Here is a 107,851-nt window from a genome sequence, read left to right as displayed (position 1 = left end):
TCATCCGCATCCGCACCGGCGAAACTGACCAAGCGGCGATCGAAGGTTAGCCGATACCGCCAAACCCCGGCGAACGTCATTCGTCGCAAGCCCCAGGTGCAAGCGTCCGTCGCAACGCTAGAATGCGGTAGGCAGGAATAACCTACCTCAGCACGGGGAAATTCAACATGCAGATGACGCGGCGCGGACTTCTTGGCGCGACGGCGGCGGCGGTCGCCCTTTCGGCGTGCGCTCGCCAGACCAATAATGGCGACCTCAACCCCATTCTCGATCGCATCTCGACGGGCTTCCTGCACGAAGTGCCGGAATACGCGACGAGCCTTGCTGTGCCGGAAGAGCAAGCGGGCGGGCGTTACATCGATCGACTGAGCGATGCGTCGCGCGAAGGCCAATTGCGTCTGCGCGATTTGGCGCAAACGGGGCTCAACGATCTGCGCGCGCTGAACCGCGATAGCCTTGAGGCGAAGGACCAAGTGACGATCGATGTCGTCACCACGGCGCTGCAAGACCAAGTCGACGGCGCGGCCTTCGAGCACGGCACGGGCGCACAAGCGCCGTACGTGCTGACGCAGCTCACGGGCGCCTACACGAACATTCCGGATTTCCTGGCGAGCCAGCACCCGGTCACCAACCGCGATCAGGCGGATGCGTATCTGGCGCGTCTTTCGGCTTATGCGCGCGTGATGGATCAAGAGATCGTGCGTCTGAACAGCGACGCTGCGGCGGGTCTGATTCCGCCGAACTTCGCGATCGCGGGTGCGGACGGCCAAGGCGGCGCGATTGGCCAGCTGCGTGGCTTCGCCGCGATTGCGCCGGCGCAGAACGTGCTCGTGACCTCGCTGCAAACGCGCTTGGCCGATGTCGCCGAAATTTCGGATGCGGATAAAACCACGTTGGTGCAACGCGCCGAGCAAATCCTGCGCGACGAAGTGCTGCCGGCGTATGGCCGTCAGATCGATGCGCTGAATGCGGTGTTGCCGCGCGCGACGGCGGACGCGGGCATCGCCAGCCGCCCACAAGGGGCGGAAATGTATCCGGTCGCGCTGCGCGCCTACACGACCACCAACATGGGGCCGGACGAAATCCACCAAATGGGTCTCGACCTGATCGCGCAATTCACCAGCGAGATGGACGCGATCTTCCGCGAACAAGGCATGACGCGCGGTTCGGTGAACGAGCGCATCGTGGCGTTGGGCCGTCGCCCAGACCAAATCTTCCCATCGACGGATGCGGGCCGCGAGCAATTGCTGGCGCTGCTCAATGCGCAGATGGCGGCGATCACGGCGCGCATGCCGGAAGTGTGCGGCGTGCAAGCGCGCGCCGCACTCGAGATCAAGCGCGTGCCGGCTTACACCGAAGCGGGCGCGCCGGGCGGCTATTACCAAGTCGCAGCGCTCGATGGTTCGCGTCCAGGCGCGTACTACATCAACCTGCGTGACCCGGCCAACGAGTGGCCGAAATTCACGCTGCCGACGCTGACCTATCACGAAGGCACGCCGGGCCATCACTGGCAGCTTTCGATCCAACAGGAAGCGGGCGAGATGCCGTTCATCCGCCGTGCGCTCTTGGGCTTCAGCGGCTATTCGGAAGGTTGGGGCCTCTACGCCGAACAGCTCGCCGACGAGATGGGCATGTATGCCAACGATCCGTTCGGCCGCATCGGCTATCTGCAATCGATGACGTTCCGCGCTTCACGTCTTGTCGTCGATACGGGCATCCACTCGAAGGGCTGGACGCGCGAGCAAGCCATAGACTCGATGGTGGCCGCGACCGGCGATCAACGCTCGAACGTCACCACGGAAGTGGAGCGCTATTGTGTGTGGCCGGGTCAAGCCTGCTCGTACATGGTCGGCCGCCAAGCCATCAATCGCATGCGCGACGGCGCCCGTTCGACCTTGGGCGATCGCTTCGACATCAAGGGTTTCCACGACGTGTTGCTCACCAATGGCTCAGCGCCGCTCTCGGTGTCGGAATCCCTGGTGGCGCAATGGGCCGCCGCGCAGAACGGCTAAGCCTTTAAACCCTCGTCTCTGGCGGCGGCGTGAGCGATCACGCCGCCGCTTTTGTTTGTGGGTTCGCGTGCGCGCCGCCGCGGCCGAGAAAACGCACGCCTTTCAGCATCATCTTGAGCGCTTCCCAATGGATGCCGGCGATGACTTTGAACGTCATCAGCGGATTGCCGAGCCAAGCGCGGAAGAGTGCCGCGTCCGTGAGCGGGCGGCGTTTGCCGGCGAACCAGGCTGTGAGCGCAATCTGCGCGCCGCGTTTGACGATCATGGCGACGGTGACGTCTTCGCCCGGCGGCAGGATGTGAAACTCGTAGCGCAGATCCATTTCGAGGAAGGGCGAGACGAAGAAATCCTTGGCGCAGGATTGGGTGACGATGCCGTTCTCCTGGCGCGCGGGCGGGAGCACGTAGAAATGCTGCTCGCCGAACGTATTGGCGACTTCGTGGACGAGGGCCGCGAGTTCGCCATCGCGGCGGGTGCAGAAATACACGGTGAGCGGGTTGAACACGTAGTTGAAGAGGCGCGGCATCGTCAGCATGAAGATCTGCCCGCCGTCCCAAGCGATGCCGGCTTCACGCAGCTTGGATTCGATCTGCGGCTTCAGCGACGCATCGATGCGTGCGCCGTGATCGCGATCCTTGAGCGAGAGTAGTGCGCCGCGATTGTGCTTTAGAAGGCGCAGATCAAGCGCGCTCAGCTCATCCAAATCGACCGCGAGCATGAACACGCTATAGCGCAGCCGGTGTTTGCCGGGGCGGTTGTGCGCGACGTGGCCGATATAGAGCGCTGAGTTCATGCAGCGATGGCTGGCCGTACTGGCGGCGGGCCGAGATGAATGCGGCCGGATTCGTCCGCGACATTCCAAGGTCGCCGCACGCCGCCAAGCTGCTCGGCGACGGCAAGACCGGATTGCAGGCCGTCTTCATGGAAACCGGCGCCGAAATGCGCGCCGCAGAACCAAGTGTTGCGCACGCCTTGCAGCGACCAGAGCTGTTCCTGTGCGCGGATGGCGGCGGCGTTGAAGAGCGGGTGCTCGTATTCGGTGTCGTAGAGCATGGTTTCGGCGCGCGGCATGGTGCGTGGGTTGAGCGTGAGGAAGATTTGCTCGCGGCTTTCGATGCGCTGCAGCTTGTTCATCCAATAGGACACAACGCAGCCGCCCTCGGGATTGTCGCCGACATAATTCCAGCTCGACCATTGCGCTTGGCGGCGTGGCATCAAAGCGGGATCGGTGTGCAGGATTGCGCGATTTTTGCTGTAGCGAAATGCGCCCAGCAGTGCGCGCTCTTCCGCGCTCGGGTCGTCCAGCATCGCCAGGGCTTCGTCGCCGTGCGTGGCAATCACGACAGCGTCGTAGCGCTGCGCTTCGCCGTTGGCGTCGCGCACCCAAGCGCCCGCGCCATCGCGCTGCACGGAAACTGCGCCAGCGTTCAGTCGTACGCGATCCGCGTAGGCCGCCGTAAGCTTCTCCACATAAGCGCGGCTGCCGCCTTCGACAGTGCGCCATTTCGGGCGGCCTTTGAGCTTCAGCAAACCGTGGTTCTCGAAGAAGCGCACGAAGGCGCAGGCGGGGTAATTGTGGATTTCCGCCATCGACGCCGACCAGATCGCGGCGGCTTGCGGCAGCAGGTGATCGTTCTGGAACGCGTCGCCATAGCCGCGGCGCTTCAGATACTCACCGAGCGAGATCATGTCCTCGCGCGTCTCGCGAAGCTCAGCTGGCGCGTCGCGATAGAAGCGCAGCAGGTCGAGCGTCATAGACCAGAAGCGTGGGCTGATCAGGTTGCGGCCGCCACAGAGAAACGCGGAGGTGTCGTTGGACGAATATTCCGTGCGTCCGCCGTTCAGCGACACGCCGAACGACATATCCGAGGATTTCGTTGCGACGCCGAGGTGATCGAAGAGAGCGATCAGGTTGGGATACGTCGCGTCGTTGAAGACGATGAAGCCGGTGTCGACGGGCGTCGAGCCCGCGCTCGTGTTGACGATAACCGTATTCGAGTGCCCGCCAAGCCGGCCGTTCTTCTCATACACCGTGACATCGTGCTTCTGGCTCAGCAGCCAAGCGGCGGACATTCCCGCTATGCCCGAGCCGATCACGGCGATACTTTGCCGGGGTTCGGCGAGGCTGGAGGTAAAGGCCATTATCTGTTCCCACTCCAGCGCAGCGAGGTTCGGCTGGTTCGAGGGCTTTTACGGCCCGCGTGGCGGCATGGTTCACACTGATCCAAACCCGAAGGCAGCGCGTAATCGGTTCCATGCGCGCGCTGGACTACTCTCCCGGCTCAATCCGTACGGTCCCGATGCCGCGGCGGAGGGGTGCGGTTAACGTGGATGATTGCGCCGATATTTCGGACGAGGCGTTGCTGACGCAGATCGCGGCCGGCAATCGCGTGGCGTTTTCGAGCCTGTTCGGTCGCTACGCCTCGAAGGTGAAGGGCTATTTGATCAAGCTCGGCGCGCGTGGCGCAGCAGCGGAGGATCTGGCGCAGGACGTAATGGTGTCGATCTGGCGGCGCGCGGCGTCGTTCGATCCAGCCAAGGCGAAGGCGTCGACATGGATTTACGTGGTGGCGCGGAATGCCTGGATCGACAAACTCCGGCGCGAACGGGTTGAACTGGCGTATCGCGACACGTTGATCATCGACGAGGCGAGCGACGAGGAGCTTCCCGATGACGCGGTGTCTCGGGTGCAGACCGAAGCGCAGATGGCGGAGGCGTTGGAGCTTCTGTCTGAAGAGCAGAAACAAGTGGTGCGGCTCTCCTTCTTTGAGGATCGGCCGCATTCGGAAATAGCCGAGCATTTGTCTTTACCGCTCGGCACAGTGAAATCGCGCTTGCGGCTGGCGCTCATAAAGCTGCGCGCGCATTGGGAGCAGATGAAGTGAGCGGGCAACACCACCCTTCCGCAGATATTTTGGCGGCCTACGCCTCCGGCGTTTTGGAGCCAGGCTTTGGCCTCGTCGTCGCCGCGCACGTCGACGGCTGCGCGCAGTGCCGTCGGCAGGTCGCGAGCTATGAGGCGATTTCCGGCGACGCCTTGTGCGAGATCGATGACGCCGCGATGGGCGATGATGCGCTGTCGCGCGTGATGTCGCGGCTCGATGGCGCCGCACCCGAGAAGCTGGCGATGGATCGCCGCCCGTTCGCCGAACGCCTGACGCTGAAGCCGCGGAAATGGGTGGCGCCGGGCGTGTGGGTCGCGGCGGTGGAGACGCCGCATGCGCGGACGAACCGGGTCTATGTGCTCTCGGTCGCGCCCGGCATGCCGACGGCCCGGCACGAACATTCCGGCGCCGAATTTTGTACAGTGCTGAAGGGCGCCTATCGCGACGAGCTGGGGCTTTTCCGCGCCGGAGATTTCGCCGCCACCGATCACGACGTGAACCACCAGCCGGTGGTGCAGGGCGACGAGGCGTGCGTGTGCCTGTTCGCGACCGAGGGGCGGCTGCAGCCGCAAGGCCTGCTGGGTCGCTTGGCCTTCGCCTACGCGGACGTCTGAATTTGTTACGTTGCTGTCGCGTCTGGGCGTGACCTGAGGCATAGTCCTACCGCTGAAAAGCGGGCGGACTAGAGCAATGACAGCACACGCAACGGCTGCGACGCCAGCATCATACGACGCGCGCACGCGCATCGCGCAAATCGACATGCTGCGCGGCCTCGTCATCGTCTTGATGGCCTTGGACCACGTGCGCGATTATTTTCTGGGCGGGCCGGGCATGGCCGGGATCGGCGGCAATCTGCTCGATCCGGCCACAACGACGCCCGCGCTCTACGCGACGCGCTGGATCACGCACCTCTGCGCGCCGACCTTCGTGTTTCTCTCTGGCGTGTCGGCCTACCTGCAATTCGTCAACGGCAAGGCGATGCCGAGCCTTTCGCGCTTCCTGTTCACGCGCGGGCTGTGGCTGATCTTTCTTGAGATCACGGTGCTGAGCTTCGGCTGGAATTTCGGCTTCCCGTACCCGTTCTTCCTGCAAGTGATCTGGGCCATCGGCTGGTGCATGATCGCGCTGGCCGCGCTCGTGTGGTTGCCGCGCGTGGCGGTGCTGGCGATCGGCGTCGTGATCACGCTCGGGCACAATGCGCTCGATCCGATCGATGCGCGCGAACTGACGGGCCTGGCGCAGACTCTGTGGCTCTTCCTGCACGATGGCGGGCCGGTGTTTGTGGGCGAGCAACCGATTGGTCTGTTCGCGTATCCGATTCTGCCGTGGATCGGCATCGCAGCCCTTGGCTATGGTCTAGGCGAGGTGTTCGCCGACAAATCAGAGAAGCGCGACCGCAACATTCTCTATCTCGGCCTCGCCATGCTCGCGGCGTTCTTGGCGCTGCGTTTGGCGATGGTCTATGGCGATCCGTCGTTCCCGACGGGGCCGGAGGGCGATTGGAAGGATTGGCGCCTGCAGACGAGCTGGGGCGCGATGCTGATGGTGTTTCTGGACGTGCAGAAATATCCGCCCTCACTGCAATTCACGTTGGTGACGTTGGGCATCGTGCTGACTCTCTGGCCGCTGCTGACGCGATTGCCGAAGATGGTGCAATCGGTGCTGAACACGTTCGGCGCGGTGCCGTTCTTCTTCTACCTGCTGCACGTCTATCTCATCCATCTGCTCGCCATCGCGGCGAACGCAGCGGCGGGCAATGATGTGAGCGGCTTGTTCAATTATATGATCAACGTGTTCACAGCGCCGGAGAAACTTGCTGGCGCCGGCTTTTCCCTGCCTTGGGTTTATATGGCTTGGGTGGTTGTGCTCGCGCTGCTCTATCCGGTCTGCCGCTATTGGCAGCGGTTGAAGGCGCGACGGCGCGATTGGTGGCTGTCGTATCTTTAAGCGGCGCGCTGCTGGCGTAGCGATGCCGTGATTTGCGCGGCAAACGGCTCGAGCGGCGCCGGCCGATATTTCGCATTGCCGGCCCAGCGCAGCAGCGCGGTCTCGTGCAGGTCTTCGAAGCGATTGAGGCCTTTGCGCCAGCGTGACCCCATGGCGCCAAGCAGCGAGAAGCCTTTGCGTGCATTGAGTGCGGCGTTGATCGGATCGATGTCGGCGAGTGCGCTGGAGATCACGGAACCTGGCTCGCGCGCGATGCAGAGGCCGGCGGCTTCGGCCCCCTCGAGCACCCAGAGCAGCGAACAATTGGATAGCCCGCGATTGGCGCCGCCGCCAACGCCGCCATGATCTCCGGGAAACCAGGCTTGCGCCACGCGCGCCGGCGCGCCCGTCGTGTTGAAGCTGTCGACATTGCTCCAGAGCGTCGGCGCAAACGCTGCGCGACGCTCATCTATGGCGACGGCATGGCGTGCGTGTTCGACGGAGCGCGAAAGCGCTGTGTCGTGAAACTCGTATTGCTTGTTCAGCCCAAGCGAGATCGGCAGCACACGCGGAATGCCGAGTGAGCCCACCGTGTCCCAGACGCCGAGATAGCGGATGCGCAGATCGACGGGCGGCGCGGTGAACGGTGCAGCCAACCTCGGCCACGCAATTGCGTGCGCACGGCGGAAACGATCTGTTTCAGGGCTGTCGGCGCTGATGGTGCGGTGGCGATAGATTTCGAGCGCCTCGCGCGCCTTGTCGACGTGCGCCCGGCGCAGAATGCCGATTTTGCGCAGCAGGCCGGCCAAGCTGCGGACGGTGTAGGCGCCGCGCGAAAAGCCGAAAAGATAGAGCTGATCGCCGGGCTCGTAATTGAGATTCAAGAACGTCCAGGCTTCGAGCAAATTGTCGTCGAGATCGGCGCCGGTCATGCCTTGCCAGAGACTGAGGCCATCAACCGAGGCGCCGACGCCCGCTGAATAGAACACGATCTGCGGATGGCCGTGCGCGTCACGTGAAGAGACCGCGCGCGCTGTCAGCGCGACATTGGTGAGCGCGTCGCCGTAAAGGTGTTGCCAAGTGCCGTCGCAGCAAATGACGAGGCGCTTCATGCGTGCCTACGGCGTCAGCAGGAAGACGGCTTCTTCGGCGAACCAATTGGCGCGCCAGAGCACTTTGGCGAACGGCGCCCCCGGCTTGTTGCGCGAGAGCGGGACTGCCCGCTCCACGCTCATGCGCATGCCGCGCGCCAACGCCACGAAATCGCGCACGCTCATGGGGTGCAGAATTTCACGCCCGCGCCGCGCTTTGTTGATGCGGCCGCCGAACATGAGCTCGAAGCGCCCGCTCCAATGGCCTGAATTGGCAATCGTGACGATGACGCGTTCGCCGATGCGCGCGGCTTCGCGCAGCGCCGCCTCTGGATCGCGTAGGCGTTGCAGGGAGCGCGAGAACACGACGTATTCGAAGCTGGCGCTCGGAAAAGCGGCGAGATCGCGATCCGCATCGCCTTGCACGACGGACAGGCCACGCTTCACGCAGCCATGAACCTTGGCCGGATCGATCTCCAAGCCGCGCGCTTTGGCGCCTTCGCGGGTGAGTAAGGTGATCAGTGCGCCGTCGCCGCTGCCGATATCGAGCACGCGCGCGCCGTCATCGACCATCTGGGCGATGATGTTGTGATCGCCGCGCGCGCTCAACGGTGCGTCGAGATCGATAGGCGCTGGATGAACCAGTTCGAGTTGCGCCATCAGCCGGCCCCTCCGTGCAGCGCCAGGCCGCGCGCGGTGGCGGCAGAATCGATGAAGCCGGTGAGCGCCGATTCAAACGCCGGCTCTTCGCCGAGATAGGCGTCGTGGCCGGCTTCGGTTTGGATTTCGACGTAAGAGGTTTCGGCGCCGCCAGCGATCAGAGCGCGCGCCACGGCGCGGCTTTCTTCGGGCGGATAGCGCCAGTCGCTGGTGAAGGCGAACACGGCGTGACGCGTCGCGCCGCCTTGGAACGCATTGGCCAAGCGCCCGCCGAAATCGGCGCCGAGATCGAAGGCGTCCATCGCGCGCGAGAGATAGAGGAACGAGTTGGCGTCGAAGCGATCGACAAAGCCGCCGTTCGGCACGCGCGGCGCTTCGGCGCTGTCGAGCGCGAAGGAGAAACGCTCCTTGGCGCGGGCGCTGTCGAATTTCGCGCGCACGTCGCTCTCGGGCAGGCCCGCGATCAATGTCGCTGTGCGCGCGACATTGGCGCCTTTGTTCGGGCGCACGCCGTGTTGGAGATAACTGCCATTTCGCCAATCAGGATCGGCCATGATCGCTTGGCGGCCGAGTTCGGCGAAGGCGATGTTCTGCGCGGACTGTGCCGCGGCGGCCGCAACGGTCGCGCACGCAAACACACGGCGCGGATAGGCGCTCGCCCAATTCAGCGCCTGCATGCCGCCCATGCCGGGGCCGATGACAAGGAAGAGGCTCTGAATGCCGAGCGCTTCGACCAGCATGCTTTGGGCGCGCACGGTGTCGGCGATGCTGATCGGCGGGAAACGCAGACCGTACGGTTGGCCATCGGCGGCAGGCGAGCCGGGGCCTGTCGTGCCCATCGAGCCGCCGAGCACATTAGTGCAAACGACGAAAAATCGATTGGTGTCGATCGGGCGGCCGGGGCCGACGATGCGCGGCCACCACGCGGGGCGTCCCGTGATCGGGTTTGGGCCGGCCACGAATTGGTCGCCTGTCAGCGAATGGCATACCAGCACTGCATTTGTGCGTTCGGCGTTCAATGCGCCGTACGTTTCGAAAGCGATCGAAAGCGGGGAGAGCGTTTCCCCGCTGGAAAGTTGCAGCGCTGCATTCGCCTCAAAAGCCAGGGTGCGTACGCCCCCAGCCGCCTGAAGCTTCGCCGCCGCCGCTCCGCCTGCGTGAATCATCCGCGAATGTATAAACTGCGTCGCCGGTTAAGCATCCCCCGGGAGAGCAGCTCCCTGTTAATGACGCGCATCTGGCGCGGAGATTGGCGAGCGGCGTGAAAGGTCGTTATGGTCGCGGCGGTATGAATGACGTCACCCCTCCTGGCGATCCGCTCGAACCGATCCGCAATGAGATCGACAAGATCGACGATCAATTGCTTGCGCTGTTCGCGCAACGCTTGCAGCAGGCCGACAAACTGACGGCGCTGAAAGCCAATCAAACCGGCCTGCCGCTGCGCCCTGGGCGCGAAGTGGCGATGCTGAGACGGTTAATGGCGAATGCGCCGGCGCCGCTCGATCGTGAATTCGTGCTGGAGCAGTGGCGCGCCTTGATGACGGCGGGTCTGCGCCGCCAGCGTGTGATCGATGTCGTGGTCGGGGGCGGACGCGGCGATCCGGCGCGTTTGTTCGATGTGGCGCGGCGTCATTTCGGCGCCCGAACGCGGATCAAGGATTTGGGCGAGCCGCAGCTGGCGCTGCAGAAAGCGGCTGAGAATCCCGAGACGATCGTTGCGGTGACGTCATGGCCGTCCGCACCGGGCGTTGGCGCGTGGTGGCCGGCGCTGACGGAGCGGCGCTTCCACAGTCTGCATCTGATCGCCGGTCTGCCTTTGCTTGGCGCGGGCGAAGAGCCGGAGGCGGCCTTGTTTGCGGCGAGCCCGAATGAGGCGGCGGGCGGCGATGTGTCGTTGTTGCTGGCGTTCGATCCGCATCACCGTTTGCAGCGTGCGCTGAACGAAGCGGGCTTGGTCGGCAAGGAGATTGCGCGCGCCGAGCCGCGCGTGCTGGTGCGCGTTGACGGTTTCGTTGCACTCGATGATCCGCGTGCAGCGATGCTGTCGCGTGCGGGCCTCGATAGCGTGCGCGTGCTCGGCTCCTACGCGCGCGTTTGAACATGACCCAGGTATTCGATCGCATCGCCATCATCGGCGTTGGCCTTATTGGCGCATCCATAGCGCGCGGCGCGGCGGAATTTGGCGCGGCGGGCTCGGTCGCGCTCTACGACGCAAGTGAAGCGGCGCGGGCGCGGCTGCGCGAATTGGCGATTGGCGAGGTGTTCGATGACGCGGCGAGCGCGGTCGCCGGCGCCGACCTCGTTGTGCTCGCAACGCCCGTCGGCGCGATGGGCTATGCGCTTGAAGCTGCTGCGCCGGGATTGAAGCCCGGCGCAATCGTCACCGACGTGGGTTCGGTGAAGGGCGCGGTGATCTCCGCGACGAACACACACGTGCCGGCGCATGCCTTCCACGTGCCAGGCCATCCGATTGCCGGTACGGAGCATTCGGGGCCGGACGCGGGTTTTTCTACGCTGTTCAAAGGCCGCTGGCATATTTTGACGCCGCTTGAAGATACGCGGCCGGAATACGCGCAGGCTGTCGATAAGCTCGAAGCGTTCTGGCGCGCGCTTGGCGCGAATGTGGAGCGCATGGATGCGGAGCGGCACGACGTTGTGCTCGCGGTCGTCAGCCATTTGCCGCACTTGATCGCATTCAACATCGTCGCGATGGCGGAAGATCTTGAGAGCGTCACCGAAAGTGAAGTGGTGAAATATTCCGCGTCAGGTTTCCGCGACTTCACGCGCATCGCGGCGTCCGATCCGACGATGTGGCGCGATGTGTTTTTGAACAATCGCGAAGCGGTGCTGGAAGTGCTCGGCCGTTTTTCGGAAGACCTTGCGGCTTTGCAGCGCGCGATCCGCTGGGGCGACGGCAAGACACTCTACGACCTCTTCGACCGCGCCCGCCGGATGCGTCGCGAAGTTATCGATGCCGGCCAAGACACGGCTGCGCCGAACTGGGGGCGGGAGAACTAAGGGTTCGGTTTCGGTGTTCGGGGATCGGTTTTCGGGGGCGGCGGTGGCCGTGGTCGCGCGCGGAATTATCCCCGAGGCGTCCCGAACCCCGAATCCCGACAACCGAAAACCGCTCTAGTAAACAGGCGGCAGCTCGCGCACGCTGAGCCCTTCGAGCCGCAGCACACCGCCTTCCGCTTCCACATCGAGATCGATGTCGTCGCCGCTGATGGCGAAGGCGGCGGCGAGGAGACCTAAGGCGCGGCGCGCGTCTTCGCTGGTGTCGGGCGCCTGTGCGAGAGCGGTGAAAATCGGTGCGGGTTCTTCGATCGGGAGTTCCAGATCGCCGGTGAGGCGGCGCTCGGAATCGAGGCCGCCGAAGCCTGTGCCGGTGGCCTGCAATGGTCCCCAATTCAGGGCCAGCGCTTCAAAGCGCAAACGCCCGCCCGCTTCGCGCCACGGACCTGTTGGATCGCCTGGTGCGGACTCAAGAAGGGCAGCGCCTTGCTCGATCACGATCGCCGCGCGGAGCGCCGCAACCTCTTGGCCGAACGCCTCGAAACTGCGCACCGGGCGCGGCAGCAGAAGCTCGGTTGCGTCGAACGACAATTGATACTCGCCCGCCGCGCGGGCATCTGGGCGCACATTGATGACGAGCTTGCGTGCAGTGAGCACGCCGTCTTCGTTCGGATCATCAAGAGTCATATTGTCGGCTTCGACGCCGGCTTGCGCGAGCGCGCCGTTGGCGGTGCGGAAGCTGCCGATGATCGTGTCGGCCGCGACATTGGTGACCGACCCATCTTCGCGCGCGATGGCGATCGGCGCCTCAGCTTTGATCGTCACGTGCTCGGTGTTCATCAGATTGATGTGCAGGTCGACGCGATCGGTGCGCGCGCGCCAGCCGCCGCGAGCGGGGGCGTACGACACTTCATTGAGCTGCAAGCGCATGATGGCGGGAAAGCCGTGACGCGAGATCGAGCCAATGCTTGCCGTGGCGCCATCCGCTTGCTGTTCAGCGATCGCTGCATTCAAGCGGCGTTCGGCTTCGCCGGCGACAGTGTTCCAATAGAGCGCCCAGCCGCCCGCGAGCAGCAGAGCGACCGCCCACGGAATGGCCAGCCAGAGATATTTTTTGTTCATGCCGCCGCCGCTGGTTGCGCTTTGCGCCGCTTCTCGGGCGGCAATAACGCTTGGCTCTCGCTTTCGATCCGCTCTTCAAGTTCACGCATGAATTCCTCGCGCGGCAGGCCGGGCGGAATGGCCGGCAACACTTTGAAAGTGACGTGGCCGGGGCTGCGCATGATGCCCTTTGGCTTCCAGATGAGTCCGGTGTTGCAGGCGACGGGCGTGACCGGAATGCCAAGGTCCTTGTACATCGCGGCAATGCCCGGCTTGTAGTCCGGTGGCGCATCGACTTCTTGGCGCGTGCCTTCCGGGAAGATCAGCACTTGGCCGCCCTTGGCGACTGCAACGCGCGCGCCGCGCACAATGCTTTTCAACGCCTTCGCGTAGCCACCACGATCCACCGCGATTTGATTTTTCTTGAGGTATGCGCCCATCACTGGCGTGCCGCCGAGCTCGGCTTTGTATACATAGACAGGGCGCGACAAAAACAGCGCAGGCGCCACCGTGTCGAGCATGGATTGGTGCTTCATCGCGATCAGCGCGCCGCCTTGCGGCACATGCTCTAAGCCTTCAAACGAAACACGTGCGCCCACGATCCAGCGCAGGCCCCACACTGTCGCGCGGCCCCATGAGCGGAGTGCGGTCCAGACGTGACGCTCGTCCATCAGCACGAACGGCCACAACGTCAAACCGACCACGGCCATCGAAGCGTAGAGCCAGATGACGAAGATGATGGAGCGGATGAGTCTCATGCGGGTGCGTCGGCCTTTGTCTCGTCCTGCGGCGCCTCTTCCTCGGGCGTGCCCAGGCTGATCAACGCCTCACGACCGCGAATGACAAGGTATTTCACGTATTCCGAGACGAGCCGGCTGGCTGTTGGCCAATCGCTGCGCCAGAGCGCGGGATCGGTAAAACGTGTGCGCACCGGGTAGGCGTAGATTTGCGCTTCGGGCATCGCCAGCGAGAGTTCCGCGTACGAGCGCGGCATGTGATAATCGTCGGTGACGAGAATGAGCTGCGTGTAGCGCCGCTCGCGCGCCCAGGACGCCGTCTCCGACGCATTGCCGAGCGTATCTTCCGCGCGCCGGCCAAGATCGATGCAGCATGCGCCAAGTTCGGGATCGACGTTGAGCACGGCGTAAAGCTCGTCATCGGTGACGATGCGGTTGACGCCAGAGATCAAGAGCCGCTCGCCTTTTTGCTCTTCAAGCAAACGCACGCCGGTTGAGAGTCGCTCCAGCGAGCCGCCGGTGAGTGCGACGATGGCTTGCGCCTGCGGCGGCTCGGGCGCTTCAGTGCGCACGCGCGTCGCGAAGCTCCAGAAGCCGCCAAGAAACGCGACGACTCCCAAGAGCGCAGCCCACAGCAATATTGAACGCATCAGCCCAGCCTCGCGGCCTGCCGATGGATCGTGGCCGCGGCCGCACGCGCGCCAGCGCCGGCGGCGATGGCGACGCCGATGGGCGCTGCGGCGATGGGGAGAAGATCGATCGGCAGAATCATGTCGCGCAGAGTTTCAAGCTGCACGCCAGGAATGGCCAGCATCAACACGACAAGCGCCGTGATTCCGGCCAGCACGCCGCCAACGACGCCAGCAACGAGCCCGGTCATGGCCGCTTCGTCGGCAATCCGGCCCGCGGTTTCGCCTTGGGTCGCGCCCAGGTCACACATGACGGTGACCATTTCGCGCCGCCGCGCCGCCAGCCCGCGCGCCGCAAGCCAGACGATCACCGCCATCAAAACCGCGAACGCCGCCGCGCCCCAAAGCGCGATCTGACGAACGATTCCCGCCAGACCTCCGCCGGAGCCAGTGTCCGGCGCGCCGACGACTTCGGCCGTGACCCCGCCCTGGGCGAGGGCGGCGACGATGTCGCCATTCACGTCGACCTGGGCTTCGGCGGGGGCCAGTTCGATCTCGAACAGGCGCAGCGGCGGCAAATCCTCAGCGGCCACATCCGAGCCGCCCCATTGCTGGAGCAGTGCCGCGGCGCGACCTGCCGTCATGGGCGCGGCGCTCGTTACGTGCGGGGCGGTGTTGAGCGCGGTTTGGGCGGCCGTGATGGCTTCTTCGCCCTCGGGGGCGATGACGCGGACGATGGCGTAATTGGTGCGTTGTTGCTCGTAGCTCACTGCGATGCGGTCGGCCGCGCGCGCGCCCAACGCCACAGCCACCGCCGCGAACGCGGCGAACACGAGCGTCCAGAACAGCGCCCGTTCAACCCCCGGCAGCGCCCGCCTCATTCATAATCCTCCGCATCCTCCGCATCGTCGGCCGCTTCGTAGCCGATGCGGGAGAGGTGGCCGCGATCCATGCGCCAGCGCAGGATCGGGCCGACATCGGCTAGGGTTTCGTCCTGGCTCGTGATCACAATTGCAGCGCCGACGCGTCGCATCTCCGTTAACAAACGCACAACGCGCCGCCCGTCCGCGGGCGACATGCCGGCTGTTGGATCGTCGGCGAGGATGAGTGTCGGCTTCGCGGCGAGCGCGCGGGCTATGGCGACGCGACGTCGTTCCGCATTCGAAAGTTTTTCGATGGTGAGATCAGCGGCGTCGCCGAGGCCGACGAAATCCACAAGTTCTTGCACGTCCTGATCGTAGTCGCGCGGCCTCTGACCCATCAGGCGCAGCGGCATGGCGATGTTGTCGAACGCGCTCCAATGCTCAACGAACACTGGGTTTTCAGCCACATAGCCGATGCGCTTTTTCAAATTCGCCTTGGCGCGCGCACTGGCGCGAGCGATGTCGACGCCCAACATTACAGCGCGTCCAGAGCGGGGCTCAAGCGCTAGCCGCAAGAGGTGCGTGAACGTAGTCTTGCCAGCGGCGGCGGGGCCCGTGACGAGCGAGACTTCGCCGGCGCGCGCTTCGAAATCCACGCCCACCAAAACGGTGGCTGCGCCATAGCCCGCGTCGACGCCCGCGAAACGCACGACGGCGCCGCGCTCGTAGAGGTCTATGTCCACGAGGTTAGATCGAGCCATGACTAGACAAATTTATTAGAATCAAGGCACCAAAATCAGTCACTGGGGCAGCTGAACGTATCGTTACCATGATCCTTACCTGCACGTCTTGCTCGACGCGTTATTACGCTGACGACGCCGCAATCGGACCCGCTGGGCGGACGGTGCGGTGTGCGGCATGCGGATTCTCCTGGTTTGCCGAACCGCAACTGGAGCTGCGGACGGCGGCTGAGCCAATGGCGGAAGGCGTTCGGGCCGAAGCGTCGGCCAATGAGCCACTGACACGCGAACGTGTCGAAAGATTGCGTCGCGCCGCCGAGCAGCCGGGCCCGGCCCCGTCCGCCGCCGCGAAATTCCGCGCCCAACAAGCTGACCGGATGCGCAAAGAACGCGCCCGCGCCGCCGCCGTCGTGTGGACCGCGACCGGTGCAGCGCTCGCGGCTTCGGCCACGGGCATGGTGGCGTTCCGCCAGGACGTCGCCGAGATTTGGCCGCGTTCGGCCAGTGCGTTCGCCGCACTTGGTCTGGACGTGAACGTCTATGGCCTCGAATTCTATGACCTCTCGGTCGAGCGCGCCTTCGATGGCCCGACGCCGATCCTTCTGGTCTCGGGCGAAGTCCGTAACATTGGCCGTGACGACAAGCTCGTGCCGCCGGTGCGCGTCTCGCTGCGCGACACGCGTTCGCAGGAAATCTTCGAGCTCGTGAATACGGTCACCGATCAGCCGCTGACGGCGGGTGAATCGATTCCGTTCCAAATTCGCGTCGAAAACCCGCCGGCTGACGCTGTCGATCTCGAGACGACGTTTGCGAGCTTCTCGGAAATGTCGATCGCCGACAGCCTGCCGCGCGTTTCGCCGGAAGCAGCGCCGGCGGCTGAGCATGGCGAAGAGCCGCTGACGCTCGACCAGCCGGTTGACGCGCATCCGGCGACGACCAGCGCGCTTGAGCCGGTCGCGGGCCTGCGCTTCACGAATGGCTGACGCGCGATTGCGCGTTCTGCTTGATGAAGCGGGCATAGCGGCGCGCGTCGAACAGATTGCCGATCAATTGAGCGAAGTCGATGACGGTTGGACCGTCATCGCTTTGCTGCAAGGCGCAATCCCGTTCGCGGCTGATCTCATGCGTGCGATCGAGAAGCGCGGCAAACATCCGATCTACGATTCACTGTGGCTGGAGAGCTATCGCGACGCGCGCGAAAGCTCGGGCAAGGTCGTGGTGCGCGCTGATATTTCGCGCTCGGTCGAAGGCCGGCCCGCTTTGATCGTCGATGACGTGTTCGATAGCGGCCGCACCATTGCGTATGCGCGCGCGCATTTGATGGCCAAGGGCGCGACGCGGACGTTGGCGTGCGCGTTTGTGCGCAAGCCGCTGGCGATGGGCGAACACATCGATGCGATCGGCTGGGACGCGCCGGGCGATTTTCTCGTCGGCTACGGCATGGACGACGCAGGCCGTTATCGCGGCCTGCCATACATCGCCGCCATCGATTAAGGCCGTCGCGCGAAGCTCAGATTCAGCCGGCCGTTGGCGCCGTCAGGTAGGCGCAGCTCCAGCGAGTCCGGCGTTGCGCTGAACTCCGCCGCGACATTGCCGACGCGGCCGCATGTATAGGTGATGCTGGCGCTGGGCGTTTCGCTGAAGTCCGCTGTCCAGCGATCGATCGCCCCGTCGGGCGCGGCGCCCGCCCAGTTGAACGTAACGCCGCCATCGGCAGCTTCTGTTACTTCGAGCGCGACCGAGCGTGTGTTGGTCCATCCTGTGGCCGCACCGATGCGTACGGCTTGCGTCAGATCATACGTGCCGGGCGCGATGCGGCCGCCGCGCAGATCTGAGGCGGCGGCAGCGACCGCGAGTTCCTCTTCAACGCCGACTTGGCGCGAGAGGTTTGGTTCCACGCTGTTGCACGCGATCTCAGTCGGCGGCGGTGTGGGCGTGTCGTGCTGTGGCGCTTGCGCGGGCGGCGAGCAGGCGACGAGTGCGGCCAGAGCGGCCGTTGCGAAAAGCGTGCGCATGTTTCCTCCGTTATGAATCGCCGAAGCGGTCGAGCAAGCGTCTTAGATATTCGCGCTCGGCTTCAGGTCTATTGGGATCTTGCGCGCGGCGGCGGATTTCGTCGAAAATTTCGCGCGCGCGCACCGGATCCGCTTGGCTTGGAATTTCGCCTTCGCCGCTTGAGGCGCCGGCGCCGTTGACGGGGCGGTTCAGCGGATCGCGCGCGCCGTCGCCGGATTGCTCTTGGTTCCCATTCTGCTGGCCGCGTTCGCGCATTTCAGCCGCAAGTGATTCCGCGCCTTCGCGTAGGTTTTCCAACGCCGCACTCTGCGCGCGTTCCGCGTCTTCCAGATCGCCGCGCCGCAGGGCGTCCTCGGCTTGGCGCATCGCTTCGCCAGCGGCGTTGAGGTTTTCGTTCGGCGCTGCGCCGGAGTCTTCGGCCATACGCTGTGCTTCAGCGAGGCCTTGGCGGATTTCGGATTGGCGTTGGGCAAGGCCTTGGCTGCCTTGCTGATTGCCGCCTTGGCCTTGCTGCTGGCGTGTTTCGTCGCGCAGCGCGCGCTGTTCGCCCATCTGCTCGGAGAGGGCGTCCATGCTTTGCTGCATTTGTTCGTCAGATTGCTCGCCACCTTCGCCCTGCGCTTGCTCGAGCTGCACTTCCATATTGGCGAGGATGTTCGCCAGCTGTTGTAGAAGCTGGTTGGCCTCTTCATTGCGGCCTTGTTCTGAGAGACGCTGAACCTGCTCCAGCATCTGCTGGATGTCCTGGCCGCTGATATTGGTTTGATCCTCGGTGTCTTCCATGTTGGCGCGGTCGCCGTTGCGCAGCGCTTCTTGCACCAGAGCTTGCATGTAATTGTCGGTGGCGCGGCGGAGCGCTTCCATCAATTGACGGATGCGCTCTTGTGGCGCGTTCTGCGCAAGCGCTTCGGCCAATTGGCGCTGCGCTTCTTCCAACGCGCGCCGCGCATCAGCGGCGCCGCCGTACTCAGCACGCAGAGCCGTGCGCCAGAGCGTGTCTGCGGCCACCTCGGTCGCATCGATATCGCGCGCGACATCGAGTTGCGCGCGGGCGGAGCTGAGGCCGAGGAAGACGGCGAGGTCGCGGAAATAACCGTCGTGCGGCTCCATGGTGAGCGCATCGATCAGGCGCGCGGCGCGGCGAATGCCTTCGGGCGCGCGCTGCAAAGCTGGCTGGCGATCATAGTCGCGGACTTCGATGCGCTGTGTGCCAAGAATGATGCCGCCCGCAGGAATGGTGCGGCGTTCGGCGCTGCGCTCCTCATTGTAGGCGCGGCGCTCGGCCAGGATGTGCCGGCGAATTTCAATCGCGGCTTGCGCCAGCGGCTGCAGGAAGATTTTTTCCGGCAGCGTAAAGCGCATCGGATCGCTGACACCCTCTTGGCCCAGCGCATCGAAGGCGACGACGCGCGCTTCGACTTCCATGCCGGCGTACGGGTGGGCGGCGAGATCGATCGTGGTTTCAGATTGCGCCTCGGCGGGATCGCCAGCGGGGACTTCCAGTTCGGTATCGACCGGATCAGCGCGCACCAAGCCTTCGGGCGGATTGATCGGGCGGACACGCAGCGCCATTCGGCGTACGCCGAAATCGTCGCGCGCGCGCCAAGAGATGGCGACGTGTTCGTCCGGCAAGCTCGCCATAGGCGCGATGAAATCGGCCGTCGGCGCGGCGTCGGGCGCTGGCGCGAGGCGCCATTGCGCGCGGGTGTGAAAGCGCACGATTTTGAGCTGACCGCCACGCGGGATTTGCATGCGTGCTTCCCAGGCGCCGTCGGCCGCGCGCGCAAAGCGTTGGCGTAAGTGTTCGCTGCCGCCGTCAAACACCAGCGCGGGCGCGCCAGTCGGGCCGGTGAGACGCACCGTGACTTCCACGCTGGGCGGCGTCTCGACGCGCTCGCCAATCACTTCGCTAAGAGAAACCGGGCCGGCGTGCGTGTAGTCCGCTGGCGTCGCCCAGGCTTCGATCGCCATTTCCTGATCGCCGAGCAATGGGCCGGGATCAGGCAAGAACGCGCGCGCCAAACGATCCGGCGCGTTCACGTTTGCGATCAGTAGGCCAAGCAGCAGCGCCACGAGCAAGCCGTAGCGCAGCTTGTAAGGATCAAGTTCGTCCAGCCGCACGCGTGGCGGGCCCGCGCGTGCTTTTTCGGCGCGCTCGATCGCGCGTTCGCGCTCGCGCTGCCAGAGCGCAACGGAAAATGCGTCATAGCGTGTCGGCTGATCGCGCAGCGCTTCGAACGCGCCGGCATCGAGCCGCGCGTCTTCGGCGAGCCGAGCGCGGGCTTCTTCTTCCGTGGGTTGGCGCCAGGCGCGCTTGGCGCGAACGCCGAGCCACGCAAACACGAGCAGCGCGGCGATCGCGGTCAAGCTTTGCAGCAAGAGCGGCAGCCTCTCGTGGCCGCCGATCAGCGCGATGAGGGCCCAGAGGCCAATGGCGGCGGCGAGAAAGAACGCCGCGCGCAAGCCGCGTTCCAGCGCCAGCCGGCCCTTGGCGCGCTGGGTTTCGCGGGCGAGCTGGGCGAGGGCGTCCTGATGTCTCATGCCGGCGACGCGAGCCTAACAGTCGCTGTCTGGCCAAACCATGACCAAACCCCAGAGAGTCGCCGTGGCCGCCGCTGAAAAAGGCTTAATTTGCGCCCCAGGAGGCGGGCGGTGCGGGAACTGGGCGCGTCAGATCGAACTCGACACGGAAATGCCGGTTCGGGCGGCGTAATTCGTAAGCGAAGGTTTGGCCGGGATGCACCTCGACCGCCCAGACGTTGTCCACAGAGGCGGGGATGTTGTTGGCCCTGAAGAGTTGCTTGGAATGCTCGTCGGCCGGGAATTCTTGGCGCGTGGACGAGCCGGAATTGGCGGTGTCGCCGCCATATTGGGTGAGCACGTCTTCGCTGCCGTCTTCGTGGCGGTGATCGTGCTTCAGGCGCAGGCCTTCGGCCGTGCGCGTGATCACCCAGGTGCGCGAGCGATTTTCGCCGACATTGAACGGCACACGGATTTCACTCGTGCTGCAATCACGCACATGCATCACGAGCGGCTGGCTGGCGAAGCTCGCGTCGGCTGCGTCTGTCGTGACGACGCGGCCAGAATAAGCATTGCCGCAGAGCGTCGAGAGATTGGCGAAGAACGTGTCTTGCGGCGATGGCGCAGGTGTGTTGGCGCAGGCGCTCAAGGCAAGGGCGGCCAGCGCGGTCAGGATCGTTCGCATCTCTACTCCCAGCTTGGAATCTGCTCGAGTGCGAGCTGATCTTTCAGCTCCCATCTCTTGCGCACGATTTCGTATTTGTCGCCGCGCACCAAAACTTCGGCGACAAGCGCGCGGGCGTTGTAGGTGGATGACATCGTCGCGCCGTACGCGCCAGCCGTCATGAAGGCGACGAGATCGCCCGCTTCGAGCGGCGGCAGCGCGCGATTGCGCGTGAAGAGATCGCCGGTTTCGCAAATGGGGCCGACGACATCGTACGCCGTTTCCGCGCCGCCCTTCGGTTCACGCACCGGTTTGATGCCGTGATAGGCGTCGTAAATGGCGGGACGGATGAGATCGTTCATGCCCGCATCCAGCACCACGATTGGCCGCGTCGGGCGCTCCTGCAGGCGGATCACGCGAGAGAGCAGTACGCCCGCATTGCCCGCGATCATGCGGCCGGGCTCGAACGCAAGGCCAATATCCAAGCCGTCGAACACGCGATTGACCATCGCGGCGTATTCGGCCGGCGTCGGCGGATCGGGTTCGTTGAAATAGGGCACGCCCAGGCCGCCGCCGAGATCGAGCCGATCAATGCTGAGTCCCGCAGCCCGCAAGCGCTCCGCCATGCCACGCATCGCTTTGAACGCTTCTTCGAGCGGGCCGAGGTCTTTGATCTGGCTGCCGATGTGTACGGCGAGGCCGCGCGCGTGCAGATGCGGATCGCTATGGGCGCGACCATAATATTGCAGCGCTTGGTCGATGGAGACGCCGAACTTCGTGTCGCCCTTGCCGGTGGTGATCTTCTCGTGCCCGCCAGCGCCGACATCCGGGTTCACACGAATGGCGATCGAAGGCTTGGCGTTCAGGCTCGCCGCGATCTGCGAGAGCGTTTCGAGTTCGGCGATGCTCTCGACATTGATCTGGTGCACGCCGGTTTTCACCGCGAACGCCAGTTCGTCTTCGGTTTTGCCAACGCCGGAGAAAATGATGCGCTCGGGCGGCACGCCTGCAACAAGCGCGCGCTCGATCTCGCCTTGGCTCACCGTATCGGCGCCCGCGCCTTTGCGTGCGAGCGTGTTGATGACCGCGATGTTCGCATTGGCTTTGACGGCGAAGGCGACCAGCGTGTCGCGCGGCGCGAACGCCTGCTTGAACACTTCGTAGTGCCGCTCAAGCGTGGCGCTCGAATAGACATAGACCGGCGTGCCGACGGCTTCCGCGATGGCTTCCAGCGAAACGCCTTCGCAGCAGAGCACGCCGCCGCGATAGTCGAAATGGTTCACGGGTTGGTCTGCGCCCCGGTTTCGTATTGGGCGCAGCGCGCGTCTTGCGGCTGGTTGCGCTCGGCTTGTTGCTGGCACTCGCGACGGATCGCGCCTTCGCGATCCCAGAGCGGATCGGGGCGCTCGAGATCGCCGGGGATGCCGCAAGCCGAAAGCAAAGTCAGCGCCGCCAGGATAAGTACGGTCCGTTTCATTCGAACATCTCCTTCCAGCGCTCGACTTGCTCGCGCACGCGCTGCGGCGCGGTTCCGCCATAGCTATCCCGGCTCTCGACCGACTTTTCAACCGTCAACAAGCCGCGTGCGGCATCGGTAATGCGCGGATCGACGGCCTGGAAATCCTCGATCGGCAGCAGGCCAAGCTCGCTGACGCCGCTATCCTCGGCGCGGCGGACGATTTTGCCGGTGATCTCGTGTGCTTCCCGGAACGGGACTTTGAGCTCGCGCACCAGCCAATCGGCAAGGTCGGTCGCGGTGGAATAGCCGCGGGCAGCGGCGGCGCGCATGGCTTCGCGCTTGAAGCGCATGGTTTCGATCATGCCAATCATGGCGGTGATCGAGAGCGCAAAGGAATCGAAGGCGTTGAAGGTGAGCGCCTTGTCGTCCTGCAAATCCTTGGCGTAGGCGAGCGGCAGTTTCTGTACGATGCCGTTGAGCGCAGCGAAATCGGCGCCGACGCGCGCGGCCTTGGCGCGGATGAGCTCTGCCGCATCCGGATTGCGCTTTTGCGGCATGATCGATGAGCCGGTCGACCATGCGTCGCTGAGTGATGCGAAGGCAAATTGCGGGCTTGTCCAGAGCACGATCTCTTCAGCGAGGCGCGAAAGATGCGTGGCGGCGATGGAGAGATTGGCGAGTGCGGCCAGCGCGAAATCGCGGGAGCCGACGGCGTCGAGCGAATTGCTGGCGGGGGCGTGGAAGCCCAACGCCTGCGCCGTCATCTCGCGATCAATCGGATAAGGCGTGCCGGCGAGTGCCGCCGAACCCAGCGGGCATTCCCACGCGGCTTCGAGTGCGCCGCCAATAATGCGCACGCGGTCGCGTTCGAACATCGAGACGTAGGCGAGCAAATGGTGGCCCAGGGTGATCGGCTGCGCCGTTTGCAGGTGCGTGAAGCCCGGCATAATCCAATCGGCGTGCGCTGAGGCTTGCTTCACCAGCGCCTTCTGCAGCGCGCGCAGGCCGTCGCCGGCTTCGCGGGCGGCGCGCATGGTCCAGAGCTTGAAATCGGTCGCCACTTGGTCGTTGCGCGAACGGCCGGTGTGCAGGCGCTTGCCGGCTTCGCCGATGCGCTCGGTCAGCCGCGCTTCGATATTGAGGTGGATGTCCTCAAGTTCCGTGGAGAATTTGAACTCGCCCGCAGCGATTTCCGCGGCGATCTGATCCAGGCCGCCCTGTATCGCTTGATTGTCTTCTTGCGTAATGATCCCACGGGCCGCCAGCATGTCAGCGTGCGCCTTCGAGCCTTCGATGTCCTCGCGCCACAAGCGTTGATCGACATCGATCGAAGCGTTGATGGCTTGCATGGCGTCCGCGGGCTGCGCCGCAAAACGGCCGCCCCACATCTTTTGGCCGCCTGAGGAATAGGAATTGGACACGAACACAAGCTCCAAGGCGCCGCGCAATTGGGCCTTATGGGCTGCGATGCTGATGCTCGCGGCCGGACTAGTCGCGCTCCTTTACGTGCTTTTCGCAGCGTCTTCAAAGCCCGAAGCGAGCCTTGGGCTGATGCAATATGCCCAAGGCGAGATGCGCCGGCTCCAGATCATGGAAGCTGCCCCACCCATGCCCACACGGACGCTGACAGACGCGCAAGGGGTGGAGACCAATCTGCAGGCCTATCAGGGCGAAGTGATCGTGTTGAACCTCTGGGCGACATGGTGCGCGCCCTGCGTCGAGGAGATGCCGACGCTTGGCGCGCTACAGCGCCATTTCGGCGATCGGCTCAAAGTGATCCCGATCAGCGTCGATAGCGAGGCCCAGCGCGAAAACGCCGTGCGTCAGCTGGGCGAACTCAGCGACAATTCGTTGCCCTTCCTCATGGACATGACGCGCGGCGTGCTGTTCGACGCCCAAGCCGCCGGTATGCCGGTGACGATCATCTACGACCGCGAAGGCAACGAGCGCGCCCGCTTGGCCGGCGGCGCCGATTGGGCTAGCCCCGAAGCGATCGCACTGCTGGAGGCGGTGCTCGCGGGGGAATAGATGGCGCCTGTGATCGAAACTGAACGCCTGCGGCTGCGGCGGCATGAATTGAGCGATTTCGAGTCCAGCGTCGCCATGTGGGCGGATCCTGACGTCGCGCGCTTCATCGGCGGCAAGCCCTCATCGCGCGAAGACACCTGGGGGCGCTTGCTCCGCTATGTCGGCCATTGGCAGCTGCTCGGCCACGGCTTTTGGCTGATCGAGGAAAAGGCCACCGGCGCTTTCGTCGGCGAAGGCGGTTGGGGCAATTTCAAGCGCGAGATCGAGCCGCGTTTTGAAGCGCCCGAGCAAGGCTGGGCGCTGGCGACCTCGGCGCACGGCAAAGGCTATGCGTTTGAGGCGATGCGCGCGGCTTTGGATTGGGGCGTGGCGCATTTTGGCCGCACCGATTTCGTCTGCATGATCGCGCCCGAGAACGCGCCTTCGCTCAAGCTCGCCGCCAAACTCGGCTATGCCGAATATGGCCGCGCCGATTACAAAGGCTCGCTCTCGATCCTGCTGCGCCGCACTTAGAGGTACGGCGACAGCGCGAAGCGGATGCGTGAACCGGCTGCGAGCAGCTGGTTGTATGGCGTCGGCGCCTCAGGCGCGGTGGCTGACGGCCAGAGCGCGACGAAACGATCCAGCTCGCGATTGGCTTCGGTGTAAGCGCCCGCGTCGCGGCCGCGCAGATCCGATTGCGCCTCACGCAGCGCCGCGCGCGCGGCGAGGGCTGCGCCCATGCTGTGCTGGTATTCGATCGGGTCGACGAAATCTTGCTGGATCACGAGTTGGTAGAGGCCGGTCGAGATATCGACCAAACGCGCCACCGTGATCGCGGCGTCGTCGTCAAGCGCGCCCGAAGCGCGCGCGATTTCCGCCTTCGCGGCGTTGAGGCGTTGCGTGAGCTGGTCGCGCGGCAGCTCCATATCTGCGGCGGCGCGGATGACGTCTGCATTGAGCGTGCCGAACTCGGTGGGTGCAGCGTCATACACTTCGAGCACGCCCTGTTGGACGAGGATGGCCGCGTCCATCGGCTGGACGTTGTTGTCCTGCAGTGCACGTTCCGCGGCGAGCACGAAGCCAAGCAAATGATGCAGGCGCAGCGCGATGCGTTGATCGCCTTCGAGACCTGCATAGGCCGTTTGCGCGCCAGCTTCGCCGGCTTCACCGCCAGCTGCGGGGGCAGGCGCTTCGGCGCTCGGGGCCGGTGTGGGGGGAGCAACCACGTCGCCGCCCTCACCAGCTTCGCCGCCCTCACCGCCGGAAGCGCCCGTTTCGCCGCCTTCGCCGCCGCAGGCCGCCACCGAGAAGGCCGCCGCTACGCCGACAACGCGCCAATGTTTCAGCTTCCACGCGATCATTCGACCCACTCCCAAATTCCAAATCTGACGCGCAAACTGGACCAAATGCAAATGGTTCGCAACAACAGGCGGGCGGGTTTATGAGCGTCATTCTGCAGCAGGTGCTGGTGGGGGAGGATCTAGCCAAGGTCCGCGCCGAGCTAGCTGAAACCGGCTGGATTTCCGGCAAGCGTACGGCTGGCGCCGCGGCGCGTGGGGTGAAGGACAATCTTCAGGCCGACGGCGCATCGAGCAAAATTCAGGCGCTGGAGCGCTTCGTCGTCGAGGCGTTGCGCCGGCATCCCTTGTTCGATATTGCCGCCCGCCCGGCGCGGATCACGCGGCTGCTGTTCTCCCGCTACGAGCCAGGCATGACCTATGGCGCACACACGGACGACGCGCTGATGGGGCCGGCGGACGATAAGCTCCGCACTGATCTCGCTTTCACGATCTTCCTGGAGGATCGCAACGCGTATGAGGGCGGCGAACTCGTCACCGAAAGCGCGCTTGGCGATCAGGCGCTTAAGCTCGATGCTGGCGACGCCATTCTTTATCCGGCTACCTCAATTCATTATGTCGCGCCTGTCACCAGCGGCGCGCGCATCGCGGCCGTGGGTTGGATTCAGAGCTTTGTCGCGGACGCGGCGCAACGCGAGACGTTGTTCGATCTCTCTGTTGCGCGCACGCGTTTTGCTGAAGCCGGCGCGCCGCGCGAACAATTGCTGCTGATGGACAAGTCGATCTCGAACCTGCTGCGGATGTGGGCGCGTTAGCGGAAGGGCTGCACGTCGCCGTTGAATGTAACGATCAGATCGTCCGTGCTTTTCGGTCGCGTGAGCGCCGTCCAGGCAAACAGCACGCCGGAGATTAGCGCGATCGGCAGGCCGACGAGCAGAAGCAGCGGCAACACCGAAAGCGACATCGAGAACGTCACCTGTTCGCCTGCGCGCGCGCCGCCAAGCAATTGGCCGAGCGCGAACGGCGAAAGCAGCGCGGTCACGAGCGCGACCAAAACGATGTGCGAGACGACAATGCTGCGCATCTTTGGCGCTTTGCCTATCGCCCAACGCGCGCCGAGCGTGATCAGCGAAAGCCCAAACACGGCAAAGAGCGCCGTCACCGCCAGACGCTGCGAACCGGGGTTTCCATAGAACAGAGCGAGCGGCCAGCTGATGGCCAAAGCCAGCGCGATCGGCGTCCAGAGGAACGCCGGCTTGCGCCAGGTCAGCGGCGGGATGCGCTGCGGTATGGGCGGGCCTTTCATGGCGCTAGCTTAGATGCGAAATTCGCGGCGTCACTGGGGCGCAATCGTGGGGCGACGCGCTTTCCCCAGAAGGCGTCGCGTGCTTTGTGATCGCGCATGGACGCCCGTCAGCACTCGCCCTCGGTTGCGCGCAATCGCGAGCCTATTCTTGCCGTGTTGCAACGTGTCCTGTCGGCCGATGCACGGGTCTTGGAACTAGCTTCCGGCACGGGTAGCACGCCGTGTTCTTCGCTGGGGCGCTGCCGGGCGTGACTTGGCAAACCAGCGATCCTGATCTCGCCGCGCACGCGAGCATCGCCGCCTGGATCGAAGCCGAGGGGGGCGCCAACGTGTTGGCGCCGCGGGCGATCGATGTCTCAGCGGCGGAATGGGGCGTGGAGGGCCCGTTTGATGCGCTCGTGGCGATCAACATGATCCACATCTCGCCTTGGGAGGCGACGCTGGGTTTGATGGCCGGTGCGGGCCGATTGTTGCGGCCGGGCGGCGTGCTCTTCACCTATGGCGCATACAAGCGCGGCGGCGCGCACACCGCGCCATCAAACGAAAGCTTCGACCAATGGCTGAAAGAGCGCGATCCGCGCTTTGGCGTGCGCGATCTGGAGGCGGTTGAGGCCGCCGCGAAAGTCGAAGGGCTCGTGCTGAACGAGGTCATCGAAATGCCTGCCAATAATCTGGCGCTGGTGTTTGCGCGTTAAGCGACCAGTGCGATCATCGACGCGTTGCTGGTTTCAGCGCCGGGCTCACCACCCGCGCTTTCACGCAGCTTTTCCTCGATCATTTTTGCGATCTTATCTTCCATCGCGCGCTTCTCATCCGGCGGCAGCGCGGCGAGGCTTTCCTCGGTTAGCCCGAGCGCTTCAAGGATTTGCTCACGCATACGCTCGATCGGCGACTTCCGCGCTTCTTCGAGGAAGAGCTCTTCCGCTGTCGGCGGCTTCAGCGAGGCGCTATCCTCGAGCGCCGTGGCTTTCGCGTCCTCATCGGCTTGGCCTTGCAGTTGAAGGATGGTCTCTAACGAGAGGCTGAGGCTGGTGTTCGCGGCCGGCAAAATCGTCCCGGACGCGGCAGGACTTGCCGCCTCGATGGGCGCGCCAACTGGCGGCTGAAATGCCTGCTGCTCACCGATTTCCGTTGATCTGCCAAGCGCAAACAGAGCCGAAAGCGAACTCGCGCCAATACTCGCAATGCTCATGCGTCCACGCGTCCCTTAAGTCGGGACGGTGAATGCAAGAGCGATGCCCGGTTGGTTAGCGTGTCGGTGTCGGTGGGTCGGTGCGATAGTCGTAGAAGCCGCGCTGCGTCTTGCGGCCGAGCCAACCAGCTTCGACGTATTTTACGAGCAGCGGGCAGGGGCGGTACTTCGAATCCGCCAAGCCGTCATACAGCACCTGCATGATCGACAGACACGTATCGAGGCCAATGAAGTCCGCCAGTTCGAGCGGGCCCATCGGGTGATTGGCGCCCAGCTTCATCGCCTTATCGATCGCTTCGACCGAGCCCACGCCTTCATACAGCGTGTAGATCGCCTCGTTGATCATCGGCACCAGAACGCGGTTGACGATGAAGGCCGGGAAGTCTTCGGCATTGGCGATCGTCTTGTGCAGGCTTTCGACGAACTTCACCGACGTGTCGTACGTCTCTTGGCTGGTGGCGAGGCCGCGGATGAGCTCGACGAGCTTCATCACCGGCGCCGGGTTCATGAAGTGAATGCCGATGAATTTGTCCGGACGATCCGTGGTCGCGGCGAGGCGCGTGATCGAGATCGAGGACGTGTTCGAAGCAAGGATCGTCGTCGGCTTCAGCGCTGCTTTCAGATCAGCGAAAATTTTGCGCTTGGCTTCGTCTTGCTCGACGATCGATTCAATCACGAGATCAGCCGCGCCCAGATCGGTCAGTTTGCTGGCGCCTTTGATGCGCTTCAACGCCGCGTCTGAATCCGCCTGGGCAATGATGTTGCGATGGACCTGGCGGTTGAGATTGCCGCGGATGGTCTCAACGGCGGCGTCGATCCGTGAGGCGTCCGCGTCGTTCAGCAACACATCATAGCCGGCCAACGCGCACACGTGCGCGATGCCATTGCCCATTTGTCCGGCGCCTACCACGCCCACGGTGCGAATGTCGGTCATCTTGCTCCGGCCATCACGCTTTTCTTCTGCGCGAAACCGACCATTTAGCACGGCCAATGTTGCAGCGCAGCATCTTTTCTACAGGCCGCCAAAAGCGGAAACGCCGCCGCGAAGCAAATCGCGACGGCGCACCCTAGCGGTTGAATCTCTGGCTTTCCAGATGGGCCAAAGGTCGAGATCTAGACGCCCGCTTTGGTCAGCTCGTCCATCAACTCAGGCACAGCGGCCTTGTAGTCAGCGACCAAGCCGTAATCCGCGATCTGGAAGATCGGGGCTTCTTCGTCCTTGTTGATCGCGACGATGACCTTCGAGTCCTTCATGCCGGCGAGGTGTTGGATGGCGCCGGAGATGCCGACGGCCACGTACAATTCGGGCGCGACCACTTTGCCAGTTTGACCGACTTGGTAATCGTTCGGCGCGTAGCCGGCGTCGACCGCGGCGCGCGAGGCGCCGACAGCAGCGCCGAGCTTGTCGGCCAACGGCTCAAGCACGCGGTTGAATTCTTCGCTCGAACCCAGCGCACGGCCGCCCGAGACGACGCGCTTCGCCGACGCGAGCTCCGGACGATCCGACTTCGCCATCTCTTCCGAGACGAACGCCGCCTTGAACGGGCCGCCCGGCGCCGCAACGGTTTCCACCGCCGCGCTGCCGCCTTCGCCCGCCGCTTTGAACGCGGTCGGCTGCACGGTGAGCACCTTCTTCGGCTGCTCGTCCTTCACGGTGACGATGGCGTTGCCGGCATAGATCGGGCGCACGAACGTGTCGGCGCCTTCAACGCCGATGACGCCTGAGACTTGCATCACGTCGAGCTTCGCGGCGACGCGGGGCGCCGCGTTCTTACCCGTCGTCGAGGCGGGGAACAGCACGGCGTCGTAATTCGCCATCAGCGGCACGATAAGCGCTTCGAGCGCTTCAGCCATTTGCTTGGCGAGCGTGGCGCCATCGGCGTGCAGAACCTTGCGCACGCCTTCGATTTTCGCTGCAGCAGCGGCCGCGCCGCCTGCATTCGAGCCGGCAACGAGAACATCCACATCGCCGCCCATCGCTTTCGCGGCGCTGACGACTTTATTGGTCGCGTCCTTCACGGACGCATTGTCGTGCTCAGCAACAACAAGAACGGCCATGTTAGATCACTCCCGCTTCTTTGAGTTTGCCGACGAGTTCGCCAGCCGTTTTCACTTTGATGCCGCCGGCGCGCTTGCCCGGCTCGGCCGTCTTCACAACTTTCAGACGCGGCGTCGTATCGACGCCAAAGTCGGCCGGCGCCTTCACGTCGATCGGCTTCTTCTTAGCCTTCATGATGTTCGGCAGCGACGCGTAGCGCGGTTCATTCAAGCGCAGGTCGGTGGTGATGATCGCCGGCAGTTCGACGTCGATGGTTTGCAGGCCGCCGTCGACTTCGCGCGTCACGGTGGCCTTGCCGCCTTGCAGCACGATCTTCGAGGCGAACGTCGCTTGCGGCCAGCCGAGCAGGGCGGCCAGCATTTGGCCGGTCTGGTTGGCGTCGTCGTCGATGGCTTGCTTGCCGAGGATGACGAGGTCCGGCTTTTCGGCGTCGATCACGCCCTTCAAAATCTTGGCGACGGCCAGCGGCTCAATCTCGCCGTCGGCCTTCACGAGGATGCCGCGGTCGGCGCCGATGGCCAGCGCGTTGCGGATGGTTTCCTGGGCCTGGTCGGGGCCGATCGAGACGGCGATGACTTCGGTCGCAGCGCCCGCTGCGTGCCCGCCGCCACCTTCCTTCATGCGCACGGCCTCTTCGACCGCGATTTCGCAGAATGGGTTGATCGACATCTTGAGATTGGAGAGGTCCACGCCCGAGCCGTCCGGCTTGACGCGAACTTTGAGATTATAGTCGAGCACCCGCTTGACCGGGACGAGCACCTTCATGCTTGAAATCCTTGAGACAATCGCCAGCGCCTTCGCGAGCGCACAATCGCGGCCGGACACTAGCGGCGTAAGAAAACGCTCGTCAATGCGACTGTGTTGACAGAAGGCCGCGTCGGCCGGGCAAGTCGGAGAGGAAACCACATGATGACGCGCAGACCGTTTTTTGCCGGCGCCCTAGCGTCAGGCCTGTTTGCCGCGCCGGCCTGCGCCCAGGAAACGGCGGCGGACTTCGACGGCGAGTGGCGCGGCGCGCTTCAAGCTGGCCCCCAGCGTCTGCGTCTTCGGCTTGTGGTGCGCGACCGCGCCGCCTCGCTCTACAGCCTCGATCAGGGCGGCGATGAAATTCCGGCGGATGACCTGCGTATCGAGGGCGATCGCATCCGCATGCGCTTTCCGTCCATCCGCGGCGCCTATGACGGCCGGTTGCAGGACGGCGCGATCGTTGGCGCATTCACACAAGGGGCGGCGCTGCCGCTGACTTTCGTCCGCGGCGAACCCGCGGCGGCCGAGGCGCCGCCAGCTCTAACGCCGGAGCTGCTGGCGCAGCTGCGACAGCAATCCGGCGCGATCGCGCTTGGCGCTGCGGCGGCGCATCGCGATGGACGTGCGATCTCGCTGGCGCTGGGGGCGCGCGAGCACAGACGGCCGGAGGCTGTGACCGCGGCGGATGTCTGGCACGTGGGTTCGATCACCAAATCGATGACGGCCACGCTCGTGGCGCGCTGTATCGAGGCCGGATTGGTGCGCTGGGACGATAGCGTTGGTGCTATCCTGGGCGGCGCCATCGGCGACATGCGCGCGGAATATCGCGACGCGAATTTCCGGCATCTGCTCAGCCATCGCGCGGGCTTGCAAGGAAATCTGCCGATCACCGATTTCATCCGCTATCGCCGCCACAATGACGATCCGCGTGAGGAACGCGTAGCGTTTGCGCGGCAAGCGTTGCGGCAAGAGCCGGTGGGCCCAAAAGAGCAGAGCTTCGAATATTCCAACAATGGCTATGTGATCGCCGGCGCCATGCTGGAGGCGAAGCTTGGCGCATCGTGGGAGAACCTCATCCGCACGCATGTATTCACGCCACTCGGTATGGACAGCGCCGGCTTTGGCGCGCCGGGGCGGGAAGGCGCGCATGATCAACCGGTGGGCCATTCCGCAGGTTTGCTCGGCGTTCGCGCGCATCCGCCGGGCGCCGACCTGACGGACAACCCCGCAGTGCTCGGGCCCGCGGGCCGCGTCCATGTGGGCTTCGCCGACATGCTCAAATATCTGGCCGCGCATCGTGATCGCAGCGATTTTTTGACCGCTGAAAGTTGGTCGATCCTGCACACGCCACCGTTTGGTGGTGATTATGCGATGGGCTGGATCAAGCGCGGCGATACGCTCTGGCACAATGGCTCGAACACGATCTGGTATGCAGAAGTGCTCGCCGATCCTGCACGCGGCGTTGCGGCTGTCGCCGCTGCAAACGATGGCCGCCCACCCGCTGCGCCGGCCGTGGGCTCAGCGCTTGCGAGTGCAGCGGAGGCCGTCGCTAGCGACTGAGCACGCTTGGCCAGTTGGAATTGGCGCTGCGGATGAAGCCGGGGATGTCGCGTTCCCAGCGGCTTTGGATTTCATCGTTGTAGTTGAGGTAGAGCCGGCCATCGACGATGCGCCAATTGTTCGGATTGCCGGCCGCCGTGTAGCCGTTGGCGACCGCCCAGGCGCAATAGCCGCCATATTGGGGCAGATAGCGCGAAGGGTTGGCCCGGAAGACTGCGAGATGCTCGGCCGAGGCGAAACGGTATTCGTAGCCTTGGTGCGTGAGGCGATGTTCGGTTGAGCCGCGCACAGCGCGTCCATCTGTGAAATACGCTACCGGATCATAGCCGCCGACGGCGAGACGGGAGAGGAGCGCTGTGTGCACTGGCGCTTGGTCGGCGAACGCTGGCGTGGTGATGGAGGCGGTCGCGATCGCGATGGCGAGGAGGAGTTTGCGCATGGCGTGTACTCTCAAGCGTGAGCTGGCGCGCGGCGTGGCGCGGCGGCAGGTGTGGGTGTTGGAACGAAAGCGCGGGCGAGATCGCGCACGAGGCCGATGAGTTCGGCGCGACGGATCATGAGCAGCGCGATCGCGCTGAACCAGATGGTGAGAGCCGCGGCGAACAAGCCGCCGCCGTCATTGTTCGGGTCGATGCCGAGCGGCGTGAAAAGGTGGAAGCTGACTGCGCCGCTCATCACGGCGAAGCCGATCAGAGCGCCGAGCGCGTTGAGGCGGACGAAGCGTGGCAGCAGGCCGACGAGCAGCAGTGTCGACGCCAACAATTCGGCCGAGCCGATGACGTATTGGCTAAAGAGGCCGGTATGACCGAAGAGGCCCGGTGCGCCGAGCGTACCGGCCCAGCCGTCAAGCCGGCCGAAGATTTCTTGCGTGTTGGGGTGATCGGTGAATTTGAAGCGCAGGCTGTCGAGAAACACGACGGCTGCGAACAACGAAATGCCGATCGGCGCATAGCGCTTGATGTGGCTGAGCATGACAATCCCTCGGACCGCCGGCTTCCAGCCGGCATGTGGTCTATGGAGGGAAGGTCGTTTGAAGCTCGTGCGTGGTTACAGCCGCTGGAAGCCGGCGGTCAGAAAGTTGGTTACCAGCGCAAAAACTTGGAGACGATCAGCGCGCCCAGTGCTGCACACACGGCGATCGCCAGTGAATACCAGGTCGTCACGAACGCTACCGAATCCGTTGGGCAATACATCGCGTAGGCCATTGCGCCGATGCCGCCGGAGAGCGCGCCTATCGCAGCGCCCGCCATTGTGAGCCGTGTCGGCGCGAAGGCGCGCATCAACCAAACGAGCAGGATGGCCGTCGGCGCTGCGATCACGGGGATCAGCACCACGCACCACGGGAAGGCCGCGCCGCCCATCCACGCTTCCCAGCGTCGCTCCGGCATTTCGCCCATAAGCGCGATGATCGTCGCCAAGGCGCACAGCGCGAAGAAGATCGCCACCGCGCCCATGCGCCAGCCGAGTGGGCGGCCAGGCCGCATCAATTGCAACGCCAGCGGCAAGATCACGACCGCCGCCGCAGCGGAGAACAACGTCTTCCACATCACCGGCATGCGCGCTGCGCCAATGTCGGGCCGCACGCCCAAGCCAATCGCCACAAGCAGCACGCCAACCACCAAGCCAACCAGCAACGTGATCGCCAGTTTGCGCTTCCAGCGCGGCTTGTCGGCGGGTTCGACGCCGCGCGAGAGCATGTCGATGAGTTGATCGGTCTTCATGACGCGCCTTCCCCGGCCATCAGACGCATGAGCGTCTTCAAGCCGCGATGGATGGAGATTTTGATGTCGGATTCGGTGAGGCCCGTTTCGGTCGCGGCGTCGCGGACGCTTTTCTCTTCGAGCTTCACAAGCTGGATCGCCTTGCGCTGCTTCTCCGGCAATTGACCGAGCAGCACGCCGATGTCGTGCTTAGCGTCCGTCGCCTCATAAACGGGATCGACGTCGCCGACATCGACGCCGTCGAGCGAAGCATGATTGCGGCGGCCGGCGCGGCGGAGGAAATCGATCAGGCGATAGCGCGCGATCGCGTACATCCAGGCTGTCAGCGGGTAGCTCGGGTCGTAGCTGTCGCGGCGGGTGTGCAGCGCCACCAATGTCTCTTGCACCAGATCCTCGGCGTCCTCAGGCCGGCTTCGCAAACGATTGCGGAAGAAGGCGCGCAACAGCGCCGCCGCTTCCGTCAGGAATGCGCGGTGGGCCGCCTCGTCGCCGGCGAGGCCCTTGAGCAACAAGGCTCTGAGTTCGGCTTCGTCCGCCATTCCCTCCAGAGCTTTCTACGATTGGGGGAGCGCCCCGGTTACTGCCGCCGGAACGGCGCTGCAGGGTAAACGCCCAACACTTTGAGCATGGACGAGAAGAAGCTGGCTTCTTCCAGGGCCAGCCGCACGTTGCGGTCTTCGGGGTGGCCTTCCACTTCGGCGAAGAACATTGCCGCCGAGAACGCGCCGCCTTCGATGTAGCTTTCGAGCTTGGTCATCTGAACGCCATTGGTCGCGAAACCGCCGAGTGCTTTGTAAAGGGCGGCCGGCACGTTGCGCACGCGGAAGACGAAGCTTGTCATGCACGGCCCGCTGTCTTGTGCGGCGTCTTGCGGTTCGCGTGCGAACACGAGAAAGCGCGTCGTGTTGTGCGCCGCGTCGGCCATGTCGGCCTTGAGAATCTTTAGGCCGTAGATATCCGCCGCCAACGAAGAGGCGAGCGCGCCGATTTTTGGATCGCCGAGTTCTTTGATCTCGCGCGCCGCGCCTGCGGTGTCCGCCGTCTTGACCGCCTCAACGCCCATCGCACGCAATTGCTTGCGGCATTGGCCAAGCGCTTGAGGATGCGAGCGCACATGCGTGAGGCCTTCAAGCGTCGCGCCTTCAAGCCCCATCAATTGATGCCGGATCGGGACGAAATGTTCGCCGATAATGAACAGTCCCGATTCGGGAATGAGGTGGTGCACGTCAGCGACGCGGCCCGCGACAGAGTTTTCCACCGGGATCATCGCATAGCGCGCCGCACCTTCGCTCACCGCCGCGAACGCGTCTTCAAAGCTCGGGCACGGCAGAGCTTCGAGTTCGGGAAAGGCTTCGTTGGCCGCGATATGGGAATTCGCGCCAGGTTCGCCTTGAAATGAAATGCGGTCGTGGACAACTAGCTTTGACATGACGCGGCGAGCGTTAGCGTAAGCGCCAGGGTTCGGGTAGGGGCGTCGCCTCATGAGTTTCATTGAAAAAGCTGAACTCGCGGTCCTGGAGCAGAACCGGCGCGCTTTGCGTGCGCTTCTGGTGACGCCGAAGGCGCGGGCGAGCGGCTTGGCGAAGGTCGAAGACCTGCACATTCCCGGACCGGCTGGTCAGCTGCGCGCGCGCTATTACGAGGCGGTCGACGCGACGCCTGCACCCATGACGCTCTTCTTCCACGGCGGCGGCTTCGTCACTTGCGATATCGATACGCACGATTCCATTTGCTCGCATCTCGCCAAGGAATCCGCGGGGCGTGTGCTGTCTGTTGATTATCGGCTCGCGCCAGAGACACGTTTTCCTGGGCAGATCGAAGATGCGCGCGCGGCGTGCGCGTGGGCGTTTCAGAATGCGCAGAGCTTTGGCGCAGCGCCCGATAAGCTCGCGCTCGCCGGCGATAGTGCTGGCGCGTATCTCGCCGCCACGATGGCGTTGGAGATTAATCGGATCACACCGGGCGCCGTGCCACTGCAAGTACTGCTCTATCCGTTGATCCACGTGCAGGATTCTCTATGGGCGGAAGAAGAGTTGCGGAATTTCCGTTTCCTCGGCCGCGCCGCCGCGTTCTATATCGCGCGCTTCTTGGGCGCGGAAGCGTTGCCATCCTTGCTAGATGTCGATCTCTCGGCGTCACCGGCGACGATCGTTGCAGGTGGTGGGCCGCTTGATCCGGTGCGCGCGGACGCGAAGGCGTTTGTCGGTAAATTGCGCGAGGCGGGCGTGCGCGTGACCGAGCGCAAATACGCGGCGCTGACGCATGGTGGGCTCAATCTGACGGCATCCTCCAAAACCGCGATCAAGGCGCTGCAAGAAGTTGGCGCATTGATGCGCGAGGGATTGGCGCGCTAAGCTCCCGGCGGGGAGGAAGACGCAGATGCGGATGATGTTGATCGCTGGCGCGCTGACGTTGCTGGCCGCTTGTACGCCAGCGCAAGAGGCGGAGGTCATGTCCGAGGGCTGCGACGCGCGTGGCGTCGGCGTTTGGACTGTGGGCGAAGAGAGTTTGTCCGTCGAAGCCAATACGGTCGGGCCAGATTGCGCGCGCGCTGTCGCGACGTTTGTGATCCGCAACCAAAGCGGCGAGCCGATTTGGGCGGATGCGCGGATATCGTCCGACATCATGACGCTCGCGCCCGCGCACGATCCGGCCGCGATGAACGCGGCGCTTGGCGAATGGACGACGAACAGCTCTACGATGCAGAGTACGTCGGCGCTGCCGGAATGGCCGGTGAACGCGACGGGCCCGGAGAATGGCGAGTTTCCATTCTATCTGAACGATGGCTACACGCGCGAAAGCTACGAAGCGATGCGCACGGCGAATGACCCGATGTTCTGCTACGTGCAGGGCATGGAGAGCTTGAGCTGCGTGATCTACGGCGACGGCGGCATCGAGCAGGTCGGGCTCCAGACGTTTCCTGGCTAACGCTTGGCTAGCACAGCCCGCGCGGCTTCGAGGTCGGGCGGGCTGTCGACGCCTTTGGGGAAATCGCTGATCGCGTCCGCGCGGATGATCATGCCCATTTCGAGCGCGCGGAGTTGTTCGAGCTTTTCGCGCAATTCCAGCGGTGAAGGCGCGGCGACGACGAAGCGCGCCAGCGCATCGCGTCTGTAAACATAGACGCCAACGTGGCGTTCGATCGGACCGTCTCCCCACGGCGCGGCGGCGCGTGTGAAGGCGAGGCAGCGGCCGTCCACGGCGCGGATGGCTTTTACGACGTTTGGATTTTCGCGTTCGCCAGCATCGGTCGATGGCGACACCAAGGTTGCGATATCGGCGCCGTCACGCAGTGCCGCGAGTGCTTTCGCAACATCTTGCGCGCGCATCGTCGGCATGTCGCCTTGCAGGTTTACCGCCACATCGTAGGCGCCGCCTGGATCGAACGCTTGTAGCGCGGCGTGCACGCGGTCTGAGCCTGACGGCAAATCGGGATCAGTCATTGCGACCTCGGCGCCAGCGGCGCGCGCGGCGGCGGCAACTTCCGGTTCCGCCGCTGCAACGAGCACAGGGCCGGCATTCGCGCGCTGCGCCAGCTCGACCATCCAGGCGATCATCGGCCTCCCGTGGATATCGGCCAGCGGTTTGCCGGGCAGGCGGGTGGAGGCCATGCGGGCCGGGATGACGACGACAGACTTCATGCGCTCGGGTATTCCGTGCGGCGGTTCGCCGCGCAAGTGCGCTGGAGGGGCGCCAAGACGCCGCGCCCAGCTTGGCGAGCGCCCCGACGCAGGTCATAACGCCCCGAACTTTTAAGCGATCGGCCATCAGGGCAGGGCAATGAGCGATCTTCGGCTGAATTCGATTTTCGGGGCGGTTCTCGCTTCGGTTCTAGGCGTGATGGTGGTGGGCGTCGGCGCCGACGCGATCGTGCACGCCAATTATCCGGAGAAGGCCGGCTTCCTACCCGAGGTCGTTGAAACGCCCGGCGGCGGCGGCCCCGCCGAACCAGCTGGCCCGCCGGATTTCGGTCGTCTCTTTGCTGACGCTGCGCAGCTGGAAGAATTGATCGCCCGAGGCCAACGCGTCTCAGCGCAGTGCACGTCCTGCCACACGTTCGAAGCGGGCGGCCCGAACCGCATTGGCCCGAACCTCCACGAAGCGTTCGGCCATGCGGTCGCTGCGCACGCCGGCTTTGAATATTCCGAGGGCATGCAGGCGCACGGCGGCACTTGGGATTATCTGGCGCTAGATGATTTCCTGCGTTCGCCGTCCACAGCGGTGCGCGGCACGAAGATGGCCTTTGCGGGCCTTCGTAATGATACCGACCGCGTCGCCATGATCGCCTATCTGCGCTCGATCTCGCCGAACAGCGTGCCGCTGCCGGCGCCGTTGCCGGAAGCTGCGCCGGCCGAGGGCGCACCAGCCGATGGCGCGGCGCCTCCCGCCGAAGGCGCGCCGCCGCCGGCCACGCCGTAACGATTTCAAGATCGACCAAAGAAAACGGCGTCTCGGTCTCCCGAGACGCCGTTCTTGTATCTGCCGTGTCGCTGCCGTTTACGAAGCGACCGCGAGCGCCGGACGAGCTTGAGTTTCGCCTTCGCCCTGCAGGATCGTCGAGCCCAGCATGTCGAGGAAGGCGTCGCCCTTATCGGTGCGCTCCACGAACACGTTGCGGCCGTCCTTCGGATCGCGACGGCGCTGGACGAAGCCCAGACGCGACAGCGTGTCGAGCGCGCGGGTGATCGCCGGCTTGCCGACGTTCAGCGCGGAGGCGAGGCCCCGCACCGTGTGCGGCGCCGGCTGCAGACGCACCGTCATCAGCACCGCGAGTTGGCGGGCCGTGAGATCCGGCGCATCCGAACGAACCGTGGTGACGGTAACCCGACGCCACAGGTCCAAAGCTTCTACTTGGTTCTGACCGAGCTCCATGCCGCTCCCCTTCAATTGAATCGCAAGTGGAAGATTCGCTGATTTGGGGGTCGATGCAAGTCCGCAACCACAACATCTTGTGGGCAAGCCGAAATGGTTAACAACATCTATCCTTCGGAACCCGGAACGAGCCTTAGCGCTCATGGGCTTTAAGGGCGCCGATTTCGCCAGCGCCGATCGAACCAAATCCACTTGCCGCGCGACTTAAAGCGCAGAAGGGCTGTGGGTGTGACGCGAGGTTTAGAACATGCGCTGGACGAGTATCTCGTTCTGCTGGCCCAGGGCGGCTCGCGCGAGGCGGCCGAGCGGCTGGTGGCGCGCTGGTCGCCGAAGCTGCTGGCTTTCGCGGGGCGCACGCTTGGAGCCGTTGAGCCGGCGCGCGATGCGGTGCAGGACACGTGGGAGAGTGCTCTGCGCGGGCTCGCGCGGCTGGACGATCCAGCACGCTTTGCACCATGGCTCTACGCCATCGCCGCACGCAAATGTACGGACGCGCTGCGGGCGAAATATCGCGACAAACGCATTGGCGACGCTGTCGCGGAGCGTTGCGAAACGATCGCGCCGGCAACCGATGATGCGCGCATCGATCTTGTCGCGGCGCTCAAACAGCTTCCGGTGGAGCAGCGTGTCGCCGTCAGTTTGTTTTTCGGTGAGGACATGAGCGTTGCCGACATCGCCGCCATCACCGGTGTTCCGGCCGGTACTGTGAAATCACGTTTGTTCGCCGCGCGCCAAACGCTGCGCAAACATTTTGGAGAAGCGAAATGACCAATCTCGATCAAGCCATCCGCCAGGCTTTGTCGGCGGAGGACGCGGCCTTCTTGGCGCGCTTCGAAAATGAAACGCCGTTCGGCGAAGTGCTGGGCACGTTCCGCGGTCAATGGGGCGCGCTGAACGTGTTCGCGGCAATCGTGACGTTCGCGCTGTTTGGCGTTTTCGTCTGGTGCGCCTGGAACGCGTTCAGCGTCGCGGACTTGCGCGATGTCGTGCTTTGGGTCGGCGGCGCGCTGCTTTCGATGCTCGGTGTTGCGATGCTCAAAATCTATTTCTGGATGGACATGCACAAGAACATGATCCTCCGCGAAGTGAAGCGGCTTGAGCTTCAGGTTGCGCGCTTGTCGGCGCGCGACGCGGTTTAAGCGCCGCCGAAACGGCCCTTGATCACACGCCAGGAGGCGCGCAACGCTTGCGCTTCGCCGCCTGCTGGACGCGACGGCTTTTCCTTGGGCGCCCAGGCGAAGACATCGAAATGCGCCCACGCTGGCGCGCTCACGAATTTGCGCAGGAAGAGTGCGCCGAAGATCGCCCCGGCGAATGCGCCGTCGCCGGTGTTCTTCAGATCGGCGATGCCGGAATCCATGTCGCCGTCATATGCATCCCAAAGCGGCATGCGCCAAATCGGATCGGAGGTTTCGAGCGAGGCTTGCGCGTACTCGGTGGCCAGCGCTTCGTCATTGGCGAAGAAGGGCGGGATATCGGGGCCAAGCGCGGTGCGCGCAGCGCCCGTAAGCGTGGCGAAATCGAGCAACAGCGCAGGCTTATCTTCGCTCGCGCGCGCGAGAGCATCGGCGAGGATCAAGCGACCTTCGGCATCGGTGTTGTCGATCTCGACCGTCAAACCTTTGCGGCTCTTGATCACATCGCCTGGTCGGAAGGCATCCGCCGAAATCGCGTTCTCGACGACGGGCAAGAAGAGATCGAGGCGCACATTCAGTTTCGCCTCCATCACGATCTGCGCCAGCGCGAGCGCGTGGGCGGCGCCGCCCATGTCTTTCTTCATCATGCGCATGCCGGCGGAGGGCTTGATGTCGAGCCCGCCCGTATCGAACGTCACGCCTTTGCCGACGAGCGCCAAGCGGGGCGCACTGATGTCGCCCCACGAGAGGTGCAGCAGACGCGGCGCTTGCGCTGCGGCGCGTCCCACGGCGTGGATCAGCGGATAATTCTGTTCCATCAGCGCGTCGCCGACGATCGCTTCGAAATCCGCGCCGTGGGCTTGCGCGATGGCTTCGGCCGCGGCGTGCAGCGCGTCCGGGCCCATATCGTTGGTGGGTGTGTTGACGAGATCGCGCACCAGCCAAGTCGCCGAAACGATGCGCGCCGCTTCGGCCATGTCGGCGCCGTCCTGCGGCGCGAGGTTGGGTGCGGGGCGCTTGCGCTTCTTGTAGCGATCGAACGCGTAGGCGCCCAAACCCCAAGCGATCGCCACCTGCGTCGGCGCAAATTCGCGCGGGCCGAACGCGATGCGATAATCGCCCGCCGGCAGATGCTGCGCCAGCGCGCCCATGACGTTGACGTTGGCTTTGTCGCCGACGCCAAACAGCACGCGCTCAATCGCGCCGTCCGTGGCCGGCACGAGCAGGATGCGGGCGTTCTGCGCCTGAAAATCGTGCGCGGCGGCGAGCCGGCGCAGGGTTTCCGAGTGGCGCTCGATCCACTGGCTCCATTCGCCGGTGCGGATGGCGTGGATCGGAACGGCGGGGGCGTCTTTGTCGGTCAGGAAGGGCAGGCTGGTCATTTCAAATACCTAGTACGCCGTTAGGCCTTTGTTGAGCATGTCGGGGCAGCGTGTGCGGAATTGTTAGGATTCGCGGCCCATGTCCCGTTTGCCCGCTGCTTTGCTCGCCCTCTCCACGCTCGCCGCCTGCGCCACGACTGGCGACGGCGCTGGCGGCGGCGCAAGTGCAGCGCTGACCGCCGATACGCCGCGTGTGGATCGCGAGGCGCGCCAGCGTATCGCCCGTGAAGATATGCTGACGCAAATGGCGTTCTGGGCGGCTGAGTATCAGACCTTCCCGAACGACATCGAAGCGGCGCAACGGTTTTCAGAAGCGCTGCGCAAGGGCGGGCGTATCGACCGCGCTGTGCAAATGTCGGCGGAAGCGCTCGGCCGCTTTCCTGAGGATCCCCAATTGCTCACAACGTACGGCCTGGCGCAGATCGCCAGCGGCCGGCCGCAGGAGGCGTTGCGTCCGCTTGCTCTCGTGGCGCGGGCGGACCCGCAGAATTGGCGCGTACGTTCGGCGCTGGGCGCAGCACTCGATCAGCTCGGCCGTTACACCGAAGCGCGGCGCGCCTACCAGGAAGCGCTGGCGATCCAGCCCAATGATCCGCGCGTGCTGACGAATATGGGCGTGTCGCACCTTATGGCGGGTGAGCCGGAAAATGCTGAGCCGATCCTACGCCAAGCGATCGCGCTGCCGAATGCGCCGGCCGAAGCGCGCCAAAATCTGGCGATCTCGCTTGCGCTGCAAGGCCGGTTCGACGAGGCGGAACAAATTGAACGGATCGACCTGCCGCCGGCGCAAGCCGCGGCGAATATTCAATATCTGCGCGGTTTGCTGAGTGATCCGCGTCGCTGGGGCGATCTCGGCCGCGGCGGCTAACGCCCCAAAAACACCGAAGCCTGCCGTGTTCTGCAGAACGTGATCGCAAAAACCGCGGTTACGCTCTCTCCCAAATTCGAGCGCGCATCGATCGCGCCGTGAGGGAGAAGCGCATGAAGGGCTATGACGCGGCGACAGCCGTGCTGGGCGACGACGTATCCGTCACGCTGCATCCGTTTGGTTTGCCGGCCTTCATCGAGCCGCGTCGTGAGGTGCTGCGCACCGATCTCGCCGCCGCACTCGATTGGGTGACGACGCGGCGCAAGGAACTCGATGCGCTGCAGGTGATCGTTGGCGCGATCGTGCTGCGTGGGTTACCATTTCCGGACACCAACGCGTTCAATGCGCTGGTCGAGCTCTTTCCGTCGACGGCGTTCGACTATGCGGGCGGGGCGACGCCACGCGCCGCTGTGGCGGGCAAAGTGTTTGAAGCGACGCGTGCGCCGCCGGACATGAAGATCGTGCTGCACCAGGAAATGGCGTACCTGCCGCATTTCCCGAAGCGCCTGGCGTTCTTCTGCCAAGTCGCGCCGCATACGGGCGGGGAGACGATCATCGCCGACATGCGCAAGTTCGATCGTGCGCTCAATCCGAACTTCCGCGACCGGGTGCGTGAACGCGGCGTGCTCTACACGCGCAATTTCCGCACACCTGACGTGAGCACAGGCGACGCAGCACTCGACGCAGTGCATCGGCCTTGGACGGACGCGTTTTCAACGACCGATCCCGCCGTGGCGCAGGCGGCGTGCGAGGATATGGGGCTCGAGGTCGAATGGTGCGCCGATGGCAGCATGACGACGCGCTATCGCGGCGAGGGCGTGCGCAAGCATCCGGTCACGGGCGAGGAGATTTGGTTCAACCAACTCGCGCAGCAACATTTCTGGTCGCCGAAAAATCTGGGGCCCGAGCGCTCGGCGATGTTCCAGCGCATCTATGGCGGCAAGCCGAAGCCCTATGAAGCGTGCTACGGCGACGGCGAGCCTGTCGATCCGGACGATATCGATTCCGTTTTCCCGATCTATGATTCACTCACCGTCGCGTTTCCGTGGCGTGCGGGCGATGTGATGTTGCTCGACAATTTCTTCGTCGCGCACGGCCGCAACCCGTACCAAGGCGATCGCAACGTCCAAGTCGCGTTGATGAATTAGGAGCGGCGCGATGTCGGCGACGATCCATTCGATCAGGGAAAGCGTGAGTGCGGCCGAATGGGGCGTGCGCTGCGACCTTGCAGCTTGCTATCAGCTCACGGCGCTGTTCGGCTGGGACGATTTGATCGCCACGCACATCTCAGCGCGCGTGCCGGGCACGGAGGATTTTCTCATCAACCCGATGGGGCTGATGTTCGATGAAATCACCGCGTCCAATCTGGTGAAGATCAATGCGGAGGGCGAAATCTTGTCGCCCACGCCGCACGCGATCAATCCAGCGGGCTTCGTCATCCATAGCGCGATCCATTTGGCGCGACCCGACGCGGGCTGCGTGATGCATTTGCATACACGCGACGGCATCGCTGTTTCTGCGATCGCGCAGGGGCTTATGCCGCTCAATCAAGGCGCTTTAAGCGTGATCCACGATCTGGCGTACCACGATTACGAGGGCGTGGCGCTTGAGCTGGATGAGCGGGAACGGTTACAGCGTGATCTTGGCGACAAATCACTCATGCTGCTGCGCAATCACGGCACGCTTTCAGTGGGCGGCACGGTCGCCGAGGCGTTTGTGAAAATGTATCTGCTGGAGCAGGCGTGTCAGATCCAAGTGCGCACGCTCTCGATGGCGCAGGGGCTGCACCTGCCGTCGGCGGACGCGCAGGACAAGGTCTTCGAGCAGACAGGTGAGGGCAAGCTTGGGCCGTTGATGCGTGAGTTCTTCTGGCCGGCGCTCACGCGCAAGCTCGACCGGATGGGCGTTCGCTACAAAGAGTAAGGCCTATTGGCCGTTCATCATCTGCGAGACTTGGATGATGGCCGGGCCAATGATCACGGCGAACAGCACGGGCAGGAAAAACACGATCATCGGCACCGTCAGCTTCGGCGGCAGCGACGCGGCTTTCTTCTCCGCTTCGGCCAAGCGCATTTCGCGATTTTCCTTGGCCATCACGCGCAGCGCTTGGCCCACGGGCGTGCCGTATTTCTCGGCTTGCGTCAGCGCCATAGCGACAGCTTTGACGCCGGGGTGATCAGTGCGGCGCGCGAGATTTTCGTACGCCATACGGCGCTCGGGCAAATAGGAGAGCTCTGCCGTCGTCAGCGCAAACTCTTCCGCGAGTTCGACCGAGGCCGGCGCAATTTCCTGACCGACGCGCTGCAGACCCATTTCCACGGACATGCCGCTTTCGACGCAGATCAGCAGCATGTCCAGACTGTCCGGAAACGCTTCCATGATCTTGCTGCGACGAGTCTCGGCGAGGTTCTTAAGATAGAGGCCCGGCGCATAGAAGCCGGCCGCCACCGCGCCGACGACAATCGCCAGCTTCATTTGAAATTGGTGATGGCCGCCAAGAATGAACACGTAGGCCAAGGCGGCGACGGCAAAGCCAATCGGCAGCGCTGCGCGATAGAAATAGAACATCGTCTGCGCGGCTTGGCCGCGAAGGCCAGCGCGGATGAGCTTTTCCGAAAGCGTTTCGTCGGCCAGCGCCTTTTGCAGATCGAATTTGTCGACCAGGCCTTTGGCGAATTGGTTGGCGCCTTTGTGCTGCAAACCTCCGCGCGCGAGATCGGCGCGGCTCTTCTTGCGCAATTCTTCGCGCTTCTTGGCGACTTCCTTCAAGCGCGAGTCGAGCTTGTTGCCGCTTAACATCGGCGAGGCGAGCGTCATCACCGTCGCGAAACATGCGCCGGCGGCGAGGAAGGCCGCGATGTTGGTGGGGTCGGTGAGGGTCTTGACGATATCCATTGCCAAGGCCTCAGAATTTGAAGTTGACCATCTTGTGCATGATGAAGATGCCCAGCGACATCATGGTCGCCGCACCCATCAGCACGAGGTGGCCCGCTGGTTCGTTGAAGAGGATCATGATGTAGGAGGGGCGCGTGAAATACACGAGCGCCATGACGATAACCGGCAGCGAGCCGATAATCATGGCCGACGCATTGGCTTCCGCCGAGAGCGCCTTCACCTTTTCCTTCATCAGCTTACGTGAGCGCAGCACCGTCGAGAGGTTGCCCAGCGATTCCGAAAGGTTGCCGCCGGTTTTTTGCTGGATGACGAGCACAATCGAAAAGAAGTTCACTTCGGGCAGCGGCATGTTTTCGTACATACGCTGCATGCCGACATCGAGCGGCACGCCCATGGCTTGGCCATCGACCAGGGCTTGGAACTCGCTCTTCAACGGCTCAGGGCTTTCCGCGGAAATGATGCGCAAGCATTGATTGAGCGGCAGGCCCGATTTCACACCGCGCACGATCACGTCGATGGCGTCGGCCAGCTGGTTCGCGAAAATCTTCTGGCGCTTGCCGACCATGACGCCCAGCGCCCAGCGTGGCAGGCCGAGAAAGCCAATGAAGAAGCCCAAAGCTGCGCCGAGCGGGCCCTTGATGAAGAAGCCGATAGCGGCGAGCACGACGCCGACCACGGCCGAGATGATCCAGAACACGCTTGGCGTGATGCTGAGACCAGCTTGCGCGATCAGGCCTTTCACCGAGTGGCGCCGCTTGCGCGATTGCTTCTCGTTGGCCGAGAGCTCCTTCAACGCTTCTTGTGTGGATTGACGGCGCTTCAGTGCCGCAGAATCCGCCGATTGCTTGCTCTTGTTCGCGGTGCGCGCATTCGCGACGGCCTTGACGCGCTTGGAACCCATGGCCGGCTGATTGGCGCCGCCGGTGAATGCGAGGCCAATGCCGCCAATCGCGACGAACGCCAAGACGGCGGCGATCAGCGTCGGATCCATCAAGCGTTCTCCGTCTCGTCGAGAGCTTGCGCCAATTCTTTCTCAAGACCGAAATAGCGCGCGCGCTCCCAAAAGCGCGGACGGCCGACGCCCGTGCCTTTGTGGCGACCAATTATGCGGCCGTTCTGGTCTTCGCCTTGAATTTCGTAGAGCAGCAAATCTTGTGTGATGATGGTGTCGCCTTCAAGGCCGAGCACTTCGGTGATCTGCGTGATCCGACGCGAGCCGTCGCGCAGACGTTGCGCTTGGATGACGACATCGACAGCGGCGACGATGATTTCGCGAATGGTTTTCGCCGGCAGCGAGAAGCCGCCCATCGTGATCATGGATTCAAGACGGGAAAGCGCTTCGCGCGGCGTGTTGGCGTGCAGCGTGCCCATCGAGCCGTCGTGGCCGGTGTTCATGGCCTGAAGCAAATCGAACGCTTCAGGGCCGCGGACTTCGCCGACGATGATGCGTTCAGGGCGCATACGCAGGCAGTTCTTGACCAGATCGCGCATCGTGACCGCGCCTGAACCTTCCAGGTTTGGCGGTCGCGTTTCGAGACGCACCACATGCGGCTGTTGCAGCTGCAATTCCGCGGCGTCTTCGCAGGTGATGACGCGTTCGGTCGGATCGATGAAGGCGGTCAGCGTGTTGAGCAAAGTCGTCTTGCCCGAGCCGGTACCGCCGGAGATCAGCACATTGCATCGGCATGCGCCGATAATCTGCAGGATTTTTGCGCCGGCCGGCGAGATCGAGCCGAACTCAACGAGGTTGCTGAGCTTCAGCTTGTCTTTTTTGAATTTCCGGATGGTGAGGGTTGCGCCATCGATCGCAAGCGGCGGCGCGATAACGTTGACACGTGAGCCGTCCGGCAAGCGCGCGTCGCAGATCGGTGAGCTTTCATCCACGCGGCGGCCAACTTGGCTCACGATGCGTTGGCAGATGTTCATCAGCTGGCCGTTGTCACGGAAGCGGATGCCGGTCTTGGAAATCTTGCCGTTGACTTCGATGAACACGGCGTTGGCGCCGTTGACCATGATGTCGGCGATATCGTCGCGCGCGAGCAACGGCTCCAGCGGGCCGTAGCCCAACACGTCGTTGCAGATGTCATCGAGCAGGGCTTCCTGCTCGGAGATCGACATAACGACGTTCTTGATCGAGATGATTTCCGCAACGATGTCGCGGATTTCGTCGCGCGACGATTCTGGATCGAGCTGCGCGAGTTGCGTCAGATCGATGGTTTCGATCAGCGCGTTGAAAATTGTCGATTTGACGCGGTAATACGCCTCGGAACGATATTCTGGGCCGTCAGCAGGTTCGGGCGCGGGCGGCGGCGGCGGCGAGCGCGTCGGTGCGCTGGCGGCAGGCGCGGAAGGGCGTGGCGCGGGCGCTGCAGCCGGACGCGGCGCTGGGGCCACGGCTGGACGTGCAGCTGCAGGCGCTGCTGCTGGTCGCGGCGCAGCAGAAGCTGGCGCCATCGGCTGAGCGCTCGGCGTTCCGTCCTGGCTACGCTTTCCGAACATTCAAAACCCTAGCGCTTCAAGAACGGGATCTTGTCCGCGAGAGACGGCTTCTTCGTCTCCACCGGTTTGCGACCCGTCAGCGATGCGGCGAGCGCATCGATGGAAAGCGCTGCCTTCGACTGCGCTGCGACTTCGCCGATCATCTGGCCGTTGTTGGCGGCCATGCCATAGAGCGGCGGGTCAAAGGGGAACGAGGCGATGGGCTCTGCGCCCAATGCTTCGGCGAAATCTTTGAACGGAATTTCCGGACGCTTCGGCACGCCCACCATCGAGAGCACCACGGTCGGCGGTGAATCGTAGGGGCGCATGGCCTTCAGCAGGTCCATGATGTTCTTTGTGTTGCGTAGGCTGGCCAAATCTGGACCGGCCACGATGATGGCGTCATCGGCCGAAAGCAGCGTTTGCTTCACCCACGATGTCCAGACGTGCGGCAGATCGAGCACCACGTAGGGGCTCGTGCGGCGTACACGGTCGATCACCATTTCGAACGATTGCGAGTCGAGTTCGAATTCACGTTCGAGCGTCGCCGGCGCGGTGAGCATCTGCAGACGTTGCGTCTGCTTCGTCATCACGCGCTCAAGGAACACGTCATCCACGCGATCCGGCGCGAGCAGGGCGTCGGCGATATTTTGCTGCGGGTCTTGGTTGAAATCGAGTGCGGCGGTGCCGAACGAGAGATCGAGATCGAGCAGCGTTGCGCTCGATTCCTGACGCTCGGCGATCGACCAGGCCAGATTGTGCGCGATCGTGGAGGCGCCGATGCCGCCACGTGCGCCGATGACCGCGACGACGCGACCGGCAAATGGTTTGTCTGGATTGACGTAGAGCCCGCAGATTGTGCGGATGATATCCAGCGGTTGGAGAGGCGGCACGATGTATTCGCTGATGCCGCGCGCCATCAATTCGCGGAAGAGCGCGATATCGTTCACCGCGCCGATGATGACAACTTTCGTGCCTTGCTCGATCACCTCGGCCAGCCGGTCGAGATTGTGCAGCATCATCGGGCCCTGCTGCATCGAGTCGATGATGAGCAGGTTGGGGCTGGCTTGGCTGGCGAAGCGCACGATCGCGGCTTCGATGCCGCCGCCTTCGACCGTGATCTCAGCGCGCGCCATGCGGCGATCGGCGCTGATACCGGCGAACATATCAGCGATTTCAGGACGATCGCACACCGCATGGATGGTGATGCGCGGCACCGGTTGTTCGGTGATCACGCCCATGTCGCGCGGCAGCACCGGGGTGGCGACGATCGGTGCACTGAGCCCGTAGGACTCGGTTTGCTGCGCAGCCTCGAACGCGGCTGCGTCGTCATTTGCGGCGGCGGGCGCTGGCGCCACATCGAACGGCGGCAAGTCGCCACCTTCGAGATCACCCGTGCCAAAGGTGTCATCGTCCTCAAGCACGAACTCGTCGTCCGCACCGAGGCTCCAGGAAGGATCAGGATTCGACTGGTTCATGGCCGGTCCTATTGTACCGCGTTGCTGATGCTGACGCGTTCGTCCGCGCTACGATCCGCGTGGGTTTGCTCACCCGCGCGATACGCTTCCATAACGGTGCTGCGACGGTTGCTGTCGCGCGGGTCCATGTCCCGCGGACGCAGCAGGTCGGCCGGATCTTCGATCATCGCCGCAAGATTGGCGTTGGTGGCGCAACCGAAGCTCGCCCAAGGTTGGTTGTTGCTTTGGTGCGCGAGGTCTTGCTCCCAGAGCGGGGCGCATTCCGGCGCTTCGGCTTCAAACCGCGCGAAGCTCAACACGATCGGCGCGTCGCCCGCGCCAGATGCATCGTAGGTCGAGCCGGCGACGGCGACGTAGGAGACGCCAGCTTCAACCAGCGCCATACGGGTTTCGTTGGCGAGCAGCGACGCGGCATCCGCATTCGCGCTGTTCGACGGCGTGCTCATGACCAGCGCGCCGTGGCCGTAGCGCAGATAACCGCTGGCGAAATTGCGCACTTGCGCGCGCGCGCCAGTCGAGAGCGAAGCGTCGCCGGCGGACACCGGGATTTCGACACGCTCGTTCGATTGCGTCACCTCGATGCGGTGGCGATCGGCCGCGGTCGGGACGGGCGGGCCTTCGGGTGTCGGCACGCTGGCGCAGGCGCCGAGTGCGCTGAGACCCAGAACAAGAACGGGGAGGCGGTTTTTCATGGGATGCCTCATTCGATGACGTGGCCGTGCGGGCCTTGCAGGCGGCCGTCATTGCTGGCCGTGCGCGAACCGTTGGCGGGGCGATAAATGGAGTTGAGACGGCCGGTGAGGACGCTTTCGCCCTCGCTCGGGTTCATGAAGCCGTCGGCCGGCGTGCGGAGATTTTCCGGCGAGGTCGGGCGCACGAGGTAAGGCGTCGCGATGATCACGAGCTCTGTCTCGTTGTTGATGAAGTCGCGTGAGCGGAAGAGTGCGCCGAGAACCGGCGTATTCATCGCGCCCGGCACGCCTTCGACGGCATGGCGCGTACGTTCTTGAATGAGGCCGGCAAGCACGATCGAGCTGCCGGACGACATTTCGACCGTCGTTTCGGCGCGGCGCACTTGCAGCGCCGGAATGTTGATGCCGCGAATCACGGTCGTGGTGCCGTCCGCGTTGCGGATCGGCACGTCGCCGGTGGAGATGGCGCCGTCTGATGTGAGTTCGGAGACCTCGGTCGATACCTTGAGCGAGATGCGGCCGCCCGACATCACGACTGGCGTAAAGGCAAGGCCGACACCGAACGGCTTGAACTCAACCGTGATCTGGCCGTCGTCCGAATTGATAGGCACCGGAAATTCGCCGCCAGCGAGGAAGCGTGCGGCTTCGCCCGAGATGGCGGTGAGATTCGGTTCGGCCAACACACGGAGCAGGCCGGCGCGCTCGAACGCTTCGATCGAGGCGTCGGTTTGACGCGTGGTTTGCGTTTGCGCGGGGCCGTAGGTCACCACGTCGTCGATCGGATCAGCCGTGCCGCCATTGTCGAAGCCATAGCCGCCGACGCCGCCGGCGCTTGGGTTCGCACCGTTGCCCGCCGTGCCGCTCGGATAGGTGAGGGAGCCTGGGACCAAGATGTTTTCGGCGACGCCGCCGGAGCCGGTCAGGCCGCCAAGGACCTGGCCGTTAATCGAGAAGCCGTTCTGCGTGAGCAGCGAGACGAAGGCGTCTTCCGGCAGGAGACGATTGATCATCTCCTCGTAATTGCCGTTGATGCCAAGCTGGCGCACCAGCGTGCGGCTCATCTCAACCACGCGCACGCGCACGAGCACCTGCTCGCTGCCTTGCACGGCGATCAGGTTCACGACGCGGTTTTGCCCGCCCGCGTTCGCGCCGCTGGTGGCGATATATTGGTTGGCGATCTGCTGCGCGCGGTCGGATTCCGACGCGCTGCGGGCATTGCCAGAAAGCACGACCGAGCCGTTCACCGCTTCGGCGCGCAGGTTCGCATCCGGCGCGTGACGACGCAGGATTTCGTTGAGCGGATCGACGTCCGGCTCAACGCGGATTTCGACGTTGGCGATCTGACGGCCCTGCGCGTCGAAGAAGAAGATGTTGGTTTGGCCGAGCGCGCGGCCGATCACATAGGCGCGGCGCGCTGTACGCACCGTCGCATCGGCGATGGCGGGGTTCGAGATCAGGACGTCGCGGGCGTCAGCCGGGAGATCGATGATTGCGGACTTGCCGAATGGCAGAACCAGCGACGCCGATTGCGCGCCGCCGCCGTGGCTGATCCGCATCGAACTCGCGCTTGGCGGCTCGACTTGCGCGGCGGCGTAGCCGGGCGTCATGGCCATAGCGGCGGAGAGCGCCGTGGCCAAAGTGACGCGAAGGGACTTTCCGGGGCTCATCAATTGCCTCCGACCACGTTGCCATACGCATGCACGCGTACGGCGCCTGATTGTTGACTGACGCCGTGCCGAGAGCTGTTGGCGCTCATGCCGACGGTTTCTGCTTGCACGCCACGGAGCGCGAGGCTGACCGTGCCAAGCTCGGTCGCCATCGCCAGCGCACGCGCGTCGTCGGCGCTCAATTCAAGTACGGCGACGGCGGCGACGACTTTGGTCGGGCCTTCGCCACCGTTGTTCGGTTGGGTTGTGTCGCCGAGCGCGAGGATGCGGATGTCTTCGAGCACGACGTCGCTGCGCACTTGTTCCGTGCCGCCGCTATTGTCCGTGTGCGTGACGAGCACGTCGACATGGTCGTTTGGTTGCAGATAGCCGCCGACGGCCGTCTCGGGATCGATCTCGATCGCGACCGCGCGGAAGCCTGGCTGCAGCAAGGCGGCCATCGCGCCGCGACCTTCAGGCTGCACGACCGAAGCCGTCGTGACCGGTTCACCAGCGACGAACGGGCGACGTGTGATCGCGCCGACGAAATCAGCTTGCGCGGAAGGTTGACTGGAGATGCGCACGTAAGCCTGCGAAATCGAGCCCTCAGGGAAGAGGGCGACGCCCAGATCGCTCGGCGTGAGCGCCGCGCCCTGCGCAACGTCGCGCGTGATCACGAGCACTTGCTCACCGGCGACGGGGGTAGCCGCTTCGGCCGTTTCCGCTGGGCGCGAACCTATGACGCCGCGAATAAGGACGAGCGCCAAGATTGCGGCGAGCGCGGCAATGCCCAAAACGATCAGCTGACGGGCTGACATGATCAATACTCCCCGCGTGCAACCGGCCGCAAATCAGCTTTGCGACCAGACCACGCTCATGGCTAAGGCAGGGTTAACGAATGGAATCGGGTGGCGAGCGCGGGCAAAGTCATGAGCCCGCCCGCGAGAATGGCGACGCCGTAGGGAATGCCCGTTTGCCCCGTGAGCAATCGGTTCACGAAAGGTGGATTGGTTTCTGTTTGCTTAACAAATTGGCGCGCCGCCAACAGTGAGAGCGCGAGCATGCCGCCCGCGGCTGCGGTCCAAAATAGAAAGGGAAGGAAGACGGCGAAGCCAGTCCAAACGGCGGCCGCTGCGATCAGCTTTGCATCGCCGCCGCCGAAGATGTTCAATTGAAACAGAGCAAAGCCGACGCACAGCACGGCCAAGCCAAGAATAAAGTGCTTGCCGATCTCAGCGAGCGGCATGCCGAGCGCGAATGCGAATACTGGAAACGCGCCGATCAGCGCCAGCGAAATCCAGTTCGGAATGGTGAGGCTGGTGACGTCTTTACCTGCTGCGTAGATCAGCAGTCCGGCGAACACGATCAGCGCAAGTATAACAAGCATAGCTCAATGTTTGTGCTGTGCCGCTATAAGAAACACTTAAAAGGAACCGCTTTTCGCGGCAAAAGGCGGCAAAGCGCTAACGAAACTTGCGCAAAGAAAAACGCCGCCCCGAGGGGGCGGCGTTTCCAGAGAGGAGGGGAATAAGGGCGCAACATGGGATCGCTCACGATCCCATGTCACGACTTCCGCATTACGGAGCGGCCGGCGCGCCGTCGAGGGCCGTCGAAACGTCCGTGAAGGTCGTGTCGAGGCTCGTGCCAACAGCCGAAACGGCGACGATGATCGCAACGCCGATCAGGGCGGCGATGAGGCCGTATTCAATCGCGGTGGCGCCGTCTTCGTTGTTCAGGAACTTCTTCAGAGAAACCATTGTCATACTCCAACTTTGTCGAGTGCTTTTTTACCGGCCCGGCAAAGCGTCGCACCCGACACCCATACCAGACGCAGGAGGACAATAGCGCGACGCCCTTAACGTTCCGGCCTATGAGAATAGTGAAAATAAGGTTTACCGCGATGAGCCTTGCAGCCTTTTTCACGCGCGACATTCTTATACGTGCTTATGCGTGCGTGCGTGCGCGTTTTAGCGATGCGGAAACGATTGGCGCGTAGCTCATATTATAGTGTGAGTTTGGAAGGATGACGTCGATGCGCAGCTTGCGCCCTGTCATTGCTCTTGTTGCAGCTGCCCTTGTGTTCGCGACATCTGCGCCTGCCATCGCGCGCGATATCCGCGTGGCGCGCGATCAAGCGTTCCCGATCCGACTTGCTGAACCGGCTGAGGGCGTCGCAATCGGCAATCCCGATATCGCGGCGGTCTCCGTCCAGAATGATCGCTTCCTCTTTGTAACGGGCCGCGCGTACGGCTCGACCAATCTCGTCGTCATCGGCGACGGCGGTCGCGTTCTCTATTCAGGCCGCGTGGTCGTGACGCCGGATGAAACCGACGTCGTGATGGTGACGCGTGGCGTAGAAACGGCGCGCTTGGAATGCACGCCGCTCTGTCGCGAGCGTTCCGAAGCCCCGGGCAGCAATCCCTCGCCCCAATAAATCGGGGCGTTTACCACCTCTTTTGACAGTTTCTCAGCCCTTCGGCGCCTAAGCTTGGCGATCCGGAGGCTAGAAATGTTTGCGCCATTCAAAGCTGCTCGACGCGCTTTGCGCCGTTTCGCCCGCACCGAAGACGGGGCGGTGGCGCTTGAGTTCGGCTTCGTCGCGGTCCCGTTTTTCATGTTGACGTTTGGCCTGGCCGAAGTGTCGCTGATGGGCCTTGCGCAAACCAATCTCGACTACGCCACCTCGGAAGCCGGCCGCGAAATCCGCACAGGCCGCGCCCAGATGGGCGGCGTGACCGAGGAAGAAATTAAAGAGGCTGTCTGCCTGAATTTCGGACGCTTCATGGCCGTCGATTGCGAGGCCAAGCTCTTTGTCGATGTCCGCACCTATGAGGCGTTCACCGATATCAACGTCGATCCGCCGGTGGTTGACGGCGAATTGCAAACCGATGGTTTCGCCTACGAACCAGGCGAGCCTTCGGACATCGTTGTCGTGCGCACCTATTATCGCTGGCACGTGCTGACGCCGATGTTCGACCGCATCTTGGCGAACACCAATGGCGGCGAGCGTCTGGTCGTTTCGACCATGATGTTCCGCAACGAGCCTTATGAATCGGCGCCGAACTCATGAGATTGATGCAACGCCTCCGTCGGTTCGCACGCGCAACGGGTGGTCTCGCCGCGCTCGAATTCGCCATCATCCTGCCGATGATGATCTTCCTGTTGTTTGGCGCGATCGAACTGATCGACATGGTGATCGCCAATCGTCGCGTCCAAAACGTCGCCGCTTCGGTGGCCGACGTGATTTCGCGCGACACCTCCGTCAGCGACGACGAGATCACGGGCATCTGGCGCGCGACGGAAGTGCTCATGTATCCTGAGAGTGTGTCCACGCTGCGGACACGTGTCTCCAGCATCAGCATCATCGACGAATCCACGGCCCGCGTGGTCTGGAGCGAGGGCAATGGCCTGGTGGCGCGCGTCGAGAACACGACCGTCGATCTGCCGGATCAAATGATGGTGCCGGGCACCAGCATTATTTACGCTGAAACCGAGTTCGATTACGTGCCGGTGATCGGCATTCTGCAGACGAGCAATATGCGCATGATCCATGACGCTTATCGCCGCTCGCGCCTGATCGATCCGATTCCGCGCGACTAGGTCTGCGTTTGGGGCTCTTGACGGGGCGCGCTTTATGGCGATGCTCCCGCGATGGAACAGCCTAAAACACCGATCGAAGCCGTCGATCTCCTTGAGAGCCTTTATGCGCGGGCCGTAAACGCGCTCACTCAATCCATCAGCCGCTTTGCCGAGACGGGCGTGCCGCCCACGCCGGACGAACGCGCGCTCTTCCGTTATCCCGAACTCCGGGTCACGTATCTCAATAGCGCCCGCGTGCCGAAACTGGCGCGCGCGTATGGCCAGCTGATGTGGCCAGGTGAGTACGGCGTGACGATCACGCAGCCGGCGTATTTCCGGCGCTATCTACTTGAGCAACTCGAATTACTCGTCGCCGATTACGGCGCTGAATTGAGCGTGCGGGTGTCGGGTTCTGAAATCCCGTATTCGTTCGTGCTCGACGCCGCTGGTGCAGCGGCATTTGAAAACGTGCCGGCCGAAGATCTCGCCCGCCATTTCCCCGCGCCGCGTTTGACGCAAGTGGGGGACGCTGTCGTCGACGGGCTGCGCATTGAGCGCCTCGATGGCATGCGGCCGCTGGCGTTGTTCGATGCGCCGCGCATCGATTATTCGCTAAAGCGCATTCAACATTACACGGGCGCGCCGTGGAGCGATGTGCAGCCGTGGATCTTGTTCACGAACTACCAGCGTTACGTCGAAGAATTCGTGCGCTGGGCCGCGGCCGCAGTGAAGGACGGCCCGAAGGGTTGGTCGCTGTCGTGCCCCGGTAATGTGCTGATCGAAAGCGGCGATCAAGATGCGGAAGCCAAAGCGCTCGATGCGCCGTGGCGCAAATATCAGATGCCAGCTTATCACTTGAAGACGCCGGATAGCGATGGCGTCACGCTGGTGAATATTGGCGTTGGCCCGTCGAATGCCAAGACGATCACCGATCACTTGGCTGTGCTGCGGCCGCATTGCTGGTTGATGATCGGCCATTGCGGCGGGCTTCGTCACACGCAACGCATCGGTGATTACGTGCTCGCGCACGCGTATCTGCGTCGCGACAAAATTCTCGATGATCGGGTTCCGCTCGAAATCCCGATCCCGGCGATCGCGGAAATCCAGATCGCCTTGCAGCAAGCGGCGACGGCGATTGTCGGCGGCGACGACAAGGAAGAACTGCGTCGGCGTTTGCGCACGGGCACTGTGGTCTCGTACGCGGATCGCAACTGGGAGCTGAATTACAATCAAGAGCGCCAGCTGCTCAGCCAATCGCGCGCGGTTGCCGTGGATATGGAAAGCGCCTGCATCGCGACGCAGGGCTTCCGTCTGCGCGTGCCGTATGGCGTACTGCTCTGTATCTCCGATAAGCCTGCGCATGGCGAGATCAAACTCCCCGGCGTTTCCGATCGCTTTTATGACAGCGCGATCGGCGGCCATTTGCGCATCGGCCTCGAGACGATCACGCTGCTGAAGCAGAACCGCGATCGGCTCCACTCGCGGAAATTGCGGGCGTTTGACGAGCCGCCGTTTAGGTAGGGGGCAGTGGGCAGTGGGCAGTGGGCCGCATTGCGTCCCTAATCCCGAGCCCCTAATCCCTAAGCTTATGACCCCAGATCGTCTCGTTCCATTCGACCGCGTTTTGAATTTCCGCGATTTTGGCGGCTACGACACCGCCGGCGGGGCGCGGGTGGCGCGCGGCAAACTCTATCGTTCGGCCGCGTTTAGTGACGCAACGGAAACGGATATTGAGCGCCTGCATGCGATGGGTATTCGCTTCATGGTCGATCTGCGCCGGCCGGAAGAGCGCAATCGCGAGCCGAACAAATGGCCCGGCGATCGCGCGCGCGTGATCATCAACAATGAAGGTCCGCAAGATGGTTTGCCGCCGCACCTGCAAGCGTTGATGCAAGACGACATCACGCCCGAGAGCGTGACCGCCTACATGCACATGCTCTATCGCGAATTCGCGTCGAACCCGCGCCACATCGATCTCTATAGGAATTGGTTTCGCGAACTCGTGGAAGGCGGGCCGGGCTTGATCCATTGCGCCGCTGGCAAGGATCGCACGGGGCTTGGCTGCGCGCTGACTCTGATGGCGCTCGGCGTGCCGGAAGAGGCGGTGATCGCCGATTATGAATTCACCAACGCTGCGATTAACTTGGATGAGCGTCTGCATCACATCAAAGACCGCATGGAAGTGCGCCTCGGCCGCACGCTCGACCCCGAAGCGCTGAAGCCGATGCTCGGCGTGCGCGTGGAATATCTGCGCACCGCGTTCGATGCGATCGACGCGGAGTTTGGTTCGGCTGATGCATACATGACGAACGCGCTGGGCGTAGGCCCCGCCGAACGCGCTGCGCTGAAGAAGAATTATTTGGAATAGGCGCGCGCAGGCGCCGCGCTGTTCAAGCGACGCGCGGTGATTTCACTCTATCGTCATCCCGGACACGCTCTGTCCGCTCGCATCCAATCAATGTCGGCGGCTTTACGGTGAAGTGTTCGGACGTCTCGACTCGGTACTCGACGCTGTTGCTCGCCGCAGTGACGTCCTCGACGACGAGTTCGATGAGTTGATCCATCCGTGGACTCTCTGCATCGAAAAACATCTCGGGACGTTTCCGGATCAGCTCCAGCGCCGTGACAACGGGTATTGGTGCTCGTTCGTTCGTCATTGCCACCTCGCTTATCATCCAGGCCCCGCGAACAAAAATCCCGGCGCGCGTTAGCGGCTGGGATTGTTTGCGGGCGATGTAAGCGCGCGTCAGCCGGCGGCTTTGCGCTTTTCCATCATCTGATCGAAGTTCGACCAGACGCCGGCATCGCCGTGCCATTCACCTTTGGTGGCGGCCTTGGAATATTCGGTGGCGCGCGCCTCGAAGAAGTTCGCGTGTTCGACGCCGTTGAGGATCGCCGTGAGCCACGGGATCGGGTGCTCAGTGACGCCGTAGATTTTTGGCAGGCCGAGTTGGCCCAAACGCCAATCGGCGATGTAGCGGATATATTGTTTGATGTCGTCGGCAGTCATGCCTTGGACCGGGCCCATCTCGAAGGCGAGATCGATGAAGCGATCTTCGATGCCGACGACGGTGCGGCAGCATTCGACGATGTCGTCCTTCACAGCTTGCGTGAGTGCGTTGGTCTCTTTTGCATATGCATGGAAGAGCTTGATCATGCCTTCGCAGTGCAAGCTTTCGTCGCGCACCGACCAGGTCACGATCTGGCCCATGCCCTTCATCTTGTTGAAGCGCGGGAAGTTCATCAGCATCGCGAACGACGCAAAGAGCTGCAGACCTTCGGTGAAGGCGCCGAACATGGCGAGCGTGCGCAGAATGTCTTCGTCGGTCTCGACGCCGAACGTGCCCATGTAATCGTGCTTGTCGCGCATCGCCTGATAATCGAGGAAGGCCTCGAACTCGGTTTCCGGCATGCCGATGGTTTCGAGCAGCAGCGCGTAGGCGGCGATGTGGATCGTCTCGATGTTTGAGAACGACGCGAGCATCATCTTGATCTCGGTCGGCTTAAACACGCGCGCGTAGCGCTCCATGTAATTGTCGTTCACCTCGACGTCTGCTTGCGTGAAGAAGCGGAAGATCTGGGTGAGGAGGTTGCGCTCCTGGTCGTTGAGCTTGGAGGCCCAATCCTTCACGTCCTCGCCGAGCGGGACTTCTTCCGGCATCCAGTGCACTTGCTGCTGGCGGCGCCAGAATTCGTAAGCCCAGGGGTAGCGGAACGGCTTGTAGCCGATCGACGGTGTGCGAAGGCCCGTCAGTTTGTCCCCGTTTGCGCCAGCCATAAATCGTCTCCACTTCGCAACGTCGTCTAGATGTAGGGATTTAGCGACCTAATGGCCACCATATCTAGGCTAGTTGGGCGCGAGTCGCCTTTAGGAAAGGTTACCAGCCGCCCGAAGCCGACCATGGAGCGATTCAGCGCCGACGGAAGCCGGGAACGGGCGCGGGGCTGTGGAGAATTAGCCCGCGATCCACTTGGAGACGACGTAGGCCAGCGTCACGGCCGCGGCGGTTTTGAGCAAAAACCAGCGGCCAATCCAGACGCGGCGGCGGAAATCGTTGAGCGCGCGGCGTCGGCGTTGGGCGCGGACTTGGGATTTAAAGTTCGGCGGGGCCATGCCCCAGCCAATGCAAGACTAATGCGCGTTAATGCTCTCAGCGGCGCATCGTGACCGTGACGCCGGTGAAGCTCTGGTCTTGATTGAAGTTCTGGCGGCCGACGCGGGTGCTTTCCTCGCGCTCGACGTAAGCCAGCGAGGCTTGGACGCCGTTCTGCTCATAGGTGACGCCGGCCGAGACGTCGCCGACTTCGACGCGGTCCTGCAGGGCGACCGAGGAGCCTGCGCCGCCAAATTCGCTGCGCGCGCCGGGTTGCCACGTCAGCGCTTCGTCTTCGGAGGCCACAAACATATAAACGGCGCGGCCGTTTTCGCTGTTTTCACGGCGATCGACCAAGCCTTGGCCGATGCGGACTTCCGCGCCGCGTCCGCTGCGGTCGAGGTCGCCATTGCGGTCAGCGCCGAGGGTGGCGCGCTGGGCGATGGAGACGTCGATCGGCGAATTGCCGCCGCCGGCAGCGAGTTCGAGTTCGAGCCGGCGCGGCGATTCACCATCATTGGTCAGGGCAGGGGCGGCGAAGCGCGGGCGCAGGTCGTCGCGAACGTCCATCGCCACGATCGGCGCTTCTGGCTGGGAAAGGGCCGCTGCGGGGTCGGTGAAATCGACTTGGCCAGGGCCCAAGGCGGCGTCTTGGGCGCTGGCGAAACGCGCGCCGACCATTGTCGCCGCAAGTGCTGTGCTTGCGACGAAAGCCGTGCGGAGAAACTTAATTCCACCCATGACAGCCTCGTCCCTGTGCCTACGAAGCAGCAATGCATAATGGCTGCCACAGGTTCCGCGTGAAGTTAAGCTTTTGTGCAACCGCGAACGCAGCGCGCCTAGTGGCGCATGGTTAGCGTGAAGCCGGTGAAGTCCTCGTCTTGGCTAATCGTACGTGAGCCCGAGCGCATGCTGAACTCGCGCTCAACATACGCCAAAGACGCCTGCCAGCCATTGGATTCGTACGTCACGCCGGCTTGGACGTCGCCGATTTCCACGCGTTCTTGCAGACCGAACGAGGAACCTGACCCGCCGAAGGCGTTGCGTTGGCCGGGCTGCCACGTCAGCGCTTCGTCTTCCGACGCCGCGAAGATGTACCAGCTGCCTTCCATGCGCGGTTCGCGGCTTTCCTGACGCAGATTGCGCAGGCCGCGACCGAGGCGGAGTTCGGAGCCGCGCGACCGGCGGGAGATGTCGCCGTTCTCATCGACGCCAAAGCCTTCGCTCTGTGCGAACGACACGTCGATGTCTGAGGTGGCGCGGGCGACGAGTGCGAGTTCGTAGCGGCGCAAATCGCGATCCGAGGGCTGCGACGGCGTTTGTGAGCTGAGGCTGAACCGCTGCGCATCGGCTTCGCCAACGCTCAAACTGAAGCGATCGGATTCAAATGGTTGCGTTGGATCGGAGAAGCTGACGCCGCTCATGCCAACGTAGGAAGCGCTCGGCCCGACCGCATCTTCGGCGGTTGCAATATTGGCCGCGAAACTAACGAAACTTACCAACCCAACGACCACGAGCTTGCGTAAGAGCATCGCGATCCCTCCTGACCTACATGAAGGATGTGGTTAGTTTGGTTATCGAGTTCTTAATGGCGCTGGAGGGCGCCCGCAGAAGCAGCGGCGCCCTTACGAAATCGCGTCTTTCGCAGGCAGCGAACGCTGCATGATGACCACATCGAGCAGGCGGCCGAATTTTTCGCCGACATTAGTCATCGCGCCCACGCGGCGAAAGCCAAGCTTCTGGTGCAGGCCGATGGAGGCGGCGTTGTGGGAATCGCCGATGACCGCCAACGCCTCGCGCACGCCGTCGTCGCGGAGTTGCGTTAGGAGTTGCGCAAGCATTTGGCTGCCGACGCCTTGGCGCATTGTTGTCGGCGCGGCGTAGATCGAGACTTCGAATGTCTTTGAATAGGCGGCGCGATCGCGGAATTGGGCGGCGTAGCAAAAGCCAAGCACGCGGCTGAAATCACTGGGCGGGGAGGCCACCAGGAAGGGCCAGCCGCGATCGACGATTTTGCTCCAGCGCTCGGTCATCTCTACCAGCGACGGCGGCTCGATTTCGAAGGTGCCGGTGCCGGTCAGGCAATGATGGGCGTAGATCAGCTGCACGTATTGCAGGTCCTGCTGGAAGCAGGGCCGGACGATGATGTCGGGGGTCTTGGCGTCGGGCATGTGGACAAATCCGGTGGCCCGCTTTGCGCCCCTGGGTCAAGGTCGGCCGCTGCGGCGCCGGGGCGCATTTATCCAATCCCAACTCCTATCGGTTAGGATCGCCTCCGAAATGTCGATTCTGAGGACACATCCGGCAGTCCGGGCGCTGGCGCTTGGACTGATGGCGGCGGTTTTGAGTGCCTGCGCCTCCACGCCCGCGCCGATCAGCTCGGGCGCGCTGGGGCGCTATGGCAACATTGCCGCCCTGCCGCGGCCGCCGTTTGATCCGGATTCGCCGCCGCGTGTGACTGACGCCAACGCCCGCCTGCAATGCGTGCCGTTTGCGCGCCGTGAATCCGGCGTCGAGATCTTCGGCGACGCCAATACCTGGTGGCGCCAAGCCGAAGGCCGCTATCCGCGCTCCAATTCGCCGGCGCCGGGCGCTGTTTTGGTGACGCGCGGCTTTAATACGACCACGCGCGGCCACGTCGCGGTGGTGACCCACGTGGAATCGAGCCGGATTATTCGGGTTGATCAGGCCAATTGGCTGAACAACGGCGAGATTAGCGTCGGCGTGCCGGTGATTGATGTCTCGCCGAACAATGATTGGACCCAGGTGCGCGTCTGGCACATCCCCGGAAACCATTGGGGCGGTCGCGTTTATGTCGCCGAGGGCTTCATACACCCGTTCACGTTGATGGCGGAATTGCGAAGCTGAGCGGCCCAGTCCGGCGCGTTAAGCTTTCCTGATGTCTTAACGTCGCAGAATTAACCAATATTACCCCTCGGCTATGTCTAGATGTAGTCTAGAAGGCGAATATTCACCATATGATCTCAACATTGCGAAGAGTTCAGCTGGTCGATTAGGCTTTCTTTAACTGCAATGGCGTGTTTGTGTGTCCCAGATTGGGGCAATGCCTCGCCTGGGCCTGGGGCCATGCTGGATACGAAAGCGCTTCTCGTCGCCGCTGCGGCGATCGCCGGTCTCGTGGCCGTACCGACCGAAGCAGACGCGCTGACGCCGCTGTCGATGGATCTCGCCATCGACCCGAGCGTCGCCGAGGGGCCATCCGAATACGCCACGCTCCAGCCGGTAGCGTTCGAGCGGGCGCCTGACGAAGCTTATGAGCCGGTGGCGCGCGTCACGAACCGTCGTGCACGCCTGCAATGCGTGCCGTTCGCGCGCAACGAATCCGGCGTCGAAATCTATGGCAACGCCAATACGTGGTGGCGTCAGGCCGCTGGCCGCTATGAAACCACGCAAGCGCCGGAAGAGCGCGCTGTGATGGTGCTGGAAGGCTACAACACGACTGCACGCGGCCACGTCGCCGTTGTGACGGAAGTGGTGTCGTCGCGTATGGTGATCGTCGATCACGCCAATTGGCTGAACGCGGGCGAGATCACCCGCGACGTGCCGGTGCGCGATGTGTCGGACGCCGGCGATTGGAGCGAAGTGCAGGTCTGGAATATCCCGACCCGCCAATGGGGCGTGCGCCGCTACAACGTGCAGGGCTTCATTCTGAACGTGCTGACGGCCGAGGCGCAGGCGGAAGCCGATGCTGCGGCTCTGGCGCAACAGGTGTCGGCCAGCGCAAACGAAGCGGCCGTTCCAGTCGGCTAAGCGACCCCTCAAAAACTTTCCCCGCCAGCGCAAAGCGCGCTAGTTTCCGCGCGCGCCGGAATTGGGACGCCGGCGGCGAGGGGATCGACATGACGGATGCGGCGAGCGCAGAAGGCGCACCCACGAGCACACCAACGCCAGCGCGCAAGAAGGCCAAGCGTAAGGACCGCGGCGGCATTCCGCTGTTCCGTTGGCTGACGCGCAACGTCATCTGGGATACGTTCATCCTGCTCTGCATCGTCGCGAACGCGGCCATCCTTGGCTACGACGCGCATTATGGCGAGCAATCGCAATTCCACGACCAGATCGAGTTGTGGAATATGTACTTCCTGTGGATTTTCACCGCCGAACTTGTGCTTGAGTTCTTCGCGCAAGGGCCGCGTCGCTATTTCAGCAATGGCTGGAATTGGTTCGACATCTTTGTCATCGGGCTGAGCTACATCGCGGTGAACCCAGCGATTTCCGCATTGCGGACGCTGCGCGTTGTACGCGTTTTCCGATTGGTGAGTGCGGTGCCGCAGATGCGGCGCGTGGTGGAGGCGCTGTTCAGCGCGCTGCCAGGCATTCTCGCATCGTTCGCGATTTTGGCGGTCGTGTTTTACATCGCGGCGGTGATGGGTACGACGCTGTTCCACAGCGATCCAGGCTTCAGTGACTTGGGCGTGGCGATGCTGTCGCTGTTTGCGCTCTCGCAATTCGATGGCTGGGGCGACACGATCCAGCGTCTGCAGGAGCAAAATCCGTACGCCTGGATTTACGTGATCGGCTTTACGATCATCGCCGCGTTCGCGGTGCTCAATCTCTTCATCGGCGTCATCGTCGAAGCGGTGCAGGCCGCGCCCCAAGAGGAGATCAAGGAAGAGATCGAAGACGTGCAGGAAGAAGTGTCCGACATCGCCACCGCGCAGGAGGACGCCGCAGTCGTGCAGCAGCGCATCTTGGAGGAGGTGCGGGCGTTGCGGGCCGAGGTCGCGGCGTTGCGCGGCGGCGCTCTGCCGCCCTCGGCGTAAAAGCGGCGCCCAAAATAGCGGCAAGCGTACTTTTAGCTGGAATCACAGCCTATTCGCGACTCCAGCGCGGGGCTTAGCGTTCGCCTGCGCGCGGGGAGGCGTGCGGCATGCCGCTAAGCGCATATCTGGCTGATCTGCTTGAAGAGGTTCGGCGCATCGAGGGCGGCGAGGTCGCCACCTACATTCCGGAATTGGCGAAATCCGATCCGGCAGCGCTGGCGATCGCGATCACGGCGCTTGACGGCAAAACCTATGCGGTGGGTGATGCGGATTTGCCGTTCACGATCCAATCGGTGTCTAAGCCATTTCTCTATGGCTTGGCGCTGCAGGAATATGGCCGCGAGGCGGTGCTGAAACATGTCGGCGTTGAGCCGACGGGCGATGCGTTCAATTCGACGGTGATGGATGAGGTGAATAATCGCCCGTTCAATCCGATGGTGAATGCGGGCGCCATCGCGGTGACGGCTTTGGTGAAGGGCGAAGGCTACAAAGCGCGGCGCCAAGTCGTGCTTGAGCTTCTGTCGCGGTTTGCAGGGCGCAAGCTCAAGATCGATGAAGCCGTGTTTCACTCCGAGCGCGACACCGGCGCACGCAATCGTGTGATCGCGGCCATCATGCGTCAGGCGGAAATGATCGCCGGCGACTCGGACGAAATTCTCGATCTCTATTTCAGCCAATGCTCGGTGCTGGTGACGACGCGCGATCTTTCGGTGATGGCCGCGACCTTGGCGAACGGCGGTGTGAATCCCATCAGTGGCGACCGCGCGCTCGATGCGGAATACGTGCCGGACGTGCTCACCGTGATGCATTCGTGCGGGATGTACAATTATGCGGGCCAATGGTCCTACGAGGTAGGCGTCCCCGCAAAGAGCGGTGTCTCCGGTTCCATCGCAGCGATCATACCGGGGCAAGCGGGGATGAGCGCGTATGCGCCGCCGCTCGATCGGTTCGGCAATTCGGTGCGCGCGATCGCGGCAAGCAAGCGCATCGCGGCGGATTTTGGTCTGCACGCGTTTCGCGTCGCGCCGAACAATAGTGCTGCGGTGCGTGCGGAGGCGACGGGGCTTGCCGTGCGCTCGAAGCGTGCGCGCAATAGCGCGGAGCGCGAGGTGTTGGCGCGCGAGGGCGCGCGGATCGCGTTGATCGAGGCGCAGGGCGCTTTGTTTTTTGGTGCGGCGGAGCGCTTGGTGCGGCGCATTGGCGAAGTGAAAGCAGATTGGCTGATTGTCGATCTGCGTCGCGTCTATGATGCGGACGCGGCGGCGTGCGCCTTGTTGGGGCGGCAGTTTGCGAAGGCGAAGCCAGGTTCGCTGATCTTCGCGCACGCGCAGGGTAGGTTGGCCGAGGCGCTGGCCCCGCATGCGCACGCCAACACGCTATTCGCGGATCGTGATGCGGCGCTGGAGTTTTGCGAAAATGCACTGATTGCGGTGGAAGGCGCGCATGGCGGGCCATCGCGGTTTGCGCTGAAGAGCATCGATTTGTTTGCGGGATTGAGTGCGGGCGATTTGCGCGCGCTGGAAGCGCTGGCCAAGCCGTTTGTATTTGAAGGCGGCCAGCATCTCGTGCGCGAGGGCGAAGCGGGGCGCTTGTTGTTCGTGATCGCGCAGGGCGCGGCGAGCGTGCAACTCACTTTGCCGGGCGCGCGCACGGTGCGGGTGGCGACGATTGGCGCGGGCGGGTGTGTAGGTGAGATGGCGCTGCTCGATGGCAGCCCGCGCTCGGCCGACGTGATCGCCGACGGGCGCGTGATTGCTTACGGGTTTTCGATCGAAGAGATGATGGCGCTCTCGGATACGCATCCGAGTTTGTTGCTGACGATTTTCGCCAATCTCAGCCGCGATTTCGCGGAGCGCTTGCGTGCGGCGAACAATGAAATTCGTTCGCTCGGCCATTAGCGGCTGGCGACCAGCGTTGGCGGCGCGAGCACCGTGTTGATGCCTTGGATCACGCCGTTCGAGGCTTCGATGTCTTGCATGACGACGAGCTGGTCGTTGATGCGCAAGCCATCGCTTGCATCGATTTCGACGCGGTGGCCGGTGGAGGATTCCGGGCGCGTGGTGCGGCCGCCGAGGGTTTGCGTCGTCACACGTCCGGGCACAACGTGATAAGCCAAGATCGCGAGCAATTCTTCGCGATTGCGCGGGTCCATCAGGCGCGCGACTTCGCGTTGGTTCATCTCCGCGAACGCTTCGTCCGTGGGCGCGAAAATTGTGAAGGGGCCTTCGCCGCGCAACGTCTCCGCGTAGCCCGCGGCTTCAACCGCGTCGAGGAAGCGCGTGAACTGGCCGGTCGCGGCGGCGACTTCGAGCACATCACCTTGAGGATTTGGATTCACCACCTCAGCGATCAGGAAGCGTTCGCCGGTCTGGGCCATTGCGGCAGGCGCAAACGCCAGCACGCTGGCGAGCAACAGAGCGCGAAGAGCGGATTGGTGTTTCATGCCTGTTCAACGCCGCGCGCCGGGGACGGTTTCACGCGAGCTTGATCGCAAGTGCGACGGAGCCGCGCTCATTATCGACAGTCGGGGCTTTGCGCGAAGCGGTCTGAACGGCGATAATGGCGGCATGTCCGTATGGTCCAACATCGTGGATATGGCCGCGCGCGCTTTCGATCCGGAAGCCGATCCGCCTGAATTCGCGGAGGAATGTGCGCCCCGTCCGAACGATGTGGGCTTTACGGCGGCCGTGATCGGACTGGCGGCGAAGATGGCCAAGGTGGATGGCAAAGCGGAGGAGGCGGAGATGTTCGCCGCCGCTGAGGTGTTTCGCCCGCCGCCGGGCGAGGAGGTTGCGTTCCGCCGCGCCTTCCAGCTGGCCAACCAAACTGTTTTAGGATTTGAGTCCTACGCCAAGCAGATCGGCCGCAAGTACCGGGCGCGGCCCTGCCTGCTCGAAGACGTGCTCGACGGCCTTTTCCACATCGCCGCCGCCGACGGGATCGTGACGCACAACGAGATCAATTACCTGGCCGAAGTGGCCAACCATTTTGGCTTCAGCGAGATGGAATTCCGCCGCATCAAGGCGACCAATCTCGGCCCCGAGGCGGGCGACCCGTACGCCATCCTGGGTCTGCTGCCGGGCGCCACGATGGACGAGGTGCGTCATGCGTGGCGTCGCACGGCTGCGGAGAACCATCCCGATCGGATGATGCAACGCGGCGCGCCGCCCGAATTCGTGCAGATCGCGCGTGAGAAGACTGCCGCAATCAACGCGGCCTACGCGATGATCCGCGAAGAGCTGGCGGAACCGGCTGAGTAACGCTTACGCGGCCGAACGGCGCCGTGCGTTCTGATCACCCAATTCGAATTGCGCCACCAGCGACGCCAGTTCGTCGGCCTCGCGCGCGAGCGAGTGCGAGGCGGCGGTGCTTTGCTCCACCATCGCCGCATTCTGCTGCGTCGCCTGGTCCATATGATTGATGGCGGCGTTGATCTGCACGAGTGCGGTGGCTTGCTCTTGCGCCGAGGTCGCGATTTCGCCGACGAGCGATGAAATCTCGGCCACTTGGGCGACGATGCCGGTCAGCGCTTTGCCGGTTTCGCCGACGCGATTGACCCCGGTTTCGACTTGCGCGCTGGAGCGGGCGATGAGGCCCTTGATCTCTTTCGCAGCTTCCGCCGAGCGCTGAGCGAGCGCGCGGACTTCCATCGCGACAACGGCGAAGCCGCGGCCGGCTTCACCCGCACGCGCGGCTTCGACGCCGGCGTTGAGTGCAAGCAGATTGGTTTGGAACGCAATCTCGTCGATCACGCCGATGATTTGCGTGATCTGGCGTGAGGATTCTTCGATCTCGCCCATTGCGTCGATGGCTTCGCGCACGACTTTGCCGCCGTGTTCGGCGTTGGTGCGCGCCGAATGCACCGTCTCGTTGGCCTTGTTGGCGCCGGTGGCGGAGCGGGCGACAGTGGCGGTGATTTCATCGAGTGCTGCCGCCGTCTCTTCAAGCGACGCGGCTTGCTGTTCGGTGCGGCGCGAGAGGTCGTCAGCAGCTTGGCTGATTTCGCCGGCGCCAGAGCGGATGCCGTCTGAATTCATCGAGATCACGCTCATGGCTTCGCGCAATTGCGCGATGGCGGCGTTGAAATCCTTGCGCAGCTGCTCGTACTGGCCGGCGAACGGCTTGTTGGCTGCAAAGCGGAGATCACCCTTGGCAAGCTTGGCCAAGCCTTCTGCAAGCGCCTCAACGACCGTGCGCTGTTCGGCTTCCGATTTCTGGCGCTCCGCATCATTGCGCGCGCGTTCTTCTTCGGCTTGGCGGCGTTGTGCGGCGGCTTCGCCTTCGAGGCGAACGCGATCGATCGCGTTTTGGCGGAAGACGTCGACGGCTTCCTGCATTTTGCCGACCTCGTCGGCGCGCGGGGCGCGCGGCGGCGGCATGTTGAGATCGCCGTGCGCGATCTTACTCATGTCGTCGGAGAGTTGCTGCAATGGGCGGCCAACAATGCGGCCAGCGGCAACCTTTAAAGTGAAGGCGAGACCCGCGATCATCGCAAGCGCGCTGAACAGCAGCACCATTTCAATCAAGCGCGCATTGGCCATAACCGCGCTTACCGGCAGATCCACGCGCACGCGCCAAGCGATGTCGAAGTCGCTGAATTGAATGGCGCGCTCAATGCGCATCACGTCGCCGAGTTGCTCGTCGTGGAGACGCTGCACGCCATCCTGCAATTCGCCGACATCGCCGGCGGTTTGGCCGAGCAGCGCGGAATCCGGGTGATAAATGTAGAGGCCGTTGCCAGAGATCACGGAAAGGCGGCCGTTGAACGGCACATCGAGCTCGTTGAGGCTCTCCTGCAAATTCGTGAGCGCGATGTCGACGCCGGCGACGCCGCGCGCGTTCTCGCCGCGCATGATCGGCAACGCGATCGTCGTCATCAGCGTGTCGACGCCATCAACGGGATACACATAAGGGTCGAGCAAAGCAGGCTGACCGGAATTGAAGGCAAGCTGGTAGAAGTCGCCATCGCCAGCCACCTCGTAGCTTTCGAGCGGCACGACGGCGACGTTATCGCCTGCGCGGTGCCAATAGGGCACGAAGCGGCCGGTGGAGTCGTGGCCGGTGGAGCCTGCGTAGGCGCTGTCGCGCCCGTCGAACGCGTTGGGCTCCCAACCCGTCCAAGAGCCGAGAATCTCTTCGTGCGCGATGAGGGTCTCACGCATGATGTTGTTGTGGACGGCGCGGTCGGTGACGCCAGCGGCGTGAGCGGCGGAGATGGCGTCGCGCAGCGCGGCAGCGAGACCAATTGGGCGCTCGAATTCGGCTTCGACCTCGGAGGCCGCTTCACCGGCGGCGATGTCGGCAGTTTCCTGGGCGCCTTCGACGGCGGTGCTCTCCACAACCCAGGCGGCGGCGCCCGAGCCTACCGCAATGAACAGGGCCACGGCGCTCGCGCCGGCCAAAGTGATCTTTGTCGCCAGCTGACGCTGACCCAGGAATTCTTTGAGCATGTCCCCTCCGCTTGTCTGGGGACAAAGCGGCCCGATTGGTTAAGACCGGCTTGATTCGTGTGCGCTGGCCGGAAGTTTGCAGCGTCATTGGTCGCAAAAGCGCCGCACCTGCACGCCCCAGGAGCGCCGCATTGATCCTTCAGCGTGAAGGTCCATATTCGTTACCGAGGAGTTGCCGAGAATGAATGCGACCGCCACGGACTTTGGCTCCAACGCTTTGAGCGCCTTCCTGCGCGCGGCGGGGCTTTTGATTTTGGCGGTGGGCGCGGCGCTTGCGTTCGTATTTGCGTTCTTTGCGGCTCTGGTCGTCGGCTTGATGATTGCGGGCGCGGCGGTGGCGATGCGGTTTTGGCCGCGCGCCAAGCCGGTTCGCACTTCAGGCCCGGAAACGCTGGAAGCGCGACGCACCCCCGATGGCTGGGTGGTCGAAACCTTCTCGACGCGGAACTAAGCCAAGCGGCGCGAGTCGCCCTATGGTGAGCGCGCTTTGAACATCATCGATCGCCCTTCGCCCAATTTCGACGCGCGCACGCGCCCGATCGATCTCGTGGTGTTGCATTACACGGGCATGCAGGATGCTGAGACGGCGATTGCGCGGCTGACCGACCCCGCGCCCGTGGCGGGCAGGTTTCCAGGGCCGTGGCAGGCCGAGGACGTCGCGCCCGACGCGCCGCTCGGTAAGGTTTCCGCGCATTACGTCGTGGCCGAGGATGGCGCGGTGTATCGGCTCGTCGCTGAGGAGCATCGCGCCTGGCACGCGGGCGCGTCGAGCTGGGATGGCGAGGGCGACGTGAACCATCGCGCCATCGGCATCGAGATCGTGAATGGCGGCCACGATTTCGGTCTGCCGGAATTTCCAGATGCACAGATCCAGGCGGTGATCGCGCTGCTGCGCGGGATCATGGAGCGCTGGTCGCTGGGGCGCGCGCGGATCGTGGGACATTCCGATGTCGCGCCGGAGCGCAAACTCGATCCGGGCGAGCGCTTTCCTTGGAAAAAGCTGGCTGACGCCGGCGTTTCGATTTGGCCGCAAGGCGCCGCGCTTGATCTGCCGGACGATGACTATGTCGCGCATGCGCAGCAACAATTGGCCGTTTTTGGTTACGATGTGCAGGCGACAGGCGTGATGGATGCGGCGACAAAGAACGCGCTGGTCGCGTTTCAGCGTAGGTTTCGCCCCCATCAGATAGACGGCGTGCTGGACGAGGAAACGCGCAAGCTGCTGGCGGGCGTAACGTAAAAGCATTACATGAGCTCCACCAGTCGGCCGGACGGCCGCGGGCGCATGCTGGAAACGGCGCGTTCGAGGAAAGTCCGGGCTCCACGCGGATACGGCGGCGGGTAATTCCCGCCGAGAGTAATCTTAGGGATAGCGCCACAGAGAACAGACCGCCCGCAATCGCCCTCGGGCTTTGGCGGGTAAGGGTGAAACGGTGGGGTAAGAGCCCACCGCGCCAACCGTAAGGAAGGCGGCACGGCAAGCCCCGCCGGGAGCAAGACCGAATAGGGATGCAGCGGCGCCGCAAGGCGTGCGAGCCCGTCCGTGGGCGTGCATCCGGGTAGGTCGCGAGAACCATGCGGCGACGCATGGTCCAGAGGAATGGTCGTCACCGCGCAAGCGGAACAGAACCCGGCTTACAGGCCGACTGGTATTTTGATTTCTGGACTCGGCTTAGGTTTGCGCGATGAGTCACGCTCCCGTCCTCCTCGCAGAAGCGATGGACGCGCTCGCCCTTCGGGACGGGGGCGTTTATGTCGACGCGACCTTTGGCGGCGGCGGATACTCGCGCCAGATGCTTGGCCGCGCCGATTGCCGGGTGATTGCCTATGACCGCGATCCGGACGCGATTGCGCGCGGGGCGGCGTTAATCTCTGAGGAGGCACAGCGCTTCACGCTTCTGCAAGGTCGGTTTGGTGATCTGGCGCCCGACGAATTGGTGGATGGCGTGGTGTTCGACCTGGGCGTTTCCTCGTTTCAGCTCGACCAGGCCGACCGCGGGTTCTCGTTTCAGCAGGACGCGGAGCTCGACATGCGCATGGAGAAGGATGGCCCCAGCGCCGCCGACGCCGTGAACGGCATGAGCGAAGCAGCGCTCGCGGACCTGATCTATAATTACGGCGAAGACGATGAGAGCCGGCGCATTGCGCGCGCGATCGTGCAGGCGCGTGCGGCAGGAAGGATCACGCGCACGCTGCAACTGGCCGACCTGGTTGAGAAAGCGGTGGGCGGACGGCGCGGTGCGCGCACGCACCCGGCGACGAAGACGTTTCAAGCTTTGCGTATGCTGGTGAACGATGAGCTGGGCGAATTGGCGCGTGGCTTGTCGGCGGCGGAGCGGGCGCTGAAGCCGGGCGGGCGCCTGGTCGTGGTGTCGTTCCATTCGCTGGAAGATCGCATGGTCAAGCAATTCATCGCTGCGCGTGCGGATGCGCAGGGGCGCGGCTCGCGCTTCATGCCGGACCTGCCGCCAGAGCGTGCGCCAAGCTTTGTGTTGGAGCGCAAGCGCGCAACGGCGCCGAGTGATGAAGAGACGGCGCGCAATCCGCGTGCGCGCTCCGCCAGTTTGCGCTGGGCGGTGCGTACGGATGCGCCGGCGTGGGATGAACTCGAACCGCCGGCGCTGGCGCCGAAGGCGGAGGCCGAATGGAAAAAACTCAACTAGTTCGCACGCTGCAGATTGCGGCGATGGTGCTAATCATTGTGCTGGCGGTGGGGCTTTACAAGGCCAAGACCGACGCGGCGCAGACGCAGCGCCATGTGCGCCAGCTTGAACAACAGGTTGAGGAAACCGAAGCGAGCCTGCGCGCGCTGCGGGCTGAGATCGCGCATTTGGAAAGCCCGGCGCGTGTGGAAGAGATGTCGGAAAATCATCTCGGCATGAGCGTGGGCAGCGAAAGTGCGGCGTTGCCGGCTTCGGCGATGGATCGGCATCTGCCGGCGCCGCGTAGGACGAAGGCCGAGGAGTGAGGCCGTTCGCGCATAGAAGCGTCGAGGCGATTGACGCGCTCGATCCGCGCGAGGCCGCGCCGGCGCGCAACCGTGTGCGGCTGTTGGCGATCGGGATTTTCGCGGTGCTGCTTCTGCTTGCGGGCCGCGCGGTGCAATTGGCGTTCTCTGGCGATCCGTTGGCGGAGCCGCGCCGCAACGTGGCGGTGGCGGCGACGCCGCGTGCGGACATCGTGGATCGCAACGGCGAGCTGCTGGCGACGACGGTGCGCGCGTACGTGTTGGCGGCTGAGCCGCGCAATGTGTGGAATGCGGCGGAAACGGCCGATGCGCTGCGCAATGTATTTCCGGGGCTCGATCGCGAGACGGTGATCCGCCGTTTGAGCGACACGTCGCGCGACATGGTGTGGTTGCGCCGTGGCCTGACGCCGAACCAGCGCGATGAAGTGCAGGCCTTGGGCTTGGGCGGCATCGTGTTTCAAGACGAAAATCGCCGCGTCTATCCGCAGGGCCAGCTGGCGGCGCATACGATTGGCTTTACCGATGTCGATCTGCATCCGCTCTCTGGCGTTGAGCGCGGCATGGATGAGCAGGTCCGTACGGCAGGTGCGGAGGGGCGGAGCGTGCGTCTCTCGCTCGACGTGCGCATGCAATACGCGCTGGAGGAAGAGCTTGATCTCGCCGCGCGTCGCGTGGGCGCGACGGGGGCGGCGGCAATCATTCTCGATGGGCGCACGGGCGAGACCTATGCGTTGGCGTCGTGGCCGCGCTTTGATCCGAACCAAGCCGGCAGTGCGAACGAGGCGCAGCGTTTGGATCGTGTCGCGGGCGGCGTTTATGAATTGGGCTCGACGATTAAGCCGTTCACTGTGGCGATGGCGCTGCAAGAGCAGGTGACGACGAGCGGCGAAGTGTTCGATCTCAATCGCCCGCTCAATGTCGGCGGGCGGCCGATCACGGACGAGCATCCGATTGAGGGTGCGGCGACGCTGTGGAGCATTCTGGCGCAATCATCCAATCTGGGGGCCGCGCAATTGGCGTTGCGTGTCGGTGGTGCGCGGCAGCGCGATTATCTCGATCGCTTGGGGCTGACGCGCGCGGCGCGGCTTGAGCTCAGCCGCAATGGCGAACCGATCGCGCCGAATTTGACGGCGCGTCGCGATATTGCCGGACGTGGCTTTGGTTATGCGCTGGCGTCCTCGCCGGTGGCGTTGGCTGGCGCCTACACGGTGTTCACGAACCAGGGCGCGCGGGTGGAGCCGACTTTGATCGCGCGCGCGCCGGATGCGCCGGTGGAACGCACGCCGGTGTTCTCCACAGACGTGACACGGCAGATGCTGATCTATCTGCGCGCGGTGGTGACGGAAGGCACCGGCCGGGCGGCGGACGTGCCGGGGTTGCTGGTGGCGGGTAAAACCGGCACGGCGGAAACACGCGACGCGACCGGCGCCTATACGTCAGATCGCAATTTCTCCTCTTTTGCAGGCGTATTTCCGGCCAATGACCCGCGTTATGTGATCGTGCTCGCGCTCGATGGCGCGGGGGCCGATCAGGCTGGCGGCGTTGTGGCCGCGCCCGCTGTGGCGCGCACCCTGCGCCGCATAGCGCCCATGCTCGGTTTGCGTGTGGAGCCGCAAGCGCAGCCGCGCTAGGGAGAGGGCATGAAACTTGGCGAATTGTTCAAAGGTGGCGTCCCGGCGGACGCGGCCGGACTTGAGATAACCGGCCTCAGCGCGGACTCGCGCAAGGTGAAGCCGGGCTTTTTGTTCGCAGCACTCGCGGGCGTCGCTGCACACGGGCGCGATTTTGTGGTGCAAGCGAAGGCGAACGGCGCTGTGGCTGTGTTGTCGGCGGGCGATTTGGGCGCCGATCCGGGGATCGCGCATGTGGTCGCCGCCAATCCGCGCAACGCGTTTGCGCTTGCGGCGTCGGCCTTCTATCCGCGCCGGCCGCAGACGATCGTGGCGGTGACGGGCACGAACGGCAAAAGCTCCACGGTCGATTTTTTGCGCCAGATTTGGACGCATGCGGGCAAGCGCGCGGCGAGCTTGGGCACGCTAGGCGCGATCGGGCCGAGTGGCGTGGTTGATCTTGGGCACACGACGCCCGATCCAGCCGCTGTGCATGCAACCTTGAGCGCGCTTGCGGACGATGGCGTGACACATGCGGCGATGGAGGCGTCGAGCCATGGGCTTGAGCAGCATCGCGTCGATGGGCTGACGTTTGACGCTGCGGCGTTCACGAACCTCACGCAGGATCATCTAGACTATCACGTCGATATGGCGAGCTATCGCGATGCGAAGCTGAAGCTTTGGGCGCTGGTGAAGGATGGCGGCGCGGCGATCGTGAATGCCGATGCGGCGGAGGGTGGCGCGTTCGAGAATGGCGCGAAGAAGCGCGGGCTGGATGTGATCTTGTGCGGCTGGCGCGCGCCGCGCGAGCATGCGCTGAAGATCGTGGAAATTCAGCCCCGCCCGAACGCGCAATCCATGACGCTGACCTGGAACGGCAAGGAATATGATGTCGAGCTGCCGCTGATTGGAGAGTTTCAGGCTTTGAACGCGGTGTGCGCAGCGACCTTGGCGTTGGCGACGGGCGAGGCGCCGGAAGCGGTGTTTGCCGGCATGGCGAAGCTGAAGCCGGTGAAGGGCCGCATGGAGCATGTGGGCCAGAGCAAGAGCGGCGGGCATGTGTTCGTCGATTACGCGCACACGCCGGATGGCTTGGATGTGTTGTTGCGTGCGGCGCGTCCGCATGCGCCGGGGCGGATCATTTGCGTGTTCGGCTGCGGCGGCGATCGCGATGCGGGCAAGCGGCCGAAGATGGGCGCGATCGCGGCGCGTCACGCCGATGTTGTGATCGTGACGGACGACAATCCGCGCAGCGAAGATCCTGCCTCGATCCGCGCACAGATTTTGGCGGCGACGCCAGGCGCCATCGAGATTGGCGACCGTGCGCAAGCGATCCGCGAAGCGGTGGCGATGTTGAAAGCGGGCGATGCGCTGATGATCGCGGGCAAGGGCCACGAGACGGGTCAGATCATCAAAGGCGTCACGCATCCGTTCTCGGATCAGGACGTCGCGCGCGCTGCGTTGGAGAGCTAAGCATGAGTGAGCTTTGGACGGCGCAGGAAGCGGCGCGCGCAACGGGCGGCCGGTTGATCAATGGCGATCAATGGAGCGCGGGCGGTGTTTCGATCGATACGCGCACGTTGGAGCCGGGCGATCTGTTCGTGGCGCTGAAAGATGTACGCGATGGGCATGATTTCTTGGCGCAGGCTTATGTGTCGGGCGCGGGCGCAGCGTTGATCTCGGATGCGAGCAAGGCTGAAGGCATGGGGCCGGCGCTCGTTGTGCCGGACGTGTTGGACGGTTTGCGCAAGCTCGGTGAAGCGGCGCGTGAGCGTTCGACGGCAAAGCGCGTGGCGGTGACGGGTTCGGTGGGCAAGACATCGACGAAGGAAGCTCTAGCGGTTTGTCTTTCCGCGAGCGGGCAAACGCATCGCAGCGTGAAGAGCTACAACAATCATTGGGGCGTGCCGCTTACATTATCGAGGATGCCGGCGGAAAGCCGGTTTGCGGTGTTCGAGATCGGCATGAACCATCGCGGCGAAATTCTGCCGCTGACGCACATCGTGCGCCCCCATGCGGCGTTGGTGACAACGATCGCACCGGCGCATGTGGAGAATCTCGGTTCGCTCGAGGCGATCGCTGACGAGAAGGGCGATATTTACGCGGGGTTGGAGCCGGGCGGCGCAGCGCTTGTGCCGAACGAAGCGCCGCATGCGAGCCGCTTGATCGAAGCGGCGGAGCGCAATGGCGCGAATCTTATCCGCTTTGGCCGCGATTCCGTGTGCGAAGCGCGGTTGCTCAAGTTCGACATGGATGACACCGGTTCGACGGCGGAGGCGGAAATTCTTGGCCGCTTGATCCGGTATCGTGTCGGCGTCGAAGGCGCACACTGGGCGCTGAATTCTTTGGCTGCACTCGCGGCGGCGGATGTGATTGGCGCGGACCTTGATGCCGCGGCGCATGCGTTGGAGCATTTGCGTGCGTTCGACGGGCGCGGTGTGGCGACGCGCGTGGAGGCGCCGTTCGGCGGCTTTCTGCTGGTGGATGATTCCTACAACGCCAACCCCGCCTCGATGGCGGCGGCGTTTTCCACATTGGGCGCGCGCAAGCCGGCGGGAAGCGGGCGGCGGATCGCGGTGCTTGGGGATATGTTGGAACTCGGACCGGAGGAGCGCGCCTACCATTCCGGCCTTGCAACGCCTTTGCAGGAGGCCGGCGTCGATCTTGTGTTCGCGGCGGGCCCGCGCATGGCCGCTCTTATGGAGGCGCTTCCGCCGAACCTGCGCGGCGGCTATGCCGAAACTGCGGACGCGCTGATTCCAGTGATTGCAGGATCGCTGCAGGCGGGAGACATCGTGCTCGTCAAAGGCTCAAACGGATCAAAAATGAGCCGTGTCGTTGCAGCGCTATCGCGCCTCGGTGGGGATAATTGATGCTCGAGCTTCTCGGTCAACTCGAAGATCAATCGCAATTCTTCAACCTCTTCAATTACATCACCTTCCGCACCGGCGGCGCGATGTTCACCGCGATGGTGATCGCGTTCGCGATTGGCGCGCCGTTCATTGCCTGGTTGCGCAAGAAGCAGGGAAAAGGCCAACCGATCCGCAGCGACGGGCCGGAAGGGCATTTGCTCACAAAGAAGGGCACGCCGACGATGGGCGGGCTGATCATTCTGATCAGCTTGGGGATTTCTTCGCTGCTCTGGGCGGACCTCGAAAACCCCTACGTGTGGGCGGTGCTGTTGGTGACGCTCAGCTTCGGCACGATCGGCTTCATTGACGATTTCGCGAAGGTCACGAAGCAGCATCATGGCGGACTCTCCGCGAAGGTGCGCTTGGGCGCGGAATTTGGCGCGGCGCTGCTGGCGGTGCTGATCATGCTGGTGGCGGAATGGGTGGCGACAACGCCAGGCCAAACGCATGACGTGCAGGGCTTCTTCAACGCGCTGATGGCGGGCGACCCGTTGACCGCGGTGGCGCTGCCGTTCGTGCAGGGCTGGGGCGTGCAGCTTCTGGGCTTCTACATCATCTTCGCGATGATCGTGATCACGGGTTTTGGCAACGCCGTGAATCTGACCGACGGCCTCGATGGTTTGGCGATCGTTCCGGTGATGATTGCGGCGGCCACGTTCGGGATGATTTGCTATCTCGTCGGCCGCGTCGATTATTCCGCGTATCTGGGCATTCCGCACGTCGCGGGCGTCAGCGAATTGGCGACGATCCTCGGCGCGTTGCTGGGCGGCTCGCTGGGCTTTCTTTGGTATAATGCGCCGCCCGCGCGCGTGTTCATGGGCGATACGGGCTCGTTGGCGCTGGGCGGTTTGCTGGGCGCGGTGGCGGTGGCGAGCAAGCACGAAGTGGTGCTGGCGATCGTGGGCGGTCTGTTCGTGCTCGAAACGCTTTCGGTGATGGTGCAGGTGGCGGTGTTCAAGCGCACGGGCAAGCGCGTGTTCTTGATGGCGCCGGTGCACCACCATTTCGAAAAGCTCGGCTGGCAGGAGCCGACGATCGTGATCCGCTTCTGGATTATCTCGACGATCTTCGCGCTGGCCGGCTTGGCGACGCTCAAACTGCGTTGATGGTCGCGCGGTAATCTTGCGTTAACGCCGCGAAGCAGCGCACACCGCTGTCTTTAGGGCTGGAGGCGATCGGAATGATTCCGATCACGGAATTCAAAGGACGCGATGTCGCCGTGTTCGGGTTGGCCCGGACGGGGCTTGCTGCGGCGAAGGCGCTGGCGGCGGGCGGTGCGCGCGTGCACGCGTGGGACGATAGCGATGTCTCGCGCGCGAAGGCGGCGGCCGAAGGCGTCACCATCTCTGACATCAACAGCCGCGATTGGCGCACGTTTGCAGCGCTGGTGCTGTCGCCGGGTGTGCCGCTGACATTCCCTGAGCCGCATCGCGTCGTCACGCTCGCCGAAGCGACGGGCGTGCCCATCATGGGCGACATCGAATTGTTTGCGCGCGCTGTGAACGCGCTGCCGCCGACGCAACGGCCGAAGTTGATTGGCGTCACCGGCACGAACGGCAAGTCGACGACGTCGGCCTTGATTGCGCATATTCTGAAAGAAGCCGGCAAGGACGTGCGCCTCGGTGGCAATATTGGCGATGCGTTGCTGGATCAGCCGCCGCTGCATGCGGGCGCGTATTATGTGATCGAGTTGAGCTCGTATCAGCTCGATCTGACGTCGAGCCTGCGTCTCGACGCTGCGATCTGGCTGAACTTGACGCCGGATCATTTGGATCGCCACGGCGATATGGCGGCGTATGTCGAAGCCAAGAAGCGCATCTTCTTGAACCAAGGCGCCGGCGATTGGGCGATCATCGGTGTGGATGATGCGTATTGCGCGCGCGTGTGCACGGAGCTGACGCGCGCTGGCGCGCAGCACGTGGCGCCGATTTCGTCGGGCCAAGTGCTGGGGCGCGGTGTTTCTGCGCTGAACGGCAAGATCATCGATGCGCGAAGTGGGCGCTCGGAGGTCGTGGCTGATCTGGCGCAGGCGCCGGCGCTGGCCGGCAAGCACAACGCGCAGAATGCGGCGGCGGCGTTTGCGGCGGCGGGCGCGTTGGGCATTGAGGCGCGCGTGATCGCGCATGCGTTCACAACGTTTCCGGGCTTGCCGCATCGCTTGGAGCGTGTCGCGTCGATCGATGGCGTGCGCTTCATCAACGATTCAAAGGCGACGAACGCGAATGCTGCGGCGCAGGCGCTGGCGGTGTATCCGCGCGTCTATTGGATCGCGGGCGGTGTCGCCAAGGATGGCGGCATCGACGAATTGGCGTCGTTCTTTCCGCGCATGGCCAAGGCGTATTTGATCGGGCAATCGGCGGGCGAGTTCTCGGACGTGTTGCGCGGCAAAGTGCCGGTGACGATGGCGGGCAATTTGGAAGCGGCGGTGAAGCTGGCATTCAACGATGCGAAAGCCTCAGGCGAGCCGCATCCGGTGGTGCTCTTGTCGCCCGCGTGCGCGTCGTTCGATCAATTCAAATCGTACGAGGATCGCGGCGATCAATTCCGCAAATACGTGAATGCGCTGAGCGAAGCGCCGCCGCAGCGCAGCGGGGGCAAGGCTTGAGCGCGATCGCCGATCGCTTCGGCATGGCGATGGAGCGCGTGCGCACCTATGATCGCACGCTGATCGTGATAGCGCTCGTGTTGTTCGCGGCTGGCATCCTGTTTTCGATGGCGGCGAGCCCGGCGGCGACGGCGCGCATTCGCATCGAAGAAGCGTTCTATTTCGCTGCGCGACAGGCGGCCTATGCGGCGCTTGGCTTGCTGGTGATGATGAGTGCCGCCGCGTTGGAACCCAAACAGGTGCGGCGCGCGGGAACAATTCTTCTGGCGCTGTGTCTGCCGCTTGCGGCGCTCGCAGCGTTGTTCGGCACGGAGATCAAAGGCGCGCAGCGTTGGTTTGATTTCGGCTTATTTTCTTTTCAGCCATCGGAAATCTTGAAGCCTGCCTTGATCGTAGTGTGGGCATGGATGCTCAGCGAAAGCATGAAGCAACCGAAGTTCCCTGGACGGCTTGTGTCGCTCGGGCTGATGGCGCTCGCGGCCGCTGCATTGCTGGCGCAGCCGGACGTGGGGCAGACGGCGCTCTTGTTGATCTGCTTGGCGCCGATGCTGATGCTGTCGGGGATTGCGTTGCGCTATTTGCTTGGCGGCGGCGCGCTGGCGGCGCTCGGCGCCTGGGCGATCTATTCGTTTTATCCGCACGCGCGGGAACGCGTGGACACGTGGCTCAACCCAGAAGGCGACGCTGCGTATCAGGTCAATCGCGCGCTCGATGCGATCGCGGCGGGCGGGGTATTCGGTCGCGGGCCGGGCGAGGGCGTGATCAAGCGTTCCCTGCCGGACGCGCACGCAGATTTTGTATTCGCGGTGGCGGCGGAAGAGTTCGGGCTGATTGCATCGCTTGGATTGATTGCGGTTTTCTTCGTGCTCGCATTTCGCGGGCTTTCGCGTGCGAGCCGCTTGAACGATGGGTTCGAACAACTTGCGGCTGCGGGGCTCGTCACGCTGCTGGTCGCGCAGGCCGCGATCCATATCGGGGTGAACTTGTCATTGCTGCCGGCCAAGGGCATGACCCTGCCGTTCATTTCGTTCGGCGGCTCCTCGATGATCGGCTCCGCGCTGGCGTTTGGGTTCTGCCTTTCGCTTCTCCGCGATCGACCGGGCGCATATCTCACGCCGCTACGCAGAAATTATTGAACCCATGAGCAAGAAACTCGTTGTCATCGCCGCCGGCGGCACGGGCGGGCATTTGTTCCCCGCTGCGGCGTTCGCGGAGGAAATGTTCCGTCGCGGCTGGCGCGTCGTGCTGATGACGGACGCACGTGGGCGCCGGTACGCGGAAGGCTTTCCGGCGGAACGCATTGAAGACGTGCCGGCGGCGTCGCTGAGCGCAAACCCGATCACGGCGATCCCGGCGGCGTTCAAGATCATGCGCGGCATCAACGCCGCGAAGGCGCGCTTCAACGAATACAAGCCCGCCTTGGTGGCCGGCTTTGGCGGCTATCCGTCGTTCCCGGCTTTGATGGCGGCGCGCGCACACAAATCGCCGATCCTGATCCACGAACAAAACTCGGTCCTGGGCCGCGTGAACCGTTCAATGGCGACGAGCGCGAAGATCGTTGCGTGTGGGTTCGAGCGCTTGGATCGGCTGCCGGAGAAGGCGGCGGATCGCAAACGTGTTGTCGGCAATCCGGTGCGCTTGCCGATCTTGGCGGTGCGCGAGCGGCCGTATCCGGAAATTCCCGCAGGGGGCCGGATCAACATTCTGATCATCGGCGGCAGCCAAGGCGCGCGCGTGTTCGGCGACGTGATCCCGGCGGCGTTTGCGTTGTTGCCGGATGCGCTGAAGGCGCGTCTCGATGTCGTGCATCAGGTACGCGATGAGCAAATGGCGGACGCGAAGAAGGTGTACCAGAAGGCCAAGATCAACGCCGAGGTCGCGCCCTTCTTCACCGACATGGGACAACGCTTGGGGGCGACACATTTGGTGATTGCGCGCGCGGGCGCATCGTCGGTGACGGAGCTGCAGGTGGCGGGGCGGCCTGCGATCCTTGTGCCGTTCGCGGCGGCGGCGGACGATCACCAGACGGCGAACGCGGAGGGGCTGACGGCTGTCGGCGCGGCCGATCTCTTTACCGAGCAGGAATTCACGCCGGCTGCGCTCGCGGCGTGCCTGGAGCGGCGTTTGGCTGATCCGCATGGGCTGGCGGTGCGCGCGGCTGCGGCGCGGGCGTCGGCGAAGCCTGAGGCGGCGAAGACGCTGGCGGATTTGGCGGAAGGCGTTGCGGCCTAGTCCGTGACGGGCCGCGTGTGGCCGATGGGGCAATCGTAGGCGACTTGCGTGGCGGTCGCCGTGATGATGCCGACGCCGATATTCTCTGAGTTCAAATCCTCGCACGTCACCGCTTCGCGGATGGTGATGAGGTCAGCGGCTTCCAACGCGAACAGGAAGCGATTGAAGTTCTGACGCATCATGCCGGTGACGGCTTGTTGGCGGCGCATCGTGCCGTCGAAGGCGCCGGGGGCGTCGGCGTTGTCCCAATGCTCGACGGGGCGGCCAGTGGGGGCGGCGGCGAGAAAGCCGAGTGCTGCGCCGTAGGCCGCGCCCTCCCAACGTGCGGCGACGTAATCCGTGTCAGCCGCATCGCCCGCAATCGCTGCGCCGACGACGCCGGCGTCGATCGCAGTACGCACCATTTCGGGCGTCACGCCTGGCATGCGAGCTTGGAGGCGCGCGTCGTACGTGCCCTCGAACGCGACGCAATTGGATTGGCGCAATTGGCGGCACATGCGCCGCTCGAGCACGTAATGCACGCTGGCGTCGGCGTTCTTGTCGGTGAACGGGATCATATTGGGCCCGTGCAGATCGACGAAAGTGACGCTCAGCAAATAATCCGCCTCGCGCAGATTGTCGGCGCGCATGTCGGCGTCATCGAGCCAGGAATTGAGCATGGAGGCGACGTCGGCGCGGGTGGGGCGCGTGGTGATGACGTCGCCGCCGTCGAACAGCACGAATTCCGGCGCGCCGATGATCTCGTACACGGCCACGTTCTCATGCAGCGGGGTGCCGCGATCGGCGGTGGCGACATACGTCGGCGGCAGAACCGGGCGGCGCAGCGCGCGGACGTCTTCCGTTGAGGCGCAGGCGGCGACGCACAGGGCCGAGGCGCCGGCCAGCAGCTTCAGGGAGCGCATCGTGAAGTCCTTTCGATCCACGCTCCTTTTCGCATTGCCGGGTTAACAAAATACAATGCAAGGTTGCATGCCGATTTCTGTTGTGTCTGCATCCGGGCGGGCGCTCAGCGGCGGACAGGCTCCAGAAGGGCCGCGTCGGGCCCGGAGGGCTGGATCATGGAAGACTTGTTCCGAGATTATTGGTGGCTGATGTTTCCGATGGCTTGGTTCGCGCTCGCGCTGATTAACGCGATCAAGGGTGAGCCGAATGCGTCGCGCACGATCCGCGCGACCAACGCGCAATTGGGGGCTGATCGTGACGTTCGCTGAATTCTTCGCTTCGTATTGGTGGCTGATGTTCCCAATCTTCGGGATGGCTATGGCGTTTCAGGGCGCGAACCAAAGCGCCAAGCGCACACGGACTGCGCTGGATCTGGTGAAGTCCTACATCGACCAAGGCAAAGAGCCGCCGCCGGAGCTCCTCAAGCTCGCCATGCGCGAGGAAGAGGACGAATACGAGATCGACGGTGTGCGCAAGACGGGTTCGGGCAAGAACTCGACGGCGTGGAGCGCTGTAACATTCACGGCGCTCGCGGCGGGGTTTGGCGTCGGCTATTGGTACGTGCAGGCTGAAGACTACGCCTTTGCGTTCCTGATCGTCGCGGTAACGATGGGCGTGCTCGCGCTCGGCTCGCTGCTCATCCTGCTCTTCGGCCGCAAGTGATCCGCATATGGACCCGGCCGAAGAAGCGCGCCTCCTAGGGCTCGCGCGTCGCGGCGACATGCGTGCGTTCGGCAGATTGGTCGACGCGCATCAGCCGGCGGTACGCGCTTTCCTGCGCAGGCTCGTTGGCTCGTACGCCGATGCCGACGACATCGCGCAAGACGCGTTCGCGCGCACCTGGGAAGTGCTGAACCGTTATGACGGACGCTCCAGCTTGCGCAGCTTCATCTGCGGCGTAGCGTTCCAATATTGGCGTCGCGGCCGCCGCGCCGACAATCGCCGCTTGGCGCGCGACACCGCGTATTCGGAGCTTGAGGATAGTCACACGGACGCGCCGCAAAACACACCGGAGCGCCTAGCGCTGCGTCGGGCGATGGACGAGCTGCCGCCCGATCAGCGCGCGGTGCTGGCGATGTGCTTAGGCCAAGATTTTACGCATGCGGAAGCCGCTGAGGTGTTGAAGCTTCCATTGGGGACGGTGAAATCCCATATTGTACGTGGACGGGCGCGGCTGCAGGCTGCGCTCGGCCTCGCGCCGGAGACGAACTCATGAGTGACGATCTCTCCCTTGCCGCGCTCCTTGGTGAAGCGCCGAAGACGCCCGATCCGGGGTTCCGGTTCGATGTGCTGGCGCGCGTAAGCGAACGTGCGGCGAAGCGTGAAGCTTGGACGCGCGGAATTATGCAGGTGGCGGCGTTTACCGCTGTGGGCCTGTTGGCGGCTTTGGTGCAGTTCGCGAGCGTGAGCGCGGGCGCTTGGATGCCGGTGCTGAGCACGGCGGGCGCGCTGGCTGTATCGGCGGTGTTTGCGCTGGTGGTGATCCAAGGGCCGAAAGCGGCTCTGGCGCGGGCGCGGACGGTGTTCGCCGGCGCCTAAAGGCGCCTATCTGCCGCCGCGATGGCTCCCTATAATGCCGGTTCATACCGCTTGGGGATTTCATGCTGCGTCGCGCCATTCCGTTTGACACTGGGCCCGTTCATTTCGTCGGCATCGGCGGCATTGGCATGTCGGGCATTGCCGCCGTGATGAAGAACCTCGGTTACGAGGTGACGGGATCTGACGCCAAGGACGGCGCCAATATCGAGCGGCTGCGCGCCCAGGGCATTCAAATTTCGATCGGCCACAAGGCCGAGAACACGGCGCAGGCTGGCGTTGTGGTGATTTCCTCAGCGATCAAGACGGGCAATCCGGAAGTTGACGCTGCGCGCGCGCGTGGCGTGCCGATCGTGCGCCGCGCCGAGATGCTGGCCGAGATCATGCGTTTGAAGTGGACGGTCGCGATCGGCGGCACGCACGGCAAGACGACGACGACGTCGATGATCGCCGCATTGCTCGACGCCGGTGACAAAGACCCCACCGTCATCAATGGCGGCATTATCAATGCCTACGGCGCCAATTCGCGCATGGGCGAAGGCGAGTGGATGGTGGTGGAGGCCGACGAAAGCGACGGCACCTTCACGCGTCTGCGCGCAACGGCGGTGGTCGTCACCAATATGGATCCCGAGCATCTGGATCATTACGGCTCGGCCGACGCGATGAACGCGGCGTACCAGACGTTCGTGGAAAATATTCCGTTCTACGGCTTTGCCGTGATGTGCCTCGATCACCCGCAGGTGCAGGCGTTGGCGGCGAAGGTGCGTGACCGGCGCGTGATTTCGTATGGCTTCAATCCGCAGGCCGATGTGTGCGCGATGAATGTGCGCCCGTCGCGCGATGGATCGACGTTCGACGTGGTGGCGCGCAAGAAGGGCGAAGGGCCGGGGGTGACGCTGCACGATCTCTTCCTGCCGGTGGCCGGACGGCACAATGTGCAGAACGCGGTGGCCGCGATCGCGGTGGCGCGCGAACTGGGCGTGACCGATAGCGGCATTCGCAATGGCTTGAAGAAATTCGCCGGCGTGAAACGGCGCTTCACCACGACGGGCTATTGGAACGAAGTGCGTATTGTCGATGATTACGGGCATCACCCGGTCGAGATCGCGGCGGTGCTCTCTGCTGCGCGCGAGATGACGGAGGGCCGCGTGCTCGCCATCGTGCAGCCGCACCGCTACACGCGCCTGCGCGATCTGTTCAATGAATTCTCGACCTGCTTCAACGACGCGGACATCGTGTGCGTCGCCGATGTGTATGCGGCGGGCGAGCAGCCGATTGATGATGTGAACGCAGATGCGCTGGCGATCAGCTTGAAGAGCCACGGCCACCGCGACGCGCGCCGCATCGCGAATTTGGATAACCTTCCGGAATTCGTGCGCGCGGAAGCGAAGCCGGGCGATATCGTTGTGTGCTTGGGTGCGGGCGATATCACGGCGTACGCGAATGCGTTGCCGGCGAAGCTGGGTGCGGCGGCGGCGTGATAGGCCCACGCGGATGAGCCCCGCCATACTCAGCACGCTCGTTCTGGGCGTGACGTTGGCGCTGTTTGCTTCGGGGCGTGTGCGGCATGATCTTGTGGCGCTTTTGGCGCTGGCGTCGTGTCTGTTGCTTGGCCTGGTGGCGCCGGCGGATGCGTTCTCCGGCTTCGCTGATCAGTCGGTGGTGGTGATCGTCGCGGTGCTGATCATCGGCCGGGCGATTGAGCTCTCCGGCGTTGCCGACGCGGTGACGGATAGGCTTGCCGCTCTGAAGGCGCCGTTTCCGTTGCAACTGGGCGGAATTTTAATCATCGGCGCTGCGCTCTCGGCGTTCATGAACAATATAGCTGCGCTCGCGATCACCATGCCGGCGGTGGTCGGTGTGTGCCGCGCGCACAATCTGCCGCCAAGTGCGGGACTCATGCCGATGGCGTTCGCCACCATTCTGGGCGGCATGACGACGCTGATCGGTACGCCGGCGAATTTGATCTTGTCGTCGGTGCGCGAGGATCAATTGGGCGCGCCGTTCGCATTTTTTCAGATGACGCCTGTAGCCGGGGCGGTCGCCATCGCGGGCGTGGCGTATATTTGCTTGATCGGCTGGCGGCTCGCGCCGCGCCGCGATTCCGGCGAGGCCGCGCCAAAGGACGCCTATGCTGTCTTCGAACTCGGTCCGATTTCGCAGGAGGAGATGAACGAAGTAGCGGAGGCCGCGCTGATCGAGGCGCTGAAGAGCGCAAAGGTGGCGGCGCTCGCGGTGCTGCGCGGGAGCCGTGTTCTGGATTTAACCACCGCACGGCCGCTGCAGGCGCGCGATCGGCTCTTGCTTGGCGGCACGGTTGATCCTTGGGAGGCCGCCAAGAAGCTGAACCTTTCGCTCCATGCGCAACGGTCGTCGGCCGAGGACGCGGCGACGATTGTCGTTGTGGTGGGCAATGGCTCGCCGCTGGTTGGGCGCCCGGTCGATACGGTGCGCTGGGATACGAACGGCGAAGTGGTCGTGATCGCGGGTGGCCGGCGCGCCGCCGAAGTGCGCCAACCGATGCAACGTCTTCGCATCGAGGCGGGCGACCAGTTGACGATGCATGGCTCCGCCGAACAGATCGCGATTTATGCGCGCTATGCGCGTTTGCTTGAGGTTGCGCGCCGCGCTACCGCGCGGATCAATGTGCCGCGCGCTCTGACGGCGCTCGGCATTTACGCCGCCGCGGTCGTGGCGTCGGTGTCGATCGGCATGCCGACGGCATTTTCGTTTGGCGCGGCGGCGGCCTTGATCGCGGCGCTGGGCTTTCTGCCGCCGAAGGAAATCTATTCGTCCGTGGATTGGTCGATCATTGTGCTGATCGGCGCTATGATCCCGGTTGGCGAGAGCTTTCAGTCGTCCGGGGCGGCGCTGATTTTTGCTGGAGAGCTCGCGCAGCTGCTGGATGGCGCGCCCTTATTCTGGGCGGCGGTGGCGATGGTGGCGGCGACGATGCTGCTGTCGATCTTCCTCAACAATGTCGCCACCGCGATCATCATGGGCCAGATCGCGGTGTCGGTGGCGCAGGCGATCGGCGTGTCGCCGGATGCGCTGTTGATCGCGGTGCTGATTGGCGCGTCGTCTGACTTTCTGACGCCGATCGGCCACCAGAATAATCTCTTAGTGATGGGGCCGGGCGGCTATCGCTTCATGGATTATGGGCGCGTTGGCGCGCCTTTGGCGGTGCTCGTGATTTTCGTGGCGGCCAAGATGATTGAGCTGGGTTTCGCGGGGTGATCCTCACTGCGCCGGCGTCAGCCGTTCGCGCAGGGCGCGGACGCGTTGGAGTAATGGCTGAGCTTGGTTGATTGTGGCGCCGAAGTCGAAAGTGGTGGGCGCTGCGCCGTTGATGCTGAGTGATTCCGCGCCGCCGTCGGCGCAATCGGGGCAGCCGATTGTGGCGGGTAGGCCGCTCAGATCGGTGGCGGCGGCGAGGCGTTGCAGTTCTTGCCATTCGGCGGGCGTGAGTGTGGCGGTAAAGCGCTGGTCGGGCAGTTGGGCGCCGCCACGTCCGCCGCGCCCATCGCGGATCAGCACGGCTTGGCCTTCCGAGATTTCGAGCCGCGTCGTGCAATAGCCGACGCACATGCCGAACGACGTGGTCGAGACGATCTGGCGAATTTCGCTTGAGGCCGGCGCGGGCGCGCTGGCGCAGGCGGCGAGAGAAAAGAGCGCCGCGGCGAGGCCGAGTTTGGCTTGAGCGAGAAGGTGCACAGAAGGTCTCCGAGTTAGCAGGGGAGTGTAGTGTTTCGCGCGCTGAACGGGAGATGAAGGTCGCCCGTGCTGGCTACACGTTCGGCCTGATGTAACGGTGCGCAAAGGCGAGAAAGGCAGGTGCGAGAACGAGGACTGCATGGCCGCCTTCGATAGCCAACGAGGCGGCGCCTAAGACGGCTAATATCGCAAATAGCATGAAGCCGGTCGTCCAACGCAGCCGGCGCTCAATGAGCCATCGATCCAATCGCTGGAGCGCTTTCAAGGGATTGGCCGTCGCGAGTTCCTGACATGAGTGCGTCGTGCAGGCGACTCGGCGCCGAAACATTTGACGATTTCCCCGACTCTGCGCAGCCCGGTAGGATGGCTGACACCGCATCACGCAAGCGCATCCGTGAACCGCTTCGCGCGGCGATCGTCTATGATTTCGACGGCACGCTCGCGCGCGGCAATCTGCAGGAGCGCAGCTTCATTCCCGATATCGCCGGCATGAAGCATCCGGACTTTTGGCTCGAGGTGAAGCGCCTCGCCAAAGCCGAGGATGCCGACGAGATCCTCGTCTATATGCATTTGATGCTCGATCGTGCGCGCGCGGCGGGGCATCCGGTCACGCGAAAGCAATTGCAAGAGACAGGCGCCGATCCGGATTTCTTCGATGGCCTCGATCATTGGTTCGATCGCGTCGATGCGTTCGCGGATGATCTGGGGCTGCAGCTCGATCATTACGTCGTCTCATCCGGCATTTACGAGATGATTGAAGGCTGCCCGCTGTTTCCGCGCTTTCGCAACGTGTTCGCCTCTCGCTTTCTCTACGATAAGAACGGCGAAGCGAAATGGCCGAGCGTGGCGATCAATTACACGACCAAGACGCAATTCCTGTTCCGCATCAATAAGGGCATAGACAATGTCTGGGATACGGAATCGATCAATCGCTGGATGCACGATGATGCGCGCGCGCTGCCGTTCGAGCGCATGATCTTCATCGGCGATGGCGACACCGACATTCCATCGATGCGGATGGTGACGCAGCAGGGCGGCTGCGCGATCGCGGTGCTCGATCCGTATCAATGGACCGAGCCGCGTTCGCTGGACAAAATCTCGCGCCTGATCTCGGAAGATCGCGTGAGCTATGTGGCGCCGGCCGACTATCAGCCGAAGAGCCAGCTCGACGTGATCGTCAAAGGCGCGCTCGGCCGGATTGCTCTGCGCGCTGGGCTGAAAATCGAAGCTTAGTGCGGACTGCCGGATGTCGCCGCGGTTGGCGCCACGGCTGACGGGGGCGGCACACGTTCGACCCGCGTAACAGCGCGCGGAAAATCGTGATCGCCGCCGATCACGCGCACGCCCAAACCGTTACCGGTGCAGACGAAGCTGTGGCCTGCGTCGATTCCCAAGGTTTCATCGAAGCGTATGTCGCGCGTGCCGCCCTGCACGGTCAGGAAATATTCCCGCGACGGGCCCACGCGCACTTTGAGGCGCTCGGCGTCGACGACATTGAAGCCGCTGACGTCCATCGGGCGGAAGCAATCGCGATCGGCTGTGTCTGCGCTCTCCGCGGCGGTAGACGCGCACGCGCCTAGCGCCAACGCGCAAGCCAACACAATAAGGGCGCGCATGTCAGCTGCCCGTCGGTTGTTCGTCGTTGGGCGCGCGCGCGATCGAGTTCACGGGATATGTGCGCCGAGGTTCGCCGCCGATGATGTCAACGCCGATGCCGCTGCCCGTGCAGATCCAGCTTGTTTGGCTGCGAATGCCGATCGCTTGCGTCCAATCCAAGTCACGCGCGTTCCAAGCGGTTGTCAGGATGTAATTCCGGCCGTGTACGCGCAGGCCGATATTGTGATTGTCGATGACGCTGAACCCGTTGACGTCTTCGCTGCGGAAGCAATCGCGTTCGCCGCCCGGCGCGCTGGCGGCGGTGTTGGTGGTTTCGCCGGTGGCGCAGGCGGCAAGCGCGAAGGCGGCGGCGAGTAGAATTCCCATACGCTTCATAAGGCGTCTCCTCTGGCGATGAATATGCGCCGCTCATGAGGGCGCGGCGAGGCGCCCGGTGCGTTGACGGCGCTCAAATCCCTGCGATACGCCATCAAGAATGAGTGAACTCGCCCTGCCGACCGTCCGTGGACAAATTTTGCGCGGGGAGAGCCTTGCGCCGTTCACCTGGTTTCGCGTCGGCGGGCCGGCCGAGGCGCTGTTCATTCCGGCCGACGAGGACGACCTCTCAGAGTTCTTGCGGGCGCTGCCGCAAGAGATCCCCGTCACCGTGCTGGGCGTGGGCTCGAATGTGATCGTGCGCGATGGCGGCGTGCCTGGCGTGGTGATCCGCTTGGCGGGGCGGCAATGGGCGCAGATCGTCACCGATTTTGACAGCGTCGACGCGCCGGAGGCGCGCGTCATCGCCGGCGCCGGCGCGTTGGATTCCATGGTGGCGAAGGCGGCGGCGAAGGCGGGGGTCGCGGGATTGGAATTCTTCGCCGGCATTCCTGGAACGATCGGCGGCGCCCTGACGATGAACGCAGGTTGCTATGGCGCCGAGACCAAGGACGTCTTGGAGGCTGCGTGGGGCTTTGATCGCAGCGGCGAGATGCGCACGTTCAGCGTGGAGGATATGGGCTTCACCTATCGGCATAGCGCGTTCGATGGCGAGATCATCTGGATGCAAGCGGTGTTCAAAGGTCGTCGCGATACGCCGGAAGCCGTGCAAGCGCGCATGAACGAGATCACGGCGCGGCGCGAAGGCTCGCAGCCGATCCGTGAGAAGACGGGCGGGTCGACGTTCAAAAATCCAGAATTGGAAAACGGCGAGAAGCTTTCGGCCTGGAAGCTTGTCGATGAAGCGGGCATGCGCGGCTACAAGCGCGGCGGTGCGCAAGTGAGCGAGAAGCACGCGAATTTTCTCATCAATACGGGCGACGCGACAGCGGCGGATATCGAAGGTCTTGGCGAAGACGTGCGCGCGGCTGTGAAGGCCAAGCACGGTGTGGAGTTGAACTGGGAGATTAAGCGCATCGGGCGCGCTTAGTCTGGACCGCCGGCGCCCTCGCCGGCATCTTCGTTTGCGCAAGCTCGTAGGTGTGCGAGTTTGGCTCTGTGCCGGGCGGGGGCGCCGGCGGTCCAGACTAGTTGAGGCTTGCGGCAAACGCGTTGACCAGCGCGGCGAAGCTGGCGTCGCGGACGTAGAACACAGCGCCAGCCGCGATCGCGATGAGCGCGCTGATGCAGAGGGTTGCCGCCAACACGCCAAACGCGCCCATGCCTCGCTTCTTCGGCTTTTCGCTGATCGGCGCGGGTGCTGGTCGCGCAACTGCGACGCGCGGCGTGGGCGCTGCGGCGATGGCTTGTGGCTTTGGCGCCGGCGCCGGTGTGAGCGCGGCGGCTTTGCGTTCGCGGATCGGGCGCGTGCGCTTTTCCGATTTTCGTGGCGCAGGGCGGATCGGCGTTTGCGTTGGTGTTGGCGCTTGCGGGCCGAGCAGGCGCTGCCAGGCGCGCGTGGTTTGCTTGCCGCGCGGCAGCTTCAGGGCGCGGCCTGCTTCTTTGGGCGGGCGCGTCGCGTCGAGCCGCACGGTCACAAGTTTACCGTTGGCCTTGGCGCGGCGTGCGGCGGCGCGCAAAGCCGGCCCGCGCGCTTGCCCGCCGGACCAAAGCAGCACGACCTTGTGCGCTTGATCGACCTCGGCGCCGGTGATGCGCCCGTCGCAGCCTGCGACTTGGAAGCCGAGCTTGGAGAGGTCGCCGGCGACGCGGCGCGCGTGCTTCAGGGCGTTGGCGTTCGGGGCGAGGATGACGACGGGATCTGACATAGCGTGACGCTGGCGGGGTTCGCGGCGCGGCGCCAAGGGCGCGGGGCGCGGCTCGCATGCTTAGAGGAGCGGCGCCCATTTCGATGGCGCCGGGCGCCGATCCAGTGCGCGACTGCGCGGTCAGAAAAAACGCGCGTCGGGTGAGACCGACGCGCGTTCGCACACAGGAGAATGTGCGAGGGGAAGGCTCGTATAATCGCTACGCGCGGCGCCTTTATCCAATCGATAGTGCGGAGGCCTGAGATAGAGCGCCTCGATGGCCGTGGGCTGTTTATGGTTTATCTTCGTCAACTGAGTTGAACGGAAATTTACAATAAAATCAGCGTTTAACGCCGCCGCCCTCATGATGCCTTAACCCCAAGGCGTTTCATTATGACACTCTCGGAATGAACGCGAAAACGCGTCGATCCGGGCGCTGGTTGGTTGGTCGGTTAGTCCTGGGGCGCAGAACATGGCGCGCGTGGTGGTTCTTCTTGGGGGTCTAAGCCCTGAACGGCCTGTGAGCTTGAGCTCTGGGGCCGGGTGCGCGGCGGCGCTGCGCAGGCTTGGCCATGATGTCATTGAAATTGATCCGCAGAACCCGAGCTGGATCGCCGACCTCGCTTCTGCGCGCCCGGATGCGGTGTTCAATGCGCTGCACGGCGAATGGGGCGAGGACGGCCGCACGCAAGGCGTGCTCGAATACTTAAAGCTTCCTTACACGCACTCGGGCGTGCTCGCGTCCGCGATCGCGATGGATAAGGACAAGTCGAAGGCGGTGTTCGCGCAGGCCGGCCTGCCGCTCGCAAAGGGCAAGCTCATGGACCGCCATGAGGCGGCCAAGGCGCACCCGATGCCGCTGCCGTATGTGGTGAAGCCGAACGCGCAGGGCTCGTCGGTCGGTGTTTATATCGTGCGCGAAGGCGCCAATCGTCCGCCCGAACAATTGCTCGATCCGGACTGGACGTTCGGCGACGATGTGCTCGTCGAAGAGTTTATCGACGGCCAAGAGCTGACGGTCGCTGTGATGCATGATCGCGGCGCGCTGGCGGTGACGGAAATTCTGCCGGCCGGCGAATGGTACGATTTCGACGCGAAATATTCCGAAGGCGGTTCGCGCCACGAAATTCCGGCAAAGATCCCGCAACGTGTTGCAGACCAATTGATGCGTGCGGCGGAAGCCGCGCACCACGCCTTGGGCTGCCGCGGCGTGTCGCGCTCGGATTTCCGCTACGATCCCAAGCGTGACGTGATCGCGCTGCTGGAAGTGAACACGCAGCCTGGCATGACGCCGACGTCGCTCGTGCCGGAACAAGCTGCATACCTTGGCATGTCGTATGACGACATCGTCGCCTGGATCCTGGGAGACGCGTCATGCCAGCGGTAAGAGGCGCGCGCCGCGCTGGGCGCAATCAGCAAGCTGAACATCCGCGTTCGCGCCGTGGTAAAGCCGTGCCGCCGCCATCGATGAATTCGATGCCACGTCTGGCGCAGATCAAACTGAGCGGCGGCTTGGCCTCGGACGACGTGAAGGTGTCGGGCAAGAGCCTGGTGCTGGCCCTGACGGGCGCGGTGTTTTTCCTGGGCGCTGGCGTGGCCGGCGCTGCGTGGCTGGGCTCGTCGCTGTTCGACGTGCGCGAAGCGTTTGCGCGCGCCGCCGATGGCGCCGCCGCCAATGTGGGTTTTGCGGTCGACGAGATTCAGGTCTCGACGATCGAAGGCGCGTCCGCGATTTCGCCAGCGCGTGCGGCGGAAGTGCGTGCGCTGATCGTGCCGGAGGGGCGCCAATCGATCCTGTCGCTCGATCCGAACGATGTGAAGACACGCGTCGAGAGCTTGGATTGGGTGCAGGGCGTGCGCGTCCGTCGCCTGTGGCCGAACGACATGCTGATCGAAGTCGAGCGCCGGCAAGAATATGCGCGTTGGCAGGAAGACGGCGAGATTTCCGTGATCGATGCGAACGGCGAGCGTCTGCTCACTGAGCGCGCGGCGGATCATGCGAATTTGCCGCTCGTGGTCGGCCAAGGCGCCGGTCCCGCGTCGCCGCCAATGCTGGCGGCGCTGGAAAGCTTGCCGCAAGTGCGCGCGCATTTGCGCGCGCTGGTGCGCGTGGGCGATCGCCGCTGGAATGTCGAACTGACGAGTGGAACAACTGTGGCGCTGCCAGAAGAGCGCCCGGAAGAGGCGCTCGCACAACTCGAGGAGCTGCAAACCGAACACGCATTACTCGATCGCCCGCTGGCGCAGATCGATATGCGCGTGCCGAACCGCGTCGCTATTCGCGTGCATCCGGTGCTGGCCGGCGGTTTGCGTCCTCTGTTGGGAGGCGCGTGATGGCATTGGCTTACGACCCCGTCCGCGAAAGCGCACGCACGCGCGAGGAAGCGCCGCGCGAAGCCTTGGCGCCTTTGGCGGCGACGCTCGATGTGGGCGTGGCGAAAACGGTGTGCTTGGCGGCGCGCCGCGATCCGGTGCTGGAAATGCACCCGGATCGGCCGATGCGCGTGCTGGGCATTGGCGTGCAGACTGCGCCTGCGATCGCCAGCGGCAAGCCGGCGGATTTCGACGCCTGCGCGCGCGCTATTCAAGTTTCGATCGAGGAAGCGGCGGCGATGGCCGGCGCGCCGATCCGTCGTGTCGTGGCGTCGTATTCAGGCCCGGGCGTGGCATCGCGGATTTCGCGTGGCGCCGTGCGCTTGAAGAGCGGCGCGGTGACGGGCCGTGACATCGACTCGGCGATCAATGCGGCGCTGCAAGCGAGCCCGACGCCGAACCTGGCGATCCTGCACATCGAACCGCTGCGCTATATGGTCGATGACGGCGAGCCGATCGATGATCCGTATGGCCTGAGCGGCAAGATGCTGGCGGTGGAAGCGTGCATCGTCACGGCGCCAGCGGAAGCGATCAATGCGCTGAAATCGTGCGTGCGCGCGGCGGGCGCTGACGTTGAAGAGATTGTAGCGGCGCCGCAAGCGGCCGCACTTGCTGTGATGACGGCTGAAGAACGCGAGATGGGCACGTTGGTTGTCGATCTCGGCGCGGGCTCGATTGGCTTGGCGGCGTATGCGGCTGAAGGCTTGGTCTATGCCGAAACCGTCGCGTGTGGCGGCGGCGTGCGCATGACGCGTGATCTGGCGGCGAAGTTGCAAACGACGTTCGCTGCGGCTGAGCGTGTGAAGCTACATTTCGGCGCTGTTGGCAATGCCTGCGATCCGCGTGAAGCGGTGTCAGCGCCGAAGCTGGGCTTGGACGGGCGCTTGGAAGCGGCGACGACGCTGCGTGGCGTGATCGTGGATACGCTGACGCCGCGTTTGACGGAAATGCTGTTGCTGGCGCGTCAGCAATTGTCGCGCGCGGGCTTCTCTGGTGTGGCTGGTCCGCAACGCGCGATCCTCGTTGGCGGCGGCGCGCAAATGCCTGGCGTGCGTGAATTGGCGGCGGAAGTGCTGGGCATGCCGGTGCGTTTGGGCCGTCCGCATGATCTTTGCGGATTCGATCAATACGAGGCGGGGCCGGGCTATGCGGCGAGTGCCGGCCTGTTGCGCCATCGCTTCGACAATCCGCAACTCGCCGACGTCGAAGAGCATTTCGCACCAAGCTTGTCGCATGTCGCATCACTGATGCGCGACACGATGGGCAAAGCCTGGAACTGGCTGCGCGATAATTTCTAAGCGCGTCGCTCAGCGACGACCGCCGCGTCCGTAATTGGCAGGGTCCGCGTTCGGACCGCTGTCGTTATCCGTGACGCCGGTGTAGCCGCGCGCGCCGCCGCGGCCGTAACCCGCGCGATCAGCGTAATTGCCGCTGTCGTTATCAGTATAGCCGCTGCCGCCGCCTTGTCCGCGACCGCCACGTCCGTAACCGGCGCGATCCGCGTAGGGGCCGCTGTCGTTATCCGTGTAGCCGGTTTGGCCGCCGAAGCCGCGACCGCGTCCGGCCGGATCGGCGTAGGGGCCGGAATCGTTGTCGGTCATGCCGGTGCGACCGCCGCGGCCACGACCGGCTGGGTCGGCGTATGGGCCTGAATCATTGTCGGTGACGCCGCTTGAGCCGCGCCCGCGCCCTGCGGGATCGGCGTATGCGCCCGTGTCTTGATCGGTGACGCCCGCATTGCCGCCGCGCCCATAGCCCGCGCGATCACTCGTATCGCTATCGGTGATCCCGCTGCGGCCGTAACCGGCGCGATCGGCGTAGGCGCCAGAGTCCGCGTCGGTGCGGCCAGTGTAGAAGCCGCCGCCATAACCGCCGCCGGTGGCGGTGGCGCAGCCTGTGACTGTCGCGGCCGCACCGCCGATGATCAGCGTGCCGCCGACGCGGCTCATGAACGAACGCCGATTGAGTGGTTTCTTGTCTGACATCGCGCCTCTCGCCAGTCGCGATGGTTAGACGCGGCGGACGGCGTTGCAAGCGAAGATCAAAAGATGCGAGTCGTTCGCGGTGCGGCGCGGCGTTGTCAGATGTGAAGCCGGGTGCGCAGTGCGCCGTCGAGCGCTGTGTCCAATTGCAATCCGGACACTGGCGCGAGCATGTCTGTCATCGCGCGCCACATGACGCCGTGCACCATCATGTGCGCCTCGTTGACATCGTGCATTTTCGCCATCGCTGCGCCGACAAGACGATCGGTGTGGGAAATTGCGTCTAAGCGCCAATGTTCGAATGTTTGTGTCATGTGAGCCTCCGGGAACAGGCTCCGAGGCCGCGCGGGCCGCGGCAAGAAAGCGTGATCAAACTGATGAAGGCTGACACCGTACCACAGTTTCCGCGCGTACGCCGTTCATTTCGCAGCTTTTGCTTGTATTTCTGCCGATGCGCCCCATGTTGACAGTGCAGCGTCCGCGCATTTGTCGCCGTTCGCTCGTTTTCACGCAAAGGATGCAGGTATGGCGCACACCAAGTTTGGCGCGGGGCAACGCGTTTCTATTGTGCGCTCTGGCGCCTTTTCCGCCCCCAGTGGAACCTATCGCGTCGTCCACGCGCTCCCGCACGAAAAAGGTGCACAGCAATATCGCGTCAGGAACGACGCTGAAGCGTTCGATCGCATCATGGATGAGAGTCGTCTTGAGACGGTGCAATTGTGATGCGCGGGACCAGGCCGTTCACGCCGCAGCCGCCGCAAGTCGTCGCGAAAACCGTGAAATATCGCGCTGATCAGGAACACGTGCTGCGCAGGCTTGGCGGCGCGCTGGTGCTGCAATGGGATGCTTTGCCGGAAGACTTGCAGGATTTGATCGTGGATCAGGCAGCGATTGTGGATGATCGCGAGGATGCGCCGCATGAATCCGGCGACATCGAGAACTTCATTCGCAGCGCCAAAGTCACCGCCTTGGCGAAGCCGCAAGCGGCGGATGGCTGAAAAGAAATCCGCTTAAGCATTGGCTTTTGGGACGATAGCGTCCATATAGTCTTCATCGATCCTCGTCGCGTCACGCTCTGATCCTCGCTGTCGCGCCGGATGTTTGCTGTTTCCCTCGAAAAATCGGCGCCTGACGTGGAAGGTCCACGCTGGCAATTCTCATGGAGGCAGGCAAATGGCTGTCGGTACTGTTAAGTTTTTCAATTCGCAAAAAGGTTTTGGTTTCATCGCGCCGGACGGCGGCGGCAAGGACGTGTTCGTACACATCTCCGCCGTTGAGCGTTCGGGCATGTCGAGCCTGAACGATGGGCAGAAGGTCTCATTCGATCTCGAGCGCGATCGCCAAGGTCGGGACTCGGCTGCGAACCTGAAGGCGGCCTAATCGTTTCGCGCTTCGGGCGCTGAATGATGGAAACGGCGGTGGACCTCGGGTCCGCCGCCGTTTTGCTTTTTGGCGTGCTGAGATCGTGGCGTTTTCCCCAGACGCGTTGTGTGACGTACCGCACTGGCGCCGCAAAACCGCCCTCACTATTTCGGAGTCTTAACGAGAGCTTAAGCGCTTGGCCGGCAAAGCTGTAACCGGGGCAAGTGCGAGCATGGGCGAATCGTGAGAATCGGTCGCCCTTGGAGCAGGTAATGAACCAGTATGGCGCGCCCACGATCAACGATCTGAAGCCACGCATTGTGGTGTTCGGGGTCGGCGGCGCTGGCGGCAACGCGATCAACAACATGATCGACGCCAATCTGCAGGGCGTCGAGTTCGTCGTGGCCAATACGGACGCGCAGGCGCTGACGCGCGCGCGCACGCCGAACCGCTTGCAATTGGGCCATTCGATCACTGAGGGCCTGGGCGCAGGCGCGCGGCCGGAAGTGGGCCAAGCGGCGGCGCAAGAGAGCCAGCCGGAGATCATCGAGTTTCTGGAAGGCGCGCACATGGTGTTCGTCGCCGCCGGCATGGGCGGCGGTACGGGCACGGGTGCAGCGCCGGTGATTGCGCGCACGGCGCGCGAGCGCGGCATCCTGACGATCGCGGTCGTCACCAAGCCGTTTCACTTTGAAGGTCAGCGCCGCATGCAGCTGGCCGAGCAGGGCGTGCAGGAGTTGCGCAAGCACGTCGATACGCTGATCGTTATTCCGAACCAAAATCTCTTCCGCGTCGCCAACGAGCGCACGACGTTCGCCGAGGCGTTCCAGCTGGCGGACCAAGTGCTCTATTCGGGCGTGCGCGGCGTCACCGATCTCATGGTCATGCCCGGCCTGATCAACCTCGATTTCGCCGACGTCCGCACCGTGATGGCCGAAATGGGCACGGCGATGATGGGCACGGGCGAAGGCCGTGGTCCCAATCGCGCCTTGGAAGCGGCGCACGGTGCGATGGCGAATCCGCTGCTGGATATCGTGTCGATGCGTGGCGCCAAGGGCGTGCTGATCAACATCACCGGCGGCTTCGACATGACGCTGTACGAGGTCGATCAGGCGGCAAACGAGATCCGCGCCGAAGTCGATCCGAACGCGAACATCATTCTGGGCTCGACCTTCGATGAAACGCTTGAAGGCTCGATCCGCGTGTCGGTGGTGGCGACGGGCATCGATGACGAGGCGATCGTCACGCAGCAGACGGTGATCGAACCGGCGCGACGTGCGAACGAAGCGCCGACGCGTCGTCCGGTCGTGCCACGTCCGGAGGCGGCGACGTCGCCTGTTCCCGAGCCGGTGGCGCGCGAGACCTTTGAAGAAACGCGCCCGAGCTTCGCCAATGATCTGGAGCCCGAGCCGCGTCGCGGCGGCGGCTTCAGCCTGTTCGGTTGGAAGAAGAACGCGCCGCGCGACGAGCCGCCGTCACTCCGCGATTTCAACATCGACGACGATGCGCCGGCCGCTCAGCCGCGCCGCGCGCATGAAGACGTCGTGCGCGATCCGGAATTGGACGAAGAGCTGGAAATCCCCGCCTTCCTCCGCCGACAAATGAACCCGCGCTAATTCGCGGGCGCGCCGCTTTTTGCGCGCACCGGGCCAAGAATGTTATCGAACGGGACCAAGCCGACGACGCTCATCACGCGACTATCGGCTGAATTGTCGCGATGGTCGCCCATCATGAAATAGTGGCCCTCGGGCACGACATAGACGCGCGTGTTGTCGAGTTCGGTCATGCCGCGATCTATGGTGACGTAGCTCACACCGTTCGGCAGCGTCTCGCGAACGCTTTCGAAGGCTTCTTCTCCGTAGCCTGAATCAATTGTGAGCGGGCCAGCGGGTTCGTGCGCGACTGGTGTGCCGTTGATGTGCAGCACACCTTCGATCATCTGAATGCGATCGCCTGGCAGGCCGACGATGCGCTTGACGAAATCACGCTCCGGCTCCGGCGTCGGGCGGAAGACGACAATATCGCCGCGCTCGGGCAGGCGTGGATTGAAACGACCTTCGGGCAAGAGGTCTTGAAATGGCGCTGCGGAAAAGCGGCTGTATCCATAGCTCCATTTCGTCACGACGATGTATTGGCCGATTTGAAGCGTCGGCTGCATCGATCCAGCAGGGATGTGGAAGGGTTGCACGAGCGCAAAGCGGATCGCAAATGCAAGCGTGAGTGAGAGAAGAAGCGGTACAAGCCAAATCGCGACGTAGCCGAGCAAACGAACCGGCCCTGCGGGCTCAACCCATTGCTGACGCGCGACGGCGCGCCATACGAAAATGGCGATGATGAAAGAGATGCCGAGGCTGATGAGGTCCGCGGCCATCGGCGCAAGCGGGTGATTGAACCAGCCCGACAGCGGGTCGAGCGTGAAGAACGCGATGACAAGCGCTGAGGCCAGTATCAACCCAATCAAGAGACCGAGCAAGGCGACGCGCCACGCGGCCTTGGTTTGGCGCGCGTAATAAAGGCCGAAGCCCCAGCCTATGAATGTCAGCAAGGCCGCGATCCATGGGCGAACCCGGCGCGTTTGTGTGCTCTCGGTCGTCATGATTTCCCCCGCGTCGGGCAAGTCGCAACCAGAGAGCGGGGTCAATCGATGGTTGGCGCTGGTCGCAAAGCGCTATCGCCGCCGGCTTTCGCGCCCCACCATGATGCGTGGGAGGCGTGTCATGTCCACGATGTCGATCCTGGTTTGGGCGCTGATCTATGGCGTCGTTTGGAATGTGCTCGGTTGGGCTGGTAACAATTTCTTGCTTGAGGCCGGGTGGGATGCGGTGGGCGCGCAGCTGTCGCCGGATTTCGCGCCGCCTTGGTCGCCGCTCACGCGCGAGCTGCTGAGCTTTGTCTCTGACTTTGTTTATGCGTTCGCATTCGTGTGGCTCTTCGCGCATGGCGCGCAGAAGAGTGTCGCGCATGCGCTGGCGCTGGTGTTCGTGCTGTGGGTGTCGGGCGCGGTGATGACGTATCTGGCGATCGTCAATGCCGGCTTCTTGCCGCTGGAGATCGCAGTGCAGACCAGTGTGTTGGCGTTGGTGATCTTCTTGGCGACAGCGCCGATCCTGCCAATGGCGTTGGCCAAGAAAGCCTAGCGCTCACGCGCCCCAGAGTCTCTTACGTAGTGCGGTCTCTTGCGGCGTGAGGACGCCCGCGTGGGCGAGCTGATCTAGGTGCTCGAGTGCTGCGTGGCGGTGGTGTTCACCGTTGGGCCCGCCGGCGCTGGCGAGATGGCTTTCGACGATGGCGCGAAAGCGCAGGGATTCAAGCGAGTGCTCTTCCGCGAAGATGCGGTCGGCGAGCGCGAGCTCGTCTTCCCACGCTGCGCGCGCGGCGTTGGTGTCGCCCTGGGCAAAGGCGGCAAGACCGAAGCGTTCGAGTGCGACGGCGACGGCGTGCGCGGCTGTGGCGTCGTTGGGCGCAGCGTCGAGCAATTTGAAGCGCAGCACGATGCTTTCGTGAAATGCGGCTTTGGCGCTGGCGTGCGCGTTGGCGCCGAGATGCGCGTCGCCATGCTTGACGAGTGCCGCAGCGAGGCGTCGGATTAAGCGCATGTCGTCCGGCGCGCGTTCGAGTGCTAAGCGGCGAAACTCGACGGCGCGTGCGAAAGCGTCTTGGGCGGCAGCGCCTGCGCCCGCTGTGCGCGCGATTTCGCCCAAGCGATCCCAGCAGGCCGCGACTTCGCCGAGCCAGGCGCCGCCGATGTCCTGCGCAAAGCCTTCAGCGAGTATGCGCGCGCTGTCGGTGGCTTCGCGTGCTGTGTTCAGTTGGCCGATGCGCAGCGCGTGATCGCCTTGCGCGAGCAGGGTGCGCAGCAGGAAGCGCGAGGCGTCTTCGCCGCGGCCGGCGCGGGTGCTGAGCGTTTCCGCCATGGCGCGTGCTTGGGCGAACGATTCTCTGGCGGCGTCGTTGTCGCCAAGCGCTGCGCGTAAAGCGCCGCGCACCCGCCACACGCCGGCGAGTCCCCAGGCTTCGCTCTCGTTCTGCGCCGCCAGCACAAGCCGCGCTTGCAGCGCGCGTTCCATCGCGTCGCGCGCCGCGTTCGCATCGCCGCGCACGTAATCGGCTTCGGCTGCCAACGCCCATGCGTCGGCGAGCACAGCGCGCCAGTGCGGTTCGTGTCTTTCGGTGATGGCGAGCGCTTCGTAGCGGCCAATGGCTTCGCCGAGACGGCGGCGCGCGGAGGCTGGTTGATTGTGATCGAGTTCGAGTGCGGCGAGGCGCATCTCAGCGTCGGCGATGTCGGCGGCGAGCACGGGCGGTTCGCCGATCGCGGCGGCGACGGCGCGCAGCATGGCGAGTGCGCCTTCGGAGCCGGTGCGCGCGGCGCTGAAATCGCCGGCGCTGGCGTCGAGCTCAGCGATGCGGCCGCGGGCGCGGGCGTACCAGCGCGACGCTGTGGGTTCGCCCGGATTGGCCGAGAGCAGGGCGTCCTCGATCTTGAGCACGGCTTGGTAGCGGCCGCGCGCTTCGTCGTGGCCGCCGCCGACGCGGGCGAGTTCCCCCAGAATGAAGGCGGCGCGTGCGCGAGCGGCTTGGTCGACCGCGTCGGCCAAAACGGCCTGGGCCTCGGCGCGGGCGGCGGCGAGATCGCCGCTTTCGGCGTGCAGGCGGGCCAGCGCCAGGCGGGGCGTTGGGTCGATCGGTTCCAGCCGGATGGCGAGCGAGAGGGCTTCCTTGGCCGTTTCCGGGTCGCGCAGCTCCGCCAAAGCTGCCGCATGGCGCGCAGCCTTGGCCGCATCGGGCCCGCCAGCGCGTGCTACAGCCCGTAAAGCGTAGGTATCGCGAGGGTGTGGCGGGACTGATTTTTTATCTGACATTTCAACGGTGTAATTCAGGTCGCTTAACAGTCACAAACCGTAACGCAACGTGTGTTGTCGCACATGCGAAGGACGCCTTACACCACCATTACGGGGTCGGGGGGCCTCGCTCCAGTTCCGTGGGGGGACGAAGAGGTGGTTTCGGTGCGTCGTCAGCAAACCATTGCAGGCCCGGCTGTGTGTGCGGGCATTGGCGTCCATTCGGGCGCGCACGTCCGCATCGCGCTGACGCCGGCCCCGGTCGATACCGGTATCGTGTTCGTCCGCGCCGATGTGAAGGCTGTGGATAATTTGATCCGCGCCCACGCCGATTTCGTGTCCGAAACCCGCAATTGCACCACGATCCGCAACGCCGCCGGCGCTGAGCTGGCCACGATCGAGCATTTGATGTCGGCTTGCGCCGGCCTGGGCGTCGACAATCTCTTTGTCGAAGTCGATGGCCCGGAATTGCCGATCTTGGACGGCTCTTCGGCGCAATTCGTCGCCGTACTGCTCAATGCCGGCCTCAAGACGCAACATGCGCCGCAGCGCGTCATCCGTATTCTTGAAGCGATCGAAGTGCGTATGGGCGCGAAAAGCGCCGCCCTGCTGCCGTCCGATGGCTTTGCCGGTCTCGATCTCGACGTGACGATCCGCTTCGCCGATCCAGCGATTGGCGTGCAACGTCGTCAGATCGAACTCTCGCCGAAGAGCTTCCTCAGCGACATCGCGGACGCGCGTACGTTTGGCTTCATGTCGGACGTCGACGCGATGCGTGCGGCTGGTTTGGGCCGCGGCGCGTCTATGGAAAATACGCTGGTTGTGGATGCCGGCCGGGTTGTGAACCCGGAAGGTCTTCGCTTCGAAGACGAATTCGTACGCCATAAAATGCTCGACGCGATTGGCGATCTGGCGATGGCCGGCGCGCCGATTTGTGGCCGCTTTGTGGCGGATCAACCCGGCCACGCGCTCAATGCGCGTTTGGTGCGCGCGTTGCTCGATACGCCGGAAGCGTGGCGTTTCGAATACGAGTCCGCGCCCGAAACGGTACGCGCGGCCCAGCCGGCGCTGGTTGCCGCTGTCGGCTGAGCGCGCCTGTTCGTCCCACAGCCGCAGCCGCTTTGCGTCCGGCCAATCCTCCTGTATCAGCGATGCGCTCGCCTGTTCGGCGCGCCGATTTGTAAGCCAGAAGAGGCCAGCTGATGACCCCTCGACAAATGCAGATTGCTCGCGCAGTCGCGATGGCCGTGATGGCCGGCAGCGTGACAGCCTGCGGCGGTTTCGGCGCCAATCGCGAGCGCGAGAACGTGCAATATGTCGATGAGCCGGTGGCCGCTCTCTACAATCGCGGCGTCGATGCGATCGAGGATCAGCGTTATCCGCTCGCTCTGGCGATGTTCGAGGAAGTCGAGCGCCAACACCCGTATTCATCCTGGGCGCGCCGCTCGATGTTGATGGAGGCCTTCGTGCACTATCAAGCGCGGCAATATGATTCCTCGATCGAAGACGCGCAGCGCTTCGTGTCGCTTCACCCCGGCAACGACAGCGCGCCATACGCCTATTACTTGATCGCGATCTGCCACTTTGAGCGCATCACCGACGTGGGCCGCGACCAGGGCACCACGGAGCGTGCGCTTACGGCGCTGAATGATGTTGTGCGTCGCTTTCCGGAAACGGCTTATGCGCGCGACGCGCGTTTGAAGATTGACATGGTCTATGACCAGCTCGCCGGCAAAGAGATGTCGGTCGGCCGCTTCTATCTGGAGCGCGACCAGCACCTCGCGGCGATCAATCGCTTCCGCAATGTGGTCGAGAACGAGAACTTCCAAACTACGTCGCACACGCCTGAGGCGCTGCACCGTTTGGTCGAAGCGTACCTCTCGGTCGGCATGATCGAAGAAGCGCAGCGTATGGCGGCGATCCTTGGTCACAACTTCCCGGGTAATGCTTGGTACCAGCGCACCTACGATTTGATGACTGAGAGCGGCGTGACGCAGGTGCCGGAAGAAGAAGCGCGCCGCCGCGGCTGGCTCAGCCGCACGTTCGGCACGGTGTTCTAAGCAGGTGTCAGATTGCAGGTGTCAGGTGTCGGGATGTTTCGTATCCTCTGACAATGATACCCGATACCTGATGCCTGATGACCGACACGCCCGTTGAAAAACTGAGTCAGGAAGAGGCGGCCGCCGAATTGGAGCGGCTGGCGCGCGAGATCGCGCATCACGACAAGCTATATTATGCCAAAGACGCGCCGGCACTGACGGACGCTGAATACGACGCGCTGCGCAAGCGCAACGCCGCGATCGAGGCGCGCTTTCCCACTTTGGTGCGCGAAGATAGCCCCTCGATGCGCGTGGGGGCGGCGCCCGCAGAGAAGTTCGGCAAGGTGCAGCACGCTGTGCCGATGCTGTCGCTCGACAATGCGTTTGATGCGGAGGATGCGCATGCGTTCGTCGCCAAGGTGCAGCGCTTTTTGAACTTGGATACGCCGCCGGTGATCACGGCGGAGCCGAAGATCGACGGGCTTTCGGCGTCGCTCCGCTACGAGAACGGCCGCTTCGTGCGTGGCGCCACGCGCGGCGACGGCCGTGAGGGCGAAGACGTCACCGCCAATTTGATGACGATCCCGGACATCCCGAAAAAGATCAAGGATGCGCCTAAGGTGCTTGAGGTGCGCGGTGAAGTTTACATGGAGAAGGCCGCGTTCGCCAAAATGAACGCTGGCCTCGAAGCTGAAGGTAAGCAGACTTACGTGAACCCGCGCAATTCGGCGGCGGGCGCGTTGCGTCAGCTCGATGCGAAGATCACGGCGTCGCGGCCGTTGCGTTTCTTCGCGCATGGCTGGGGCGAGTTGAGCGAGCCGCTGGCGGAGACGCAGTACGAATCTGTGCAACGTCTGGCGGAGTTGGGTTTTCCGCTCGCGGGCATAAAGCGCGCGAAGAACGGCCCCGAATTGCTCGCGATCTATCAAAGCATTCTGGAAAGCCGGGAAAGGCTCGCCTACGAGATCGACGGCGTCGTTTACAAGGTGGACTCGCTTGCGCTGCAGCAGCGGCTGGGTTTCGTCTCGCGTTCTCCGCGGTGGGCGATCGCGCATAAATTCGCGGCCGAGCAGCAGGCGACGATTCTTGAAGGCATCGATATTCAAGTTGGCCGCACCGGTGCGCTGACGCCGGTGGGGCGGTTGAAGCCGGTGTTCGTTGGCGGCGTCACGGTGACGAACGTGACGTTGCACAATGCCGATTATATCCGAGGGCTGGGCGCGGATGGCGCGCCGATCCGCGGCGGCAAGGACTTGCGCGTGGGCGATACGGTCGTGGTTCAACGCGCCGGGGATGTGATCCCGCAGATTGTGGACGTGCTATTGGAGAAGCGTGCGAAGGGCGCACGCAAGTATCAATTTCCAGAACGCTGCCCGGTGTGCGACTCGCATGTCGCGCGTGAACTGGAGCCGGGCGAAGAGGGCGTGATCGCGCGCTGTACGGGCGGGCTGAATTGCCCAGCGCAGGCGGTGGAGCGGCTGATCCATTTCGTGGCGCGTCGGGCGATGGATATCGATGGGCTCGGCGCCAAACAGATCCAGGAATTCTACGAACTCGGTTGGGTGAAAGAGCCGGCCGACATTTTTCGCCTGCACGAAAAGCGCGACGAGCTCTCGACGCGCGAGGGCTACGGCGAAAAGAGCGTCACGAATTTGCTGGCCTCGATCGATGCGCGTCGCGAACCGCAATTCGGACGTTTCCTCTATGCGCTTGGTATTCGCGATATCGGGGAGACAACCGCGGGTGTGCTGGCGCGGCGGTTTGAGAATTGGGAAGCGTTTGAGGATGCCGTGAATGCTGCCGTGAAGGCGCAGCCGGGCGAAGCATACGATGCGCTGGAGCGCGTGAGTGGCGTGGGCGGCGGCGCGCGCGCAGCGTTGCTTGCCGCGGCGGCTGAGTTGAAAGCGCCGGCAGGCGGCGCGGGCCAGAGCGATATGTTTGTGGCGAGCGATGCGAGTGCGGCGTATCCGAGAATCAAGGGTGTCACGTCGCGCGCGTGGGACGGGTTGGTGCAAGCGTATGGTTCGCTCGGCGACGCGATCCGCGCGATCAAGGATGCGGCCAAGCAAGCGCCCGGCGATGATTATCTTGAACTTGAACGCATCGATGGCGTGGGGCCCGTCGCGGCGGCGCACTTGGTCGATTTCTTCGCGGAGAAGCACAATCGCGATGCGCTGCAGCGCTTGCTGAAAGAGGTGAAGCCCAAGGCCGAACCGAAAGCGGCGACATCGAGCAATGTGTCTGGGCTGACCATCGTGTTCACCGGCACCCTGGAGAAGATGACGCGCGATGAAGCCAAGGCGCGCGCGATTGCGTTGGGTGCGAAAGTCTCAGGCAGCGTGTCCAAGAAGACCGATCTCGTGGTCGCTGGGCCGGGCGCGGGCTCAAAGCTCGCCGAAGCCGAGAAGCACGGCGTCAAAGTGATCGACGAAGATGCGTGGATTGAGCTTAGCCGCTGAAGCGTTGCGTGAGCCAATAGCCGGCGCCGGCGGCGAGTGCGGTGGCGAGTGTGCCCCAACTCATGTCGATGAGCGTGAGGCGCGTGTCCCACACCTTTAGCGTGGCTTGGTTGGTCAGATCGTAAGTGGCGTAGGCCACGAAGCCGAGCACCGCGCCGTTGAGGAGCGCTGCGCTGAGGCTTTGCTTCTCAAGCGCGGGGGCTACGGCGAAATAGACGATGCCGCTGACATAGATGATGTAAAACGCGATTGCGGCGGGCCACGAGACATCGGGCCGCAGAATGTCGCTGATCATCGGCCGATAGATGCGCGGCGCCGCTTGGCTCAGCCAGATTCCGTCGGCGATGGCGAATACGAGCCCGGTGCTGATCCAGGCGATGACATTGGACATGGAGACGACCTCGGCTTCGTTCTTTGAACGAATGCCGAGGCTGTTTGGTTCAGTGCGACTTTAACGCGCCAGCTCGTACATGATGTCGATGAAGCCCATCACCGCGCCGGTCAGGCCCTGAACACGGGAATTGTTGCTGTCGATCAGCAGATATTCGTTGGGCGCATGCGCGCCGCCGCCGTGGCCGAGGCCGAATTGGCCAGCAGGAAGGCTGACGGGGGCTGCGGTGAAGACGGCGCCCGGCCAAGAGCCAGCGAGGCGTGGGTTCAACGTCGCGCGTGCGCCAGCGCGGCGATAAACGGCGAGCTGCGCTTGCACGATGGCGCTGTCTTCGGCGGTTTCGGTTGGGTCATAGCCGCCGCTGACGACGACCTGCACATCGCTGAAGCCGCGTGCGTCGAGGTGGGCGCGGAGTTTGGCTTCGGCTTCGGCGCGGGTTTGGTTTGGCACCAAGCGGAAGTCGAGCTTGGCCACGCCACGTCCAGGCAGAATAGTCATGCCGCCGGGGCCAGTATAGCCGGCGACGAGGCCTTCGATGTTGACG

At 63.8% G+C, this 107,851-nt stretch carries 119 protein-coding genes, 1 other RNA gene and 2 pseudogenes (2 of these 122 cut by a window edge); 64 read left to right on the top strand and 58 right to left on the bottom strand.

The window, feature by feature from the left end:
- Positions 1-50 carry the 3' portion of a P-II family nitrogen regulator gene (locus tag EPJ54_RS07925; RefSeq protein ID WP_135211099.1) on the top strand. The gene continues 295 nt to the left of window position 1, outside the view, so only the last 50 of its 345 coding nucleotides appear in the window; its start codon lies beyond the left edge, outside the window; it ends in the stop codon at positions 48-50.
- Between the two features lie 117 nt (positions 51-167).
- The gene (locus tag EPJ54_RS07920; RefSeq protein WP_239590800.1) at positions 168-2,012 is read left to right on the top strand and encodes a DUF885 domain-containing protein; all 1,845 of its coding nucleotides are present in this window, start codon (positions 168-170) and stop codon (positions 2,010-2,012) included.
- 37 nt (positions 2,013-2,049) lie between these two features.
- Here the strand turns inward: EPJ54_RS07920 and EPJ54_RS07915 are convergent, their stop codons facing one another.
- Positions 2,050-2,805, bottom strand: coding sequence for a DUF1365 domain-containing protein (locus EPJ54_RS07915; RefSeq protein ID WP_135211098.1), 756 nt, complete (start codon positions 2,803-2,805; stop codon positions 2,050-2,052).
- Positions 2,802-4,154 carry an NAD(P)/FAD-dependent oxidoreductase gene (locus EPJ54_RS07910; protein WP_135211097.1) on the bottom strand — a complete coding sequence of 451 codons (1,353 nt, stop codon included), beginning with the start codon at positions 4,152-4,154 and terminating at the stop codon, positions 2,802-2,804. The genes EPJ54_RS07915 and EPJ54_RS07910 overlap by 4 nt, the downstream gene beginning before the upstream one ends.
- A gap of 185 nt (positions 4,155-4,339) precedes the next feature.
- Between EPJ54_RS07910 and EPJ54_RS07905 the strand changes: the two genes are divergently transcribed.
- The 3 genes from EPJ54_RS07905 (at position 4,340) to EPJ54_RS07895 (ending at position 6,844) form a co-directional block, all read left to right on the top strand.
- Entirely contained in the window at positions 4,340-4,897 is a 558-nt protein-coding gene (locus tag EPJ54_RS07905; RefSeq protein ID WP_239590799.1) for an RNA polymerase sigma factor, read from the top strand.
- Positions 4,894-5,511, top strand: a complete 618-nt coding sequence (locus EPJ54_RS07900) for a ChrR family anti-sigma-E factor (protein WP_167755624.1) — start codon at positions 4,894-4,896, stop codon at positions 5,509-5,511. Before EPJ54_RS07905 ends, EPJ54_RS07900 begins: the two co-directional genes overlap by 4 nt.
- A 76-nt stretch (positions 5,512-5,587) precedes the next feature.
- Complete coding sequence (locus EPJ54_RS07895) at positions 5,588-6,844, top strand: acetyltransferase domain-containing protein (RefSeq protein ID WP_135211094.1); 1,257 nt, start codon at positions 5,588-5,590, stop codon at positions 6,842-6,844.
- On the opposite strand, the gene EPJ54_RS07890 is transcribed toward EPJ54_RS07895, so the two are convergent.
- The 3 genes from EPJ54_RS07890 to metX are packed head-to-tail and all read right to left on the bottom strand — an operon-like array spanning position 6,841 to position 9,740.
- The gene (locus tag EPJ54_RS07890) at positions 6,841-7,935 is read right to left on the bottom strand and encodes a DUF2235 domain-containing protein (protein WP_135211093.1); all 1,095 of its coding nucleotides are present in this window, start codon (positions 7,933-7,935) and stop codon (positions 6,841-6,843) included. The genes EPJ54_RS07895 and EPJ54_RS07890 overlap by 4 nt on opposite strands.
- A 6-nt stretch (positions 7,936-7,941) precedes the next feature.
- A complete protein-coding gene (locus EPJ54_RS07885) occupies positions 7,942-8,574 on the bottom strand; it encodes a methionine biosynthesis protein MetW (protein ID WP_135211092.1) in 633 nt (210 codons plus the stop codon).
- Positions 8,574-9,740: a homoserine O-acetyltransferase MetX gene (gene metX / locus EPJ54_RS07880; protein WP_135211091.1), complete on the bottom strand. Its 1,167-nt coding sequence runs from the start codon at positions 9,738-9,740 to the stop codon at positions 8,574-8,576. The genes EPJ54_RS07885 and metX overlap by 1 nt, the downstream gene beginning before the upstream one ends.
- Before the next feature lie 95 nt (positions 9,741-9,835).
- Between metX and EPJ54_RS07875 the strand changes: the two genes are divergently transcribed.
- Positions 9,836-10,672, top strand: coding sequence for a chorismate mutase (locus EPJ54_RS07875; protein WP_135211090.1), 837 nt, complete (start codon positions 9,836-9,838; stop codon positions 10,670-10,672).
- Between the two features lie 2 nt (positions 10,673-10,674).
- The gene (locus EPJ54_RS07870) at positions 10,675-11,592 is read left to right on the top strand and encodes a prephenate/arogenate dehydrogenase family protein (RefSeq protein WP_135211089.1); all 918 of its coding nucleotides are present in this window, start codon (positions 10,675-10,677) and stop codon (positions 11,590-11,592) included.
- Positions 11,593-11,706: 114 nt separating this feature from the next.
- Here EPJ54_RS07870 and EPJ54_RS07865 read toward each other — a convergent pair whose 3' ends face one another.
- The 5 genes from EPJ54_RS07865 to EPJ54_RS07845 are packed head-to-tail and all read right to left on the bottom strand — an operon-like array spanning position 11,707 to position 15,680.
- On the bottom strand, positions 11,707-12,711 hold the full coding sequence (locus tag EPJ54_RS07865; RefSeq protein ID WP_135211088.1) for a DUF2125 domain-containing protein: 1,005 nt from the start codon (positions 12,709-12,711) through the stop codon (positions 11,707-11,709).
- On the bottom strand, positions 12,708-13,448 hold the full coding sequence (locus EPJ54_RS07860; RefSeq protein ID WP_135211087.1) for a lysophospholipid acyltransferase family protein: 741 nt from the start codon (positions 13,446-13,448) through the stop codon (positions 12,708-12,710). Before EPJ54_RS07860 ends, EPJ54_RS07865 begins: the two co-directional genes overlap by 4 nt.
- Positions 13,445-14,077: a YdcF family protein gene (locus EPJ54_RS07855; protein WP_135211086.1), complete on the bottom strand. Its 633-nt coding sequence runs from the start codon at positions 14,075-14,077 to the stop codon at positions 13,445-13,447. Before EPJ54_RS07855 ends, EPJ54_RS07860 begins: the two co-directional genes overlap by 4 nt.
- On the bottom strand, positions 14,077-14,937 hold the full coding sequence (locus tag EPJ54_RS07850) for an FtsX-like permease family protein (protein WP_135211085.1): 861 nt from the start codon (positions 14,935-14,937) through the stop codon (positions 14,077-14,079). The genes EPJ54_RS07855 and EPJ54_RS07850 overlap by 1 nt, the downstream gene beginning before the upstream one ends.
- Entirely contained in the window at positions 14,934-15,680 is a 747-nt protein-coding gene (locus EPJ54_RS07845) for a cell division ATP-binding protein FtsE (protein ID WP_135211084.1), read from the bottom strand. Before EPJ54_RS07845 ends, EPJ54_RS07850 begins: the two co-directional genes overlap by 4 nt.
- 68 nt (positions 15,681-15,748) lie before the next feature.
- Between EPJ54_RS07845 and EPJ54_RS20395 the strand changes: the two are divergent.
- From EPJ54_RS20395 to EPJ54_RS07835, 3 genes and pseudogenes are all read left to right on the top strand, one after another.
- Positions 15,749-15,844: pseudogene (locus EPJ54_RS20395) on the top strand (MJ0042-type zinc finger domain-containing protein); the annotation flags it as partial.
- 51 nt (positions 15,845-15,895) lie between these two features.
- Positions 15,896-16,642, top strand: a complete 747-nt coding sequence (locus EPJ54_RS07840) for a hypothetical protein (RefSeq protein ID WP_239590798.1) — start codon at positions 15,896-15,898, stop codon at positions 16,640-16,642.
- Complete coding sequence (locus tag EPJ54_RS07835; RefSeq protein WP_135211082.1) at positions 16,635-17,153, top strand: phosphoribosyltransferase; 519 nt, start codon at positions 16,635-16,637, stop codon at positions 17,151-17,153. The genes EPJ54_RS07840 and EPJ54_RS07835 overlap by 8 nt, the downstream gene beginning before the upstream one ends.
- Here the strand turns inward: EPJ54_RS07835 and EPJ54_RS07830 are convergent.
- From EPJ54_RS07830 to argH, 6 genes are all read right to left on the bottom strand, one after another.
- Positions 17,150-17,674: a hypothetical protein gene (locus EPJ54_RS07830; RefSeq protein ID WP_135211081.1), complete on the bottom strand. Its 525-nt coding sequence runs from the start codon at positions 17,672-17,674 to the stop codon at positions 17,150-17,152. The genes EPJ54_RS07835 and EPJ54_RS07830 overlap by 4 nt on opposite strands.
- Before the next feature lie 10 nt (positions 17,675-17,684).
- The gene (locus EPJ54_RS07825) at positions 17,685-20,216 is read right to left on the bottom strand and encodes a DUF4175 domain-containing protein (protein ID WP_135211080.1); all 2,532 of its coding nucleotides are present in this window, start codon (positions 20,214-20,216) and stop codon (positions 17,685-17,687) included.
- Positions 20,217-20,301: 85 nt separating this feature from the next.
- Positions 20,302-20,880, bottom strand: a complete 579-nt coding sequence (locus EPJ54_RS07820) for a hypothetical protein (RefSeq protein WP_135211079.1) — start codon at positions 20,878-20,880, stop codon at positions 20,302-20,304.
- 2 nt (positions 20,881-20,882) lie between these two features.
- Positions 20,883-22,142: a diaminopimelate decarboxylase gene (gene lysA / locus EPJ54_RS07815; RefSeq protein ID WP_135211078.1), complete on the bottom strand. Its 1,260-nt coding sequence runs from the start codon at positions 22,140-22,142 to the stop codon at positions 20,883-20,885.
- Positions 22,139-22,336 (bottom strand): LPS translocon maturation chaperone LptM, encoded by a 198-nt coding sequence (lptM, locus tag EPJ54_RS07810; RefSeq protein ID WP_135211077.1) that lies wholly within the window; start codon positions 22,334-22,336, stop codon positions 22,139-22,141. Before lptM ends, lysA begins: the two co-directional genes overlap by 4 nt.
- Positions 22,333-23,706 carry an argininosuccinate lyase gene (gene argH / locus EPJ54_RS07805; protein WP_135211218.1) on the bottom strand — a complete coding sequence of 458 codons (1,374 nt, stop codon included), beginning with the start codon at positions 23,704-23,706 and terminating at the stop codon, positions 22,333-22,335. Before argH ends, lptM begins: the two co-directional genes overlap by 4 nt.
- A gap of 25 nt (positions 23,707-23,731) precedes the next feature.
- On the opposite strand from argH, the gene EPJ54_RS07800 reads away from it, so the two are divergent.
- Together EPJ54_RS07800 and EPJ54_RS07795 are read left to right on the top strand one after the other, a co-directional pair.
- On the top strand, positions 23,732-24,346 hold the full coding sequence (locus EPJ54_RS07800) for a TlpA family protein disulfide reductase (protein WP_135211076.1): 615 nt from the start codon (positions 23,732-23,734) through the stop codon (positions 24,344-24,346).
- Positions 24,347-24,859, top strand: coding sequence for a GNAT family N-acetyltransferase (locus tag EPJ54_RS07795; protein WP_135211075.1), 513 nt, complete (start codon positions 24,347-24,349; stop codon positions 24,857-24,859).
- Here EPJ54_RS07795 and EPJ54_RS07790 read toward each other — a convergent pair.
- A complete protein-coding gene (locus EPJ54_RS07790) occupies positions 24,856-25,689 on the bottom strand; it encodes a hypothetical protein (RefSeq protein ID WP_135211074.1) in 834 nt (277 codons plus the stop codon). The genes EPJ54_RS07795 and EPJ54_RS07790 overlap by 4 nt on opposite strands.
- A gap of 80 nt (positions 25,690-25,769) precedes the next feature.
- Here EPJ54_RS07790 and EPJ54_RS07785 point away from each other — a divergent pair, with 80 nt between their 5' ends.
- A complete protein-coding gene (locus EPJ54_RS07785; RefSeq protein ID WP_135211073.1) occupies positions 25,770-26,441 on the top strand; it encodes a Fe2+-dependent dioxygenase in 672 nt (223 codons plus the stop codon).
- Here the strand turns inward: EPJ54_RS07785 and EPJ54_RS07780 are convergent.
- On the bottom strand, positions 26,438-26,932 hold the full coding sequence (locus tag EPJ54_RS07780) for a hypothetical protein (RefSeq protein WP_135211072.1): 495 nt from the start codon (positions 26,930-26,932) through the stop codon (positions 26,438-26,440). The two genes, EPJ54_RS07785 and EPJ54_RS07780, sit on opposite strands and share 4 nt — an antisense overlap.
- A gap of 96 nt (positions 26,933-27,028) precedes the next feature.
- Between EPJ54_RS07780 and EPJ54_RS07775 the strand changes: the two are divergent.
- Positions 27,029-27,627 (top strand): annotated as a pseudogene (locus tag EPJ54_RS07775) (DUF938 domain-containing protein).
- Here EPJ54_RS07775 and EPJ54_RS07770 read toward each other — a convergent pair.
- The 4 genes from EPJ54_RS07770 to EPJ54_RS07755 form a co-directional block, all read right to left on the bottom strand.
- Positions 27,624-28,124 carry a hypothetical protein gene (locus EPJ54_RS07770; protein ID WP_135211071.1) on the bottom strand — a complete coding sequence of 167 codons (501 nt, stop codon included), beginning with the start codon at positions 28,122-28,124 and terminating at the stop codon, positions 27,624-27,626. The pseudogene EPJ54_RS07775 and the gene EPJ54_RS07770 sit on opposite strands and share 4 nt — an antisense overlap.
- 55 nt (positions 28,125-28,179) lie before the next feature.
- Positions 28,180-29,058: a 3-hydroxybutyryl-CoA dehydrogenase gene (locus EPJ54_RS07765; RefSeq protein WP_135211070.1), complete on the bottom strand. Its 879-nt coding sequence runs from the start codon at positions 29,056-29,058 to the stop codon at positions 28,180-28,182.
- Between the two features lie 179 nt (positions 29,059-29,237).
- Positions 29,238-30,182 (bottom strand): electron transfer flavoprotein subunit alpha/FixB family protein, encoded by a 945-nt coding sequence (locus EPJ54_RS07760; RefSeq protein WP_135211069.1) that lies wholly within the window; start codon positions 30,180-30,182, stop codon positions 29,238-29,240.
- Position 30,183: 1 nt separating this feature from the next.
- Complete coding sequence (locus EPJ54_RS07755; protein ID WP_135211068.1) at positions 30,184-30,948, bottom strand: electron transfer flavoprotein subunit beta/FixA family protein; 765 nt, start codon at positions 30,946-30,948, stop codon at positions 30,184-30,186.
- A gap of 141 nt (positions 30,949-31,089) precedes the next feature.
- On the opposite strand from EPJ54_RS07755, the gene EPJ54_RS07750 reads away from it, so the two are divergent.
- On the top strand, positions 31,090-32,490 hold the full coding sequence (locus EPJ54_RS07750; RefSeq protein ID WP_135211067.1) for a serine hydrolase domain-containing protein: 1,401 nt from the start codon (positions 31,090-31,092) through the stop codon (positions 32,488-32,490).
- On the opposite strand, the gene EPJ54_RS07745 is transcribed toward EPJ54_RS07750, so the two are convergent.
- The 5 genes from EPJ54_RS07745 to EPJ54_RS07725 all read right to left on the bottom strand — a co-directional run bounded on the left by EPJ54_RS07745 (position 32,480) and on the right by EPJ54_RS07725 (position 35,640).
- Positions 32,480-32,929 carry a YHS domain-containing (seleno)protein gene (locus tag EPJ54_RS07745; RefSeq protein WP_135211066.1) on the bottom strand — a complete coding sequence of 150 codons (450 nt, stop codon included), beginning with the start codon at positions 32,927-32,929 and terminating at the stop codon, positions 32,480-32,482. The two genes, EPJ54_RS07750 and EPJ54_RS07745, sit on opposite strands and share 11 nt — an antisense overlap.
- 11 nt (positions 32,930-32,940) lie before the next feature.
- Complete coding sequence (locus tag EPJ54_RS07740) at positions 32,941-33,462, bottom strand: hypothetical protein (RefSeq protein ID WP_135211065.1); 522 nt, start codon at positions 33,460-33,462, stop codon at positions 32,941-32,943.
- Positions 33,463-33,572: 110 nt separating this feature from the next.
- On the bottom strand, positions 33,573-34,211 hold the full coding sequence (locus tag EPJ54_RS07735) for an NrsF family protein (protein ID WP_135211064.1): 639 nt from the start codon (positions 34,209-34,211) through the stop codon (positions 33,573-33,575).
- Positions 34,208-34,750, bottom strand: a complete 543-nt coding sequence (locus EPJ54_RS07730) for a sigma-70 family RNA polymerase sigma factor (RefSeq protein WP_135211063.1) — start codon at positions 34,748-34,750, stop codon at positions 34,208-34,210. Before EPJ54_RS07730 ends, EPJ54_RS07735 begins: the two co-directional genes overlap by 4 nt.
- 38 nt (positions 34,751-34,788) lie before the next feature.
- On the bottom strand, positions 34,789-35,640 hold the full coding sequence (locus tag EPJ54_RS07725; RefSeq protein ID WP_135211062.1) for a prephenate dehydratase: 852 nt from the start codon (positions 35,638-35,640) through the stop codon (positions 34,789-34,791).
- A gap of 52 nt (positions 35,641-35,692) precedes the next feature.
- On the opposite strand from EPJ54_RS07725, the gene EPJ54_RS07720 reads away from it, so the two are divergent.
- Positions 35,693-36,565, top strand: a complete 873-nt coding sequence (locus EPJ54_RS07720; protein ID WP_135211061.1) for an alpha/beta hydrolase — start codon at positions 35,693-35,695, stop codon at positions 36,563-36,565.
- A 25-nt stretch (positions 36,566-36,590) separates the two neighbouring features.
- A complete protein-coding gene (locus tag EPJ54_RS07715; RefSeq protein ID WP_135211060.1) occupies positions 36,591-37,139 on the top strand; it encodes a hypothetical protein in 549 nt (182 codons plus the stop codon).
- On the opposite strand, the gene EPJ54_RS07710 is transcribed toward EPJ54_RS07715, so the two are convergent.
- Positions 37,136-37,852: a 3-deoxy-manno-octulosonate cytidylyltransferase gene (locus EPJ54_RS07710; protein WP_135211059.1), complete on the bottom strand. Its 717-nt coding sequence runs from the start codon at positions 37,850-37,852 to the stop codon at positions 37,136-37,138. The genes EPJ54_RS07715 and EPJ54_RS07710 overlap by 4 nt on opposite strands.
- Before the next feature lie 139 nt (positions 37,853-37,991).
- On the opposite strand from EPJ54_RS07710, the gene EPJ54_RS07705 reads away from it, so the two are divergent.
- The gene (locus EPJ54_RS07705; RefSeq protein ID WP_135211058.1) at positions 37,992-38,630 is read left to right on the top strand and encodes a c-type cytochrome; all 639 of its coding nucleotides are present in this window, start codon (positions 37,992-37,994) and stop codon (positions 38,628-38,630) included.
- A 78-nt stretch (positions 38,631-38,708) separates the two neighbouring features.
- Here EPJ54_RS07705 and EPJ54_RS07700 read toward each other — a convergent pair whose 3' ends face one another.
- Positions 38,709-39,083: a MarR family transcriptional regulator gene (locus EPJ54_RS07700; protein WP_135211057.1), complete on the bottom strand. Its 375-nt coding sequence runs from the start codon at positions 39,081-39,083 to the stop codon at positions 38,709-38,711.
- A gap of 228 nt (positions 39,084-39,311) precedes the next feature.
- On the opposite strand from EPJ54_RS07700, the gene EPJ54_RS07695 reads away from it, so the two are divergent.
- Together EPJ54_RS07695 and EPJ54_RS07690 are read left to right on the top strand one after the other, a co-directional pair.
- Positions 39,312-39,851, top strand: a complete 540-nt coding sequence (locus tag EPJ54_RS07695) for an RNA polymerase sigma factor (protein WP_167755623.1) — start codon at positions 39,312-39,314, stop codon at positions 39,849-39,851.
- Positions 39,848-40,222, top strand: coding sequence for a DUF6768 family protein (locus EPJ54_RS07690; protein ID WP_135211055.1), 375 nt, complete (start codon positions 39,848-39,850; stop codon positions 40,220-40,222). The genes EPJ54_RS07695 and EPJ54_RS07690 overlap by 4 nt, the downstream gene beginning before the upstream one ends.
- On the opposite strand, the gene EPJ54_RS07685 is transcribed toward EPJ54_RS07690, so the two are convergent.
- On the bottom strand, positions 40,219-41,601 hold the full coding sequence (locus EPJ54_RS07685) for a leucyl aminopeptidase family protein (protein ID WP_135211054.1): 1,383 nt from the start codon (positions 41,599-41,601) through the stop codon (positions 40,219-40,221). The two genes, EPJ54_RS07690 and EPJ54_RS07685, sit on opposite strands and share 4 nt — an antisense overlap.
- Before the next feature lie 79 nt (positions 41,602-41,680).
- On the opposite strand from EPJ54_RS07685, the gene EPJ54_RS07680 reads away from it, so the two are divergent.
- The 3 genes from EPJ54_RS07680 (at position 41,681) to EPJ54_RS07670 (ending at position 44,392) form a co-directional block, all read left to right on the top strand.
- Complete coding sequence (locus tag EPJ54_RS07680) at positions 41,681-42,469, top strand: tetratricopeptide repeat protein (protein WP_135211053.1); 789 nt, start codon at positions 41,681-41,683, stop codon at positions 42,467-42,469.
- Positions 42,470-42,582: 113 nt separating this feature from the next.
- Complete coding sequence (locus EPJ54_RS07675) at positions 42,583-43,617, top strand: TauD/TfdA family dioxygenase (protein ID WP_135211052.1); 1,035 nt, start codon at positions 42,583-42,585, stop codon at positions 43,615-43,617.
- 10 nt (positions 43,618-43,627) lie between these two features.
- A complete protein-coding gene (locus EPJ54_RS07670; protein WP_135211051.1) occupies positions 43,628-44,392 on the top strand; it encodes a class II aldolase/adducin family protein in 765 nt (254 codons plus the stop codon).
- A 3-nt stretch (positions 44,393-44,395) separates the two neighbouring features.
- Here EPJ54_RS07670 and EPJ54_RS07665 read toward each other — a convergent pair whose 3' ends face one another.
- The 9 genes from EPJ54_RS07665 to EPJ54_RS07625 form a co-directional block, all read right to left on the bottom strand.
- Positions 44,396-45,364, bottom strand: coding sequence for a type II secretion system F family protein (locus EPJ54_RS07665; RefSeq protein ID WP_239590796.1), 969 nt, complete (start codon positions 45,362-45,364; stop codon positions 44,396-44,398).
- 10 nt (positions 45,365-45,374) lie between these two features.
- Positions 45,375-46,355: a type II secretion system F family protein gene (locus EPJ54_RS07660; protein WP_135211050.1), complete on the bottom strand. Its 981-nt coding sequence runs from the start codon at positions 46,353-46,355 to the stop codon at positions 45,375-45,377.
- A complete protein-coding gene (locus tag EPJ54_RS07655; RefSeq protein ID WP_135211049.1) occupies positions 46,355-47,863 on the bottom strand; it encodes a TadA family conjugal transfer-associated ATPase in 1,509 nt (502 codons plus the stop codon). The genes EPJ54_RS07660 and EPJ54_RS07655 overlap by 1 nt, the downstream gene beginning before the upstream one ends.
- A gap of 8 nt (positions 47,864-47,871) precedes the next feature.
- Positions 47,872-49,320 carry a CpaE/TadZ family protein gene (locus tag EPJ54_RS07650; RefSeq protein ID WP_135211048.1) on the bottom strand — a complete coding sequence of 483 codons (1,449 nt, stop codon included), beginning with the start codon at positions 49,318-49,320 and terminating at the stop codon, positions 47,872-47,874.
- 8 nt (positions 49,321-49,328) lie between these two features.
- A complete protein-coding gene (locus EPJ54_RS07645; RefSeq protein ID WP_167755622.1) occupies positions 49,329-50,012 on the bottom strand; it encodes a CpaD family pilus assembly protein in 684 nt (227 codons plus the stop codon).
- A gap of 8 nt (positions 50,013-50,020) precedes the next feature.
- The gene (locus EPJ54_RS07640; RefSeq protein WP_135211046.1) at positions 50,021-51,679 is read right to left on the bottom strand and encodes a type II and III secretion system protein family protein; all 1,659 of its coding nucleotides are present in this window, start codon (positions 51,677-51,679) and stop codon (positions 50,021-50,023) included.
- The gene (gene cpaB, locus EPJ54_RS07635) at positions 51,679-52,476 is read right to left on the bottom strand and encodes a Flp pilus assembly protein CpaB (protein WP_135211045.1); all 798 of its coding nucleotides are present in this window, start codon (positions 52,474-52,476) and stop codon (positions 51,679-51,681) included. Before cpaB ends, EPJ54_RS07640 begins: the two co-directional genes overlap by 1 nt.
- A 62-nt stretch (positions 52,477-52,538) precedes the next feature.
- The gene (locus tag EPJ54_RS07630; RefSeq protein ID WP_135211044.1) at positions 52,539-53,045 is read right to left on the bottom strand and encodes an A24 family peptidase; all 507 of its coding nucleotides are present in this window, start codon (positions 53,043-53,045) and stop codon (positions 52,539-52,541) included.
- 190 nt (positions 53,046-53,235) lie between these two features.
- The gene (locus EPJ54_RS07625; RefSeq protein WP_135211043.1) at positions 53,236-53,415 is read right to left on the bottom strand and encodes a Flp family type IVb pilin; all 180 of its coding nucleotides are present in this window, start codon (positions 53,413-53,415) and stop codon (positions 53,236-53,238) included.
- Positions 53,416-53,690: 275 nt separating this feature from the next.
- Here EPJ54_RS07625 and EPJ54_RS07620 point away from each other — a divergent pair, with 275 nt between their 5' ends.
- The 5 genes from EPJ54_RS07620 to EPJ54_RS07600 all read left to right on the top strand — a co-directional run bounded on the left by EPJ54_RS07620 (position 53,691) and on the right by EPJ54_RS07600 (position 57,605).
- A complete protein-coding gene (locus EPJ54_RS07620; protein WP_167755621.1) occupies positions 53,691-54,092 on the top strand; it encodes a pilus assembly protein N-terminal domain-containing protein in 402 nt (133 codons plus the stop codon).
- A gap of 75 nt (positions 54,093-54,167) precedes the next feature.
- A complete protein-coding gene (locus EPJ54_RS07615) occupies positions 54,168-54,728 on the top strand; it encodes a TadE/TadG family type IV pilus assembly protein (protein ID WP_135211041.1) in 561 nt (186 codons plus the stop codon).
- Positions 54,725-55,258 (top strand): TadE/TadG family type IV pilus assembly protein, encoded by a 534-nt coding sequence (locus EPJ54_RS07610; RefSeq protein WP_135211040.1) that lies wholly within the window; start codon positions 54,725-54,727, stop codon positions 55,256-55,258. The genes EPJ54_RS07615 and EPJ54_RS07610 overlap by 4 nt, the downstream gene beginning before the upstream one ends.
- A gap of 51 nt (positions 55,259-55,309) precedes the next feature.
- Entirely contained in the window at positions 55,310-56,758 is a 1,449-nt protein-coding gene (locus tag EPJ54_RS07605) for an AMP nucleosidase (RefSeq protein WP_135211039.1), read from the top strand.
- Positions 56,759-56,825: 67 nt separating this feature from the next.
- The gene (locus EPJ54_RS07600) at positions 56,826-57,605 is read left to right on the top strand and encodes a tyrosine-protein phosphatase (RefSeq protein WP_135211038.1); all 780 of its coding nucleotides are present in this window, start codon (positions 56,826-56,828) and stop codon (positions 57,603-57,605) included.
- 22 nt (positions 57,606-57,627) lie between these two features.
- Here EPJ54_RS07600 and EPJ54_RS07595 read toward each other — a convergent pair whose 3' ends face one another.
- The 6 genes from EPJ54_RS07595 to EPJ54_RS07575 form a co-directional block, all read right to left on the bottom strand.
- Positions 57,628-57,894 (bottom strand): hypothetical protein, encoded by a 267-nt coding sequence (locus tag EPJ54_RS07595; RefSeq protein ID WP_135211037.1) that lies wholly within the window; start codon positions 57,892-57,894, stop codon positions 57,628-57,630.
- Between the two features lie 89 nt (positions 57,895-57,983).
- Complete coding sequence (locus EPJ54_RS07590) at positions 57,984-59,015, bottom strand: ribonucleotide-diphosphate reductase subunit beta (RefSeq protein WP_135211036.1); 1,032 nt, start codon at positions 59,013-59,015, stop codon at positions 57,984-57,986.
- A 177-nt stretch (positions 59,016-59,192) separates the two neighbouring features.
- Complete coding sequence (locus EPJ54_RS19790; protein WP_167755620.1) at positions 59,193-59,351, bottom strand: hypothetical protein; 159 nt, start codon at positions 59,349-59,351, stop codon at positions 59,193-59,195.
- A 37-nt stretch (positions 59,352-59,388) separates the two neighbouring features.
- Positions 59,389-60,072, bottom strand: a complete 684-nt coding sequence (locus EPJ54_RS07585; protein ID WP_135211035.1) for a hypothetical protein — start codon at positions 60,070-60,072, stop codon at positions 59,389-59,391.
- Between the two features lie 98 nt (positions 60,073-60,170).
- Positions 60,171-60,863, bottom strand: a complete 693-nt coding sequence (locus tag EPJ54_RS07580; protein ID WP_135211034.1) for a hypothetical protein — start codon at positions 60,861-60,863, stop codon at positions 60,171-60,173.
- A 93-nt stretch (positions 60,864-60,956) separates the two neighbouring features.
- Positions 60,957-61,502 (bottom strand): GNAT family N-acetyltransferase, encoded by a 546-nt coding sequence (locus EPJ54_RS07575; protein ID WP_135211033.1) that lies wholly within the window; start codon positions 61,500-61,502, stop codon positions 60,957-60,959.
- A 109-nt stretch (positions 61,503-61,611) separates the two neighbouring features.
- On the opposite strand from EPJ54_RS07575, the gene EPJ54_RS07570 reads away from it, so the two are divergent.
- The 4 genes from EPJ54_RS07570 to glsA all read left to right on the top strand — a co-directional run bounded on the left by EPJ54_RS07570 (position 61,612) and on the right by glsA (position 66,010).
- On the top strand, positions 61,612-62,199 hold the full coding sequence (locus EPJ54_RS07570; protein ID WP_167755619.1) for a CHAP domain-containing protein: 588 nt from the start codon (positions 61,612-61,614) through the stop codon (positions 62,197-62,199).
- 219 nt (positions 62,200-62,418) lie between these two features.
- On the top strand, positions 62,419-63,102 hold the full coding sequence (locus EPJ54_RS07565) for a CHAP domain-containing protein (RefSeq protein WP_167755618.1): 684 nt from the start codon (positions 62,419-62,421) through the stop codon (positions 63,100-63,102).
- Positions 63,103-63,191: 89 nt separating this feature from the next.
- A complete protein-coding gene (locus tag EPJ54_RS07560) occupies positions 63,192-64,112 on the top strand; it encodes an ion transporter (RefSeq protein ID WP_167755617.1) in 921 nt (306 codons plus the stop codon).
- Positions 64,113-64,219: 107 nt separating this feature from the next.
- Entirely contained in the window at positions 64,220-66,010 is a 1,791-nt protein-coding gene (gene glsA / locus EPJ54_RS07555; RefSeq protein ID WP_135211029.1) for a glutaminase A, read from the top strand.
- Here glsA and EPJ54_RS07550 read toward each other — a convergent pair.
- Positions 66,007-66,555, bottom strand: coding sequence for a fasciclin domain-containing protein (locus EPJ54_RS07550; protein WP_135211028.1), 549 nt, complete (start codon positions 66,553-66,555; stop codon positions 66,007-66,009). The genes glsA and EPJ54_RS07550 overlap by 4 nt on opposite strands.
- A gap of 124 nt (positions 66,556-66,679) precedes the next feature.
- Between EPJ54_RS07550 and EPJ54_RS07545 the strand changes: the two genes are divergently transcribed.
- Positions 66,680-67,372, top strand: coding sequence for a J domain-containing protein (locus tag EPJ54_RS07545; protein ID WP_135211027.1), 693 nt, complete (start codon positions 66,680-66,682; stop codon positions 67,370-67,372).
- Positions 67,373-67,375: 3 nt separating this feature from the next.
- Here EPJ54_RS07545 and EPJ54_RS07540 read toward each other — a convergent pair whose 3' ends face one another.
- Entirely contained in the window at positions 67,376-69,562 is a 2,187-nt protein-coding gene (locus EPJ54_RS07540) for a methyl-accepting chemotaxis protein (RefSeq protein ID WP_135211026.1), read from the bottom strand.
- A 181-nt stretch (positions 69,563-69,743) separates the two neighbouring features.
- Here EPJ54_RS07540 and EPJ54_RS07535 point away from each other — a divergent pair, with 181 nt between their 5' ends.
- The 12 genes from EPJ54_RS07535 (at position 69,744) to murG (ending at position 81,889) form a co-directional block, all read left to right on the top strand.
- On the top strand, positions 69,744-70,013 hold the full coding sequence (locus tag EPJ54_RS07535; protein WP_135211025.1) for a hypothetical protein: 270 nt from the start codon (positions 69,744-69,746) through the stop codon (positions 70,011-70,013).
- Between the two features lie 36 nt (positions 70,014-70,049).
- A complete protein-coding gene (locus EPJ54_RS07530; protein WP_135211024.1) occupies positions 70,050-70,802 on the top strand; it encodes an N-acetylmuramoyl-L-alanine amidase in 753 nt (250 codons plus the stop codon).
- 19 nt (positions 70,803-70,821) lie between these two features.
- An RNA gene (rnpB, locus tag EPJ54_RS07525) (RNase P RNA component class A) lies at positions 70,822-71,216 on the top strand.
- A 31-nt stretch (positions 71,217-71,247) separates the two neighbouring features.
- Positions 71,248-72,225 (top strand): 16S rRNA (cytosine(1402)-N(4))-methyltransferase RsmH, encoded by a 978-nt coding sequence (gene rsmH, locus EPJ54_RS07520; protein ID WP_135211023.1) that lies wholly within the window; start codon positions 71,248-71,250, stop codon positions 72,223-72,225.
- The gene (gene ftsL / locus EPJ54_RS07515) at positions 72,207-72,530 is read left to right on the top strand and encodes a cell division protein FtsL (protein WP_135211022.1); all 324 of its coding nucleotides are present in this window, start codon (positions 72,207-72,209) and stop codon (positions 72,528-72,530) included. Before rsmH ends, ftsL begins: the two co-directional genes overlap by 19 nt.
- Positions 72,527-74,161 carry a peptidoglycan D,D-transpeptidase FtsI family protein gene (locus tag EPJ54_RS07510; protein ID WP_135211021.1) on the top strand — a complete coding sequence of 545 codons (1,635 nt, stop codon included), beginning with the start codon at positions 72,527-72,529 and terminating at the stop codon, positions 74,159-74,161. The genes ftsL and EPJ54_RS07510 overlap by 4 nt, the downstream gene beginning before the upstream one ends.
- A gap of 9 nt (positions 74,162-74,170) precedes the next feature.
- Positions 74,171-75,613, top strand: a complete 1,443-nt coding sequence (locus EPJ54_RS07505) for a UDP-N-acetylmuramoyl-L-alanyl-D-glutamate--2,6-diaminopimelate ligase (protein WP_135211020.1) — start codon at positions 74,171-74,173, stop codon at positions 75,611-75,613.
- Positions 75,614-75,615: 2 nt separating this feature from the next.
- Positions 75,616-77,013, top strand: coding sequence for a UDP-N-acetylmuramoyl-tripeptide--D-alanyl-D-alanine ligase (locus EPJ54_RS07500; protein WP_135211019.1), 1,398 nt, complete (start codon positions 75,616-75,618; stop codon positions 77,011-77,013).
- On the top strand, positions 77,013-78,158 hold the full coding sequence (gene mraY, locus EPJ54_RS07495) for a phospho-N-acetylmuramoyl-pentapeptide-transferase (RefSeq protein ID WP_135211018.1): 1,146 nt from the start codon (positions 77,013-77,015) through the stop codon (positions 78,156-78,158). Before EPJ54_RS07500 ends, mraY begins: the two co-directional genes overlap by 1 nt.
- A 74-nt stretch (positions 78,159-78,232) precedes the next feature.
- Positions 78,233-79,657 carry a UDP-N-acetylmuramoyl-L-alanine--D-glutamate ligase gene (murD, locus tag EPJ54_RS07490; protein ID WP_135211017.1) on the top strand — a complete coding sequence of 475 codons (1,425 nt, stop codon included), beginning with the start codon at positions 78,233-78,235 and terminating at the stop codon, positions 79,655-79,657.
- Positions 79,654-80,793: an FtsW/RodA/SpoVE family cell cycle protein gene (locus tag EPJ54_RS07485; RefSeq protein ID WP_135211016.1), complete on the top strand. Its 1,140-nt coding sequence runs from the start codon at positions 79,654-79,656 to the stop codon at positions 80,791-80,793. The genes murD and EPJ54_RS07485 overlap by 4 nt, the downstream gene beginning before the upstream one ends.
- Positions 80,794-80,797: 4 nt before the next feature.
- Positions 80,798-81,889, top strand: coding sequence for an undecaprenyldiphospho-muramoylpentapeptide beta-N-acetylglucosaminyltransferase (gene murG, locus EPJ54_RS07480; protein WP_135211015.1), 1,092 nt, complete (start codon positions 80,798-80,800; stop codon positions 81,887-81,889).
- Here murG and EPJ54_RS07475 read toward each other — a convergent pair.
- Positions 81,886-82,791, bottom strand: coding sequence for a hypothetical protein (locus EPJ54_RS07475; protein WP_135211014.1), 906 nt, complete (start codon positions 82,789-82,791; stop codon positions 81,886-81,888). The two genes, murG and EPJ54_RS07475, sit on opposite strands and share 4 nt — an antisense overlap.
- Positions 82,792-82,947: 156 nt before the next feature.
- Between EPJ54_RS07475 and EPJ54_RS19785 the strand changes: the two genes are divergently transcribed.
- From EPJ54_RS19785 to EPJ54_RS07450, 6 genes are all read left to right on the top strand, one after another.
- Positions 82,948-83,100, top strand: a complete 153-nt coding sequence (locus EPJ54_RS19785) for a hypothetical protein (RefSeq protein ID WP_167755616.1) — start codon at positions 82,948-82,950, stop codon at positions 83,098-83,100.
- Positions 83,087-83,494, top strand: a complete 408-nt coding sequence (locus tag EPJ54_RS07470; protein ID WP_135211013.1) for a hypothetical protein — start codon at positions 83,087-83,089, stop codon at positions 83,492-83,494. The genes EPJ54_RS19785 and EPJ54_RS07470 overlap by 14 nt, the downstream gene beginning before the upstream one ends.
- A gap of 7 nt (positions 83,495-83,501) precedes the next feature.
- The gene (locus tag EPJ54_RS07465) at positions 83,502-84,047 is read left to right on the top strand and encodes an RNA polymerase sigma factor (RefSeq protein WP_135211012.1); all 546 of its coding nucleotides are present in this window, start codon (positions 83,502-83,504) and stop codon (positions 84,045-84,047) included.
- Positions 84,044-84,370, top strand: a complete 327-nt coding sequence (locus EPJ54_RS07460) for a hypothetical protein (RefSeq protein ID WP_135211011.1) — start codon at positions 84,044-84,046, stop codon at positions 84,368-84,370. Before EPJ54_RS07465 ends, EPJ54_RS07460 begins: the two co-directional genes overlap by 4 nt.
- A 62-nt stretch (positions 84,371-84,432) precedes the next feature.
- Positions 84,433-85,848, top strand: a complete 1,416-nt coding sequence (murC, locus tag EPJ54_RS07455; protein ID WP_135211010.1) for a UDP-N-acetylmuramate--L-alanine ligase — start codon at positions 84,433-84,435, stop codon at positions 85,846-85,848.
- Between the two features lie 13 nt (positions 85,849-85,861).
- Entirely contained in the window at positions 85,862-87,604 is a 1,743-nt protein-coding gene (locus EPJ54_RS07450; protein WP_135211009.1) for an SLC13 family permease, read from the top strand.
- Positions 87,605-87,607: 3 nt separating this feature from the next.
- Here EPJ54_RS07450 and EPJ54_RS07445 read toward each other — a convergent pair whose 3' ends face one another.
- Positions 87,608-88,081: a hypothetical protein gene (locus tag EPJ54_RS07445; RefSeq protein ID WP_135211008.1), complete on the bottom strand. Its 474-nt coding sequence runs from the start codon at positions 88,079-88,081 to the stop codon at positions 87,608-87,610.
- A gap of 363 nt (positions 88,082-88,444) precedes the next feature.
- Here EPJ54_RS07445 and EPJ54_RS07440 point away from each other — a divergent pair, with 363 nt between their 5' ends.
- Entirely contained in the window at positions 88,445-89,314 is an 870-nt protein-coding gene (locus EPJ54_RS07440) for an HAD family hydrolase (RefSeq protein WP_135211007.1), read from the top strand.
- Here EPJ54_RS07440 and EPJ54_RS07435 read toward each other — a convergent pair.
- A complete protein-coding gene (locus EPJ54_RS07435; protein ID WP_135211006.1) occupies positions 89,311-89,697 on the bottom strand; it encodes a DUF6491 family protein in 387 nt (128 codons plus the stop codon). The genes EPJ54_RS07440 and EPJ54_RS07435 overlap by 4 nt on opposite strands.
- A gap of 1 nt (position 89,698) precedes the next feature.
- Entirely contained in the window at positions 89,699-90,073 is a 375-nt protein-coding gene (locus EPJ54_RS07430; protein WP_135211005.1) for a DUF6491 family protein, read from the bottom strand.
- 100 nt (positions 90,074-90,173) lie between these two features.
- Here EPJ54_RS07430 and murB point away from each other — a divergent pair, with 100 nt between their 5' ends.
- The gene (gene murB, locus EPJ54_RS07425; RefSeq protein ID WP_135211004.1) at positions 90,174-91,103 is read left to right on the top strand and encodes a UDP-N-acetylmuramate dehydrogenase; all 930 of its coding nucleotides are present in this window, start codon (positions 90,174-90,176) and stop codon (positions 91,101-91,103) included.
- A gap of 97 nt (positions 91,104-91,200) precedes the next feature.
- Here the strand turns inward: murB and EPJ54_RS19780 are convergent, their stop codons facing one another.
- Positions 91,201-91,881 carry a hypothetical protein gene (locus EPJ54_RS19780; protein ID WP_167755493.1) on the bottom strand — a complete coding sequence of 227 codons (681 nt, stop codon included), beginning with the start codon at positions 91,879-91,881 and terminating at the stop codon, positions 91,201-91,203.
- Between the two features lie 451 nt (positions 91,882-92,332).
- Here EPJ54_RS19780 and EPJ54_RS07415 point away from each other — a divergent pair, with 451 nt between their 5' ends.
- From EPJ54_RS07415 to ftsA, 3 genes are read left to right on the top strand one after another with little or no spacing between them, the layout of a single operon-like run.
- Positions 92,333-93,247 carry a D-alanine--D-alanine ligase gene (locus tag EPJ54_RS07415; RefSeq protein WP_135211002.1) on the top strand — a complete coding sequence of 305 codons (915 nt, stop codon included), beginning with the start codon at positions 92,333-92,335 and terminating at the stop codon, positions 93,245-93,247.
- Positions 93,235-94,194 (top strand): cell division protein FtsQ/DivIB, encoded by a 960-nt coding sequence (locus EPJ54_RS07410; protein WP_135211001.1) that lies wholly within the window; start codon positions 93,235-93,237, stop codon positions 94,192-94,194. Before EPJ54_RS07415 ends, EPJ54_RS07410 begins: the two co-directional genes overlap by 13 nt.
- Complete coding sequence (gene ftsA / locus EPJ54_RS07405; RefSeq protein WP_135211000.1) at positions 94,194-95,531, top strand: cell division protein FtsA; 1,338 nt, start codon at positions 94,194-94,196, stop codon at positions 95,529-95,531. The genes EPJ54_RS07410 and ftsA overlap by 1 nt, the downstream gene beginning before the upstream one ends.
- A gap of 9 nt (positions 95,532-95,540) precedes the next feature.
- On the opposite strand, the gene EPJ54_RS07400 is transcribed toward ftsA, so the two are convergent.
- Both EPJ54_RS07400 and EPJ54_RS07395 read right to left on the bottom strand, forming a co-directional pair.
- Entirely contained in the window at positions 95,541-96,218 is a 678-nt protein-coding gene (locus tag EPJ54_RS07400) for a hypothetical protein (protein WP_135210999.1), read from the bottom strand.
- Between the two features lie 95 nt (positions 96,219-96,313).
- Entirely contained in the window at positions 96,314-96,529 is a 216-nt protein-coding gene (locus EPJ54_RS07395) for a hypothetical protein (protein ID WP_135210998.1), read from the bottom strand.
- A 211-nt stretch (positions 96,530-96,740) separates the two neighbouring features.
- Here EPJ54_RS07395 and EPJ54_RS07390 point away from each other — a divergent pair, with 211 nt between their 5' ends.
- From EPJ54_RS07390 to ftsZ, 4 genes are all read left to right on the top strand, one after another.
- A complete protein-coding gene (locus EPJ54_RS07390; protein ID WP_135210997.1) occupies positions 96,741-96,938 on the top strand; it encodes a hypothetical protein in 198 nt (65 codons plus the stop codon).
- The gene (locus EPJ54_RS07385) at positions 96,938-97,213 is read left to right on the top strand and encodes a hypothetical protein (protein ID WP_135210996.1); all 276 of its coding nucleotides are present in this window, start codon (positions 96,938-96,940) and stop codon (positions 97,211-97,213) included. Before EPJ54_RS07390 ends, EPJ54_RS07385 begins: the two co-directional genes overlap by 1 nt.
- Before the next feature lie 175 nt (positions 97,214-97,388).
- Positions 97,389-97,595, top strand: a complete 207-nt coding sequence (locus tag EPJ54_RS07380; RefSeq protein WP_135210995.1) for a cold-shock protein — start codon at positions 97,389-97,391, stop codon at positions 97,593-97,595.
- A gap of 254 nt (positions 97,596-97,849) precedes the next feature.
- On the top strand, positions 97,850-99,193 hold the full coding sequence (gene ftsZ, locus EPJ54_RS07375; protein ID WP_135210994.1) for a cell division protein FtsZ: 1,344 nt from the start codon (positions 97,850-97,852) through the stop codon (positions 99,191-99,193).
- Here the strand turns inward: ftsZ and lepB are convergent.
- A complete protein-coding gene (lepB, locus tag EPJ54_RS07370; protein WP_239590795.1) occupies positions 99,190-100,173 on the bottom strand; it encodes a signal peptidase I in 984 nt (327 codons plus the stop codon). The two genes, ftsZ and lepB, sit on opposite strands and share 4 nt — an antisense overlap.
- A gap of 121 nt (positions 100,174-100,294) precedes the next feature.
- On the opposite strand from lepB, the gene EPJ54_RS07365 reads away from it, so the two are divergent.
- Complete coding sequence (locus EPJ54_RS07365) at positions 100,295-100,714, top strand: hypothetical protein (RefSeq protein WP_135210993.1); 420 nt, start codon at positions 100,295-100,297, stop codon at positions 100,712-100,714.
- Positions 100,715-100,717: 3 nt separating this feature from the next.
- Here the strand turns inward: EPJ54_RS07365 and EPJ54_RS07360 are convergent, their stop codons facing one another.
- Positions 100,718-102,439, bottom strand: a complete 1,722-nt coding sequence (locus EPJ54_RS07360) for a hypothetical protein (protein WP_167755615.1) — start codon at positions 102,437-102,439, stop codon at positions 100,718-100,720.
- A gap of 144 nt (positions 102,440-102,583) precedes the next feature.
- Here EPJ54_RS07360 and lpxC point away from each other — a divergent pair, with 144 nt between their 5' ends.
- The 3 genes from lpxC (at position 102,584) to ligA (ending at position 106,916) form a co-directional block, all read left to right on the top strand.
- On the top strand, positions 102,584-103,507 hold the full coding sequence (gene lpxC / locus EPJ54_RS07355) for a UDP-3-O-acyl-N-acetylglucosamine deacetylase (RefSeq protein ID WP_239590794.1): 924 nt from the start codon (positions 102,584-102,586) through the stop codon (positions 103,505-103,507).
- A 113-nt stretch (positions 103,508-103,620) separates the two neighbouring features.
- Complete coding sequence (locus EPJ54_RS07350; protein WP_239590793.1) at positions 103,621-104,478, top strand: outer membrane protein assembly factor BamD; 858 nt, start codon at positions 103,621-103,623, stop codon at positions 104,476-104,478.
- A gap of 77 nt (positions 104,479-104,555) precedes the next feature.
- Positions 104,556-106,916 (top strand): NAD-dependent DNA ligase LigA, encoded by a 2,361-nt coding sequence (ligA, locus tag EPJ54_RS07345; RefSeq protein ID WP_135210990.1) that lies wholly within the window; start codon positions 104,556-104,558, stop codon positions 106,914-106,916.
- On the opposite strand, the gene EPJ54_RS07340 is transcribed toward ligA, so the two are convergent.
- Positions 106,906-107,307: a DUF2177 family protein gene (locus EPJ54_RS07340; protein WP_135210989.1), complete on the bottom strand. Its 402-nt coding sequence runs from the start codon at positions 107,305-107,307 to the stop codon at positions 106,906-106,908. The genes ligA and EPJ54_RS07340 overlap by 11 nt on opposite strands.
- Positions 107,308-107,367: 60 nt before the next feature.
- Positions 107,368-107,851 carry the 3' end of a M20/M25/M40 family metallo-hydrolase gene (locus EPJ54_RS07335; protein WP_135210988.1) on the bottom strand. 1,055 nt of this gene lie beyond the right edge of the window, so only the last 484 of its 1,539 coding nucleotides appear in the window; the start codon falls outside the window, past its right edge; its stop codon occupies positions 107,368-107,370.

Source organism: Vitreimonas flagellata (genome assembly GCF_004634425.1).
Lineage (GTDB): Bacteria > Pseudomonadota > Alphaproteobacteria > Caulobacterales > Aquidulcibacteraceae > Vitreimonas > Vitreimonas flagellata.
The sequence above is the reverse complement of the archived record's forward strand: the minus strand, read 5'-3'. Positions and strand labels throughout refer to the sequence as shown.

Coding starts and splice junctions, on each gene's coding strand:
- EPJ54_RS07415 (WP_135211002.1), top strand. CDS start 92,333: ATGGCGCGCGTGGTGGTTCTTCTTGGGGGTCTAAGCCCTGAACGGCCT.
- EPJ54_RS07660 (WP_135211050.1), bottom strand. CDS start 46,355: ATGGATCCGACGCTGATCGCCGCCGTCTTGGCGTTCGTCGCGATTGGC.
- EPJ54_RS07780 (WP_135211072.1), bottom strand. CDS start 26,932: ATGAAAGGCCCGCCCATACCGCAGCGCATCCCGCCGCTGACCTGGCGC.
- rsmH (WP_135211023.1), top strand. CDS start 71,248: ATGAGTCACGCTCCCGTCCTCCTCGCAGAAGCGATGGACGCGCTCGCC.
- EPJ54_RS07855 (WP_135211086.1), bottom strand. CDS start 14,077: ATGCGTTCAATATTGCTGTGGGCTGCGCTCTTGGGAGTCGTCGCGTTT.
- EPJ54_RS07365 (WP_135210993.1), top strand. CDS start 100,295: ATGTCCACGATGTCGATCCTGGTTTGGGCGCTGATCTATGGCGTCGTT.
- EPJ54_RS07770 (WP_135211071.1), bottom strand. CDS start 28,124: ATGAGCATTGCGAGTATTGGCGCGAGTTCGCTTTCGGCTCTGTTTGCG.
- argH (WP_135211218.1), bottom strand. CDS start 23,706: ATGTGGGGCGGCCGTTTTGCGGCGCAGCCCGCGGACGCCATGCAAGCC.
- EPJ54_RS07380 (WP_135210995.1), top strand. CDS start 97,389: ATGGCTGTCGGTACTGTTAAGTTTTTCAATTCGCAAAAAGGTTTTGGT.
- EPJ54_RS07625 (WP_135211043.1), bottom strand. CDS start 53,415: ATGGTTTCTCTGAAGAAGTTCCTGAACAACGAAGACGGCGCCACCGCG.
- EPJ54_RS07795 (WP_135211075.1), top strand. CDS start 24,347: ATGGCGCCTGTGATCGAAACTGAACGCCTGCGGCTGCGGCGGCATGAA.
- EPJ54_RS07730 (WP_135211063.1), bottom strand. CDS start 34,750: ATGGCGGACGAAGCCGAACTCAGAGCCTTGTTGCTCAAGGGCCTCGCC.
- metX (WP_135211091.1), bottom strand. CDS start 9,740: ATGATTCACGCAGGCGGAGCGGCGGCGGCGAAGCTTCAGGCGGCTGGG.
- EPJ54_RS07640 (WP_135211046.1), bottom strand. CDS start 51,679: ATGAGCCCCGGAAAGTCCCTTCGCGTCACTTTGGCCACGGCGCTCTCC.
- EPJ54_RS07840 (WP_239590798.1), top strand. CDS start 15,896: ATGGCGGAAGGCGTTCGGGCCGAAGCGTCGGCCAATGAGCCACTGACA.
- EPJ54_RS07410 (WP_135211001.1), top strand. CDS start 93,235: ATGCCAGCGGTAAGAGGCGCGCGCCGCGCTGGGCGCAATCAGCAAGCT.
- EPJ54_RS07830 (WP_135211081.1), bottom strand. CDS start 17,674: ATGCGCACGCTTTTCGCAACGGCCGCTCTGGCCGCACTCGTCGCCTGC.
- EPJ54_RS07745 (WP_135211066.1), bottom strand. CDS start 32,929: ATGCGCAAACTCCTCCTCGCCATCGCGATCGCGACCGCCTCCATCACC.
- EPJ54_RS07580 (WP_135211034.1), bottom strand. CDS start 60,863: ATGCTCTTACGCAAGCTCGTGGTCGTTGGGTTGGTAAGTTTCGTTAGT.
- EPJ54_RS07920 (WP_239590800.1), top strand. CDS start 168: ATGCAGATGACGCGGCGCGGACTTCTTGGCGCGACGGCGGCGGCGGTC.
- ligA (WP_135210990.1), top strand. CDS start 104,556: ATGACCGACACGCCCGTTGAAAAACTGAGTCAGGAAGAGGCGGCCGCC.
- EPJ54_RS07545 (WP_135211027.1), top strand. CDS start 66,680: ATGTCCGTATGGTCCAACATCGTGGATATGGCCGCGCGCGCTTTCGAT.
- EPJ54_RS07590 (WP_135211036.1), bottom strand. CDS start 59,015: ATGGCTGGCGCAAACGGGGACAAACTGACGGGCCTTCGCACACCGTCG.
- EPJ54_RS07820 (WP_135211079.1), bottom strand. CDS start 20,880: ATGCGAACGATCCTGACCGCGCTGGCCGCCCTTGCCTTGAGCGCCTGC.
- cpaB (WP_135211045.1), bottom strand. CDS start 52,476: ATGTCAGCCCGTCAGCTGATCGTTTTGGGCATTGCCGCGCTCGCCGCA.
- EPJ54_RS07395 (WP_135210998.1), bottom strand. CDS start 96,529: ATGACACAAACATTCGAACATTGGCGCTTAGACGCAATTTCCCACACC.
- EPJ54_RS07705 (WP_135211058.1), top strand. CDS start 37,992: ATGAGCGATCTTCGGCTGAATTCGATTTTCGGGGCGGTTCTCGCTTCG.
- murC (WP_135211010.1), top strand. CDS start 84,433: ATGCTGCGTCGCGCCATTCCGTTTGACACTGGGCCCGTTCATTTCGTC.
- ftsA (WP_135211000.1), top strand. CDS start 94,194: ATGGCATTGGCTTACGACCCCGTCCGCGAAAGCGCACGCACGCGCGAG.
- EPJ54_RS07655 (WP_135211049.1), bottom strand. CDS start 47,863: ATGTTCGGAAAGCGTAGCCAGGACGGAACGCCGAGCGCTCAGCCGATG.
- EPJ54_RS07360 (WP_167755615.1), bottom strand. CDS start 102,439: ATGTCAGATAAAAAATCAGTCCCGCCACACCCTCGCGATACCTACGCT.
- EPJ54_RS07450 (WP_135211009.1), top strand. CDS start 85,862: ATGAGCCCCGCCATACTCAGCACGCTCGTTCTGGGCGTGACGTTGGCG.
- EPJ54_RS07585 (WP_135211035.1), bottom strand. CDS start 60,072: ATGGGTGGAATTAAGTTTCTCCGCACGGCTTTCGTCGCAAGCACAGCA.
- EPJ54_RS07500 (WP_135211019.1), top strand. CDS start 75,616: ATGAGTGAGCTTTGGACGGCGCAGGAAGCGGCGCGCGCAACGGGCGGC.
- EPJ54_RS07735 (WP_135211064.1), bottom strand. CDS start 34,211: ATGAAGACCGATCAACTCATCGACATGCTCTCGCGCGGCGTCGAACCC.
- EPJ54_RS07460 (WP_135211011.1), top strand. CDS start 84,044: ATGAGTGACGATCTCTCCCTTGCCGCGCTCCTTGGTGAAGCGCCGAAG.
- EPJ54_RS07865 (WP_135211088.1), bottom strand. CDS start 12,711: ATGAACAAAAAATATCTCTGGCTGGCCATTCCGTGGGCGGTCGCTCTG.
- EPJ54_RS07565 (WP_167755618.1), top strand. CDS start 62,419: ATGCTGGATACGAAAGCGCTTCTCGTCGCCGCTGCGGCGATCGCCGGT.
- glsA (WP_135211029.1), top strand. CDS start 64,220: ATGCCGCTAAGCGCATATCTGGCTGATCTGCTTGAAGAGGTTCGGCGC.
- EPJ54_RS07890 (WP_135211093.1), bottom strand. CDS start 7,935: ATGAAGCGCCTCGTCATTTGCTGCGACGGCACTTGGCAACACCTTTAC.
- EPJ54_RS07350 (WP_239590793.1), top strand. CDS start 103,621: ATGACCCCTCGACAAATGCAGATTGCTCGCGCAGTCGCGATGGCCGTG.
- EPJ54_RS07505 (WP_135211020.1), top strand. CDS start 74,171: ATGAAACTTGGCGAATTGTTCAAAGGTGGCGTCCCGGCGGACGCGGCC.
- murB (WP_135211004.1), top strand. CDS start 90,174: ATGAGTGAACTCGCCCTGCCGACCGTCCGTGGACAAATTTTGCGCGGG.
- EPJ54_RS07610 (WP_135211040.1), top strand. CDS start 54,725: ATGAGATTGATGCAACGCCTCCGTCGGTTCGCACGCGCAACGGGTGGT.
- EPJ54_RS07440 (WP_135211007.1), top strand. CDS start 88,445: ATGGCTGACACCGCATCACGCAAGCGCATCCGTGAACCGCTTCGCGCG.
- murG (WP_135211015.1), top strand. CDS start 80,798: ATGAGCAAGAAACTCGTTGTCATCGCCGCCGGCGGCACGGGCGGGCAT.
- EPJ54_RS07560 (WP_167755617.1), top strand. CDS start 63,192: ATGACGGATGCGGCGAGCGCAGAAGGCGCACCCACGAGCACACCAACG.
- EPJ54_RS07430 (WP_135211005.1), bottom strand. CDS start 90,073: ATGAAGCGTATGGGAATTCTACTCGCCGCCGCCTTCGCGCTTGCCGCC.
- EPJ54_RS19780 (WP_167755493.1), bottom strand. CDS start 91,881: ATGTCAGATCCCGTCGTCATCCTCGCCCCGAACGCCAACGCCCTGAAG.
- ftsZ (WP_135210994.1), top strand. CDS start 97,850: ATGAACCAGTATGGCGCGCCCACGATCAACGATCTGAAGCCACGCATT.
- EPJ54_RS07765 (WP_135211070.1), bottom strand. CDS start 29,058: ATGACCGACATTCGCACCGTGGGCGTGGTAGGCGCCGGACAAATGGGC.
- EPJ54_RS19790 (WP_167755620.1), bottom strand. CDS start 59,351: ATGGCCCCGCCGAACTTTAAATCCCAAGTCCGCGCCCAACGCCGACGC.
- EPJ54_RS07700 (WP_135211057.1), bottom strand. CDS start 39,083: ATGGAGCTCGGTCAGAACCAAGTAGAAGCTTTGGACCTGTGGCGTCGG.
- EPJ54_RS07570 (WP_167755619.1), top strand. CDS start 61,612: ATGTCGATTCTGAGGACACATCCGGCAGTCCGGGCGCTGGCGCTTGGA.
- lepB (WP_239590795.1), bottom strand. CDS start 100,173: ATGACGACCGAGAGCACACAAACGCGCCGGGTTCGCCCATGGATCGCG.
- EPJ54_RS07550 (WP_135211028.1), bottom strand. CDS start 66,555: ATGAAACACCAATCCGCTCTTCGCGCTCTGTTGCTCGCCAGCGTGCTG.
- lptM (WP_135211077.1), bottom strand. CDS start 22,336: ATGAAACGGACCGTACTTATCCTGGCGGCGCTGACTTTGCTTTCGGCT.
- EPJ54_RS07685 (WP_135211054.1), bottom strand. CDS start 41,601: ATGACCAGCCTGCCCTTCCTGACCGACAAAGACGCCCCCGCCGTTCCG.
- EPJ54_RS07895 (WP_135211094.1), top strand. CDS start 5,588: ATGACAGCACACGCAACGGCTGCGACGCCAGCATCATACGACGCGCGC.
- EPJ54_RS07600 (WP_135211038.1), top strand. CDS start 56,826: ATGACCCCAGATCGTCTCGTTCCATTCGACCGCGTTTTGAATTTCCGC.
- EPJ54_RS07675 (WP_135211052.1), top strand. CDS start 42,583: ATGAAGGGCTATGACGCGGCGACAGCCGTGCTGGGCGACGACGTATCC.
- EPJ54_RS07715 (WP_135211060.1), top strand. CDS start 36,591: ATGCGGATGATGTTGATCGCTGGCGCGCTGACGTTGCTGGCCGCTTGT.
- EPJ54_RS07825 (WP_135211080.1), bottom strand. CDS start 20,216: ATGAGACATCAGGACGCCCTCGCCCAGCTCGCCCGCGAAACCCAGCGC.
- EPJ54_RS07670 (WP_135211051.1), top strand. CDS start 43,628: ATGTCGGCGACGATCCATTCGATCAGGGAAAGCGTGAGTGCGGCCGAA.
- EPJ54_RS07340 (WP_135210989.1), bottom strand. CDS start 107,307: ATGTCCAATGTCATCGCCTGGATCAGCACCGGGCTCGTATTCGCCATC.
- EPJ54_RS07835 (WP_135211082.1), top strand. CDS start 16,635: ATGGCTGACGCGCGATTGCGCGTTCTGCTTGATGAAGCGGGCATAGCG.
- EPJ54_RS07475 (WP_135211014.1), bottom strand. CDS start 82,791: ATGCGCTCCCTGAAGCTGCTGGCCGGCGCCTCGGCCCTGTGCGTCGCC.
- EPJ54_RS07710 (WP_135211059.1), bottom strand. CDS start 37,852: ATGAAGTCTGTCGTCGTCATCCCGGCCCGCATGGCCTCCACCCGCCTG.
- EPJ54_RS07740 (WP_135211065.1), bottom strand. CDS start 33,462: ATGCTCAGCCACATCAAGCGCTATGCGCCGATCGGCATTTCGTTGTTC.
- EPJ54_RS07785 (WP_135211073.1), top strand. CDS start 25,770: ATGAGCGTCATTCTGCAGCAGGTGCTGGTGGGGGAGGATCTAGCCAAG.
- EPJ54_RS07435 (WP_135211006.1), bottom strand. CDS start 89,697: ATGCGCGCCCTTATTGTGTTGGCTTGCGCGTTGGCGCTAGGCGCGTGC.
- EPJ54_RS07615 (WP_135211041.1), top strand. CDS start 54,168: ATGTTTGCGCCATTCAAAGCTGCTCGACGCGCTTTGCGCCGTTTCGCC.
- EPJ54_RS07605 (WP_135211039.1), top strand. CDS start 55,310: ATGGAACAGCCTAAAACACCGATCGAAGCCGTCGATCTCCTTGAGAGC.
- EPJ54_RS19785 (WP_167755616.1), top strand. CDS start 82,948: ATGGAAGACTTGTTCCGAGATTATTGGTGGCTGATGTTTCCGATGGCT.
- EPJ54_RS07575 (WP_135211033.1), bottom strand. CDS start 61,502: ATGCCCGACGCCAAGACCCCCGACATCATCGTCCGGCCCTGCTTCCAG.
- EPJ54_RS07390 (WP_135210997.1), top strand. CDS start 96,741: ATGGCGCACACCAAGTTTGGCGCGGGGCAACGCGTTTCTATTGTGCGC.
- EPJ54_RS07620 (WP_167755621.1), top strand. CDS start 53,691: ATGCGCAGCTTGCGCCCTGTCATTGCTCTTGTTGCAGCTGCCCTTGTG.
- EPJ54_RS07870 (WP_135211089.1), top strand. CDS start 10,675: ATGACCCAGGTATTCGATCGCATCGCCATCATCGGCGTTGGCCTTATT.
- EPJ54_RS07540 (WP_135211026.1), bottom strand. CDS start 69,562: ATGCTCAAAGAATTCCTGGGTCAGCGTCAGCTGGCGACAAAGATCACT.
- EPJ54_RS07535 (WP_135211025.1), top strand. CDS start 69,744: ATGAATGCGACCGCCACGGACTTTGGCTCCAACGCTTTGAGCGCCTTC.
- EPJ54_RS07750 (WP_135211067.1), top strand. CDS start 31,090: ATGATGACGCGCAGACCGTTTTTTGCCGGCGCCCTAGCGTCAGGCCTG.
- ftsL (WP_135211022.1), top strand. CDS start 72,207: ATGGAAAAAACTCAACTAGTTCGCACGCTGCAGATTGCGGCGATGGTG.
- EPJ54_RS07680 (WP_135211053.1), top strand. CDS start 41,681: ATGTCCCGTTTGCCCGCTGCTTTGCTCGCCCTCTCCACGCTCGCCGCC.
- EPJ54_RS07665 (WP_239590796.1), bottom strand. CDS start 45,364: ATGGATATCGTCAAGACCCTCACCGACCCCACCAACATCGCGGCCTTC.
- EPJ54_RS07790 (WP_135211074.1), bottom strand. CDS start 25,689: ATGATCGCGTGGAAGCTGAAACATTGGCGCGTTGTCGGCGTAGCGGCG.
- EPJ54_RS07630 (WP_135211044.1), bottom strand. CDS start 53,045: ATGCTTGTTATACTTGCGCTGATCGTGTTCGCCGGACTGCTGATCTAC.
- EPJ54_RS07755 (WP_135211068.1), bottom strand. CDS start 30,948: ATGAAGGTGCTCGTCCCGGTCAAGCGGGTGCTCGACTATAATCTCAAA.
- EPJ54_RS07400 (WP_135210999.1), bottom strand. CDS start 96,218: ATGTCAGACAAGAAACCACTCAATCGGCGTTCGTTCATGAGCCGCGTC.
- EPJ54_RS07690 (WP_135211055.1), top strand. CDS start 39,848: ATGACCAATCTCGATCAAGCCATCCGCCAGGCTTTGTCGGCGGAGGAC.
- mraY (WP_135211018.1), top strand. CDS start 77,013: ATGCTCGAGCTTCTCGGTCAACTCGAAGATCAATCGCAATTCTTCAAC.
- EPJ54_RS07850 (WP_135211085.1), bottom strand. CDS start 14,937: ATGAGGCGGGCGCTGCCGGGGGTTGAACGGGCGCTGTTCTGGACGCTC.
- EPJ54_RS07650 (WP_135211048.1), bottom strand. CDS start 49,320: ATGAACCAGTCGAATCCTGATCCTTCCTGGAGCCTCGGTGCGGACGAC.
- EPJ54_RS07595 (WP_135211037.1), bottom strand. CDS start 57,894: ATGACGAACGAACGAGCACCAATACCCGTTGTCACGGCGCTGGAGCTG.
- EPJ54_RS07760 (WP_135211069.1), bottom strand. CDS start 30,182: ATGGCCGTTCTTGTTGTTGCTGAGCACGACAATGCGTCCGTGAAGGAC.
- EPJ54_RS07465 (WP_135211012.1), top strand. CDS start 83,502: ATGGACCCGGCCGAAGAAGCGCGCCTCCTAGGGCTCGCGCGTCGCGGC.
- EPJ54_RS07645 (WP_167755622.1), bottom strand. CDS start 50,012: ATGAAAAACCGCCTCCCCGTTCTTGTTCTGGGTCTCAGCGCACTCGGC.
- murD (WP_135211017.1), top strand. CDS start 78,233: ATGATTCCGATCACGGAATTCAAAGGACGCGATGTCGCCGTGTTCGGG.
- EPJ54_RS07845 (WP_135211084.1), bottom strand. CDS start 15,680: ATGGCTCGATCTAACCTCGTGGACATAGACCTCTACGAGCGCGGCGCC.
- EPJ54_RS07725 (WP_135211062.1), bottom strand. CDS start 35,640: ATGTCAAAGCTAGTTGTCCACGACCGCATTTCATTTCAAGGCGAACCT.
- EPJ54_RS07885 (WP_135211092.1), bottom strand. CDS start 8,574: ATGGCGCAACTCGAACTGGTTCATCCAGCGCCTATCGATCTCGACGCA.
- EPJ54_RS07910 (WP_135211097.1), bottom strand. CDS start 4,154: ATGGCCTTTACCTCCAGCCTCGCCGAACCCCGGCAAAGTATCGCCGTG.
- EPJ54_RS07720 (WP_135211061.1), top strand. CDS start 35,693: ATGAGTTTCATTGAAAAAGCTGAACTCGCGGTCCTGGAGCAGAACCGG.
- EPJ54_RS07915 (WP_135211098.1), bottom strand. CDS start 2,805: ATGAACTCAGCGCTCTATATCGGCCACGTCGCGCACAACCGCCCCGGC.
- EPJ54_RS07385 (WP_135210996.1), top strand. CDS start 96,938: ATGCGCGGGACCAGGCCGTTCACGCCGCAGCCGCCGCAAGTCGTCGCG.
- EPJ54_RS07860 (WP_135211087.1), bottom strand. CDS start 13,448: ATGAGACTCATCCGCTCCATCATCTTCGTCATCTGGCTCTACGCTTCG.